The sequence below is a fragment of the Plantactinospora sp. CNZ321 genome (assembly GCF_004217235.1).
The window spans coordinates 6,216,745-6,332,087 of the sequence record NZ_SHKQ01000001.1 but is presented as its reverse complement, the minus strand read 5'-3'; the positions used below and the strand labels follow the sequence as shown (position 1 = coordinate 6,332,087).

Here is a 115,343-nt window from a genome sequence, read left to right as displayed (position 1 = left end):
CCGGGTCGCCGGTCTTGGTCTTCTCGAAGAGCCACCGGGCGTGCGCGGTGGAGACGTTGACGCAGCCGTGCGAGACGTTCCGTCGCCCCTGGTCGCCGACCGACCACGGCGCCGCATGGATGTACTCGCCGCCCCAGGTGAGCCGCTGGGCGAAGTCGATGTCGGTCACGTACCGGTTGGCCGGGTCCGGGTCGTCGCGGGTGTCGAAGACCGTGCTCTCCTTCTTCTCCATCACCACCATGGTGCCGCTCGACGACGGGGTGCTCTTCTTGCCGAGGCTCACCGGGATGGTCCGGACCAGCTTGCCGTTCTCGAAGACGGTCATCTTCTTGGTCTTGTTGTCGACCTTCATCTCGAACCTACTACCGATCTTGGCTGTCGCCCTGCGGTCGACGTTGCCGTACCGGCCGTTGCTCAGCGGGATGCCCTCCAGCCCGATCCGTACCCGCAGCGTGGTCCCGGGCTCCCAGTACTCCGGGGCCCGGTAGTACGCCTGGGTGCCGTTGGAGACCCAGTGCCAGGCACCGGGCTGCGGTGGGTCGGAGTCGACGAACATCCGCCGCTGCACCTTGGCCCGGTCCTTCTTGGCGATCCCCGGCGAGAACTCCACCACCACCGGCATGGCGACGCCGTAGGTCTTGTCGTCGAAGAGGTAGAGGCCGGAGCCGATCACCGACCTCGGCTTGGCCATGGTGGTGAAGGTGGTCGTCCTGGTCTCCGTCTGCCCGGACGGGGAGGTGGCGGTGACCTGCGCGGTGTAGGTCTTGGCGTACTTCAGGGGCGCCTCCGGCACCCAGGCCGAGCCGTCGGGTCGCATCGCACCCTTGACCGCGCCCCCTCCGGCGACGGTCAGGCTGACGTCGCTGACCGTCCCTCCCTTGACGCTGGTGCCGATCTCGACGCTCACCGGCTGCTTCTTGGCGCCGTCGGCCGGAGTTACCGCGAAGTCCATCGGCTCGGCGGGTGGTGTCGGAGTCGCGCTCGCTCCCGCCGCCCCGCCGTTACCGCTGGCGAACTGTGGCTTCCTGTCTCCGTCGTCGCCGCACGCCGCCACACCCAGCGGCGTGGCGACCGCCAGAGCGATGATCATCGCCCAGTCGCGCGTGCTCCTGCCCATCCCCACCTCGGTCCACTCGAATCCCGGGAGACATCGTGCCCTATGGGAGCCACAGTTTTGATCCCGGTCGCCGAAAGTTATGGGTGGAATGCCCGTTTTGCTCGCCGGGACGAGCCGGTCGTGGTCAGCGGGGCAACTGATTGGAACCTCCTCGCGCGGCCGTGTTAAGGTTTCTCCCGTTGTCAGCGAGCGCCGCTAGCTCAACTGGCAGAGCAGCGGACTCTTAATCCGCGGGTTCGGGGTTCGAGTCCCTGGCGGCGCACCACGCATGACCAGCGCGTTCTCTCCAAGCGAGAGGACGCGCTTCGTCGTTTTCGAGTCAGGGGAGCCCGAAGGGAGACCATCCGTCCCCGTAGCCATCCCGTCGCTGACCGGCGGGATGGTGCGCGGCACCATCGAGGCGATCCTCTCGGCCGCGTCGCGGGCCAGCCGAGGTGAGACGCTGGTGTAGGTGTCGCGGGTGAGCGTGCTGGAGGAGTGGCCCAACTCCTCCTGGACCACCTTGATGTCGACTCCGCCGTCCAGGGCCAGGGTGGCGGACCCGTGCCGTAAATCGTGCAGGCGAATCGGCGGCAGCCCGGAGGCGGCGACCAACTCGTTGAAATGTTTGGTGACGTCGGCCGGATGCAAGGCGCTGCCGTCCTCCCGGGTGAAGATGCGTCCCGAGTTGATCCACGTCTCGCCCCAGGCCAGGCGCTCGGCGACCTGACGCCGACGCCACACCTCAAGGACCTTGAACGTCGCGTCGTCGAGCGTGAGCTCGCGTCCGCCCGCTTCGCTCTTCGGAGCCCCTGGCACGACCTCCCAACCGACCTGCACGAGCTGTTCGCTGATCGTGAGTGTCCGTGCACCCTTGTGCAGGTCCACCCAGCGACAGCCGCACGCCTCACCGCGACGAGGACCGCGATAGGCGATCAGGTGGTAGAGCGCGTACAGGCGCTCGTTGTGGATGAAATCGAGGAAGAAGCCGGTCTGGGCGGCGGTCCAGACCATCACCGGCGAGGGTCGCTCGGTCGCGTCCAACCGGTCGATCTCCACGAGTAGCCGGTGAACGGCTGAGGCGTCGCGTCGTTCGCGAGCGGCCCCGAGTTCAAGGGCTACCTCGGCGCGCTGCGACCGGTTCTCCTTCCACGCCTCGACGCGCTCGTCGGTCCACATCAGGGCCTTCGGACGCTTGCCCGACTCAAGTTCAACGAGCTTTGCCGGGTTGAGCGTGATCATCTGCTCCCTGATGCAGTGGTTGATAGCGGCCCGGAGGGTTGCCCTGATCCGCTGCTTCGTCGCGGCGCCGACAACCCGCCGTCCTCGCACCTTCCTCCGTTGCTCGGGGTCGCCCGAGACTCGTGCCGCTCGGACGAACTCGCTCTCGGCGTCGATGGTGTCGAACATCGTGGAGATGTGCACCCGCCGGAGCCGGTCGATCGGCAGGTGCCCGAGGTGGGGCTTCAAGTAGAGGCGGATGTGGCCCTCGTATGACCGGCGCGTGCCCTTGGCGATCTTGCGTCGGCCAGTCAGCCACTCGTCGAGACACTGTCCGACCAGCATGTCCCCGTTGATAATCTGCCCAGGCTGGTAGCGCTTGCGGATCTCGTCGTAGTTCGGCAGGGGCTGCTTCTTCTCGAAGGCCCGCTCGATGGCGTCGAGGATGTCGCGTCGAGCCTGGTCGCCGGTCACGCCAGCGTCAGGGATGGCCATCAGCAACTCGACCTGCTGGCGAACGTTCTCGGCTGCGGTCTGCGTGGCGTAGCCGCCTCGCTTCATAACCTTCCGTGGGGCTCCGTGAACAACGGGAAGCTCGGTTCGGAAGTACCACTGGCCATGTCGGGGGTTCCAAGCCCCGTCCTTGCGGCGTAGGGAGGCGCAGGATGCGCCTAGCTCGCGGCCACCCTCTCCTCGGCATCGGCATCTCTTGTACGTGGAGCCGCTCACGACTTGCTCCTTCCAGCTTGCGCGGCCCTGGTGAGGGGCAGTTGATCTAGGTACCTAAAAAAGGTACCAGACATGATGTAAAGAGGCCGCCAGGCGAACTGGCGGGCAAGTTGTTGGCGATTGCGGGCACGTATGACAAGGTCCACCTGTCCCAGTCGCCAGTTACGAGGAGTTTCGATGCCGCGACGTTCGGTGGACCCTACGCTGCCTCCGCTGCCAGAACGGCCAAAGCGAGATCGGCAGGTAAAGATCAGACTGACCGAAAGCGAGGTCAGGCAGTTGCGAGAGTTGCGTCCGGATCTCGCGGTGTCTGCTGTGGTTTCGAATCTTGTTGCTGACGTTTTGGCTGGAAAGTATCGTCCTAATTGGGCTAATGAATCCAGCCCACACTCCGGAGAGTTGACGCCTGGAGATTCCGTAGAATTGGGTCGTTAGAAAGACTCTCATGCCCCTTTGCCCCTGTGGTGCGCAACTATCTGTGCCACTATAATCTGAACAACCCCATGACCGTCTTGGGCGTTGCCCACCAGGCTATCTTGATCCTTGGCCGTCTGCCGGGAACGAGCGCAGGTAGGCAACAGTAGTCACGTGACTGGACCGATTCCGCATTCTTTGAACACCAACCACGTCATCTGTATCGAGGGGTCCCGAAGTTCAAATGTCCGTCGAACAACCGCCCTGCTCTGCGGATATTGGTGACCTTGGATCGTCTAGTTTGTTGTGTAGCGACGTTGTCAGCGGCGTAGGGCTGTCGAAAATAGTTGCCTGAGTCGGGCTCACGGCTTTACTAACTTCAGGGTTGCGGCAAGTTTCTGTGCAAGTTCGCACCGACCTGCCTCCGGAAGATGTTGGCTGCGGCATGGGCAAACGAACTTTCTGTTGTCAATTAGCTCAATCGCGCGTTCAAGAGCTATTCGACTGTAAGCCACTGTCGGGCCGTCGACGGAGCCCCAGGAGGCGTCCTCACTTTCGCGGACTGCCGCCCCAAGTCCGGCGATAGCGTCGGCGGTGTCGGTGAGTATGCCTAGGGCATCGGCGGGTGCCGTCTCGACGTGATCGGTGGCCAACTTGACCACCATGCCGAGTGCGGAAACCACGTCGCCGACATGCTTCGTGAGCAACCTCATAGGTTCAGTGTCATCAATCGTCTGCCGGTACTGCGCAGAAGCATTTGCCAGGACTCCGGCGAAGGCAACGACCTCCTCGGTCCGTAGGTAGCGGTAGAGAATCGTTTGCTGCGTAACGCCGAGGCGGTTGGCACACATGGCCAGATGCTCTGCTAGAGTATCTGTGGCCTCCGCTGAATTCATGATTAATCCGCGGAGTACGGCTTCATCTCGTAACAGAATGGCGCGCTTGCGGAACTCCTTGTTGTTGCGAATATCGGGCACGGTTGCCTCCCTCTTGCCTGCCGCATTTGTTTAGCATGCCCGATATCTTAGGAAAGCTCCAGGTGCCTGCTAGTGATCCGGCCGTCGCCTCATCGCCGGTTCAGCCTGGAAATCCTGTTGCTCGCACCGGCCGCGTATCGGTGGGCTCGGATGCTGATCGGGTCCACGGACACTTCCCAGGTAACCCTGCCCCCCAGCCGGCGACGGCCTGCAAGCGTCGAGGGCACGCTCCCAGGTCCCGTTGCGCTGTCAGCGGGGGAACAAGGTGTACGCCGTCGACCAAGACCTACGTGGGGCATGCGTTCAGCCACTGGATGTTCGCCCGGATGCGCCACCGAGTCCTATCGATCACCTGCTGCCGGGTCCATCACGACGGACGCTCGACCGCTTCGGTGCCGGCAACAATGCCACAGCACTGCCCACTGGGCGTCGGTCGGATCGCGCTGCCTCGTCACCGCTAGGGTCTGCACGGTGTCTTCGGTTCAGGCTCTGCCCGGTCGATGAATCATCTTCTGGAGACCTCGCCACATCTCGACCTCCGACATACGAAGATCCTCAATCCACCGCAAACCCTTGGCCGACCTCGGCACATGACGCAGTGTGGACGAGCAAACGCGGGGTGGAACGTTCAGTAGCTCGCTGGGCTCATAACCCAGAGGTCGCAGGTTCAAATCCTGTCCCCGCTACAAGTGAAAGCGCAGGTCACAGCTGTCGGCTCCGCCCTGAAAAACATGGGCCGGGATTTCCGATCTCCTTCCGGACATAGTCCGGGCAGACGAACCACGAGGCGACAGGGGAGCAGACGGTTGTCCTCCGATGTACTGGTCGTCGAAGCGACGTCCAGCCCTGTCTGTGTCACGGGAGGCTGGTGGTCTGTCCAGGGTCACTTAAGCTCAAGGACATCTATTCCAGGTCGACAGCAGCCCAAGTCTGCCGTTCATGTCGTGGCCGGCTGTCTTGTGGTGATCACGCACCGAGCCCCTGAGGCTCGCTCCCGTACATTACAGGCCACCATCCACCTGGCCGTCATCAATGAATGGCTTCCGACCTCGACGGACGCCCTTATTATGACCGTTGTGGCTGCCCTATTGTCCTTGGCTGTCGCGGGCGTCCAAGTGCTTATCAATGGTCGGCTCGTCCGTGCACGCCGCTTGCGCGAGCTCGCCTAATGTGAGACCGACGGCGTGCGCGATGGAGTGCAGAACCCCGATACTGCTGTTTACTCGGCCTTGTTCGATCTCGACCAGCATCCGGCGGGACACTCCGCTGCGCTCCGCGAGCCCTTCGAGGGTGAGGTCGACGCCCTGTCGGGCTCTTGCAACGGCATGACCGAGAGCCGCAAGATCCACAGCTGGCGGGGGTTCGGTCACAGGCTTCAGACAAGTCGCTGCGAATCGACTTGTCAGTGCAAGATATTGCCCTAAGTGCAGGATCCTGCACTGCGGTCGCTCGTTGAGAAGAGAGGGTTGTGCTGGTGCGTGGCACTCATGCGTCGACAGTGGCTCCTGCACCCGGTTGCAGGGACGACGCTTCGCCTGGTCGCCACTTGTCGCTGTTGTGGGACGAACTGTTGGTGCTGTCCAGGTTCAGGGTTCGACCCGATGACAATGTGGAGATCGATCTTCGCGACCCGCTGATGAATAGATGACCTGCGGTACGCCTGGGAGTGCGACATGAGTGACGAAGCTAGGTCCAGGAGAGTATGGACTGTAAGCGATGTGCGTGCCCTTGGGACGGTAACGGATGTTGTGACGGCGGCCTCGATTCTCGGGATAGGGAGAACCAAGGCTTACGAACTCGCTCGGGAGGGGCACTTTCCGGTACCGATTCTTCGCATTGGTAGGCGGTACATCGTTCCTGTCGCCGCAATTACTGAACTTCTAGGAGGGTACTAGTGCCTCGTCATGCAGCCTTGAACGGGTAATCCGGGTGGCGGATCTTGGAGCCGGCGGCGAATGATGTCTTCGGCTTCGCGCGTTGGTTGCGCCAGCGGATGTAGTCGCCGATCGCGGTGTCCTGTTCGGTGTGGCTGCGGTGATCGGTGCCGTTGAGGGCGAAGTACCGCACGGCGGCGAACTCGGCCTCGATCCAGTTCGGCCACGACGAGTACGTCGGTAGGAACACCAGGTCGACCTGGTGTGCGGCGTACCAGGCGCGGACTTCGGGGTGCTTGTGCGGGGAGAAGTTGTCCACGATCAGGTACAGCTTCTGGTCGGGCCAGCGGGCGCGCAGGGTCTTGAGGAAGGACAAGAACTCGCGCCAGCGTTTGCGGTCACGGATGCGGTAGTGCAGGCGGCCGGTGGCCAGGTCCAAGGCGGCGATCATGTGCCGTACCCCCTGGTCGCGGGTGTAGGTGGCCCGCTGTCGCACCGGCTGACCCCGTGGGCGCCAGGCGCGGCCGGGGCGGGGTTGCAGGTTCAGCGGCCCGAACTCGTCCACGCACAGCATTCGACCGTCGGCGGGCGGGTGGTCGTACAGGTCCAGGACCCGGCGCATCTTCGACGTGAAGTCGGGGTCGGTGCTGACCTTCCACGTCTTGGTCGCCTGCCAGGAGATCCCGCGTTCGTGCAGGATCTGCCGGACGGTCTCGATACTGATCGTGGTGACGTAGCCCGACTCGATGAGGTAGTCGCGCAGCTTGGCCAGGGACCAGCAGGAGAACGGCCGGCCGAGGAAGCGGGGGTCACACCGGGCGATGACGCAGATCCAGTCTCTGGTCTGCTCATCGATCCGTCTCGGTGCGCCCCCTCTCCATTTTGGGGACAACGCGTCGAACCCCCGGTCGTTGAACGCGTGGATCACGTCGCGGACGTAATCCTGGGTTACCTTCAGCAGGTGGGCGATGTCCGGGGCGGGCTGGCCCTGGGCCGACATCAGCACCACGATCGCCCGCCGCAGCTTGACCGGGTCCTTTGCGGTACGGGTGATCTTCTGCAGCCGTTGGCCCTCGGCCATCGACACCTGCCGGACGAACACCTCTGGCCGTCTGCCCACCGGCCATCACCTCCCACCACGAGTGCTGGGAGACAGCCTGCCCGATAGATCCTCAGAACCGACGGATTACACGATCAACGTTCAAAGACGAGGCACTAGCCTCGATCGTTCGTGCGCCCAGCGGACCTGGAGGTGAGTGTGTAGCTCAGCTGCAGTCGTAAGCTCGTCGTCGCCTGCCGGTGTGAGTCCGGTCCGGGTAGCTGCCAGGAGGCCCGGTAGCAGGCTAGCGGCTCGGTCCGGAAACGGGTCGGGTCGAAGCCCAGCGTCGAAAGCCCTGTGGGGGAGCGACTGAGCGGTCCGTAGCATCAAGCGAAGCCTGCGGCGTCGTTAGAGGTCTCGCCTTCGGGTGGGGCAGAGGGAGTGCCGAGCCCCCGAATTCAGGGTGAAGGCCATGGAAGCGGTGTAGTGCCTGGATTGCAGCCGCGAAGGACTCCCCGGCGTATGGGGCGCGGAACGTTCAGATGGTGGCGGCGGGAACTGGGGAGACCCTCCCCAGCCCGGTGACCTGCGGAGTGTTGCCGGAGCGTGGCGTCCTATAACCGATGATCTCGGGAAGTGGATCGCTGGCTGGGAGGGAGTCGGAGGCGGTCGTAGTGTCAACGCCGGTTGAACTTTGGCTCTGGCACACATTCTGTGAATGATCTTGGTGTCAGCTCATGGTGTGGCAAGGACTCGTTTGCGGAGGAGATCAAGGTTCGCGCGGCCGTACATCTGTCGCTTGATGGTCTTGATGCGGTTGACGTGGCCTTCGACCGCGCCTGAGCTCCAGGGCTGGGTGAGGCCGGCGACGACGGCGTCGCGGTCGTTGACCAGGCCGGCGGCGAAGCCGCGGATTTCGGGATATCCGGCGTGCCGTGCGCGGTCGATCCAGGCGTCGAGGTGGCGGCCGGTGCCCTCTCTGCCAGGATCTTGTGAGACACCGGAGAACCGGATTTTCTGAAGTAGGGCGAGACGGGATCATCAACGATCGTGACCTTGAGCATCGCTGACATGGGCATCGGCCTGGGCGAGGATGGGCGGATGAGTTCAGCCTCTTCACCCCGCTCGGATCGGCCGAAGCGTCGGACGTTCACCGCTGAGTACAAGCTGGCGATCGTGGCCGAGTACGACGGCCTGTCCGAGGCCGGCGCGCGGGGTGCGCTGCTGCGCCGGGAGGGGCTGTATCACTCGCACATCATCGAGTGGCGCCGCGCCCGCGACGCGGGAGCCTTGGCGGGGCCGGCGTCCAGGCCGGGCCGGCGGCCGGGCAAGAGCCCGGAGCAGGCGGAGAACGAGCGGCTGCGGCGGGACAACGAACGCCTGCAGGCGGAGCTGGCGCGGACGAAAGCGGCGCTGGACGTGGTGGGAAAAGCACACGCGCTCTTGGGGTTGCTCTCCGAGAGCGCGGAGCCGACACCCGAACGGCGGCGGCGCGGGTGATCGACGACGCGTTCGCCGAACTGGCGCCGTTGACCTCGACCAAGCGAGCCTGCGACCTGCTGGGCAAGTCGCGGGCCACCCACTACCGGCAGGCCAAGCCCGCGGCGGTGAAGGCGCCGCCGGCGCCGCGGCGCAGACCGGCCAACGCACTGTCGGAGGCGGAACAGGCGCAGGTCCTGGCGGTGTTGCGCTCACCCCGTTTCGCCGACAAGGCCCCGGCCCAGATCTGGGCGACCCTGCTCGACGAGGGCACCTACCTGTGCAGCGAGGCGACCATGTACCGGCTGCTGCGCGCCCACGGTGAGGTGCGCGAGCGCCGCCGCCAAGCGGCGCATCCGCCCAGGGTGCGTCCCGAACTGGTCGCCCACGCCCCAAACGAGGTGTGGACCTGGGACATCACCAAACTGCACGGCCCGTACCGGGGCGTCTACTACGACCTGTACGTGATGCTCGACATCTACAGCCGGTACGTCGTCGGCTGGCAGGTCGCGCCACGAGAGTCCGGCGAGTTGGCCGAGGAGTTCATCGCCGACGCGATCGCCCGTATCGGCGCCGCCCCGAAGGCGGTCCACGCCGACCGCGGCACCTCGATGACCTCCAAGCCCGTCGCCGTGCTACTGGCCGACCTCGGCATCGCCCGCAGCCACTCCCGCCCACGAGTATCGAACGACAACCCCTACTCCGAATCGGCGTTCAAGACCCTCAAACACTGCCCGGCGTTCCCGGACCGGTTCGGCTCCATCCACGACGCCCGCGCGTTCTGCCAGGAGTTCTTCACCTACTACAACCACGAACACCGGCACTCCGGCATCGGCCTGCACACCCCGGCATCAGTGCACTTCGGCACTGCCGACCAGGTCCGCCTCCAGCGAGCCGAGGTCCTCAACGCCGCCTACGCGGCCAACCCCAACCGCTTCCCACGGCAGCCCACGCCGCCACCCATCCCCGGCGCTGCCTGGATCAACCAACCACCAGCCGCCACACAAACAATGTGACCAATCCCTGTCTCATTGATCTTGACAGGTTCCGGTGCCCTGGTGGCGGACCAGTGCGGCGAACCCGCGGGCGAGGTCGGCGAGAGTGTCGAGGTCCGGGCAGCGGTTGCGGGCGTCGGCGAGGTCGGTGCGGTCGTCGTCGGTGAGTTTGCGGCCGGGTCGCATGATCCAGGCGGTGATCCGCCGGGCCGACGGCACCCGGACGGCCGCTGGGGTGGGTCGGGTGCGGTTCGTGGCGAGCCAGTCCCGCAGCACACGCAGGCTGCCCTGGTAGCCGCGGGCCAGAATCTCGGCATGCAGGTCAGCTGTCTTGTGGACGCCGTGGGTGAGTCGTTGCCGCAGGTAGGGGTGGAACGGAGCCAGGATGCTGGGGCGGCTGCTGGTGTTCGGGCCGATCAACGCCTCGGCGGTGGCGGCGTGGGCGTACTTGCGGGCGGTTCTGACGTTCATGTCGAGCCGGCGGGCGGTCGCGCTGATCGACAGGCCTTCGGCCCGTAGGGCGTGCACGGCCGCGTGGCGTTGGCGGGTGTTCGTCGCCCGGCGTCCGGTGGTTCCCGGTTCGGGCGTGGCCGGCGCGGCCAGGGCGGGTATCGGATCGGTGTGCGTCCGTAGGCATCGGCGGTGCCCACGGACGACCTTTTCGACGGTGTCGCTGAGGTTCTTGAGCAGGTGCCACCGGTCGGCGACCTGAATCGCGTCAGGTGCTCCCTTGCGGGCGCCGTCGGCGTAGCTGCCACCGCGATCCCGGCAAATGATCTCGACGCCGGGGTGCTCGCGCAGCCAGTCGGCGAGGGTGTCGGCGCTGCGGTCAGGCAGCACGTCGATCGGCCTGCGAGAGTGCATGTCGATCAGCACGGTGGCGTATCGGTGCCCACGGCGTCGGGCGAAGTCGTCCACGCCCAGCACCGTCGGCGTCACTGGCGGTGGATCGGGCATCCGCCGGATCATCCGGATCAATGTCATCCGAGACACCGACACCGCCAAACGATGCGCCAACCGGCTTCCGGGCCGACCACCCAACGCCACCGCGACCGCTTGCAGGTCACCCGCCGCCAGATCCGTGTGGCGGGCATGCCGGCGGGTCAGCCCGGGCACCTGCTCGACGAACGTCCGCCGCCGGCAGCTGCTGCTAACGCAGGCGAATCGGCGGACCGTCAACGCGACCAGCACTTCATGGCTACCCAACCTGACATCGGCCAGTCGCCGCACATAGCGGCCATGCACCGTGGTCGACCAGGTGCCGCAAGCGCCGCACCGCGCCCTCACCGTCTGTGTCGCCGCGTCGATCCTGACCCCGACGCCCCGGACCACCACCGCGTCCAACCGCAGGCCCACCAGATGCGGCAGCAACGCCGAGATGATCTCCATCCGGGCACCCAACCCGAACTACCGACGAGCGCGACTCACAAAATATGTTCCGCACCGGGTTTGATGGAGACATCGAAACCTGGGAGGAACACTAGCGATGCCGGCACCGAAGAAGTACAGCGATGAGCTGCGTGAGCGTGCTACCCGGTTGGCGGTCGAGGCCCGCCGGGATCCGGCGTCCGCGGTCGGGGCGATCCGGCGGATCGCCGGTCAGCTCGGGGTTCATCCGGAGGCGTTGCGCACGTGGGTGAAGCAGGCCGAGACCGACGCCGGGCAGCGGCCGGGGACCACCAGCGGCGACGCCGAACGCATCGCCGCCCTGGAACGGGAAGTGCGTGAGCTGCGGCGGGCGAACCAGATCCTGAAGTCCGCGGCGAGTTTCTTCGCGGCGGAGCTGGACCGTCCGTCGCGATGAAGGTCGACTTCGTCGACTCCCAGAAGGCCGAACACGGTGTCCAGCCGGTCCTGCGGGCGCTCGAAGACACGCCGGCGCAGATCGCACCGTCGACCTACTACGCCGCCAAGACCCGCCCCGCCAGCGCCCGCTGTCGGCGCGACGAGGAGCTGACCGCGATGATCGAGCAGGTCCACACGGCCAACTACGGCGTCTACGGCGCCCGCAAGATCTGGCACGAGCTGCACCGCCAAGGGGTGCGGGTGGCCCGGTGCACGGTCGAGCGGCTGATGCGTGAGTCCGGGCTGCGTGGGCTGCTGCGCGACAAGTCGCCACGCACGACCCGCCCGGCAGCCGAGACCAGCCGCCCTGCTGACCTGGTCAGACGGGACTTCACCGCAGCCGGGCCGAACCAGCTGTGGGTCGCGGACCTGACCTACGTGCGCACCAGCGTGGGCTGGGTGTACGCCGCGTTCGTCCTCGACGTGCACTCCCGCATGATCGTCGGCTGGCAGGTGTCCACGAGTCTCTACACCGGTCTGGCCCTCGACGCGTTGAAGATGGCGATCTGGCGCCGCGAGAATCAAGGCGCTGACCTGGGCGGACTGGTCCACCACTCCGACCGGGGAGTCCAGTATCGAGCGATCCGCTACACCCAGCGGCTGGCCGAGGCCGGCGCCGTCGCCTCGGTCGGCTCCAAGGGCGACTCCTACGACAACGCCATGGCCGAGGCGTTCAACTCCCTGTACAAGGCCGAACTCGTCCGCAACAAAGGCCCGTGGCGTGGACTCGACGACCTGGAGATGGCCACCGTCGAGTACATCGACTGGTACAACAACCGGCGCCTACACGGCGAGCTCGGGCACGTCCCGCCCGCCGAGCACGAGGCACTACACGCGATGACCCAGCCGGTCACCGCACCCCTGGAAACCAGCTAACCAACTCTCCATCAAACCCGGGGCTTGACAATATGTGCCAGAGCCAGTTTTCAGGCGGAGCCGACACGGTGAGACACCGCCGGGTCGCGCGGACGAGACTCCGAGCAGGCGGGCATGCGCGGGTTCGGTGAAAAGTTCCACGAACGGTTAGCCGAGCCGGCTCCAGGACATCCGAGGTGGAAACGGAACGGGTGCGGCCGTACTCTGCGCACAGGGCCAGATCCTGGTCGCCGCGCTTCCGAGGAGTCGGTGCTGAGGAAGGCGTCTCCTGTTGTGGCCTCCACCCGCTGACGGCGTCCCAGGACGGGACCGCCGCCTGCTACCGGATCAGCCGCGGCCAACGCGAGAGAGTTCAGGGATCGGAGGGGCAGGAATAGCTGGCGGCGCCATGCTGCCACCGGCGAATCGCGACAGCGTCGACCTGGCGCTGCGACGTCGGTCCTGGCGGTGCCCGGATGCAGGTCGGCAATCAGGGGCATGGCTAAGTTTGACGGTAAGCGACCATGTAATCCTGGAGCCTGCGCTTGCGAGGAAGCGCAGACCGAGTTCGATCCAACCTGGCATGAGGGGTTGGAGCGCGATCGAAGTTTGCCTTCCCCGCCACACGTGGTAGAAGTTCTCGGGTGGGTCTGCTCGAAGGCGCGATGGCGGAATCGGGTGCGCGGCTGCCGCGGATGGCCGTCTACTACCCGTACATCCACTTCCGCGACGCCCGTTGGTTGAAGGTGGCGGCGCTCTACTGGCCACACATGGTGCGGATCGTGCATCCGGACTACCCGACTCGCAACTCTCGCCTCGTGCAAAGACTGCAGGACGAACTCGGGTTTGTGGTCGATCATTCGCCGACTACGGCGGCGCGGACGATGGTCGGATCGTTCCTCGAGTTCGTCAACACGCTCCCCAGCGAGCGTCATCAGGCCTGGCGGCTACGGCGGGAACTGGCGTACCGGGATCCGCAGGAGCTTGCCGCACCGCAGCCGCTTCCGTTGACCGGTACGGAACCTGACTGTGTTCCCGATCTGGAGCGCTATGGTCCGACGCAGTGGGCGGATCCGCAACGGCTGGCTGAACGAATCCGTGCTGGCGCACTCGCCGGCGTCCATGCAAGTGAGCTGGCACCCCACCTGGCCGAGCACATGATCGATGCCGGGCTGGCGGTACCGGCTCGTGGTGACTGGTTCGCCATGCATCCGGAGCTGGCCTGGATCTACAAATGTCGGCTGACTGAGGAACTGGCTCGACGTAATAACCTTGCCGCCACCACCGATCAGCTGGCGGCCCATGCCGTTATCTCCGGTCCGCTCACCTTCGCGCCAGACGCCGGCTCGAACCCAGTGATGATCGACCGGCCAGATATTTCGGACACGTTCGGCCTGCTTTGTGTCACCGCAGTCGTGCCGCGCGATCTCGACCAGGTACCGGTGGAGAAGATCATCGAGGTACGACGTCGTTTCGGTGCAGAGTTCGACCGGTGGCGCGAATACATCGACAGGGTTGGCGCTGGCCTGGCCGACCAGCTGCGACATGTCGAGTCGCCGGTCATCCTCAACACGTACATGTCCGATGCCGTCTCCCGCTACGCGAAGGCGCCGGTGGACGGACTCCGTCGTGGTCTGACGGACGTTGGAATCGACACCGCCGCCCTCGCGCTGAACAACAAGTTCGAGTTGCCCGCTGGGCTGGCGGCCACCGGCCTGCTCGTCCAGCCGCAGTTGGCGGTCACCGCAGGCGTTGCGCTCGGTGCGCTAAGCCTGCGCCGAACCGCCCGAGCAAAGGCCGAAGCCGCTCGGGTCGCGCCGGCGGCCTACCTGCTCAGCGTTCAGCAGACGCTGGCTCCCCAGACCTGGTTGTCCCGAGTTATGGCAGCGGCACGGCGAGCGGCAGGGCTGGCACCCTGACCACTCATCGTCACTTCCTCCGACAAGACTGCAGCACGACCAATCTGGCATCCATGATCCGGCTGCCGAACCCTCGGCGACGGTTCGGCGCTGTGGCGGCCACCCGGACGGCCACATGGTGGGCAATCGATGTCTGTTCTGCGCGGATGGACGAGACTACAGATGGTTGCCCGCCTGATCGTGCTGCACACAACTCGTTACCTACTGACGGCTCGGAGGCGGGCGAAAGGGGCTCGATGTCTACCGTGACCAATTTCGGATCGGGCGCCGCAGTGACGGGACTTTGTCAATCATCCATCGGACACGGTGGCACCGTTGTGATGGCGCGTGCGGTTGGCGGAGGCTGAGTGTCCCGATGAGCCGAGGGAGTGGATGAGACTGTGGGGCGACGGGAGGCTGCCCAATCAGAGCCTCGGGACGCGGCAGGGGCATCATCCTTCGATCGGTTGGCCGCACGTGACGCATGGCGCCGCGGGCAGGCACTGGTGGAGCAACTCGCCGCTCTCCGGTCGGCCCCAGCGGCGGAGGAGCGCGAGGTAGGAAGGCTCTACCGCCAAGCCCACGAGGCTACCGTGCTTGATCAGTTGCGTGCGATGCCGGTCCGGGAACTCCGGTCCGCAGGTCATCGTCTTCGACTTGCGTCCAACGTCGAGCGAGCGGGATACCGGACGGTCCTGGACGTGCTGCAGGCGCCGCACGACGAGCTTGTACGCCTTCAGGGAGTAGGCGAACATAGCGCCGCGACGATGCGGCGGGCGGCGAGGGACCTGCATCGCATCGTCCAGCAGAACACCGCTGTACGCCTGGACGCCGACCGCAAGGACCCCGCGCTCGATCCGCTCCTGCGCGCCCTACGGGCACTGCGCCTTGTCACACAACTGCACGCCGACGCCGCCGCCAGCATCGGCTCACTTCCCGCCGATCTCACGGACGCGCTGCGCAGAGCCAAACCAGCCAACAGCCGCATCCGCCTGCTGCTCGCACGGCCAGCTACCAAAGCTGCTGCCCGAGCGGCGGCAGTGGACGTCGCGCGATTGCTGACCAGCCGTCAAGCGAAAGCGGCCGTCGCCCTCCTTGCCGAGTGGACCCGCTTGATGGCGCAGGTACACGCTGTCGGCCACGAGGAGTTGTGGGCGGAGTTCACCCGAGACGCCGCCGCCTACCACACCCTCCTGGAGCGCGTCAGCGGTAGGACAGCGGACGGTGCGGCCGCCCACGGCCATCTGCCCCAAGCTGTACAGGATCAGGCTGCGCAGATCAGCCTTAACGTAAGCATGCTGCGGGTGACGCTGCGCGGTTATCAAGCGTTCGGTGTCCGGTACGCGCTCGCGCAGCGGCGGTGCATCCTCGGCGACGAGATGGGGCTTGGCAAGACCATCGAGGCGATCGCTGTCTGCGCTCACCTCGCCACCGGCGGCGAGCGTCACTTTCTCGTCGTCTGCCCGGCGAGCCTCGTGGTGAACTGGCTCGGTGAGGTAGCCCTGCACAGCACGCTGACCGCCCACCGGCTACACGGGCCGCAGCGCGATGAAGCGATCGGCCAATGGAGCCGCGCCGGCGGCGTGGCGGTAACGACCTTCGAAACGCTGGGCAGGCTTGCCCTACCTGACGATCTCCGGCCGGGCCTGGTCATCGTCGACGAGGCGCAGTACATCAAAAATCCGGATGCCCGGCGGTCCCAGGCTGCCGCCGTCCTTCTTGCTCGCGCTCCTCGTGCCGTCTTCCTGACCGGCACGCCGATGATGAACCGGGTCGAGGAGTTCCGGAACCTCATTGGTTACCTCAACCCGCAGGTGGCAGCCAACATCAGCGTCACCGACGGGTTGGCCGGTGCGGCCAGCTTCCGCCGCAAAGTCGCGGATGTCTATCTACGTCGAAACCAGAAAGATGTTCTCGCCGAGCTCCCGGACCTGATCGAGGTCGAAGACTGGGTGGAACTGGGCCAGCCAGAGGCGCGAACCTACCGGCAGGCAGTGCAGGACCGGAAGTTCCTCGACATGCGACGCGCCGCCGTGGTCAGCGACGGGTCGAAGGTACCGGCGAAGGTGGAACGGCTGCGCGAAATCGTCCAGGAGGCCGCCGACAACGGGTGGAAGGTCGTCGTCTTCTCCTTCTTCTTGGAGGTTCTGGTCCGCGTGCGCGCGAGCCTCCACGGTGCGCCGACATTCGTGATCAACGGCACCGTCGCTTCCGCTACTCGGCAACAGGTCGTGGACGAGTTCAGCGGCGTCGACGGTCACGCTGTCCTGATCAGTCAGATCACAGTCGGAGGGGTGGGCTTGAACCTCCCGGCAGCGTCGGTGGTCGTGCTCACCGAACCGCAGCTCAGCCCGGCCCATGAAGAGCAGGCCATTCGACGGTGCTACCGGATGGGCCAGACCCGCGGGGTGCGGGTTCACCGGCTGCTCGCCAAGGACACCGTCGATCAGCGGCTGTTGGAGATGCTCGGACGCAAGTCCGCGCTGATCCGGGCCTACGCCCACGACAGCGTCGCGAAGAGAGCGGACCCGTTGGCTACCGACGGCCGCTACGTCGACCACGACCTCCTCACGGATGAGGCGATACCACTCGCACAGCGAATCATCATGGTCGAGCGGCAGCGTCTCGGGTTCGACAAGCGGCGGGTTTCCTGACAGCGCGATGGCGTCGGCCCAACTGCTCACCGGGACTGAGGGTGGGATCACCTCAGGCAATCCGGCGAGCGACCGGAGGTGATGGGCGTGGGGTGGCGCGAGGACGTCTGTTCCGTCGTCGACATGTGGAGGTCAACCGTCGGCGGTGCGAGTACGGCGACGTGGGGACGCGTGGGGCGGGCCCATGCGATGGGGGAGGCGGGTTGGTACAGCGTCGATCTACGTGGGTCGCGTGCCGACGTCGACCAGATCGACGCGCTGCGTGTGGCCGGCCCGACACGGCCGACAGGGGCTGACGGCGGGTACCGGCCGCTCGAGGTGCTGCAGGAGGAACAGCAGCTACGGGTTCGGGTGGCCGAGTTCGTGGACCTCGCCGACGCCCATCTGTGGCAGCGACGCCAGTCTCCTGCCTATCTGCTGGATCGGCTGCGTGACGCCCTCGCCACGGTAGATCCGGCGGGACTGGCTGGAGATCTCGCTGCCGGCCGTCTAGCCGCCGTACCGCGGACGCTGGAGCATGTCGCGGGATTCACGCCGGCGCAGTGTGAGGCATACACGTCCTGTCTGCGTCCGGGGGTGCGGCTGGTGTGGGGACCGCCGGGTACTGGAAAGACGCGGGTACTCAGCGAGGCGATCAGTTCCCTGATCGCGGCTGGTAAGCGGGTCCTGCTGGTGTCGGCCACCAACATCGCCGTCGACAACGCCCTCGCTGGAGTCATGCGGCACCGTCGGCACCGTCCCGGAGATCTGATCCGTGTCGGGCCGCCCCACCTGCGGGAGATAGCCGCCGACCCCAACGTATCGCTCACGCATCTCGTCAAGACCTCGCTGGCGGAGGCCGACAAACGGCGGCTGACCCTGCAGGACCAACTCCTGGCCCTCAAACAGACGGTAAAGGATCTGCGTGCCGTCGAAGAGCTCGTCGCGGACTTCAGCCCCGACGAGCACGCGCGTGCCCAGGCGGCGGTGAACCGGGACCGAGACATGCCTCGGCTCGCGCAACAGCTGGCGGACGCCGGTGACCATGTCGCCATACGCCGGCTTGCTCTGGCACAAGCCGATGCCGCCGTTCAGGCCGCCCGTGCAGCGGTCGCGGAAACCTCGGATTCCCGAGCGGCCTTGGACGCACTCGACGGCATCCAGCGGCAGGCCACGCTGGCCCAGCAGGAGGCCGATCGGGTTGCGGTGGAACTGCTCGCCGCGCGAGCTGAATGCGGGCGCATCGAGTCGGACCTAACCTCCGTCCAGGACGGCGGAGCGTGGACCCGGGCCCGCGCAACCGGCGTCAGCTGATTCGCCTTCGCGGGTTGCTGCAGGCGCAACGGGAGACGGTGGCGACGCTCGAAGAGCAGGTACAGCACAATCAGTCACTCCTCGCCCGGTTCCACCGCTCTACCCAACCTCAGGTGGCAGCACTGCGGGCCAAGGCACGTTTCAGCCGCGACCAGGTCGACGCCCGCAACCGCAACTTGGCAGAAACGCAGCGTGTCCGCGAAGCGGTGGCCTCTGATCTGTCCGCAAGCATCGCCGACCAGCAGGCTGCTCAACAGCGGCTACTCGCAGCCGAGGCAGCCCCACGTGCCACGCCAGCACAGCGAGCCCTTGTCGAACGGGCCGACCGCTACCACCTGCTCGCCGAGTACGAGCGCATGCAGTCGCTGCGCCGCCGTGTGACTGCTGAAGCACCTAACCGGTCTCGCCTCGAGCAAGCACACGCCAAGGCCCACGACGACTACGACCGCCTCCGCCGCGACGCGGAGAGCACCCTGATCCGCCAGGCCCGCGTGATCGCTACCACCCTCGCGCGGCTGCGCACCGCCAAGGTCCTCCTCGACGGCCCCTACGACGTCGTGCTCGTCGACGAAGTCGGCGCAGCCAGCATCCCCGAAACCCTCCTGGCGGTGTCCCGCGCCACCACGACCGCCGTGCTCCTCGGTGACTTCATGCAACTCGGCCCTGTCCTACCCAGGCCCATAGCCGCCAGCGACCGTCCCGACGTGCAGCGCTGGCTGTGCGACGACGTGTTCGGCCTGTGCGGCATCACCGTCGCCGCTGACGCGATCGCCCACCCCGGCTGCACCGTCCTCGACGAGCAGCACCGGTTCGGTCACGACGTCATGCACGTGGCCAACGCCGTCGCCTACGACGGCTTGCTGCGCGCCGCGCCCAACATTCGAGTCCGCGACACCGACGACCCGGAAATAGTGCTGATCGACACCGACGGGCTCGGTGACCTCGCCATCGTACGAGCGACCGGCCCCAGCAAAGGCTGGTGGCCGGCCGGGGCGCTCATCAGCCGAGCCTTGGCTGACTACCACCGCTCACGTGGGGAAACCATCGGCGTCATCACCCCGTACAACCTGCAAGCCGACGCGACCCTCGAAGCGTTTCGCGATCGGGAGGAGACCGGCTCCCAACCCACTGAAGTCGGCACCGCTCACCGCTTCCAGGGCCGGGAGTTCGACGTCGTGGTCCTCGATCTCGTTGAGGACGACGCCCAGCCGCGGTGGATCGCACAGGCCAGCGCCTCCCGTGGCGGCTACGCCCGTGAAGGCCTCAAGCTGTTCAACGTCGCCGTCACCCGAACCAAGAACCGCCTCTACCTCATCGGCAGCCGGCGCCGCCTCAAAGAGGCACCCCCTGACACCGCACTCGCCCGCGTCGCACCACTGCTCGGCAACAAAATCCGCACCGTACCGCCGAACGGCTGATCACCGCACCATCGGTACCTGAACCCGACCGACCAGTGCTGGGAGAGTTCGGCACCGAGCTGGCCGAAACCCTGGCCCAACATGTCCGCGTCGCCGAGATCCAGGACGAAAAGCGGTTCTACGAAACCTTCGCCGACCATCTCGGGACCGCGCGCCACTCGATCTGGATGTGGGCCACCTGGACGGCAAACCGCACCAAGTCGGTGGCGCCTGTACTCGCCGAAGCAGTCGCGCGCGGCGTCAAGGTCGTCGTCTTCGTCCGCGACGCCAGGGACTACACGCAGGGAACCGACAACTCACAGCAGAACCTGACGACGCTGCGAGCAGCCGGCCCCACCATCGTAGAGATGTACAAGATGCACCAGAAGATCGTCGTCATCGACGAGCGGCTCGTGCTCCTCGGAAGCCTCAACGTACTCTCGCAACATCAAAGCCGCGAGGTCATGCTCGTCATGGAAGGCGCCCACTTCGCCCGGAAGCTACTCGAGCACGAACGCGCGGCGCAGTTCAGCCAACCACCACCGCTGTGCGAAGCATGTGGCAGCACAATGATCGCGCTACACCGTACCGCCAAGGGTTGGCGGTGGCGCTGCTACGCCCGCCGGCCTGAAAGCACCGAGACGCGAAAACGTACCTGCGGTTGGACGGCAGAACCGGCCAAGCCGATCGGAGATGCCCTGCACAGTAGCTGAGGACGGTGCAGCGTGCACCCTGACACGGGTTCGGTAGGTGTTGATCGGCCTGTCAGGACCGCGTTCGACAGCTACTCGCCGGCCACGCGAGGTCGCCTGAAGGGGACGGAGGTCCGCAGCCGCGCCGGCTGCGTGCCGATCTCGTGGGAGTGGCCGGCCGAAGGGTCTTGCTCATGCCCCGTTGATCTCGGTTTTGACTGGGACGGCGAGTTGTACGGCGATCGGTGTGTAAAGGTCGACGTCCTGGCTGGCTGTGCGCAGGGAGACGATGAGGCTGTAGCGCAGGGGAAGATCTGCACGGTCGGCACGCTTGTTGTTCTTCCACCAGCCACCCACTGGGTGGACGGCGATAAGGCTGCAGTCAGCGAGTTCCGCTCCGTACCCTTCCCAGATGTCGTGGTGGAGTGAGCCGAGGTTGCGCTGGTTGCCCCCGACGAGCCAGCGCTCTGATCCACTGCGTGGGCGGGCACCTGCTTCTTCGTCCTGTGCTGCGCGGTTGACTCGGGCGACGAAGGCATCGAGGGGTTCGAGGGGTGCGTTCAGATCGAATCGTAGGCTGTGCGAGGCGTAGGCGTAGCGGCGACGCCAGCCCCGCCGGGATGCGGTCGGCTCAATGAAATATGACAGGGTGACCCGTAGTTGCACCGCTGCGTCGGCGAGCCCACGGAGCGTCTCGGACGGCCAGGGTAGTTGATGGAGGCGGAACCGTCGGGCGGTATGGTCCGGGCCGTCGAACGGAACAAACTGTCAAGCCCCGGGTTTGATGGAGAGTTGGTTAGCTGGTTTCCAGGGGTGCGGTGACCGGCTGGGTCATCGCGTGTAGTGCCTCGTGCTCGGCGGGCGGGACGTGCCCGAGCTCGCCGTGTAGGCGCCGGTTGTTGTACCAGTCGATGTACTCGACGGTGGCCATCTCCAGGTCGTCGAGTCCACGCCACGGGCCTTTGTTGCGGACGAGTTCGGCCTTGTACAGGGAGTTGAACGCCTCGGCCATGGCGTTGTCGTAGGAGTCGCCCTTGGAGCCGACCGAGGCGACGGCGCCGGCCTCGGCCAGCCGCTGGGTGTAGCGGATCGCTCGATACTGGACTCCCCGGTCGGAGTGGTGGACCAGTCCGCCCAGGTCAGCGCCTTGATTCTCGCGGCGCCAGATCGCCATCTTCAACGCGTCGAGGGCCAGACCGGTGTAGAGACTCGTGGACACCTGCCAGCCGACGATCATGCGGGAGTGCACGTCGAGGACGAACGCGGCGTACACCCAGCCCACGCTGGTGCGCACGTAGGTCAGGTCCGCGACCCACAGCTGGTTCGGCCCGGCTGCGGTGAAGTCCCGTCTGACCAGGTCAGCAGGGCGGCTGGTCTCGGCTGCCGGGCGGGTCGTGCGTGGCGACTTGTCGCGCAGCAGCCCACGCAGCCCGGACTCACGCATCAGCCGCTCGACCGTGCACCGGGCCACCCGCACCCCTTGGCGGTGCAGCTCGTGCCAGATCTTGCGGGCGCCGTAGACGCCGTAGTTGGCCGTGTGGACCTGCTCGATCATCGCGGTCAGCTCCTCGTCGCGCCGACAGCGGGCGCTGGCGGGGCGGGTCTTGGCGGCGTAGTAGGTCGACGGTGCGATCTGCGCCGGCGTGTCTTCGAGCGCCCGCAGGACCGGCTGGACACCGTGTTCGGCCTTCTGGGAGTCGACGAAGTCGACCTTCATCGCGACGGACGGTCCAGCTCCGCCGCGAAGAAACTCGCCGCGGACTTCAGGATCTGGTTCGCCCGCCGCAGCTCACGCACTTCCCGTTCCAGGGCGGCGATGCGTTCGGCGTCGCCGCTGGTGGTCCCCGGCCGCTGCCCGGCGTCGGTCTCGGCCTGCTTCACCCACGTGCGCAACGCCTCCGGATGAACCCCGAGCTGACCGGCGATCCGCCGGATCGCCCCGACCGCGGACGCCGGATCCCGGCGGGCCTCGACCGCCAACCGGGTAGCACGCTCACGCAGCTCATCGCTGTACTTCTTCGGTGCCGGCATCGCTAGTGTTCCTCCCAGGTTTCGATGTCTCCATCAAACCCGGTGCGGAACAGTGTCTCGATCCCAAACACCGAGGTGCTGAAAGCGATCGTAGAGTTCGTCCGAGGGCGCGGCGATGACCGCGTCGAGTTGTGAACAAGCGATGATGGCCGCAGGCTGTTGGGTGGTGTTCCCGCCCTCGCTCATGTACCACAGCAGCCGAGCGGGTGCCTGCGGCCGGGTGCCGCCGGGACTTCGGTAGTAAATGTGTTCCCTACTGATACCCAAGGCGTCGCGGCGGGGGAAGATGCTGGCGGGGACACCGAGCAGCTGGGTCGAGAATGGCTGCTGGATGGGTATCAGGTAGGTCGGTAGCTCGCTGTCGACGATCTTAATCGGCCACCAGATCCGTTCGAGTTCGGCGGCGGCGACTGCGGGCATACCCGATCTTAACGGCACGGGCTCGGGTATTCCGGCCACCCTGGCGGCCGAGATCGCGACCTGCTCGACCTCGGTTGCAGGACCGACGGCGGCGATGGCGTAGCCGTAGAGGACGCCGTCGGCTTCCATGAAGCCGTCACCAACAGCGGCAAGGCGTGCCTGGGGTGACAGGTGCGGATCGGAGATCTGGATCATCGGAAGCCTAGCGTCGCGCGCCGACTGGCGTAGTCGGAACAGCAGTTGCCGCGCGAGGGTATCGGCCAGTGGCTGGTTCGCCACGCGAAGCAGCGGCACCCGTAAGACGCCTGATGTGCTACAGAGGTTGAAAGGCTGACGTCGTTCGACGTGCCCGCGTGATCTGCGTCGATGGTTTGGGTAGGTCGGGGTGATGAGGTATCCGGCTGGTGGTGGCATGAACGCGGCAGCCCGGGTCCGGCGTGAGAAGGTCCGGATCCTGGCCGCGACCATGTTCGAAGAGTCCAAACCGACTGCTCAGATCGCTTCTGAGCTGCGGGTTTCCGAGAAGTCCGTCCGTGAGTGGCGACGTAGATGGGTAGCCGGCGGAACGAACGCCCTGGCGTCGACCGGGCCGGGTGGCTCGGACTGCAAGCTCTCCGCTGACCAGCGGAAGGAACTCGCGGAGATGCTCGATGAAGGTCCTCTTGCCCACGGCTGGGAGGACGCCCGCTGGACCCTGGCCCGTGTCGCCGAGGTCATCGAACGCCGTTTCGCGGTCAACTACACGCTGCGTGGGGTGTCCTATCTGCTGCACCGCCTGGGCTACAGCCAGCAGGTCCCGACCCGGCGGGCGGTCGAGCGTGACCCCGAGGCGATCGCGAGTTGGCACCGCGGGCGGTGGCCGTCGGTAAGAGGTTAGCGGCGGCGCGGGACGCCTGGATCTGCTTCCAGGACGAGGCAGGTCAGGTCCTGCGGCCGCCGGTGAGCAAGACCTGGGCCCGGCGCGGACACACGCCCTTGGTCGAGGTCTCGGGCAAGGGCTCCGCCCGGGTCTCGATCGCCGGCCTGGTCTGCCTCAAGCCCGGACAACGAGGCCGGTTGATGTGGCGGACCCGGCTACACCGCGGCCGTGCGGGCGAACGCGGCAGTTTCAGCGAGGACGACTACATCGCCTTCCTCGATCAGGCCCACCAGCGCCTGCGAACGCCGATCGTGCTGATCTGGGACAACCTCAACGTGCACGTCAGCCGCCGCATGCACGCTCTGATCGCCGCCCGCTCGTGGCTGACCGTGATCCGCCTGCCGTCCTACGCCCCCGACCTCAATCCCACCGAGGGCGTCTGGCGGTGGATGAAACGCGGCCTCACCAACATCGCCGCCCACGGCGTCGACCACCTCGCCGACCTGGTCAGACAACGGCTACGCGCCTGCCAGCAACAGACCGACCTCCTCGCCGGCTTCTTCGCCAACACCGGCATGACCCTCGACCCCGAACTACCGTGACGACCCGAACTTCAGCCTTTCAACCTCTGTAGTGGTGGCGTAGGCCGCGACGAGTTCACCAGTGGGCTGGTAGACGCCCAGCCGCTGCGCGCCGCTCAAAGCGAGCCTGTTCAGGGTGTTCTGCAGGTCGCGGGGCCGTTCCTTCGAGATGTGGTTACGCAAGGGTTCGACGGTCTTGTTCTCGCCGCTGCGCAGGCGCCGTTCGACGTAGCCGGTATCGAGGAGGCTGGCGGGCCGGTACGACTCGGCGTGTGCCAGTTCGTCGATGTGGATGACGACGTCGGCGGGTCGCATGATCCGCAGGCCATACCGCTCAGCGACCCCGCCATAGATTCGGGTCAGCTCCTGATCGTTCGTGACGAGGACGTTCAGGTCGGCGGCGATTGCCTCAGCGACGTGCTGGAGGTCAAGCAGGTCCTGGGTGTCCTTCGGGTTCCCGGGATCGAGGAGACGCGTGTGCTGCCGCAGCTCATCGACGATCCGGGTGCGTGCTGCAGGGTCGGAACGTACCGCAGGGAACGATTGCGCCCGGTCGGTGCACCGTGTGCGCAGATCACTGTCCATGCGGTCGATCTCGGTGTTCAAGGCTGCGGTGCGGACGATTTCCAGTAGTCCTACCAGGTGAGGTGCGAGCAGCGCGGAGGACTCGTCGGCGTTGGTGCGGTTGGCCTCGGCAAGGTCGCGCAGGATGTTCATGTCGATCGCCGCGCGTACCAGGACGGTATCGGTGTCTGCCGAGAGCAGGTTGGGGTGGTCGTGGTCGCGCCACCAGTCAATCAGCGGCTCCCCGGTGCTGCCACGGCCCGGGCGTTCACCACGCTGCGCAAAGCCGAGGCGAATCCACATCTCACCAAGCCGGTAGTCGCGTCGGCAGCGTGCGGCGATCCCGAGATGGTCTCGGTGGTGCTCGCTGATGTGCTCGACGAGAAGCCGGGCGATGCCCTTGCCCTGCCAGGCGGGGTCGACACAGAGGTGACTGAGCCGGACACGGCGGCGTGCCAGCGCGTACAGGGCATAGCCGACCGGAGTATCTCCAGCGTAGGCCAGCAGCAAGGTGCCCTTGGCCGCCGCATCACGGTACGCAGAGAACGGCATATGACCGAGGGTTGAGCGCGCCGCGTTCCCGAGTTGAATAGCCGCTTCAATGGCCTCGCGGTCCTGCAAGCTCGGCGTCACCAGTCCGATCGATACCGCCGTCTCGGCAACCCCCTCCACCGACATGTACGCAATGTGCACGATCTACTATGTTCTGTGAAGGCCCTGCTCATTGTGTCCGGCAACTGGCTCGTGATCTTCAACGATCTGACTCGGTTCTAGTCATCCGTTTGGGCCGGGCGACCGGGTGAGGTCGAAACATTGTCGGCAGCCGCAGTCGACGAGCGAGGACGACGGCGATCTGGTGGCCTACCTCAGCACTCCCTCGCTTGAAGGCGACTTGCTGACCGTGAAAACCGCCGAGGGTGCTCCTTGCTACCTACGTTACACCGCCGAGCACGAGTGGGTGGCGCACGAGTTGTTGGCGGCCCTCCCGTTGGCACGCCACGACGCTCACCTCGTGGCCTGTGCCCTCGCCGGAAAGCGGACCTCGCTCTCCGAACCGGCCTTCTGGGGCTCCTATTGGGTGGTAACGCAATATCTCGGTCATTGCACCCGCCTCGAAGTCTGGCCGCTCTTAATCCGCGGGTTCGGGGTTCGGGTCCCTGGCGGCGCACCAGCGATATTCAGTGGACATAGCCGATCGGCTATGTCCACTGAATATCATGAGCGGTTTCGGACTGGCGTACGTCCGAGACACCGACCCCGCGTACGCCGACGAGGACTAACTGTGCCGTTGGGGCGCTGGGTGTGCCCGAAGCCCGCCTTGTATGGGGCAGGTGCCGACGGTGGTACTTCTGAGCGCGATTCGCATCCGGATGACGTCGCAGTTGTGACGCTATGCTGGACGCCGTGTCTTACTCAGCCACCGTACTTCGAGTCATGATCGCATCGCCGTCGGACGTTCCGGACGCCAGAGACGCGGTGGAGAAAGCGATCTACAGCTGGAATGATGCCAACGCCCGACAGAAGAGTGTAATCCTTCAGCCCTGGCGGTGGGAGACCTCTGCGGTTCCGTTCCTGGGCGGACACCCTCAAGCGCTCATCAATGCCCAGGGCGTGGATGACTCGGACATCGTGTTTGCACTGTTCGGTGGGCGGCTCGGCTCACCTACGCTGGATGCGGTGTCCGGAACGGCTGAGGAGATCGATAGGGCCGTGAAGAACGGCAAGCCGGTTCACCTCTACTTCTCGACGGCGCCACTGCCTCACAGCATCGACACCGCGCAACTGGAAGCGCTGCGCGGGTTTAAGGCGGACATGCAGGCAAAGGGTCTGCTCGGCGAATTCAGCAACCCGGACCAGCTGAATCATGAAGTGTGGAAGGCGATCGAGCACGACATCACGACGCTGGACCTCGCTCCGAATGCTGCCGTCATCACAAATCCCTCCGGGGTTGACTTCCTGGTTCAGCCACATCAGGCACGTGAGGTTTCCGGCACCACCTCGAAGGGTGCGCCGCGCTATACCACCAAACACTGGATCGACGTGACCAACACCGGTGACCGTGATGCCGACGCAGTGACTTGCGAAGCGATACCTGGCGCTGGCCAGCTCATGGTGCTGGGGGGCTCAAAGAGCCCAACCGTTATCCATAAGGGACAGAGTCGTCGGCTTTCGGTGATGTATGCCGCCAGCGGTTCCGATGGCGCGGTTCTTCGGATTCGCTGGTCCGAGGACGGCACCGCCAAGGAGCGGGACTTCCACGTTGGTTAGTAGCCGGTATGCCCTTCGGCAACGAAGTGGTGGGGCGTGCCCAGTTGCCAGACCGACCAGAAGATCGCGGTCACTACCTGCGGCGGGGTGTTGACCGGCAGGGTGAACCCGTCCGGCAGCGCGGCGAGGGCGACGGCGTTAGCGTCGGAGCCGGCTGGGTGAGCCGTTCCCTCAGCCGCGCGGGGGCCGAGGGGCCGTCGGCGAACGGTTGTTCCCCATCAACGCCACCGTCTTCCGCAAGGTTGCAGGCTGCCCTAGGAGTGCGGGGAGTGCTCGGGCTTGCCGGCTGCTGGTGCTGAACGGCGGCCGGTACCCTGCGCTGGTGATCGTGGATCCGTTGCGGGAGTTCGACGACGGCGTCGCGTACTGGGCCAGCCGGCGGCAGTGGCCGTCCGACCTCCACAACGCGTTCTACAGGGATCAGCACGCGATCACCGACGGCACGTTTTCCCCGGCCTGGTGGACGCGGACCAGACGGAGGCTGTATGACTGGCGGGCTACCCGCGGCGCGAGCTACGCGGACCTCGACGTCCGGTTTCAGCAGCACCACGCCGATCTGGTCACGATCTGGCGGACCGTGATCCAGCCGCGGCTGGCCGGCGATATCACGACCGTCACTTGGGAGGGGGTCCAGGTGTTGCTGGACCTCGCCGCTCTGATCAAGCCGACGCGGAACAACTCCGGGGTGTTCTCGTCGAAGCTGTCGCACTTCATTGCGCCGCGCCTGTTCCCCGTCCTCGACGAGACAGCGCTACCCGGCAGGCGGCATGACTACCGCAGCTACTTTAACCTGGTCAAGAACATCTGGTACGACACCAGCCCGGTCGACCAGGAGGCGCTGCGCGAGCGCCTGACCACGCTGGTACAGGTCCGCAGCGGCGGACCGGTGTTCGACGGATTCCCGCTCGTGAACAAGATCGTCGAGTTGCGGCTTATCGGCAGACATCATCCGACCGGCGTAGCGCGTTGACCGTCGCCTGTCGGGCGTCGTCACATTCGATCGTTCCGTTCAACCGCTACGACCCGCGCTCGCGGAACTTCTCCGGGTCAAGGAGCGGGTCGAACCGTTGATGACCGGCGAACGTTCCACATCTGCGGCAGCGCCCTGCCGCTCGACGGAGAAGTCCCCTTCGTTGAGCAGCACCAGGATCGCCCGGCGGACCCTGTCCGGGTCCACATCTAGCATGCCGGCGATCCTGTCGACCGTGGTGGTGATCCGCGTCCACGCCAGACCACCCTCCTTCACAGGAGCTGCTTCAGCACCCGCGGGGACAGACGACCGAACCGGGAGCGCCACCGCAGCGAGTCCTCACGGTGTTTCTCCTCGTCGCTGAGCGGAAGGACCTCCGCCGGCAACGGCGGATCAGCCGCGAGAGTCAATCGCTGGTCGATGCCGGCAATGGTAAGAGCCCGAACCGGATCATCAGACCGATCATGTGGTCTACGGTCCGGGCCGACTCCAACCCGGCCTTGGTGAGCAGCGCGTCGTAGCGAGAGACACGTTCTTCAGGCCCGGCTCGCTCGGCGACGGCAGCCCCAACGGAGATTCTTGTTAACTGGGTCACAATGCAAGCCCGGATTACCCGAAACGGGTGGATTGGCTCCATTGGAGGGTCAGGGGAGACCGAGGGGAGTCCGTACGTCCCGAAACGGTGCGGGAGCCGGTGACACGTGGCGGCATGTCACCGGCTCCTTCACCTGCTCAAACGGTGTCGGCCGGCATCAGTCGGCAGAGCCCGGCATCGAAGATTTCGTACCCTTAATCCGCGGGTTCGGGGTTCGAGTCCCTGGCGGCGCACCAACGATCAAGGCCCTGACCTGGGTTTTAACCTGAGTCCGGGCCCTTCTCATGTCCCGTGCCGTGGTCCGGGTGCTCGACGGTGCTCCGGAGCCGTCGGACCGCCACTGCGGGCGAGGGACTTTCCGCCCCTGTTGTGGACAGGAACGGTGCGTGGGCGTCGATGATCGGGCGCAGCCATCCACCGGACCCTGCGGTGACCGCCGTCGCAGGCATCGCGCCATCGGGCCTGCGGGACGCTCGCGGCCTGGTCGGCGGGGACGGTCCGATGCGCTGCTACCCCCGTTGACCAGCGGCTATCCCGCATTGCAATGATGTACTTGAATGCCCTGAAACTTTGTGGCAATCTCGGGTTCATCGACGTGTAGCGTTCCCCCGCCTCCCGTACCGCTTGCTGGGCATCCGCCTGGCCCTTGATGTTAGCGCTAACACGCCGTACCTGGTTCGTCTCCGAAGGGCTGACGCAGATGAAAGACCTCGTACGTTCGAGCGGTTCTCCGCAGCGATCACGGCGGACCAAGACGGTGCTGTCGACGCTGGCGACCGGGTTGCTGACCGCCGGCATGGTGCTGGTGCCCGTCGGCGCTGCCCACGCGGCCACCACCTTGGGTGCCTCGGCGGCAGAGAAGGGCCGCTACTTCGGCGCCGCGGTCGGTACGTACAAGTTCTCCGACAACACGTACATGTCCGTGTTGAACCGTGAGTTCAACAGCCTGGTCGCCGAGAACGAGATGAAGTGGGACGCGACCGAGCCGCAGCGGGGCGGGTTCAACTACGGGGCCGGCGACCGCATCGTCAGCCACGCCCGATCGCAGGGCATGACGGTGCGCGGGCACACCCTGTTGTGGCACGCCCAGCAGCCCGGCTGGGCGCAGAACCTCTCCGGCAGTGACCTGCGCAACGCCGCCATCAACCATGTCACCCAGGTGGCCACCCACTTCCGGGGGCAGATCCACTCCTGGGACGTGGTGAACGAGGCGTTCGCCGACGGCGGCAGCGGCGGCCGGCGTGACTCGAACCTGCAGCGCACCGGCAACGACTGGATCGAGGCGGCGTTCCGGGCCGCCGACGCCGCCGACCCGAACGCCAAGCTCTGCTACAACGACTACAACACCGACGGGATCAACGCGAAGTCGACGGGTGTCTACAACATGGTCCGGGACTTCAAGGCCCGGGGCGTACCGATCGACTGCGTCGGGTTCCAGTCGCACCTGGGCACCTCGATCCCCGGCGACTACCAGGCCAACCTGCAACGCTTCGCCGACCTCGGGGTCGACGTGCAGATCACCGAGCTGGACGTCACCCAGGGAGGCAATCAGGCCAACATCTACGCCACCGTCACCCGGGCCTGCCTGGCGGTCTCCCGCTGCACCGGCATCACCGTCTGGGGGGTGCGGGACTGCGACTCCTGGCGCGGCAGCGACAATGCCCTGCTGTTCGACTGCGCCGGCAACAAGAAGGCCGCGTACACGGCGGTCCTCGACGCCCTCAACGGCGGCACGAACCCCCCGAATCCGACTGGCAACAGGCTGCGCAACGAGGCGTCCGGCCGGTGCCTGGACGTCAACGGTGCCAGCTCGGCCAACGGCACCCAGATGCTCATCTGGGACTGCCACAGTGGGGCCAACCAGCAGTTCACCCAGAACGGGCGGGCGCTGCAGGTGATGGGCAAGTGCCTGGACGTGCCGAACAATGCCGCCGCCGGTACCCGGGCGCAGATCTGGGACTGCACCGGCGCCGCGAACCAGCAGTGGGTCTTCAACAGCAACGGCACGATCAGCAACGCTCAGACCGGACTGTGCCTGGACGTCAACGGCAACAACACCGCCAACGGCACCGGGGTGATCGTGTGGAGCTGCCACGGCAACGCCAACCAACGCTGGGCGAGGGCCTGAGATGGCGGAGGACACGCCAGCCGACCGGGCCGAGCCGGACCGGTCCCGCTCGGCCCCATCTCGCTGGGCACGGTCCCGCTCGGGGCGGTACCTGGCGCGGGTACTCGGCTGCGCCCTGGTCGCGCTCGGCGCGATGCCGGTCACCGTGTTCGGTGTCTCGCCGGCAGCCGCGGACACCACCGGGTTCCGCGGTGTCAACTGGGCCCGGCTGGGCGACAATTTCCATGCCGGACCGCTGGTCCTGTACGGCTTGGGCAGCTCCGACAGCTATGCGACGGTGCTGGCCAAGGCCAATGCGATCTACACCGGTTTCCAGGACAACCTGGGCGCCAACACGGTCCGGCTGCCGATCAACACCTACACGGTCGGTACGAACTGGTGGAGCGCGTACACCGGCGCGATCGACGCGGCCACCGCGAAGGGGTTCAAGGTCGTCCTGTCGTACTGGGACGACGGCGTGGCCGCCAGCGGCGGCCGGATCGTCAACATGACCGCCTTCAACAACATGTGGAACACCGTTGTCGCCCGGTACGGCGGCAACGACCTGGTCTACTTCGAGCCGATGAACGAGCCTGCCGGGCACAGCGCCGCGGACTGGGCCAACGTGGTCAACAGCTGGCTCAACGCCCGTCCGTCGATCCCGCGCGACCGCGTCTTCGTCAGCGGCGCCGGCCTTAACACCGACATCAAGTCGATGTGCGCCGACCGCCGCCTCGACGGGACACTCCTGTCGCTGCACCACTACACCTTCTTCAGCGGTGCCAAGAACTACGACCAGTGGGTGGCGTTCCTGCGGGACGCGATCGGCTCCTGCGCCGAGCGGACCGTCATGGACGAGTTCGGCGCGCCGATGGACACCGGGCTGAACTATCACGACGCCGCCAGCGCCGACAACTTCGTGCGCTACTTCCGGGCCACCACCACGGTGCTGCGGGAGCTGCGGATCGGCTCGATCTACTGGCCGGGCCTGGGTGGCAAGGTCACCGCCGGCCAGAGCGACGACTGGTACGCCATGCAGAAGCTGCACGGCACCGGCAGCAATCTCACCCTGAGTACCCCCAACGCCAGCGGTCGTGACCGGCTCAGGTACGCCTGGGGCCTCGGCGACGGCGGTGTGCCGGAACCGGCAGCCAACCTGCTACGCAACGTGGGCACCGGGCAGTGCCTGGACATTCCCGGCGCCACCACTGCGAACATCCAGGTGCAGGTGTACCCGTGCGGCAACACCGCCGCCCAGCGATGGACCGTAACGGCCGGCGGACAGCTCACCGCGCTGGGGGGCCAGCGATGCCTGGACGCGTACAACCGGGGGACTACGAACGGCACCGTCGTCGGCACGTACGCGTGTAACGGCGGCGATAACCAGCGGTGGACGGTCAACGGCGACGGCACGATCCGCGGCGTCCACTCCGGCCTCTGCCTGGACGTGAACACCAGCACGTCCAAGGTTCAGCTCTGGGCCTGCTGGGGCGGCGACAACCAGAAGTGGCAGGTGCAGAATCCCTGAGCCGGCTCCGCTTGCCGCGGCGGGGATGCCGACCGACGGCATCCCCGCCGCCGCATGATCCGCGGATCGCCGGCCGTCCAGCGGTAGAACCCGGAGCGACACGGCCAGGACCCGGCACCGCCGCTTGACGCCGAACCTGGCGCGGTGGGTGGAGATGAACCGGGAGCGGGTGGACACCGATCCATCTCCTTGGCGAAAGAGGGCTGCCTTGCGCAGGATCTCCTTCTCCAGCCGCAACTCAGCCACCTCGCGCCGCAGCCGGGCGATCTCGGCGTCCTTGTCCGCCACCGACAGCCCTCCTCGGAGACCCGCATTCGTCCCGGTCGATGACCTGTTCGGTCGGCATGCTTGTTACCGGCGGTAGTTGCCCGGGGAGCCCGGCCGGGCCTTGGTCCGGTCCGGCTCCCCGGGGGTGGTCAGTTCCGCAGGCTCCATTGCTGGTTCATGCCACCGTTGCACGACCAGAGAATGATCTTTGTGCCGTTGGCGGTGGCGGCACCGTTGGCGTCGAGGCAGAGTCCGGACTGGACGTTCGTGACGGTGCCGTTGGCGTTGAGGTTCCACTGCTGGTTCAGTCCGCCGTGGCAGTCCCAGATGATGACCGTGGTGCCGTTGGTCGTGCCGGCGTTGTTCGCGTCCAGGCACTTGGTTCCGTACACGGTCAGTTGCTTGCTGGCGGTGTAGGTCCACTGCTGGTTCGTGCCACCGGAGCAGTCCCAGAGCTGGACCTGGGTGCCGTTGGTGGTGGTGGAGTTCGGCACGTCGACGCAGCGGCCCGACTGTCCACCCACGAGCCGTCCGCCCTGCGGACCACTGCCGGTGCCCTGCTGCCGGACGATCGAACTCGACTCGGCGGACCGGTTGCCCTGCGCGTCGAGGACGTAGAGCCGGTACTCACCCTGCGCCGTTGGCACGGCTATCGAGGTGGCGTTGCCCGCCGCCCGGGTCATTGTCGGGCCGGCGGCAAAGCCGGTCGTGCCAGCGGGGGCCAGCCAGACCGTCCGGGTCGCGTCGCCGGTGCTGCGGATCGGGATCGACGAGGTCGGGCTGGTGACGAACGTGCTGGCCGGCAGGACGTAGTTCGGCAGGGAGAGGTTGGCCGCCGGGATGATGTCCCGGAACGCGTCCTCCGGGCCGGAGTTGGCGGCGATGCTGTACGCCGGCGCCGGCCAGACATAGTCGGTGGAGACGAGGATGTCGTGGATCGTACTGTTTGGCAGGTTCTTGTTCGAGACCTTGTTGATCGGACCGTAGATCTGCGTGATGCTCAGGTCGTGCTTGCGTCCGAAGTCGTCGGAGTTGATGAGCCACGTGATGTTCTTGTCCACGCTCAGCACGTTGTCGCGGAAGGTCATGAACGCCGAACCCTCGTCCGGGTGAAGCCCGTACTTGTGGCCGGCGGGAACGCCCTGCAGATAGTTGTTGGTGATCGTCGTCCCCGGCTGGCTGCCCAGGGTGTAGATGGGGGCGGTGTCGCTGAGCCGCTGCACCGTGTCGATGATGTGGTTGTAGCTGATGTTGTTGTTTCTCGCCGTCGTGGTCGGCCGGTTGGGTGCGATCGAGCCCGATGACCCGTCGAAGTTCCACCAGCCCCAGCCGAGCGTGATGCCCGACCAGGGGGCCTTCTCGATCCGGTTGCGCTGGATCGCGACGGTGTCGACGAAGTACGCCGTGATCGGGCTGTGCCCGTTGAACAGGACGGCGCTGTCGTAGAGGTAGTTGTTCCTGATGTCGATGTTCTTCGGTAGTCCTTCGGCCTGCGGGGAGTATTTCTCACGATTGGTCGACGTGTGGTCGCCGATGTAGACGTGCTGCGGGTGGCCCACCGAGATGGCCGAACCGGCGATGTCGTTGGTGTGGTTGCCGATCAGCTGCGAGTTCTGCACGTCGTTGACCAGGCTGATCCCGTCGGCGCCGGTGTGCTGGATCCGGTTGCGCTGCAGGAGGATGCCGTCGGCGTTCTGGATCTGGATCATGCCCGGAGTGACGTCGACGTTGCGGTAGTAGTAGACGTGGAAATTCCCCTTCGCGTACGCCTGCGCTCCCAGATTGCCCTGCTGCGCCTGCTTGAACGAGGAGCCGGCCACGTTGAAAAGGTTCCAGTCGGAGTGCTGGACCGTGAGGCCGGAGAAGGTGATATCGCGGACGTGGCCGCTCGTCGACGTGCCGGCGATTCGCAGCAGCGTGGTCACGTTGTTCGGCGCGAAGACCGTCGCGGTCGACATGTTCTCGGAACTGGCTCTGTAGTAGTACAGGGTCCGGCTGCTCTTGTCGAAGAAGAACTCGCCCGGCGCGTCCAGGAACTCGTAGGCGTTCATGACCTTGTGGCTGCCGTTGACCTGGGCGTTGCCGTTGAACGCACCCTGGGCGATGGCCGCGCCCGGCTGCTGGAACAGCGCGACCCGGCTTCCGCCGTCGGTGGTCACCTGGCGGACCCCCACGATCGCCGTGGTCCAGGTCGTCGCCGTCTCGATCTCGATGTCGTCCTGGTTGCGGGCGATGGCAGGAAAGTCGGCCGAGTTGTACCGGGCACCGTCGCACTGCGACCCCGACTCCCAGGCCCATGCGGCCTGCCCGGCGGTGATGTTGTACGTCCCGTGGCAGCCCGCCGAGTTGATGGTCTTCGAGGCCATGAACGCCCGCTTGTCGTTGACGTAGAGCGTCCGCAGTTTGTTGGTCCGGTCGAGCGGAGCCTTCCAGATGTTGCCGCTGTGCTGGCTCCATCCGGTCACCTGGACCCCGCCGTCGAGGATCGGCGTCTCGCCGGGGTAGGCGGCGTAGATGACCCGGTGGCCGTTCGTGCCGGAGTCACCGGGCCCGAACTCGATCGTGCTGCTCACCGGATAGCGCCCGCCGCGCAGGTACACCTGGATGTCGCCGGACATACTCGCGTTCACCGTACGGACGACATCCCGCGCGCGTTGCACGGTTCTGAATGGTGCCTGGATCGTTCCAGGATTGGCGTCGTTGCCATCCGGAGCGACATAGTAGGTCTCCTGAGCGGCGGCCGAAGCCGGTAGCTGAGGTGCGAGCGCGGCTGGCAGCATGGCGGCGACGAGCACCGCAACTGCCGGCAACGACCTCCGAGCGGCGGAAAAGGCTGACTTCACGTACTGCTCCTTTCACTCGTCGCCAACAGAGAGGCGACGCGAGGCTCTGCGCCTGCCGGGCGGTCAGCTGCGGGTACTCCACTGCTGGTTGGCGCCGCCGTGGCAGGTCCACAGGTGAAGTTGCGTCCCGTTGGCCGTCCCGTTGCCGACCGCGTCGAGGCAGAGTCCGGATTGGGCGGCCGTGATGGTTCCGTTGCTGTTCAGGCTCCACTGCTGGTTGGCGCCGCCGTGGCAGTCCCAGATGATCACGGCTGTGCCGTTGCTGCTGCCCGATCCGCTGGCGTCCAGGCACTTGTTGCCGTAGACGGTCAGTGTGCGGTTGGCGGTGTGCGTCCAGCGCTGGTTGGTGCCGCCGTGACAGTCCCACAGCTGCACCCGGGTTCCGTTGCCGGTGCTGGAGTTCGGCACGTCGATGCAACGGTTCGACTGGGCACCGGTGACCAGCACATTCTGCTGGCCGGGCGGCGGCGTGCTGGTGGGCGGCGGGGTGCTGGATGGTGGCGGCGTGCTGGTGGGCGGCGGGGTGGACCCGAACCGGGTGAAGAACCGCCACACCTCGGGCTTGACCCAGCTTCGCGCCCCGCTCTCACAGCCGGCGCATCCATCCACCGGACCCTGCTGGTGACCGCCGTCGAACGGGGCCCAGACCACCGGGTAGCCGGCCCGGCACGAGTACGTCGTGATGATGTGGGTCAGGCTGCCCGGTGCGGGCTCGGGGGCGTTCTGCGCGGCGCAACCGTTGTTCCGGACCCACCTGTCGCGTAGCGACCGGCCGCTCTGGATGTTGTCGTTGATTCCGTGAATCCCCAGGTACGCCACGGGCTGAGTGCCGCCGCTGCAGCCACTGATCTCCCCGGGGGCGGCGATGGCCGCGACAGCACGGAACACGGTCGGGCGGGAGCACGCCAGCGAGTAGCTCATCGCACCGCCGTAGCTGAACCCGACCGAGAAGCGCTGTGTCGTGTCGACGCAGAGCGCGTTCTCGATCACTCGGATCATGTCGTCGGTGAAGGTGACATCCTCACCGTTGGAATTGGCCCAGCCGTTGCTGATGCCCTGTGGTGCTACGAAGATCGTGGTGTTGTTGGACTGCGACAGCATGCCGTAGTAGGCCCAGGCGTAGCCGTCGGTCCCGCCCGAGGCGACGTCGTTGGCGGTGCCGCCCCACCAGTGGAACCCGAACGCCAGCCGGTGCGGGTAGGTGTTGTCGTAGCTGTCGGGGAGCCGGAGGATGAAGCTGCGGTTCTTGCCGCCGCTGGAGATGGTGTGGGTGCCACTGTTCAGTCCCGGGGCCTTACCGCAGCCGGCGGTGGTCGCCGCGGTCGCCGGCGTCACGGTCGTGGTGACGTAGGCCCCGGCGGCGACCACGACCATGGCAGCCAGGACCGTCCCTATCTGGCGGGCCGAGAGTTTGCGCTGTACCACAGGTCGGTCTCCTCCTCCGGAAGCCAACCCTCCCGGGTTGGACGCACGCCAACATCTATATTGATGGACATAGTCGTATGACGTAAGACGTCAGTCAAGCCTCGTCACCGAGCCATGCCCGGTTCGAGGCCCTGGGCGTCCATGGGCGGTGGGCACGGTCGACGGCGATGGTTCGGCCCGGTTCGGTGTCTGTCGAGCTCGGGCCGACAGCCATCTGCCGGACCTGGCTCTGCGTGTTCCGCCACCGGGGCGTCGAAGGTTCGGCCATCGTACGTTCGATCATCGAAGGTTCGATCATCGTCGGAGAAGCGTTCGGAGGCGCGATGCGGGGTCGGATCCGGCGATGGTCCGGCCCTGGCCGACCGGCATTTCCACTGACGGAGCGTCCGGATGACCCCGAGTTGAGCGAAGAGGGTGTGCAACTGTCTCCGCGCAGATGGGAATTGCACGTGAATCGCTCGGCTGCCGGTGAAGTGAGGGGCCCGGGTAAGACAGGTAATGGTCTGGCCTCGGCCCTGACCAGGATCCGGCTGCCGCGTACGCGATCCTCGACGCTGCCCGCGTCCCGTCCGATTCGGGTGTGCGACCCAAAGGCAACACTCCGCCGGCAGGGACCGCCAGCACGGGGATGAACATGCGGGGTAGCCCAATGACCCGTTGACCATCGCTCGGCGATGAGCCAGGAAATGCGCAGCCTACCGGCAGCTCGTCAACCGCGTACGGGCTGGGGTCGTTTTCGTCATTCCGGAAGGACCACGTCGGAGGGGTCAACGTGAGTGCGGACGAGCCCGCCTGAATCCACTTTTCCGGATTTTCCAACGTGAATCTTCCGGACGCGTCCCGAAAGGTTCGAGACATTGGGCGCCGGGGGGCTGACCTGGCGGTCGAACACCACCTCGCCGAGGTCGTCGGCGGGTGCCCCGGCGGCCCACCGGCCGTGGCGCGCATCGGCCGCGTGACCAGCTGGCGACCGGGTCTGCTCCCTCGCCGGCGCCGCCCGCCTATCCCTGCTGGACCGCGTATGCCCAGTTCGGACGGTGTGGATCGGTGACTCCCGTCGACGGCGCTCGGTCGTCGACCCTTCGCAGCGCGACCGAGGTCGCCCGGAGGAGCCCGCCGCGGGTCGCGGTGTCCCATCCGGGCACCCGCGAGGCGGGCACGGGAGGGCATGGCCGGGACCTGTCAGATCATGATCGAAATTGCTTGGAGTCGGGAAGCTTACTCCGCCCGGTCGATCGGGCCAGCCCCGTCGCATCCGCGCCGGAATGAATCTTGCTGTTTGGCCTGCTACCGGCGTCTGCACTTCGACGGAAGCGTCACCGTCCCAATGTCGGGAACTCTTGCTGGACAGTCGCAGTGGTGTCGGGTACGTTAAAGATGCAAATTGATCAACGTCTCGGGGGGCGATGCGTCGGTTATCTTTCTGTGTCCTCGGCTGAACGGCTTGACCAGCCCGTTCTCGCTGTATCGACTCCGGACCCGGGGCGATGTCCAGGCCCGCTGTGGTGGCCTGTAGGTGAGCTGCGGGTAGTGGCTGACCAAGTGCTCGTGGGCCACCTGCGCCACTGACGCTACAAGATGTCTCCGTTGTCGGATTGATGTCCAAGCTGAAGCCGAGATGAAGTCAGCTTGTTGTTAGCTTGGCGCGGGTATCGCGCCGTGGATTCGTTCGGGTACTCCTTCGAATCCGAGGATCCGCCTGTGTGTCTTCACAATGCAGCATCCTTGTGAACGTGTGATTAACGGGGTGAAGTGTGTCCATAGTTGTGGTCTACGACCAGGGCGCCGTCTCGCCGACGGAGATCGTCCAAGCCGCCGATCCGGGCTGCCCTCTCGTCGTGGTCGTGGGCCCGTCGGAGCACGCCCAGCGGATCCGTCCACTGTTCCTGGAGGCCGCTGCCGCGGTGTACGACCTGGCGGACGTCGACCTGATCCCTCGGCTGCGCGGGCACGACGTCACCGGCATGGTCACCTTCAGCGAGCCGATGCTTCTGGCCGCCTCCCTCGTCGCCGCCGACCTCGGTTTGCCGTTCCACGACGCCGCGACGGTGCGGCTCCTGACGGACAAGGCCGCCCAGCGGGAGCGGCTGCGCTCGGCCGGCGTCGACTCCACCGCCTCCAGGGTCGTGTCGGACGTCGCCCAGTGGGACGCCGTGGTGCGCGATCTCGGCCTCCCCGTCGTGGTGAAGCCGGTACAGGGTGTGAGTAGCCGGAACACGGTCCTGATCGGAGAGCGGGAGGCCGGCCGTGCGCAGCTCGACCGGCTGCTGCGCGAGGAGGGCCGGGTGGTCGCCGAGGAGTACCTGCGGGGCGTCGAGGTGGACCCCCCGTTCGGTGACTACGTCTCCGTCGAGACGGTCGTGCACCAGGGCGAGCGGTGCCACCTCGCGATCACCGGAAAGCTGCGACTGGCGCCGCCGTTCCGGGAATGTGGCCAGTTCTGGCCGGCCCGGCTCGACCCGGCCACCCGGGAGGCCGTCCTGCTCTCGGCGGACCAGGCCGTCAAGGCACTCGACGTCCGGACGGGGATCCTGCACACCGAGTTCAAGCTGACCCCGGACGGGCCCCGGATCATCGAGGTGAACGGGCGTGCCGGTGGGTACATCCCGGAGCTCGCGAGGCGTGCCGCGGGGATCGATCTGGTCGACATCGCCATGCGGATCTCCCGCGGCGCACGCGTCGAACTCTCGCCGGCGGACCCCGATCGGGTCTACTTCCAGTTCACGACACCCGCGCCGACCGAATCGGGTCGAGTCTGCGCGGTCAGTGGGCGGGAGTCGCTCGACGGAGTGCCCGGAGTGACCGGCTATCACCCGTTCGTCCGGCCCGGGGTCCGGGTCGGCGGCTACCAGACCCACGATCTCGATCTGGTGGTCGGGGACGTGCCAGACCATGCGGCTCTGGCGAGCACCACAGAAATGATCATGGACGGGATCTCATATCAGTTCGACATCGGCGGCCGGCAGATCAGACGCAGTGCCCGTGACCTGATCGACAACCTCTGACGTACGGAGACAAAGAATGATCAAGACGATCGACAACCCTGACGGAGTGCCGAAGCCGCCCCCGGGCCGGTACTCCCACGTCGCCCGGCTGGAGGTCGGCGGCGGCGCCATCCTGATCCTGTCCGGGCAGGTCGCCGTCGACGACGACCTGAACGTCGTGGCCCCCGGCGACATGCGGGGGCAGTCCGAGCGGATCTTCGAGATCATCGGCAGGATCCTCCAGGCACACGGCGCGTCGTTCGCCGACATCGTCAACATCCGGACCTATCTGACCGACCTCGGCGCGTTGACCGAGTACGCCGAGGTGCGGATGAAGTACCTGCCGACCGATCAGCCACCGACCAGCACCACGGTCGAGGTCTCCCGGCTGTTCCTGCCGGAGGCCGTGATCGAGATCGAAGTGATGGCGGTTCTCCAGGGTTCCGCCGCCGGGGAGTGACATGGCTGTCCTGAGTACCTCGGACGAGCGGTTCCGCGCGGCGGTCGCCGAGCTTCACGTGCCCGTGATGGGGACGGAGACGGTGGCCCCGCTCCTCGCCACGCTGGTCAAACTGGTCCGCCCGCGGCGGGTGTTGGAGGTCGGGATGGGCTACACCACGCCCTTCCTGGCCGCGGCGCTCGCCGAGGTCGCCGAGGAGGTACGGGTCGAGTCACCGGCGCTCGCCGCGAAGACCCGGCCCTACCTCCAGGCGGACGCCCCGCTGACGGAGGAGTGGCTGAACACCGCACCCGCCCTACTGGCGCCCGAGTTCTACCACGCGCCGTACGCGCCCCGGCTGGTCGCCGTGGACGACCTGTCGATCCCCGAGTCGTCGTCGGGGCGCGTCCTGGAGGTGCTGCGTGATCTCGGGCTCGACCACCTGGTGACGGTGGTGAACGCGAACCTGCGGGACTGTGCCGACCGGTTCCCCGCCGGCTTCGAACCCATCGACCTCGCCTGGGTCGACGCCTGGGAGTGCCTCTACTTCTTCGACAACTTCTTCGAGCTGATCAATCCGGACGGGGGTCTGATGGTCATGCATTACCTGATGACGTACCCGGAGGGCGAGGGATTCCTGCGGTACCTCGCCGCGCAGCAACGGAGCCGGCCGGGAGAGTTCGAGATCGTCAACCTGCTGGAGCCGCACAAGCTGACCCAGAACAGCATCACCATCGTCCGCCGTACCAGCGGCGTCGTCCCGCGTCGCTATGCCGAGCCGGGCGAGGAGGTGAGCCTGGGCGAGCCGCTGCGGACCCAGGCCGCGGCGCACGCGGCCGCGGCTCCCGACGGGCCCCACCAGTCGACCGCCCATTCCGGCGGCCCCGTCGCGGACCTGCTCGCCGGGGCGGTCACCGCCGAGAAGGGACGGGTCGGATGAGGATCGACGGACCGATCGGCATCGCGCTGCTCGGGCAGGGCCGGATGGGCGTACCGATGGCCTGCCGGCTCGTCGCGGCCGGGCACCAGGTGACGGTCTGGAACCGTACCGCGCGGAAGTGTGCCGTGGCGGCCGAGGCGGGAGCGCGGACCGCGAACACCCCGGCGGAGGCGGTCCGGGGCGCCGATCTGGTCATCACCATGGTCCGGGACGCGGCCGCGGTCTCGTCGGTGCTGTTCGGCACCGACGGGGCCGAGACCGGGATCGCTCCGGGCGGTGTCGTGATCGAGATGTCGACCATCGGACCCGACCCGCTCGCCGAACTGCGCCGCCGGCTTCGACCCGACATCGGTCTGGTGGACGCGCCGGTGGTCGGCAGCGTCGCGCAGGCGACGGCGGGTCAGTTGCAGATCCTGGTGGGCGGCGCGGAAGCCGACGTGTCGCGCTGCGAAGCGGTACTCGCGGTGCTCGGTCCGGTCACCCGGCTCGGGCCGCTCGGGTCCGGCGCCGCGGCGAAGCTGGTCGCGAACGCGGTCAACATCGCGTCTTTCGCTGTCATCGCCGAGGTGTACGCGCTCGGCGACCGGCTCGGGGTTCCGGCGGACACGACGCTGGAACTGCTCTCCAGAAGCGCGGTGGGTCCGTTCGTGGAACGCATCCGGGAGCGCATCGGCAACCAGAGTTTTCCCACGCAGTTCGCCCTCGGCCTGGCCGAGAAGGACCTGGCGCTCGCGCTGTCCGCCGGCGCCGACCCGGCCGGGGTCATCGGCGCGGCGCGGCAGCGTCTCGCGGCGGCGGTGCGGGACGGACTGGGCGAACGAGACATCAGCGCGGTGATTGAGGACGTGCGCTCCCGCAGGACGGGCAGCGGCACCGACGACACGAGGGGGTCCCAGTGAACACCAGCGAACGGACGCAGGAAGATCTGCTGCCGGAGGTCCGCCGGGCCTGGGCGGAGGTGCTCGGCAGCACGTCGGCCGAGAGCGTGCCGCTGGATGTGAACTTTCTCGAGGCGGGCGGCAACTCGCTGCTGCTGGTCATGCTCTGGGAGGAGTTGCAGACCCTGGTCTCCCGGCCGCTGAAGCTGTCCGAGCTGTTCCAGCACGCCACGGTGCGGGCCCAGGCGGCACTGCTGGTCGGTACCCCCGACGCGGCGAAGCCCGCCGAACCGGCGGTGCCCGAGCAGCGGTCCCTGCTGGCCAGCCGCCGGGCCGCCGCGGCGCCGGTCGGAGGCGGTGCCGCGGTATGAACGAGACCGCGATCGCGGTGATCGGCGTCGCCTGCCGGTTTCCGGACGCGTGGACGCCGGAGCAGTTCTGGGCGAACGTCGACAACAGCGTCGTCTCCATGCGCGAGCTCCCGGATGACGTGCTGCGCGCCTCCGGCGTCGACGAGGAGACCCTGCGGGCGGACGACTACGTCCGGGTCGGTACCCAACTGCCGGGTGTGGCGGAGTTCGCGGGGGACTTCTTCGGCTATACACCCCGGGAAAGCGAGCTGATCGACCCGCAGCACCGCGTCTTCCTGGAGGTCTGCTGGGAGGCGCTGGAGCGGGCCGGTCACGGCGGCACGGCAGCCGGACCCACGACGGGTGTGTTCGCGGGCAGCGGGGTGGGGCACTACTCGGCCGCGCTCTTCGCCGCGAAGGCCCGCGAGGGCGGGCTCGCCGCGGCCGTGGCCGACCTGGACCTCACGCTCGGCGGCGAGGCCGACTTCCTGCCCTCGCGTACCGCGTACAAGCTGGGTCTGCGGGGGCCGGCGGTGAGCCTGCAGACGGGCTGTTCCTCGTCGCTGTACGCGCTGCACTACGCGTCGCTGAGCCTGCTGGCCGGCGAGTGCGACATCGCCCTCGCCGGCGGCTCCGCGGTGCAGGAACCGCTGCTGGGCTACCGGCACGTGCCCGGCGGCGCGTTGTCCGAGGACGGCTCGTGCCGTTCCTTCGACCACCGGTCCAGCGGCACGAACCACGGCTCCGGGGTCGGGGTGGTGGTGCTGCGCCGGTTGGCGGACGCGCTGGCCGGCGGCGACGAGATACTGGCCGTCCTGCATGGCAGCGCGGTGGGTAACGACGGCGCTGACAAGATCGGCTACACGGCGCCCAGCCCGGCCGGGATAGCCCGGGTGGTACGCGCGGCGCTGCGCGTCGCCGGGATCGGCGGCGACCGGCTGCGGTACGTGGAGGCGCACGGCACGGCCACCGCCCTGGGCGACCACGTGGAACTGGCGGCGCTGACCGAGGCCGTCGGCGCGCCCGGTGGACCCGTCGGCTACTGCCGGCTCGGCTCGGCCATGTCGAACATCGGGCACACCGGCCCCACCGCCGGGATCGCCGGTGTCATCAAGGCGGTCCACGTCGCCCGGACCGGGGCACTGCCCCCGCACCCCGCCTTCGAGCAGGCACGCGACCCGGGACTGCTGGCGGAGAGCCCGTTCGTCATCTCCACCGAGCCCGGTCGGTGCCCGGACGAGCCCTACGTGCTGGTCAACTCGGTGGGCATGGGTGGTTCCAACGCCGCGGTGGTGCTCGGCCCACCGCCGCCGAGGGCCCGGAGGACGGCCCCGACCGGCCCGGCGGCGGGCGCCGGTAGGCGGGCTCGGCTCGTGCTGTCGGCGCGCAACCGGACCGAGCTCGACGCGCTGTCCCGCCGGCTCGCCGACTTTCTCGACCAGACCGAGGTGCCGATCGACGACGTCAGCTACACCCTGCGGGTGGGGCGTCGACACTTCGACGAGCGCCGGGTGGTGGTCGCCGAACCGGGTCGGCTGGCCGCGGCGCTGCGCCTGCCCCGCCCGCCGGCGGTGCAGACCCGGCGCAGCTCTCCCCGCCGGGCCGCCCTGGTCGTACCGGCGGAGGTGCGCTTCCCGGCCGACGCCCACGAGCGGCTGCGGGCGGCCCTGCCCGCGGACACCGAGCTGTTCCCGAACCTGGCGGCGGTGCCGGCTGACCGGTTCGTCATCCTCGTCGGCGCCGGAGAGGCCGGCCAGGGCCGGTACGTGCTGCGGCTGGACCGGCCCGACGTGCCGGCACCGCAGGACCCGCCGGATCTGCGGGAGGAGCTGGACGCCGCCCTGGTCGAGGCGTGGCTGCACGGCGTCGCGGTCGACTGGACGCCGCTCTGGTCGGGCCGCGAACGCCGGGTCACCCTGCCCACCTACCCGTTCACCCGCCAGCGGTACTGGGCGTTGGACCGGGTCACGGCCGCTGTCGAGCCGAGGCCCGACGCGCCGTCCGGATCTCCGGCGCCGGCCGTCGGGGACGACGTCGAGGAGGCTCTGCTCGACATCTGGCGGGGACTGTTCGGCGTGCGGACGCTCGGTCCCACCGACCAGTTCGGGGCGTTGGGCGGCACGTCGCTGCTGGCGGTACAGCTGACGTTGGAGATCCAGAATCGCTTCGGCTGCGCCGTGAACGTCCACCGCGCGGGCGGCAGCAAGGTCACGGTGAGCCGTCTCGCCGAGCTGGTCCGGGCGCAGCGCGGCGCGGCCGCCACCCCCGACGCCCTCGACGACGCCCTCGACCGGGGCGACGACGATCTCGTCGACGCGGACCTGAAGCTCTCCCTGGGCACCCTGTCGGCACGCCGCTCGCGCGGCAAGGACCTGTTCCTGACCGGTGCGACCGGGTACCTCGGCGCCTTCCTCCTGCACGAGATGCTGGAGCACACCAAGGGCCGGATCTACTGCCTGGTGCGCGCCGAGGACGAGGAGTCCGGCATGCACCGCCTGCGGGCGGCGGCAACGAAGTTCCTGCTGCCCGAGCCGGACCCGGACCGGGTCCACGTGGTGCCCGGGGATCTGCGCGACGTGGGCAAGCTCGGCGAGCGGTACCGGGACGGTGAACTGGAGCAGCGGGTCGGCCACATCGTGCACTGCGCCGCGAAGGTGGTCTTCACCGAGCCGTACCGGACGCTGCGGGAGGAGAACGTCCTGCCGACGGTGGACCTGCTCAGCTGGGCACGCGGCTGCGGGATCCGGGACTTCAGCTACGTCTCGACGGTCGCCGCCACCGGTATGGCCATGGGATCCGGCCGCTACCTGGAGACCCGGGCGCAGCCACTGGACCCGAGGTCGGGCAGCTACGGCACCAGCAAGTGGGTCTGCGAACGGCTGCTCGACCGGGCCGACCAGGACGGCATGCGGGTACGCGTGTTCCGTCCCGGCCTGATCATGTCGTCCACCCGGACCGGCGCCTGCAACGACCGGGATCTCATCTACTTCGCGCTGGTCAGTGGCCTCGCCGTCGGTGCCTACCCGATGGACGACCGGGTGCTGCCGGCCGCGCCGGTGGACCTGGTGGCGAAGGGGATCGTCGAGCTGGCCCTCTCCCCGGGGTCGGTCGGCCGGGCCTACCACCTGATCGCGGAGCGGGCGGTGAGCGTACGCGGGCTCTTCGCGATGCTGGGCGCGGCAGGTCTGCCGACCGAGCCGATTCCGCTGGCCGAATGGCAGCAGCGGGTCCGCGACCTGGCGCTGGCCAAGGGCAACCCGATCCTGTCCGCGGCGGCCCTGCTGGAGCTGGAAGGGCACGACGAGGACGAACTGGGCGTGCAGGCGACCGGTTGGCAACCGTGGCTGCGCCGGCACGGGCTCGATCCGCAGCTGACCGGCGAGACGGTACGCCTCGGCATCGAGTACCTGGCCCGGCGGGATGCCCGGGTCGGCGATCTGGTGGGGCATCTCCTCACCCCCGGCCCGAGCAGCACCTCCGCCGGCAGCAGTTCCGGCCCGAGCAGCCCCGCCGTGAGCAGTTCCGGCCCGAGCATCCCCGACACGCACGAGGAGAGGCGATGAGCAGGCAGACGAGCAGCCGGGTGGCGGTCCTCGGCGCGGGCGTGATGGGTACCGGCATCGCCGCACTGGCCGTCGGCAGCGGTGTTCCCGTGGTGCTTGTGGACATCGACAAGGAGCGCCTGGCCAAGGCGCGGGCGGAGGTCGCGCGGCAGGTGCGGCTGGCGCAGTTCCTGGGCCACCTGTCGGCGACGACCACCGCCGGTGAGCTGGAGACCACCACGGACCTGGCCCGGGTGGCCGGTGCCACCGCCGTGATCGAGGCGGTCACCGAACGGATGGAGGCGAAGGCCGCGGCGTTGGCCGGGGCGAGCGCCGCCGTCGCCCCGGGCACCCTCGTGGTCTCCAACACCTCGGCCGTGCCCATCGACGAGCTGGCGCAGCACGTGACGCGGCCGGCGGACCTCGTCGGCATCCACTTCATGAACCCCCCGTACCTGATCCGCACGGTGGAGCTGATCCGCGGTCCGCGCTCCGGGGACGCGGCGATCCGGGCGGCGGAACAGTTGCTGGCCGAGCTGGGCCAGACCTCGGTGCTGGTCGGCGACGGTCCCGGATTCGTGATCAACCGGATTCTGCAGCGGGCCATCAACGAGGCGGCCCGGGTCGTCGAGGAGGGCATCGCCACTCCCGAGGCGGTCGACGCCGTCTTCACCGGCTGCCTCGGCCATCGGTCCGGTCCGCTGGCCACCGGGGACCTCATCGGCCTGGACAACGTCGTCGACTCGCTCCACGTCCTGTTGGAGCGCACCGGCGACGAGGGCTACCGCCCCTGCGAGCTGTTGCTGACCAAGGTCAAGGCAGGCGAGTTCGGCCGCAAGACCGGCCGAGGGTTCTTCGACTACGAGGGAGCGCAATGAGCACGTCGACCGCACCGATCGAGGCGCACGAGATCAGTAACAACCTCGTCGAGTTCATCGCGCGACAGACCAAGAAGACCGTCACCGCCGAGGTGGACCTCTTCGGCACCGGCCTGGTCTCCTCGCTCTTCGCGATGCAGCTGGTGGCGTACGTCGAGAGTACGTTCGGGGTGGCCGTACAGGGCCCGGACCTGAAGCTGGCCAACTTCCGCAGCGTGGCGGCGATCACCGAACTCGTGCTGCGGTTGCGCGAGGGTAACGGTGGCTGACCGGTACGCCGCGGCGGCCGAACTGGTCGCCGAAGCGGTCGGCTCGGACGCGGACGGATGGGACCTCGCGGGTCGTCTCCCCGACAACGTACTGCGCCGGCTGGCCGCCCACGGCGTGCTCTGCCCGGGTGTTTCCGCGGAGTTCGGCGGGCTCGGGTTCACCGCCGCCGAGCTGGGCGAGTTCACCGCGTACGTGGGCAGCCGGTGCTCGTCCCTGCGCAGCCTGATGACGTCGCAGGGCATGGTGGCGTGGGCGGTGCGCCGGTTCGGGGAGCAGCACCAGCAGGCGACGTACCTGCGCCGGTTGACCTCCGGGACGCTGGCCGCGGTGGCGTTCAGCGAGCCGCGGGCCGGCAGCGACCTGGCGGCGATGACCACCCGCATCACCCTCACCGGTGACCGGGTCGAGGTCTCCGGGAGCAAGGTGTGGGTGACCGGGGCCGCCTACGCCGACCTGCTCCTGGTGTTCGGACAGCACGCGGACGGCGCGGCGGCGGTGCTGGTACCGGCCGACGCGCCCGGCGTGCGGGTGACCCGGGTGGCGGACCCGATGGGGTGCCGGGCGGCCGGGCACGCCGATGTGGAGCTGGACGGGGTCACGCTCGCCGCGGCCGACGGTGTGCTGCTGGCCGCCGGGCTGCCCCTGGACTGGCTGATCACGTCGGTGCTCACCCACGGCCGGCTCTCGGTGGCCTGGGGTTGCGTGGGCATCCTGCGGGCCTGCCTGGCCGCCGCGACCACACACGCGCAGGCCCGGGAGCAGTTCGGCAAACCGTTGGCCGAGCATCAACTGGTCGCCCGCCACCTGGCGGAACTGCTCGTCGCCGAGCAGGCGTCGACCCGGATGTGCGAGCACGCCAGCCGCTGCTGGGACAACGGCTCACCGCAGCAGGTCACTGCCGCCGTGGCCGCGAAGCACTTCGCGGCCACCCAGGCGGCCCGGGGCGCCGCTGCCGCCGTCCAGGTCCTCGCCTCGGCCGGCGCCCGGGACGGGCACGTGGTGGCCAGGGCGTACCGGGACGCGAAGTTGATGGAGATCATCGAGGGCAGCAGCGAGATCAGCCAACTGTTGCTGGCCCGGCACGCGCGGGAGCTGTGGACATGAGCACCGGCAACGGCGGCACCGGCAAGGACAGCAGTGGCAGCGGCGGCACCGGCAACGGCGGCATCGGTATCGGGCGCATCCACTGTGTGTTGCCGGAGGAACAGGTCAAGGTTCTCGAACTGCCCGAGGTCGAGCTGCTCGGCCACGACGAGGCCCGGTTCGTCGCGGAATCCGGGGTCCGCACCGTCGGGGTCCTTCCCGACGCCGAGATCGGCGAGTTGGCCGCCCGGGCCTGTCGGGAACTGCTCGCCGCCGCCCCGAGCCACCCCGACCTGCTGATGATGGTCGCACCCCGCTCGCCCGACGTGCTGCTCGGCTCGGACGTGTGCCGGGTACAGGCGGAGGTGGGTCTGGAGTCCAGCTTCGCGTTCACCGTCGACGGACTGGGGTGCACGGGTTCGAGTGCGGCGTGGGCGCTCGCCCGGGACCTGCTGGTCGCCGATCCGGGTCGGACCAGCGTGCTGATCACCCATGGCAGCCGCCCCACCGGCGTCGACCGGGTCCGTTACCCGGTGACGGTGATCGGCGACGGCGCCTACGCCATGACGATGGTGCGGGGTGGACGCCCCGTGCTGCGTGGCCACCGCATGGAGACCGACGGCAGCTTCCACGACCTGTTCCGGGTGGACTACAAGCAGGCGCCCTGGTACGAGTGGCGGGAGGTGTGCGAGTCGCCGGACCGGTACCGGTTCGAGATGGCGATGCACAGCCGGATGCGGCTCGGCCGGATGGTCGACGAGGTGCTCGCCGAGGCGGGACTCGACCGGAGCCAGGTCGCCGCCGCGGTGATGCAGAACGTCACCGCCTCGGCGTTCGAGTTCTACGAGACGCTGCTGGGGATCCCCATCCATCCGGTCTGCCGTACGCACCTGGCGGATTACGGCCATCTCGGTGCCATGGACGTCGTGCTCAATCTGGACCGGCTCATGACCAGCGGAGACGTGTCGACGGGGGATCACGTGCTGGTCCTCAACAACAGCCCGGTGGCGGCCTGGGCGGTGACCCTGTGGGAGATGTGAGGAGGTGCCCGAGGTGAGTTCCGAAGCGGTCAAGTGCCTGGTGTGGGACCTGGACAACACCCTGTGGCAGGGCGTGCTGCTGGAAGACGGCGAGGTACGGCTCTCCGACGAGATTCGCCGGGTCATCGTCGGGCTCGACGAGCGCGGCATCCTGCAGTCCGTGGCCAGTCGAAACGATCACGACCACGCGTGGGCGATGCTGGAGCGGCTCGGCGTGGCGGAGTACCTGGTCCTGCCGCAGATTGGCTGGGGGCGCAAGTCGGACGCGATCGCCGCGATCGCGGACGAGCTGAACTTCGCGCCGCGCACCATCGCGTTCATCGACGACCAGCCGAGCGAGCGGGCGGAGGTCGCCTACCGGCTGTCCGAGGTGCGGTGCTATCCGGCCGAACAGGCGACCGAGCTGCTCGACCTGCCCGAGTTCACCCCGAGTACGGTCACCGAGGACTCCCGGCGTCGCCGGGTGATGTACCAGGCCGGGTTCGCGCGTGACGCGGCCCGGGCCGAGTTCGGTGGACCGGACGAGGAGTTCCTGCGCACGCTCGACCTGAGGATGTGGATCCGGCGGGCGGACAAGGAGGACCTCGCCCGGGCGGAGGAGCTCACCCTGCGTACCAGTCAGATGAACGCGACCGGCGTGCACTACTCGGATGCGACGCTGCGTACGCTGCTGACCGATCCTCGGCACGAGGTCCTCGTCGTGACGATGAGCGACCGCTTCGGGCCGCACGGCGCGGTCGGCATCGTCCTGCTGGAGAAGTATCCGGCGGTGTGGCACCTGAAGCTTCTGGCGACGTCGTGCCGGGTGGTCGTGTTCGGTGCGGGAACGGTGCTGCTGAACTGGATCTCCGACCGGGCGGCCTCGGCGGGCAGCCATGTGGTCGCCGACTTCCGGTCGACCGACCGCAATCGGATGATGGAGGTGGCCTACCGGTTCGCCGGGTTCGGTGATGATCCGTGCGACTGCCACCTCGACGTGCCGGACGCCACGGACGGGGTGCAGCGGCTGCACCTCCGGCCGGAGCGCAGGTGCCCGCCCAGCACGATGAGGGTGCACGCGGTGGACCTGCTGCGGGCCGGCACGGACCTGGTCCGGTGGGAGCTGCCGGTGTCGGAAGGGGTTCCCACCACCCTTTACGAGTGGTTCGCCCGGACGGTGGAGCGGCAGCCGGACGCGCCCGCGCTCGACCTCGTCGACCCGGTGCTCAGCTATCGGGAGCTGCGCCGGTGCGCGGAGGTGATCGCCAGCCGGATCCTCGCGGCGCGGAACGGCCCGCCGGCCCGGGTGGTGCTGCTGGCCACCCGCAGCCTGGTGGCGTTCGCCGGTTACCTGGCCGCGGCGCGCCTCGGCGCCACCGTGGTGCCGCTGAACCCGGGCCACCCGAGCTACCGCAACCAGGTCATCTGCAAGACGATCGGTGCCGACGCGCTGATCGCCGACGAGAGCGGCGCGGCACAGCTGGACGACCTCGCCGGGACCGTCGGCGCAGTGCTGCGGCTCACCGAGGCCGACGTGCTCGGTGGGCGGCCCGACGCCCTTCCGGAGTACCGCACCGGTCCGGAGGACGTGGCGTACGTGCTCTTCACCTCCGGCTCCACAGGTACGCCGAAGGGGGTCCCGATCACCCACGGCAACGCGTCGCCGTACGTGGCCCGCAACATCGCCCGGTACGAGGTGGGGCCCGGTTGCCGGGTCTCGCACACCTTCGACCTCACCTTCGATCCGTCGGTCTTCGACCTCTTCGTCACCTGGGGCGGCGGGGCGACGCTCGTGCCACCGACCCGGACGGACCTGTTGACGCCGGTGGACTACCTGGCCGACCGGGCCATCACCCACTGGTTCTCGGTGCCGTCGGTGGTCTCGGTCAGCGCGAACCTCGGCAACCTGCCGACGGACCGGCCCACCGTGCTGCGGCAGAGCATCTTCATCGGTGAGCAGTTGACCTACCGGCAGGCCAGGGCGTGGCGGGCGATCGCCCCGCAGGCCCACCTGGACAACGTGTACGGCCCGACCGAGCTGACCGTGGCCTGTACCGAGTACCGGCTGCCGGCCGATCCGGACCGGTGGCCGCGGACGTCCAACGACACCGTGCCGATCGGGCCGGTGTACGAGTTCCTCGACCACGTGATCGTCGACGAGGAGGGCCGGTCCGCGGCAGAGGGCGAACTCTGCGTCCGGGGGGTGCAGCGGTTCGGTGGATACCTGGACCCGGACGACAACCGCGGGCGGTTCCTGGCCGCGCAGGGCGACCGGTTCCTGCCCTCGGACGAGACCGTGCCCGCGCCCGAGCACTACTACCGCACGGGGGACCGGGTGCGGTGGGAGGACGGCGAGCTGGTCCACCTCGGCCGGCTCGACCAGCAGACGAAGATTCGTGGCTACCGGGTGGAGTTGGGCGAGATCGAGGCGGTGCTGACCCGGCATCCGGACGTCACCCAGGCGGCGGCGGTCACGGTACGCGAGGCGGACACCACCGAGCTGGTGGCCTTCTACACCGGCCGCAACCTGCCGTACCCGGAGTTCGCCCGGTGGTTGCGGACCTACCTACCGATCCACCTGGTGCCGCGGCGGCTCTACCACCGCGACAGTTTCCCCCTCAACGTCAACGGCAAGGTCGACCGCAACGCGTTGCGGGAGACCGTTCTGGCCGGCAACGGCTGACGGGAGCGCACGGACCATGTCATTCCTCCGGGACATCATTCCCCCCGCCGGGCTCGTCCGGCTGCTGGCGATCAGCAACCTTGCCAAGACGACGGCGCACGGCATCATCATGACGATCAGCGTGCTGTACTTCACCCGGGTCGTCGGGATCGCGCCGGAGCGGGTGGGCCTCGCGTTGACGGTCGGCGCCGGGGCGGGGATGCTGTCCAGCGTGCCGGCCGGTCGGCTGGCGGACGTGCGGGGGGCGCGCGGCGTGACCGTCACCCTGCTCTTCGTCCTGGGGCTGGTGACCTGCGGGTACGCGTTGGTCACCAACTTCGTCGGCCTGCTGCTGGCCGCGGCGGTGGTACTCGCGATCGAGTCCGGCTCCAACGCCGCCCGGGGCGGGCTGCTGGCCGCCCTCCTGGCGCCCGAGGAGCGGGTGCGGGCCTGGGCCTACATGCGCTCGATGGCCAACATCGGGGTGTCGCTCGGTGCCGTGATCGGCGGGTCGGCGCTGCTGATCGATTCGCGGTCGGCGTACGTGGCCCTGCTGGTGGCGGCCGGTGGGCTGTTCGTGCTCTCCGGCCTCGCCTTCCTGCGGGTGCCCGCGGTACCGGCCACCCCGACCGCCTCGGACGAGGACGGCGGGCCGAAGTGGGTGGTGCTGCGGGACCTGCCGTACGCGGCCGTGTCGCTGGTCAACAGCGTGCTGGTGATGAGTGACGCGCTGCTGATCGTCGCGATGCCGATCTGGATCAGCCAGCACACCTCGGCACCGCCGTTCTTCTTCACCGTCCTGCTGTTGATCAACACCGCGACCGTCATCCTGTTCCAGGTGCGGGCCAGCCGGGGCGCCGAGGACGTCGCCGGCGGGGTCCGGATCTGGCGCCGGGCCTCGCTGGCGTTCGCCCTGTGCTGCGTGATCTTCGCCCTGGCCAAGGGGCAGGGGGTGTGGCTGGCCGCCATCATCCTGATCGCCGGCACCCTGGCCCACGTCCTTGGTGAGATGTGGCACAGCGCCGGAGCCTGGTCGTTGAGCTACGGCCTGGCCCGGGACGGCGCGCAGGGGCAGTACCAGGGCCTGTTCGAGACGTCGACACAGCTCGGTTCCATGGTCGCCCCGCTCGCCATCACCGGCGCGCTCGCCGCGCTCGGGTACGGCGGTTGGCTGGTCTTCGCCGTCGTGTTCCTCGTCGCCGGTTCCGTCGTGCCACCGCTGACCCGGTGGGCGCGGCGCACCCGACCGGTCGCCGCTCCCGGCGGCTCCACCTCGGACCCGGCAACCGGCACGCCCGAGCCCGTTCCTCCCGCGGCGAGCCCTGTCGCCGCGACCGACAGCTGACCGAATCTGCGATCGGGGAGGTCACAGTGGATTTCAGTCTTTTCTACTTCGCCAACAACAGCAACGAGGAGGACAGCGACCGGTACCGGCTCCTGCGCGAGGGCGCCCGGTTCGCCGACGCGTTCGGGTTCGCCGCGATCTGGACCCCGGAACGGCACTTCCACCCGTTCGGCGGCCTCTACCCCAACCCGTCGGTGACCAGCGCCGCGATCGCGGCGGTCACCGAGCGGGTGAAGATCCGGGCGGGCAGCGTCGTCGCGCCGCTGCACCATCCGTTGCGGATCGCCGAGGAGTGGTCGGTGGTCGACAACCTCTCGCACGGGCGGGTGGGCATCTCGTTCGCGTCCGGTTGGCACGCCACCGACTACGCGCTCCGGCCGGAGAACTACGCCGAGCGAAAGCGGTTGCTCGGGGAGTACGTGGCGACCGTGCGGAGACTGTGGCGGGGCGAGGCGGTCTCGGTGGTCGACGGCGTGGGGGAGACACAGGAGGTACGCGTCTACCCGCGCCCGGTGCAGCCGGAGCTGCCGGTCTGGATCACCAGCGCGGGCGGGGTGGAGACGTTCCGGATGGCCGGCCAGCTCGGCGCCGGGGTCCTGACCCACCTGCTCGACCAGGACCTGGACACCCTCTCCGTCAAGATCAAGGAGTACCGCGCGGCGCTGGCCGGTCGCCCGGACGCCGACGGGTGGCCGGGACACGTCGCCCTGATGATCCACACCTATCTCGACGAGGACGAGGCGGCGGCCCGCGAGCTGGTGCGGGAGCCGCTGACCGGGTACATGCGCAGCTCGTTGGGGCTGATGGTGGGCTCCCGGCCGGACGGCAAGCGCGCGGTCGACCTGTCGAAGCTGTCGGCCGAGGACACCGAGTTCCTGCTGGACCGCGCCTTCACCCGGTACTTCGACCATGGCCTGCTGGGCACCGTGACGAAGGCCCGGCAGGTGGTCGACCAGTACCGCGACGCCGGGGTGGACGAGGTCGCCTGCCTCATCGACTTCGGCCTGCCGGTCGATTCGGTGCTGTCCGGCCTGACCCGCCTCGACCAGCTACGAAAGGCGTGTGACCGGTGATGCCGATCGAACCCGGGGCGCCGGCCCGGGCCGGAATCGTGGACGTCGAGGTCGCGTTCCCGGAGGGCCGGATCACCGTCGACCAGCTGCACGAGAGCTCCGGCGTCTCCCTGCCGGAGATCCTGGAGATCACGCACGGCAAGGAGTTCCCGGTCCTGGCGCCGGAGGAGCAGGCGTGGGAGCTGGCGGTGGACGCCGCCAGCACGATCCTGGACCGTACCGGCACGGACCCGGCGACCGTCGGCAAGGTCATCTACGCCGGGAGCGGCTGTTGGGACATGCCCTTCTGGTCACCCGCGGCCAAGGTCGCCGACGAGTTGGGCATCACCGGGGCGCACTGCTTCGAGGTGGTCAACTTCTGCAACGCCCTGATGACCGGGCTCGGGATCGCCGCCGGCGGGATCGCCCCCGGCGGCGACGAGCGGGCGCTGGTGGTGGTGGGCGAGCGGTTCAGCGGGGTGGTGGACCGCGCCGATCCGGACTCGAAGGGGCTGTTCAACTTCGGCGACGCGGCGGCGGCCCTGCTTGTCGGCGGGTCCGGTCACTCCTTCGGGTACCTGGCGTCGTCGGCACACACCGATCCGAGCTGGTGTGACCACTACGGGGGCGAGTACCACGACGGGGGGATCCGGCTGCGGCGCCGGGGCAACCGGAAGGGGCTCGCGGAGGCGTACACGGACAACTACGTGGCGCTGGTCGAGCAGACCCTGGAGCGGGCCGGGCGGCGGCTGGCGGACGTGCGCTACCTGCTGGTCAACCAGAACGACCGGAACGTGCAGCACCGCCTGCTGAAGGCGCTCGACCTGTCCCCGGACCGCAGCGTCTTCAACCATTCGGAGCTGGGGCACATGGGCTGCGCGGACACCGCGATCGCGCTGCGCCAGGTGTGGGACCGGGCGGCGCTCGACGACGGCGACCTGGTGCTGCTGGCCGCGAGCGGGATGGGCTTCAGCTGGTCGGTAACCGCACTCGAATACCGGGCGGGGTAGGACATGGCGCTCGTTACGGTGGTCACCGACAACCTCGACGACGTCGGGGCGGAGGAGTTCCTCCAGCTCGACGAGGCGGTCGGCGCGCTCGGCTGCCACGGCCGGCTGGTACAGATGTCGAACGACCCTCGCTGGGAGCCGCGGTACGTCGTGGTCCGCGACGGGCCGCGGCTGTGCGCCGCGCTGCCGATCTATCTGGGCCGGGGCGAACAGTGGTCCGACCAGATCCACTCGCCGGTCGCCTGGGGCCAGGCGGAGTCGCCGGTCCCGGAGAAGAGCGCCCTGATCGGCGGGCGTTTGGAGATCCGGGGGAGTTTACGGTGCCGGGAGGAGCCGGAGGTGCTCCGTGCGGTCTCCGACGCGGTGGCCACCGTTACCGAACTCGCCGGGCGGTCGCTCTACTTCGGCTACCTCGACCCTCGGCAGCAGCGGCTGGCCGAGACGCTGTTCGGCCCGATGGAATGGCTGGCCGAGTACGAGGATCTCGCGTACCCGGAGGAGGTCGTGCTGGGGTCCCCGGACGCGCTGCCCAGCAAGGTGCGGCACACTATCCGGGCCGACGAACGCCAGATGGCCAAGCACGGCATCACGGTCGAGGCGGTGCCGTGGCGGGACTACCGGGGAAGCGCCTGCGACCTGATCGCGGCGCACAACAACCGCATGCAGACGACGGACCACCCGGCGCTGGTCCGGTACCGGATGGACCAGTGGGACGACTGCGCGGAGGTCTCCGTCCTCGTGCTGCACGCCCGGGCCGGGGACGAGGAGGGCGTCCTCACCCTGCTGCGCTTCCACGACGAACTGGAGGTGTACGAGGTGGGGCTCCCCGAGCACAGCAGCCCGGCCCGCCGGGCGCTCTACGCGTGCCTGATCTTCCACGGGCCGAGGCAGGTCGCGCGCAGCCACGGGTTGCGGAAGGTGCACGCCGGACTGGGCACGGCGACCCCGAAGCGGTTGCGCGGCGCCGAGGCGGTGGCCCGCCGATGCGGAAGGGCGTTGCGGACGCCCGGGTGACGGTGCGGACACCGAGGTCAGGTCCGGGCACCTCGGGCACGGGCGGGGGAAGTGGGAAGTCCGCGGAATCCACGAAACGGAGGCAGGTCGTGGGGTTGCAGGCGTACAGCGGCCAGGCCGGTCTCGATCCCGCCGCCTTCAAGGAGGCGATGTCGTACCTGGCCGCACCCGTGGCGGTGGTGACGACGCGGGATCACGAGGGCCGGTGGTGGGGGTTCACCGCGAGCTCGGTCATGTCGGTGTCGCTGACCCCGCCCCTCGTGCTGGTCGGGGTGGCGCACGAGTCGAGCTGCCTCGACGTGCTCGCCGAGGCACCCTGGTTCGTGGTGAACCTCCTCGGCGAGCAGCATCAGCACGTTGCCCGCCGGTTCGCGACCCGGGGGATAGACCGCTTCGCCGAGCAGGACTTCCTCGTCTGCGCCGATACCATGGTGCCGCTGCTGGCCGACGCCCACGCCGCGTTCCGGTGCCGGCGGGTGGACCGGATCCTGGCCGGTGATCACGATCTGTTGCTCGGTGAGCCGGTCGAGGTGCGTACCCAGGCGTCGGCCCAACCACTGCTGTGGTACCGCCGGGAGTTCCACGTGGCGGCGCGGCAGATCCGGTAGCCGGACGACGCCGTGGGCGACCGCGGTGAGCAGCCAGGGAGAGCCTCCGTCCGTACCATCTCGGCATGGAGCTGATCCCGGAGCTGCGGCTCAGCCGGCGGGCGGCGCTGTTGGCCGCCGGAGGGCTGCTCGCCGGTTGTTCGCGGCAGCCCGAGGTCGACGAGGTCCACCTGCGCCTGGGCACCGGCCCGGCGGGGGCGGTGTACCGGCGCATCGGCGCTGCGCTGGCCGAACGCATCACCCGGCAGGTGCCGGGCGCCACGGTGAGCACCGTGCCGAGCGGGGCGTCCACCGACAACATCCGGATGCTGCTCGGTGGCGACGTGCAGCTCGGGCTGTCCAGCCTGGACGCGGTGATCACCACCGACGGCCGGGTGCCGGAGGGGCTCTCGGCGATCTGCCGGCTCTACGACAGTCACCTGCATCTCGTGGTGATGGCCGACTCGACGATCGACGAGTTCCGGGAGATCGAGGGCAAACGGGTTTCCCTGGGCGCGCGCGACTCGGGCACGGAGTTCACGTCCCTGCGGGTGCTCGATCTCGGGCCGACGGACACCGAGGGCCGGTACCTCAGCCAGGCCGAGTCGGCGGCGGCGCTGCGCGACGGCGAGATCGACGCGATGTTCTCGCTGACCGGCGTACCGACACCCGCCATAACGGATCTGGCGCAGCGGCGCCCGATCCGGCTGATCCCGTTGGACGAACAGGCCGGCGGGCTCGTCGTGGCGTACCCCGGCCCCTACGCACCGGCCATGATCACCGCGACCGCCTACGCCGGGGTCCAGGCCACCCGCACCGTCGCCGTGCCGAACGTGCTTCTCGTCCGTGACGACCTGCCCGAGGATCTGGTCTACGCCATCACCGACACGGTCTTCGTGCACGCCGGCACGATCACGTCGGCTGGCCGGGGCGACGCCGAAGCCCTTCCCCAGGTGTGGCAGATCAACGTGCGTACCGGGATCTCCACCGCGTCGATCCCGCTGCACCCGGGCGCGGCGGCCTGGTTCCGCGACCACAAGCGCTGACCGCCGACGAAACCCGGACCTCGGTCACGCCGGCCGTGCGGTCATGTCGTCGGTGGCGGTCATGCCGGCCGTGGCGGTCATGCCTGCGGTGCGGTCATGCCGGCGGCGCGGTCATGCCGGCGGTGGCGCCGGGGCGGCAGCCGGCGGCGTCGCCCGGGGTACGACCGGCAGCGCGACCACCGCGGCGAATCCATGCCCGGAACCGTCCGGGCGCGGCAGGCCCTCCTCCAGCCGAAGCTCGCCGCCGGCCGCCCCGACCAGGTCGGCGCAGATCGCGAGTCCCAGACCGGTGCCGGGCACGTTCTGGTGTCGTGGCGACCGCCAGAACCTCCGGAGCGCCTTGGCCCGCTCGGACGCCTCGATGCCCCGACCGTCGTCACGGACGGCGATCGTGACCACCCCGCCGGTCGCGTCGCCGTCGCCGGGTCCGTCGCCGGTACCGCCGGGGACGACCCGGGCGCTGACCTGGACCACCTCCGCGTCGGACAGCCGCAACGCATTGCTGATCAACTCGTCCAGGATGCTGCCCAGCCCACCCGGCGGTTCCAGCAGACGCAGCCCCGGCGGTACGTCGACCACCAGCGTCTTCCCCGCTGTCGACGTCAACGCACGCCACCGGTTCACCCGGGTCGCCAGCACCGGGTCCAGCTCCACCGGCGACGCCGGTCGCATGCTCTCCATCCGTGCACTGGCCTGGAGCGAGTTCAGCAGCCGCTGCATCGCCTTCAGCTCTTCGACGGCGACGTCGTACACCTGCCGCCCGTCGCCGTCCGGTCGCAGGTGCGGTTCCAGGCTCTCCACGGCGAGCCGGAGGCTGGTCAGCGGGTTGCGCAACTGGTGCGACGCGTCGGAGACGAACGCCCGCTGCCGCTGTACGGCGTTCTCGACCGCGTCCATCATCGTGTTGAACGACCGCGCCAGCCGTCGCAGCTCGACCGGGCCGGCCTCGGCGTCGGCGCGGATCGTGAGGTCACCCTGGGAGATCCGCGAGGTCGCGGCGTCGAGCCCGCGCACCGGTCGCAGTACCCACGCCGACACCGGCCAGGCGACGGCGACCAACGCCAGCATCGGCAGCAGCCCGAGCCCGGCGAGCTGGGCCCACCGCATCAGGATGTGGTCGCGGGTCGCCGAGAGGTCGGAGATCGTCACGACGGCGCCGACGACCTCGCTGTCCCGCCCCACCGGCTCGGCGACCACCAGCGCGGAGTCGTCCCACGGTGCCCATTCCCCGGACGGTTCGGACCTCGCCCCGGCCAGCGCCGCGGTCACGATCCGGGGCAGCGCCGGCTCGGAGCGCGCCGCCGCCTGGTACGCGCCGGCCGGCCCGAGCAGCACCGTACCCGACGTGTCGATCACCGCGACCGGGATGCCGTACAGCTCGTGGTAGCGCGTCAATTCCTGCTGGAGCGCCTCGGTACGCCCGGTCGAGAGCGCGGTCTCGGCCAGCGAGGCGTACCGGCCGACGTCGCCCAGTCGGTCGACGTAGGTCTCCTGCATCTCCCGCTCGGCGACGGTGATGCCGAGCGGCACCCCGAGCGCGGTGACGAGCAGCACTGCGAGGGGCACCAGGACGGCGAGCAGGCGACGGTGCACGGCGGGTCAGCCGATCAGCTCCGGCTGGTCGGCCAGGAGCCGATAGCCGACCCCGTGGATCGTCCGGATGGGTACCTCCGGTCCGAGCTTGTGCCGCAGCGCCGCGATGTGGGTGTCCAGGGTCCGGCTGGAGGACTCCCAGGTGGCGCCCCAGATCTGGTCCAGTATCGCGTCCCGGTTGACCACGTTCGGCGCCCGCCGGGCCAGCAGCAGGATCAGCTCGAACTCCTTGCGGGTGAGCGTCACCGGCGTGCCGCCGACGGTGACCTCGCGGGTGCCGACGCCGATCCGCAGCGGACCCCGCACGAGCGGCTCGTCGGGGTGGCCCATGGCCCGGGCCGCCCGGGTGCGCCGCAGCACGGCGTCGATCCGGGCCAGCAGTTCGGGGATGCCGAACGGCTTCACTATGTAGTCGTCGGCACCGGCGCGCAGGCCACGGACCCGCTCGTGCTCCTCGGACCGGGCGGTCACCGCGATGACGGCGGTCTCCGGCCGGTCGCGCAGCCTGCGGATCACGTCGAGTCCGTCGCCGTCGGGCAGGCCCAGGTCGACGAGGACGACGTCGGACGAGGCGGCACGCCCGGCCTCCGCGGCGGTGGCGATGCGGTGGACCTCGAAGCCCGCCTGGGCCAGGACGGTCACCAGACCGCGCGCCACGCGGTCGTCATCCTCGATGACGGTGATCCGCATACCGGCGGATTGTACGGCCGGATCGACGCTCGCGTCTGCCTCGAACTCCGGGAGGTATTCACGTCCCCTCCCGAGTTCTTGGGATTTCTCTGACATCCGACGCATTCCTTGGGATTTCTCTGACACCATCCGCGGCCATGTCGGCCGAGACTGGGGCCGCGTACCCGCCGACGGTTGCGCGCTGCACGGAGGAGGCCGCGATATGGGAACGACCACCAGGCACCGGGCTGTTGCGCGGACGATCGCCGCGATCGGCGTCGTCTCGCTCGTCGCGGCCTGCGCCGACAACGGGGGCGCGGGCGGTGGAGGCGACGCCGGGAACTATCCGGACCAGAACATCACGATCGTCGTACCGTTCAGCGCGGGCGGCCCGACGGACACCGTCACCCGCATGATCGCCGACCCGATGGCCAAGCAACTCGGTGGCAAGATCGTCATCCAGAACGTCGAGGGTGCCGGCGGTACGGTCGGCGCCGGCGAGGTCGCGCGGGCCGAGCCCGACGGCTACACGGTGCTGATGCACCACATCGGAATGTCCACCGCACCCGCCCTGTACAAGAACCTCGGCTACAAGCCGGTCGAGGACTTCGAGACGGTCGGGCTCGTCACCGAGGTGCCGATGACGATCGTGGCCCGCAAGGACTTCGCGCCCGCGACGTTGCCGGACCTGGTCAGCCACGTGAAGGCGAACGCGGACAAGGTCACCCTGGCCAACGCCGGCATCGGTGCCGCGTCCCACCTGTGCGGGCTGCTGTTCCAGGAGGCCGCCGGGGTCAAGCTCCAGGAGGTCCCGTACGAGGGGACCGGTCCCGCGCTGACCGACCTCGTCGGCGGCCAGGTCGACTTCATGTGCGACCAGACCACGAACACCAGCGGCCAGATCTCCGCGGGCAAGGTGAAGGCGTACGCGGTCACCACCCCGGAGCGGGTGCAGAGTTTGCCCGACCTGCCCACCACGGCCGAGGCCGGGCTGCCGCAGCTCCAGGTCAGCGTCTGGCACGGCCTCTACGTGCCGGCCGACACCCCGGAGGAGATCGTCCAGAAGCTCTCCGAGGCGCTGAAGGCGGCCCTGGCCGACCAGGCAGTGATCGACCAGATGGCCAAACTCGGCACCGCCCCGGTGCCGGCCGAGGACGCGACTCCGCAGGCGCACCGGGCGCACCTCGAGGAGCAGCTCGGCACCTGGTCGAAGATCATCGCTGACGCCGGGGTCGGGGTCTCCTGAGGTGGAGCGTCGACGCTCCCTCCCGGACATCCTGGCCGGGGGAGTCTTCGTACTGATCGGAGCCGCGTTCATGGTGGGCGCGCGCGGCTACGAGCTGGGCTCCCTGCTGCGGATGGGCCCCGGCTACTTTCCGCTGCTGGTGGGCGCGATCGTGGCCGCCCTGGGGCTGGGGATCGCCGTCAAGGGGTTCGTCGCCGGCGAGGTGGCCTCGTTCGGGACGGTTCCCTGGCGTGCGCTGGCCGCGATCGTGCTCGCGGTCGTGTTCTTCGGACTCACGGTCCGGCGGCTCGGGTTCGTCCCGACCTCGGCGGTGACCGCCCTGCTCACCACCCTGGCGAGCCGGCGCGTCCGGCCGCTGACGGCGGTGGCCGTGGCCGCCGTGCTGACCGTCGCCAGCACGCTCATCTTCGTCGTCGGACTCCAGTTGCGGATCCCGCTGTGGGGCCCGTGGCTCCAGTTCTGACGCACTGACGCACCATCCGGGTCCGACGCACCATCCGGTTCTGACACATCACCGGAACGAGGCATGGAACTTCTAGAAAACCTGGCGCTGGGCTTCTCGACCGCCTTCCTGGTCCAGAACGTCCTCTACTGCTTCCTGGGGGTACTGCTCGGGACGGCGGTCGGCGTGCTGCCCGGCATCGGGCCGACGGCGACGGTGGCGATGCTGCTGCCGATCACCTTCAGCTTCGAGCCGGTGACCGCGCTGATCATGTTGGCCGGCATCTACTACGGCGCGCAGTACGGCGGCTCGACCACGGCCATCCTGATCAACCTGCCCGGTGAGTCGTCGGCGGCGGTCACCGCGCTCGACGGTCACGAGATGGCCAAACAGGGCCGGGCCGGGCCGGCGCTGGCCGTCGCCGCGATCGGTTCCTTCTTCGCGGGTACGGTGGCCACCGTCGCGCTGGCCGTCGCCGCCCCGCCGCTGGCCAGTGTCGCGCTGCGGTTCGGCCCGGCCGAGTACTTCTCGCTGGTGCTGTTCGGCCTGATCGTGTCGATCGCGCTGGCGCGCGGCTCGGCGCTCAAGGCACTGGCGATGATCGCCCTCGGCGTCCTGCTCGGCACGGTCGGCCAGGACATCTACACCGGTACCCCCCGGTTCGTCTTCGACCAGCGCGAACTGTACGGCGGCATCGAGTTCGTGTCGGTCGCCGTCGGCATGTTCGGGGTGGCCGAGATCCTGCGGAACCTGGAGAACGAGCAGACCCGCTCGGCCGTGGTGGGCAGGGTGAAGAACCTCTGGCCGACCGCGGAGGACCGGCGCCGGATCGTCGGCCCGATCCTGCGGGGCACCGGCCTCGGCTCCGCCCTCGGGGTACTGCCCGGCGGGGGTCACGTGCTGGCCTCGTTCACCTCGTACGCCGTCGAGAAGCGGGTGTCGGGGCGGCCGCAGGAGTTCGGGCGCGGCGCGATCGAAGGCGTCGCCGGCCCCGAGTCGGCGAACAACGCCGCCGCACAGACGTCGTTCATCCCGCTGCTCACCCTGGGACTGCCCGCCCACCCGGTGATGGCACTGATGGTCGGCGCCTTCATCGTGCACGGCATCACTCCCGGCCCGAACGTCATCACCGACGAACCGGCGCTGTTCTGGGGACTGATCGCGTCGATGTGGATCGGCAACGTGCTGCTCGTGCTGCTGAACCTGCCACTGATCGGTGTCTGGGTACGCATGCTGCGCATCCCGTACCAGGTGCTGTTCCCGATGATCATCCTGTTCGCGGCGATCGGCACGTACTCGCTGAGTCTGAACGCCTACGACGTCTACGCGATCGTGTTCTTCGGGATCCTCGGCTACGTCCTGATCAAGTGCGGGTGCGAGCCGGCGCCGCTGCTGCTCGGCTTCGTCCTCGGACCGCTGCTCGAAGAGAACCTGCGGCGGGCGCTGATCATCTCCCGCGGCGACGCGTCGGTCTTCGTGACCCGGCCGATCTCCGCGGTGCTGCTGGCCGTGACCGTGGCGGCGCTCGTCCTCGCCATCCTGCCGGCGATCCGCAAGCGCCGGGACGTCGTCTTCGCCGAGGACGAGTAGGAACGAGCCGAGGACGAGTAGGGCAGGGTCGCTCGGACCGACGGACACCGCGCCAGGCCAAAGCAACCAATGGGAGGGGGAATCAGTTAGCAGACCGAGACAGGAAGGACAGACGTGTCTGACAAGAAGGCCGCGACCGAGAGCGTCAGCGAAAGTGAAAACCCGGCAATCCCCGCGCCCACCGTCAAGGCCACCCGGCCGAGGACGAACCGGGACTGGTGGCCGAACCAGTTGGACCTCTCGGTGCTGCACCAGCATGCGCCCCGGACCAGCCCGATGGGTGAGGACTTCAACTACCGGGAAGAATTCAGGAAACTCGACGTCGACGCGCTCAGGCGGGACCTCTTCGCGCTGATGACGACCTCGCAGGAGTGGTGGCCCGCCGACTACGGCCACTACGGGCCGTTCTTCATTCGGATGAGTTGGCACGCCGCGGGCACGTACCGGATCGCCGACGGTCGGGGCGGGGGCGGCAGCGGTTCGCAGCGGTTCGCACCGCTGAACAGTTGGCCGGACAATGCGAGCCTGGACAAGGCCCGCCGGCTGCTCTGGCCGATCAAGCAGAAGTACGGCCGCAAGCTCTCCTGGGCGGACCTGCTGGTCTTCGCCGGAAACTGCGCGTACGAGTCGATGGGGTTCAAGACCTTCGGGTTCGGGTTCGGGCGCGAGGACATCTGGGAGCCGGAGGAGATCTTCTGGGGTCCGGAGGACACCTGGCTCGGTGACGAGCGCTACAGCGGCGACCGGGAACTCACGGCTCCGCTCGGCGCCGTACAGATGGGTCTGATCTATGTGAACCCGGAGGGGCCGGCCGGCCACCCGGACGCGCTGGCGTCCGCCCGGGACATCCGGGAGACCTTCGCCCGGATGGCGATGAACGACGAGGAGACGGTGGCGCTGCTCGTCGGCGGTCACACGGTCGGCAAGGCGCACGGCGCCGTCGAACCGCAGTACCTCGGCCCGGAGCCGGAGGCCGCCCCCGTCGAGCAGCAGGGTCTCGGCTGGAAGAACTCCTACGGCACCGGCAGGGGCCCCGACACGCTGACCAGCGGGTTGGAGGGCGCCTGGACCACCGAGCCGACCCGGTGGGACAACAACTACCTGGAGAACCTCTTCGGGTACGACTGGGAGCTGACGACCAGCCCCGCCGGGGCGAAGCAGTGGAGGCCGAAGGACGCCTCGGCGGACGGCACCGTGCCGGACGCGCACGACCCGTCGAAACGGCACGCCCCGATGATGCTCACCTCGGACCTGGCGCTGAAGGTCGACCCGAGCTACGAGCCGATCGCCCGGCGGTTCTGGCAGCACCCGGAGCAGCTGGAGGAGGCGTTCGCCAAGGCCTGGTTCAAGCTGTTGCACCGCGACATGGGACCGGTCTCGCGGTATCTCGGCCCGTGGGTTCCGGAGCCGCAGCTGTGGCAGGATCCGGTTCCCGAGGTGGACCACGAGTTGGTCACCGCCGAGGACATCGCCGCGCTCAAGGAGACGGTCCTCGGGTCGGGGCTCTCCGTCGCCCAGTTGGTCGCCACCGCCTGGGCTTCGGCGGCCAGCTTCCGCGCCACCGACAAGCGGGGTGGGGCCAACGGGGCCCGCGTCCGCCTCGCCCCGCAGAAGGACTGGGAGGTCAACGACCCGGCCGAGCTGGCAGGCGTGCTGGCGGCACTCGAACGGATCCAGCAGGACTTCAACGGGGCACAGTCCGGCGGCCGGAAGGTGTCGCTGGCCGACCTGATCGTGCTGGCCGGGTGCGCGGCCGTCGAGCAGGCGGCCAGGAACGCCGGCCACCACATCACGGTCCCGTTCACGCCCGGCCGGACGGACGCGGCACAGGAGCAGACCGACGTGGAGACGTTCGGCGTGCTCGAACCGAAGGCCGACGGGTTCCGCAACTACCTGCGGGCCGGGGAGAAGCTGTCGCCGGAGACCCTGCTGCTGGACCGGGCGTTCATGCTGAACCTGAGCGCACCCGAGATGACGGTGCTGGTCGGTGGGATGCGGGTGCTGAACGCCAACACCGGGCAGTCACCGCACGGCGTCTTCACCGACCGGCCCGGGACGCTCACGAACGACTTCTTCGTCAACCTGCTCGACATGCGTACGGAATGGAAGGTCGCCGAGTCGGCGGAGAACGTCTACGAGGGCCGGGACCGGTCCACCGGCGAGATCAGGTGGACCGGCACCGCCGTCGACCTCGTCTTCGGCGCGCACTCCCAGCTCCGGGCCAACGCGGAGGTCTACGCGAGCTCCGACGCGGACGAGAAGTTCGTGCGGGACTTCGTGTCGGCGTGGGACCGGGTGATGAACCTCGACCGGTACGACCTGCGCTGATGCCGATGCCCGGGTCGGTTCGCACGTTGGGTCAGGTGCTTCCGATGACGGTGAAGAGCTGGTGGGTGTCGTGGCGTGCTGCGGTCACCGTCGGGTCAGGCCGACGGTGGCGGCGAGTCGGGTGACGTCGGCGGGGGTGGGGCCGGTGCGGAGTACGGCGGTCAGCGCGGCGCGGGCGGTGGGGCGGGTACGGGTCTCGGCCGGGGCGATGCGGTCGGCGGTGACGAGGGCGCGTCCGGCTGCCTGCGGGTCGCCGGCGTCGAGGTGGGCGCGGACGATGTCGATCAGGTGAGCTGCCCGGTGTTCGGCGGGTAGCCGGTTCCAGGCGCCGCTGGCGGTGGCGTGCTGGTGGGTGGCGATGGCCTGCTGACTGTCGCCGAGTTCGGTGGCGATCAGGGCGCGGGCGAGGTCGACGGTGGTGGGGCCGAATCCGAGATCGCCGTTGTCGGGGCGGGGATGGTCGCCGAGGGCGGTGGCGAGTCGGGTGGCGCGGTTGGCGAGGTCGTGTGCGGCGGTGGCGTCGGCGCAGCTGGCGGCGGCGATGGCGGCCTCGGCGAGCAGGGTGCCCGCCAGGGCGAGATCGTTCGGTGTGGTGGCGCGGGAGTGTGCGGGGAGGAGGCGGTGGGCGGCGGTGATGGTGGCGGCCATCGCGAGCCGTCCCCGGTCCAGCGCGCGTAGTGCCTGGGCGAGCGGGACGGCGGCGACGGCGGTACGCCGTGGGTCGCCTCCGGTGGCGGCCATCGCCCGATCGGCGGCGAGCCAGGCCAGGTCGGCGGCGTCGAGCTTGACCAGGGTTTGGGCGGCGAGGCGGTAGACGCGTACCAGAAGATCGGCGGTGTGTTCGGTGCCGGCGGTCGTCTCGGCGTGCCGGATGTCGGTGAGCAGATCGGGTAGCAGCCGCATCACCTGTGGGTGGTGGGCGTGTCGGTAGGCGGCCCAGGCGTGCCTTAGCCGGCTGTCGAGGTGTGCCGGCGGCGAGGGTTGCTGGGGTTCGTCGGTGGTGGTGGCGGGGGTGGGGTAGCAGGCGAGTGCGGCGCGGACGCGTTCGATGGCGACGGTGAGGCCGGTGGCGGGTGCGCGGTGGGTGGGATGGGGGAGTAGGACTTCCGGGTCGACGCCGAGGACGGCGGCGACGGCTTCGATGACGGAGAGCCGATCGAGGGTACGCACGCCACGCTCGATCTTGTCGACCCAGCTCTTCGATCTGCCGAGTCGGTCGGCGAATACCTGTTGGGTCATGCCGAGTCGGGTACGGAGTTGGGCGACGCGGCGCCCGATGGGGAGGTCGGTGCGGTCGGGCGGATCCGGTGTGGTCATCGGGTCTGGGTCCGGTGGATGGCGTGGGTGGACTCGCCGCAGCGCGGACACCAGCGGGACTTGGCCCGGAACGCGAGGAGTCCGAGCGCGAAGCCCGGGAGCAGGCCGCCGAGCGCGATCAACAAGATGCGGAGAACCACGGTCACTCTCACCTTCTGGCGAGGCCGGAGGCCGGGCGTTGCCGCACCCCGCCTCCAGCGCTCCTGCGACTCGAACCAGTTGCTGATTCGCATGGGCCAGTTGACCTCGGGCGGGGCAGCGGGCGGGGTAGGTGCGCGCGGTGCCTATCGGTGCGGATCAGTGCGGGGGACCCCAGCTCATCGGTGAGTCCGATACTGTGCGTATGAGTTGCCGCTACGCATGAAGGATCGGGGAAGGTGCCAACCAGCGGAGACTCGATCACCCGTCTGCTGGCCGAGGTGGGCTGGCAACCCGAACAACTCGCCAGGCGACTCAACGAGTCCGCCGAACGGCATGGCCGCGCCGAACGGCTGCACCCCAAGACGCCATACAAGTGGAAGAAAGGCGACGTGCCCCGCAGTCCTTGGCCGTCTCTGACGACTGCGCTGTTGTCCGAGCAGTTGCAGCGGACGATCACGCTTGACGAACTAGGCTGGCCCGACGACGGATTCGAATCTGCGCCGGCCTCTGCGGGCCTGGATCTGCCCTGGTCATCGGCGGGGGCCTTGCAGGCGGCTGATGTCGTCAGCGAGTCTGAAGGCATGTTGCACCGGCGGATGTTCCTCACCCTGCTCGGTTCCGCACTGACGTCACCAGCGCACGAGTGGATGCTCGCTCAGCCTCCCGAGAGCGTCGCGTCTACCGCCGGTCGTCCGCTCTCCGGCGAGGTCGTCGATCACATGGACGCCGTGACAGCCAGCCTCCGACGCATGGACGACCATCTCGGCAGCGGTCAAACCCTGGGCCTGGTCCGCCAGCACTTGAGCAGCGTGATTGACGTGTTGCGCAACCGCCGTTACACCGACCCGGTCGGCCGGCGCCTGCACGCCACGGCCGGTGAGCTACTACGCCTCGCAGGCTGGCTCGCCTTCGATGGCGGCCAACACAGTCAGGCACAACGATTCTGGATATCGCCGGTCTCTACCAGGCGAACGCGGCAGGCGATCGTGGACTCGGCGCAAACATTCTCGGCTTCATGTCCTGCCAGGCCAAGGACCTTGGTCAGCTCCGGCAAGCCGTGACCCTCGCTGAAACCGCGCGAGCCGGCTACCCGGGCGCGAGCCCGAAGGTGTCGGCGATTCTCGACCTACGAGCGGCTGAGGCGTACGCCAACGAGGGGTCGGCCGTCAACGCCCACCGCGCGATCGACAGCGCCTTTGGCCGGCTCACGGGCAACCGACCAGACCACGGCGACCCGGACTGGTCCTACTGGATCAACCAAGCGCAGGCCCACGCGCAAGCCGGCTACTGCTACGTCAAGCTCGAAGACTGGTCACACGCCCGAGAGCACCTACGCACAGCGTTGCGCATGCAAGGCAACGAGTACACCCGTGAGGGGGCGCTGCGGAACGCCCTACTCGCCACCACGTACGTTCGGCAGAGCCAGCCCGATCTGGACAAGGCGCTTGCCCTCGGGGACCAGGCGGTTGGGACGCTGACCGGCCAGGTCACCTCCGCACGGTGCATCAAGCACGTGCGCAACCTGGTGGGCACCTTGACCCCCTACCGGCGTACGCCCGCTGTTCGCCAATTCTGTCAGGACGCGAGGGACCTCATCACCACCTGAAGGCAAGGAGCTGAGCAAGCATGCTTCGTAACATCTGGCGTAAGTCGAGCCGCTCCGGCAGCAACGGCCAGTGCGTCGAGGTGCGCGACCGAGGCGCCCAGGTCGACGTACGCGACTCCAAGGCACCCACCGTGGCAATGCTGAGCTTCGAGCCGGCCGCCTGGGACGCGTTCATCAGCGGCATCAGGACGGACCTCAGCCAGAGGTGATGTGCACTGGGGACCCGGTGATCGGGTCTGCTGCGAGATGGGCGCTCGCCCTCGGCACCCGGTGCTACAGATGCTCAGCAGCTAGTTGCCGTGCCTCGGCCACGAACTCATCCAACTCAGCGGGGGTCAGCTTTGCCTCTTGAAGCAGCTGTCCGAGGATGAAGATCTCGGCACCGAGCGCCGTTTCGGCGGGAATGCTGTCGGCGAGTTCCGGCTCACCGAGGGCTGCCCGGATCAGCCCTTCCATCTCTAGAGCTGGCAGAGTGTCTCCCTCCTGGTACTGGGCGCGGGCGCTCGACACGAAGGCCGCTACGTCGTTCGGGGTGGCGTCGGGTCCGAAGCGCTGGTTGACCGCGACAGCAAATGCGGCACCTATGACCTGTAGGCCGCCAGCCCAGCCGCCACGGTCGATTTCTAGGACCAGGGCGTCGGCGGTGTCCCAGTCAGCGTTCGCCAGAGCCCGGATCAGATCGCTCAGCGCGTCTACGTTCACGTCCTCTGAACCTCGCAATTCGTTCGCCGATCACTGATGAGATCCTGTGCACGGCCACACCGGCCAGCAAACCAACCACCACGAGATTCCCGGCGGCCTCTGCCCCATCCATCTTCGGCCGTGCTGGGAGGCCCGAGGCCGTGGGGGTACCTGTTCCGGTCGAGTGTGTCCCGCCGGGTCCCTTGGGATTGCGGAAGACCTTGATCGACTGCTGCACCATCTCGGTGGCCTTGGACGCCTGTTCCTGCAACTCGTCGGCCTTCCGGACGGAGCGGCTGAGGAACCCCCGCGCCCGGGAACGCGCGAGATCCCGTCGCCCGCTGTCGGCCAACAAGTCCTCGCCGGATGGTGGCCCCGACGCGGTAGCGAGCGGCTGGGGAGCCGAGCCAGGGGCGACCGCGTTCAGATAGGCCGCGACATGCCGAGCGGCCTCGCTGCTCAGCCGGGCGAGCCGGCGGGCTTTGTCGACCCCGATGCGGCTTTCGGCTACTGCGGCCCGGAGCTTCGGATGATCGGTTCCCCTGCTAGCGTCCGCGTATCGGGCGTGTCCCTGGGCCACGTCCTCGGCGGCGCGTGTGGCCCGAACCGCGAGACCGTCCAGTTGATCGATGGCCGATCTGAGCTGGGCCACGGCCTGGGCGAGGAGGCTGCTCATCCCAGCCTCTTCCGGTATTCATTCGCACTCTGCTGGGCGGCATTGATGGCCCGGAGGGTCAGCTTCACCTCGCGTACGGCATCGGCGGTGGCTTTGCGAGCCTTCTCGGCCTCGTCCCGTCGGCTGTCATGCAAGGTGGCGAGCAGGAGCGCAGCAGCCTGATGCAGGTCGTCGCCGATTTCCTCGATCGTCGTCCTACCCTGGTCAAGCAGTCGGTTCGCTTCTCCGAGCGCGGCTTTGACCTCGCCGACGCTCACGGTCAGCCAACGACGCCGATGTATTGCCGGGTCGCCTCGGCGCAGCCCAGGAAGGTGGTGGCGGGCTTGATCCGCCGTCGGTTTCCCTGCTCAGCCGGGAACCGGCTTGTCCTCGTGTTGCTCTGTGCGGCTGCTTCAGCAAGTGCGGCTCTGACCTGGTCCACGCTGGCCATGTCGTCCTTCCGCTGGAGTGCACGGCGGAGTGGCGGTGTTATTTACATTCAGTAGCGAGGGAGACACTACCCAACATGAGTCCCTTTTCGTAGCCCGTCTGATGGACAGGGCGACGGATGCTGCCATGGTGGTGTCGGGCGTGGTCAGTCCGGGACGTCGAGCGCGGTCAGCTCGCGGCGCAGGTTCTCCCGGGCCGGCTGTTCCGCCCGGCGGGCCAGTTCCGGGGTGTGGTAGAGCGCCGGCAGGGCGAGCAGGTTCCGCAGCACCGCCGCCCGGCCGGCCCGGAACATCGGCTCGGGGACGTGTGCGTACTCGGCGCGGATCGCGGCGGCGTAGCGGTCGTACTCGGCGGCGGGGGAGGCCAGGATCGCCAGGTCGGCGTCGCAGAGCAGGGCGCCGTCCCGGTCCTCCGGCGCGGCCCGGTGCCCGGCGGTGAGCAGTACCAGCCGGACCACCTCGGCCACCGCCTCGGCCGGTACGCCGAGCCCGGTCAGCAGGGCGGCGCCGAGTTCCGCACTGGCCCGCTCGTTGGCGTCGCCGCCGGCCCGGGGGTCGTAGACCGCGTCGTGGCACCAGGCCGCCAGCCGGACCAGGTCGGGCCGGGCGGCGTGGTCCGCCGCCGCGTCCACCACCGCGAGTACGGCCGCCAGGTGGTACACGTCGTGGTAGTGCCGGTGGGGTTCACGCCACCGTCGGAGCAACTCCGCACCGGCGGCGCTGATGGTCTCCTCGTCCCCGGTCGCACCGGCCGCGACGACCGCCGTACGCCACCGGGTCGGCAGTCCGGTCACGAGCCGGGGCAGTGCCTCGCGGCCGACATCCCGCATCCCGCACCTCCTCCCGGCGAACGACTCCCGGCGTACGGCCCCCGACGACTCCCGGCGTACGGCCCCGACGAGCATCGGGAAGGGTGCGCCAAGGATGGTCCAGTGATCAGCACCCGACCACGGCCGTAGCTGTGGCTACAGTATGGAGCCATGGACGGGGCGTGGCCGGTCGGGCTCGCGGTTCTGCTCGGAGTCGCGGGCGTGCTCGCGGCCGTAGCCGGGGTAGCCCTGCTCCGTCGGCGGTTCGTGGTGGTGACCGTACGCGGCCCGAGCATGGAGCCGACGATGCGGGACGGCGACCGGGTCCTGGTCCGCCGCCGCAGGGCCGCGCAGCTGCGCACCGGTGACCTGGTCGTTTTCGCCGAAGTCGACACCCAGCTGAGCGGCATCGCGGTAGGCGGCATGACGGTGGCCGGCCGGGCGGAGGCAGGTCCGGGACCATCGCGGGGACCCGGCGCCCGGAAACCGTGGTCCTCGGACGGGTGGCTGGTCAAGCGGGCGGTGGCGGTGGCGGGTGATCCGGTGCCGCGCGAGGCCGGTCCGGCACTGGCCACGCTGCCCGACGAGGTCGTCCCGCCGGACCACCTCGTCGCGATCGGCGACAACGGGGCGTCGAGTTACGACTCGCGGCACTACGGTTACGTCACCGCCGACCGGCTGCTCGGCGTCGTGCTCCGCCGGGTCTGAGCCGTCGTTCTCCAGCGGCTCCAGCCGCCGTGAGCGGACGTTGTACGGCCGGGTGTACGGCCGGGTGTATGGCCGGCGCCTAGCGTGGGGCCGATCGTGCGAAAGGAGGACAGGATGAAGAGTTTCATCCGCCGAGTCGCCGACTCAATGGTGACGATGGCCGTTCCGAAGGTCGAAGCCCAGGCCCAACCCTGCTGGTGGGGCAGCTACTGCTACTGCCGGTCCAGCTACCTCTACTACGAGCGGTGCTGCGCTCAGGGCAGCGGATACAGCTGTAGCTGCCAGGCCCGGAGCGGGCCCACCGGCTGCTAGTGACCGACGCCTCGGCGGTGCCGACACGGTAACGGGAACGCCCGAGCCGGCACCGCCGAGCCGGCGCCATCGGGTTGGCGCCATCGGGCTGGCGCCGTCGAGCTGCCCCGGCTGAGCCGGCGTGGCGCGGATCGAGAAAGGTGCGGGAAGTGGCGTACCTGATGATCTCCTGCGGGGTACTGCTGGCCGTGGTCTTCGGCTGGTCGGCCGGCAGCAGGCTGCGTTCCCGTGCCGCGTTCCGGGAGTTCGCCGACTCCCTCGCCCCACTGGTCCGGCGTACCGGGCCGGTGGCGGTGCTGCTCACCGTCGCCGAGGCGCTGGTGCCGCCACTGCTGCTGGCAGCACCCGCCTGGGGGTTCGGGCTGGCCACCGGGCTGCTCGGCGTACTGGCCACCGGCGTGGCGCTGGTCGTCCGGCGTCGACTGGAGGTGCGCTGCCGGTGCTTCGGCGGCGGTCCGGCCCGGCTGGGCGTGCGGCACGTCGTACGCAATCTGTCGTTGTTCCTGGTCGGCGGGACCGGCCTGCTGGCGGCACTGTCGACCGGGGCGGCCCGGCCCGTCGACGGTGCCGGCGTGCTGCTCTCGGCGGGCGCCGCCGTGATCCTGGCAACCTTCGTCATCCACCTCGACGACATCGTCGAGCTCTGGGCCTGACCGACCCGGGGGAAATCCGTCGTGTCCTATCTCGTCGTGGCGACCGTCCTGTTGGGACTCCTCGCCGGAGCCAATCTGATTTTCACCTACGGTGTCGTCCGCCGGCTGCGCGAGCACACCGCCCGGTTGGACGCCATGGCCGGTGGTGGCCGCCCAGAACCGGAGCTCATTCTGTCGGCGGGTGCCGAACCGCGCCCGTTCGCGCCGGTAACGACCAGCGTCGGCGTGCCGATCGGGCCGGATGACCTCACGGCCGGGGGTACGCTGGTCGGCTTCTTCTCGCCGAACTGCGCTCCCTGCCGGGAACAGGCGCCCCGGTTCGTCGAACGCGCAGCGGCGAGCGGCTCGGACCGGGTCCTCGCGGTCGCCGTCGGTACGCCCGAGGCCACCCGCGAGCTGGTGGCCCTGCTGGAACCGGTCGCCCGGGTCGTGGTGGAGATCGAGGACGGCCCGCTGCACCAGGCGTTCGCGGTCCAGGGCTATCCCGCCATGTGCGTGCTGGACGGCGACGGTCGGGTCAAGGCCAGCGCCACCGCGGTCGAGCGGCTGCCCGAACTACCCGCAACATGACCGGTGCCGCCGACCCGAGCCGTGCCGATGCCGGCCGGGGTCGCGACTCGGGCCCATGGCAGGCGGTACCGTCGGCGCCCCGGCTCGGTGCCGGGACCGCCGGGCGGTACCTGGTCGACGCTCTCGGGCTGGCCTGGCGCGCGGCGCCCGCCGCGACGGTGGCCAAACTGCTGCTCGCGATCCTGGCCGGAACCGGCCCGGTGGTGCTGGCCTGGCTCACCAAGTTGGTGGTGGACCGGCTGGCGGCGGGCCAGGCCGGGCGGCACCCCGGCCAGTTGCTGGCGCTGGCCGCCGCGCTCGGCGTGGTCGGGGCGGCGGTGGCTGCCCAACCACACCTGGCCGGGTACGTCGACGGCGTGAGCGGCCGGGCGCTCCGACTGCTGGTGACGGGCCGGCTCTACACGGCGGTGAACGCGTTCGCCGGGTTGGCCCGGTTGGAGAATCCGCGTCTCCGGGACCGGCTGCAACTCGCCGAGGGAGCGGGGCGGCTCGGTCCGGCCCAGTGTGTCAGCGGTGGCCTCGGCGTCGCGCAGGGCGTCCTGACCCTGCTCGGCTTCGTCGGTTCTCTGCTGGCCGTCGCCCCGGCGATGGTGCTGGTGGTCATCGTCTCGGCGGCGCCGACCACCTGGGTGGAGATCCGGCTCAGCCGGCAGCGGGCCGCGCTCGCCTGGCGGCTGGGCCACGCACAGCGCCGCGAGCTGTTCTACGCCCGGCTGCTGACCAGTCTCGAAGCGGCCAAGGAGATCCGGCTCTTCGGGCTCGGCGACTTCTTCAACGCCCGGCTGCTGCGCGAGCTGCGGCACGTCAACCGCGAGCAGGACACCATGGACCGGCGGGAGATGCTCGGCCAGCTGGGTCTGGCGCTGCTGGCGGCGGCGGTGGCGGCCGGCGGGCTGGCCTGGGTGATCTCGCTGGCGGCCAGTGGCCGGCTCGGCGTCGGCGACGTCATGCTCTTCGTGGCCGCGGTGGCCGGGGTGCAGACGGCGCTCGGCGGCATGGTGGCGCAGGGCGCGGCCACCCATCACGCGCTGCTGCTCTTCGACCACTACCGGGCTGTGCTGGCCGCTCCTCCGGACCTGCCGGAACCGTCCCGCCCCGGAGTGCGGCCGGGGCCGCTGGAGCACGCCATCGAACTGCGCGACGTGTGGTTCCGGTACGCCGACGGCCAACCGTGGGTGCTGCGCGGCGTCGACCTGGTCATCCCGGCCGGCGCCGCGGTGGGGCTGGTCGGGCTCAACGGGGCCGGCAAGAGCACGCTGGTCAAGTTGTTGTGCCGGTTCTACGATCCGGTCCGGGGCAGCGTCCGCTGGGATGGCACGGACCTGCGCGAGTTCGACGTGCGCGGGCTGCGCGAACGGCTCAGCGTGGTCTTCCAGGACTTCATGGGGTACGACCTGTCGGCGGCGGAGAACATCGGTCTCGGCGACCTGGGTCGGATCGACGACCGCGCGGCGGTGGTCGATGCCGCCCGGCTCGCGGGCTGTCACGACACGCTCGCCGCGCTGCCTGCCGGATACGACACCCTGCTGTCCCGGATCTTCCTCGACGACGCGGACGCGGCGGATCCCCGGGCCGGGGTCACGCTCTCCGGCGGGCAGTGGCAGCGGGTGGCGGTCGCCCGTGCCCTGCTCCGGAACCGGCGGGACCTGCTGATCCTGGACGAGCCGACCGCCGGGCTGGACGCCGAGGCCGAACACGAGGTGCACCGGCGGTTGCGGGAGCTCCGGCAGGGGCGTACCAGCCTGCTCATCTCGCACCGGCTGGCCACGGTCCGGGACGCGGACGTCATCGTGGTGCTCGACGGCGGTGGGGTCGTCGAGCAGGGGTCACACGAGACGCTGATGGCCCGGGACGGCCGGTACGCCCGGCTCTTCCAACTCCAGGCCAGCGGGTACCAGCCATCGACGGTGGACGTCGTCGGCACACCCGCGCCGCGCGAGGCGATCGGCTGACGGGTATCACCGACGGTCGGGGCTGGGTACGGCTACTCAGTGCCGGTCGGGCACCACGACTCAGGTGTTCCGGACCGGACCGGCCGACACTGCTGTGATGACCGAGACGTTGCGCCGGTACCCCGCTCCGTCCACCTTCGCGTCGCCGGGTCTGACCCTCCGCGAACGCTGGCGTCGGGTCCGCCTCTCCGCCGCCGGGCGGCTCCGTACGGCCGTGCTCCGGCTCGCCCTGCGCCATCCGGCCGGTTGGCGGTGGCTGGCCGGCCGGCACCATCCGGTCCTCGACCGGATCGCCGCGGCGAACGCCCGGGCGGTCTGTGCGCTGGCCGCCCTGGACGTCCCGGCGTACCGGGCGTTCCTGCGGGCCCGGCCGACCGCCGGACGGGCCCGCCGCCGGCTCGGCGACTTCCCGGAGACCGACAAGGAGAACTACGTCGTGCCGCACGCCGCCGCCCGGCGCTGCTGGGGCGGCCGGTTGCCGGTCCGGGGTGTGGTGGTGGACGAGTCGGCCGGTTCGTCGGGCCGGCCGTTCAACTGGCCGCGCGGGGAGCGGGAGCTGCGGGCGGTGCACCACGACATCGCCGGCTACACCAGCCTGGTCTTCCCGATGCGCCGGCCCTTCGTCATCAACGCCTACTCGATGGGTGCCTGGGCGACCGGGACCACCACCGGCGCGGCGATGGCCCGGATCGCGGTGGTGAAGAACACCGGCCCCGACCTCGGCAAGGTCGTCGACACGCTCCGCGAGTTCGGCCCGGACTTCGACTACCTGGTGACCGCGTATCCGCCGTTCCTGAAGCACCTGCGGGACCGGCTCGACGCGGACGGCTTCGACTGGTCGGGCTACCGCATCTCGGCGAGCTGCGGCGGGGAGGGGATGACCGAGGCGCTGCGGAGCTACCTGGAGGAGCGATTTCTCCGGGTACGGTCCGCGTACGGCGCCTCGGACCTGACCATCGGGATCGGCGCGGAGACCGCGTTCACGGTCTGGCTGCGGCGTCGACTCTGGACCGACTCAGACTTCCGGGCCGCGGTGCTCGGCGCTGACGAGCAGCGGCTGCCGATGGCGTTCCAGTACAACCCGATGGCCACCTATCTGGAGACGAACGACCGGCGGGAACTGCTCTGCACGGTGACCAGCCTGGACGTGCTCCAGCCCCGGCTGCGCTACAACGTCGGCGACGAGGCGGTGCTGCTGCCGTACCGGCGGATCCTCGACCTGGTCCGCGCCGACCCGGCACGCTGGGCGGACTGCGCGGCGGCACTGGCCGGCGAGCGGATGAACCTGCCGGTGCTGCTGCTCTTCGGCCGGCGCGACTCGACCGTCTCCTACCTCGGCGCCAACCTCTACCCGCAGGACGTCGAGTACGGCCTCTACGCCGGCAACCCGTACGCGGCCGAGATCAGCCGGTTCCGGCTGGCCCTGGTCGAGGACGCGGGGCTGGAGACCCGGCCGGTGGTGCACCTGGAACTGCGCCGCCCGCTGGCCGGACCGGTCCGGGACGCTCTCGCCGCGGCCTGCCGGGACGGGGTACGCCGGCACCTCGCCGCCGTCTCCCGGGACTTCGCGCAGTCGCTGACCGAGGACCCGACCGCCGGTGAGCTGCGGGTGGAACTGCACGAGGCGGGTACCGGTCCGTTCGCCGGAGACCAGAAGATCAAGAACACCTACCTGCTGGGAGGTTGAGGCATGCGTACCCGGGATTTCTCCCAGGCCCCGGCGCAGGCCCGGGCCGGCGCGATGTTCATCGGCGCGACCCGCTACCGGAGCCCGCTGACGTTGCTGCGGCTCTGGCCGGCCTGGCGCCGGATGCTCCGGGACATGCGCCGGATGTCCGGATACCGCTGGCACACCGTCTACTGGCAGTTCCCGCTCACCCTCGGCACCGTCGCGTTCTTCGCCGACCGGGACGCGATGCTGCGGTTCGCCCGCTCCCGGCACCACCGGCGGCTGATGGTCTGGATCACCGACGGCACCCGGAACGCGACCGCCGGCTTCATCCGGCTCTACACCGCCGAGCCGGACGGCTACTCCAACGGGGTGTGGCGGGCCGAGTCCACCGAGATGGCGCACATCCCGACCTTCACCCCGCTGGGCGCGGAGTCGACCGGCCCGGCGGTGCGGCGATGACCGCCACCCCGACGCTGGAACGCGTCGTCGACCGGCGCGGGCTGCGGGACTTCCTCACCCTCACCGACCGGGTGTACGCGGACGAGCCGCGCTTCGTACCGCCGATGCGCGCACAGCTCCGGCGCTGGTGGCGGGAGGGCGTGCCGATGTACCTGCTCCGGGACGTCACCACCGGTGCGGCGGTGGCCCGGACCACGCTGCACACCGACGCCGGCTTCGACGCCAAACTCGGCCGCCGGTACCAGCTCTTCGGGCTGACCGAGTTCACCGAGCCGGCGGCGGAGCCGCTTTTCGCGGCGATCACCGCCGCCGGCCGGGCCGCCGGGGACCGGGAGGCGCTCTTCGGCCCGGTGGCGTTGCTGCCCAACGAGGCCGGTGGCGTCATCACCTCCGGCTACGCCGACCGGGGCTTCGTCGACAGCGCCTACAACCCGCCGAGGTACGTGACCGCCTACGAGTCGTCCGGCTTCGCCCGCCGCTTCGAGTCGGACACCTGGATCTGCCCGGTCACCCGAGCCGACGCCGACCCGCCCCTCGCCGATCCGGCCCTCGACGGCTCACCTCTCGGCGATCCGCTGCTGCGGGTGCACCGGGGCGACCTGCGGCGGCTCGACGAGCAGCTCCACCTGCTGCGCGACATGCTGAACGCCTCCTTCGCCCAGCTCGGCTACTACACCGGGATCTCGATCGCGCAGCTGCGCCAGCAGACCGACGGGCTGGCGTACCTGCTGGACGAGTCGCTGCTGCTCTACCTGACCCGGGCGGACCGGCCGGTGGCCTTCGTTCTCTGCATCCCGGACATCAGCGAGTTCGTGATCCGGGTACGGGGCAACCTGAACCTGGTCAACCAGCTCCGGCTGCTGGCGACCCGGCGGCGGTACCGGCGGGAGGCGGTGCTGATCGTCAAGGGCGTGCTCCCGGAGTACCAGGGGCGGGGCTACCAGCGGCTGCTCTCGGCGCACCTGCACCGGAACCTGCACGCCGGGGGCTACCACACACTGCGCAGTACGTACGTCGGGCGGGACAACCCGGCGTCGGCGGCGCAGTTCCGGGGGATGGGCGGCCGGCCGCTGCACGGGTACACCTTCTTCGAGAAGGCGTTGTAGGTGGACGTCGCCGCGTTCCGCGCGCTGGAACCGCTCTGCTGGCGGGCGCCGAGCGCGCACAACAGCCAACCGTGGCGGCTCGACTACCGGGCCACGGAGGTCCGGGTGGGCTGGGACCCGGCGGACGCGCTGCCGGCGGCCGACCCGTCCGGGCGGGACCTGTGGCTCTCGCTCGGCGCGTTCGTCGAGACCTGCCTGGTCGTCGCGGCCGACGCCGGGCTGCGGGTCCGGTTCGTGCCGGACCACTGTGCCGAGGACCGCCGGGTGGGCTGGTTGCGGGCGTCCGCGAGCCGTTACCGCAGTCCGTTCGGTGCGGCGGAGGTGCGCGGACGGCGTACCCACCGGGGGCGGTTCTCCGCGGGCCCGCCGGCCGGCCTCGTCGCGGCCGTCGACGCCGTGGCCCGGGAGGCCGGCGGGGCGGTCCGGGTGGTGCCGGACGCCGACCTGCTGGCCCGGCTGCTCCGGCTCGCCGACCGGCGGCTGTACGCCGATCCGGCGGTCGTCGCCGAGCTGCGCTCGTGGCTGCGGTTGACGCCGGGACATCCGGCCTACCATGCCGACGGGCTCACCGACCGCTGCCTGGGGCTGTCCCGGGCCGAGGCGACCGGGCTGCGGGCCGCCCTGGCCGGGTACCCCGGGCTGCGCCGGCTGGGGATTCCCCGGCTGCTCGCCGCGGCGGCCGGGAACCCGCTGGCACTCGGCGGTGCGGTGCTGGTCCTCGTCGGACCCGCCGGGACGGACGGCGCGACCCGGGTCGGCCTCGGGCGGGTGCTGATGCGGGTCTGGCTGACCCTGCACGCGGCCGGAGTGGCGGCGCACCCGCTGAGCCAGCTCATCGACGTTCCGGCGACCGGCGACGCGCTGGGTGCGACGCTGGGCGTGCCGGCGGACCGGCTGCTGCACGTCGCCCGGGTCGGCGCGCCGGCCGGTACGCCGGTCCGCTCGGCCCGCCGGGTCGGTCCGCCGGCCGGCTCGGCCGCCGGGTAGCGCTGTCCGCCGGCCCGGTCGGCCGCCGGGCGGCCCAGCCCGGGAGGTCCGACCGAGGACAGCATCTCAGGAGATGAGTGGCGCCCCTGCCGGTGACCACGATGGACGGGCACCAGTTCGGCTCGCCCGCCGCCGGTGGCCCGGCCACGGCTTTGTGGCGGCCGGTGGCCGGGCCGGGCGACGCTCCGTGCGGCCGTGCCACCGGGAGGATGAGATGCCCATCGAGGACCTCGATCCGGCAAAGCTGGACGCCCGCGAGTTCGCCCTGCTGGTCAAGGCGACTCCGACCGCCGAGCTGCGCGAGCTGATGTGCGGCAGCCGGCGCCGGGCCGTGCTGGACGTGGTGCTCGGGCGCATGCCGGACGTCTTCCGGGGCGACCGGGCCGGCGGCACGTCGGCGGTGGTGCACTGGAGGATCGGCGACGGCCCGGACGGTGCCGTCGACGTCTACGAGATCGTGATCGACGGTGGTGCCTGTGCGCTCTCCGCGGCCCCACTGCGGCAGCCGAAGCTCACCCTGACCGTCGGCGCGGTCGATTTCCTCCGCATGGTCACCGGGAACGCCCATCCGGTGACGCTGGCGATGAAGGGAAAGCTGAAGACCAGGGGCGACCTCGCGCTGACCGCGAGATTTCCGCAGCTGTTCGACATTCCCCGGACATAGGCGTACCGAGCACGCACGAATCCGGGTCGGGGCCCGTTCCGGCGAGCGCCGGCGGTGGGTTCGGCGACCCACGTAGAAACGACAGGAAGGCGAGGCGAGGCATGACGATCACCGGACCGGCGACAGCTGTCACCGACGCCGATCGGGCCGCGATAGCGGCGGTCCCGGCGCGGATGGTGGAAACCTGGGCGAAGCACGATCCCGACGGATTCGCCGAGCTTTTCACCGAGGACGGCACACTCATTCTTCCGGGAGTCCATCGCAGGGGACGCGACCAGATCCGTGCGTTCATGGCCGCGGAATTCGCCGGCGCCTACCGGGGTACCCGGGTGACCGGCCAGCCCGTCGACGTGATCCCGCTCGCGCCCGGCGCGGTCGCGCTGACGACCGTGGGCGGGGTACTGGCTCCGGGCGAGTCGGAACTCTCCGCCGAGGCGGCCATCCGGGCCTCCTGGATCCTGGTGAAGCGCGCTGACGCGTGGCTGCTGGCGATCTACCACAACTGCCCGCGCGATCCCGCCGCACCCGGGGGAGAGGTGGCAGCGGCATGAACGCCTCGGGTGTGGTCCGGGACCTGGTCGCCGAGGGCGACGAGGTCGACGGCCTGGTACGCGGGCTGGACGCGGCACAGTGGCGACTGCCCACCCCGGCACCCGGTTGGACGGTCGCCCACCAGATCGCCCACCTGGCCGCGACCTTCCGGATGGCGGCGTTGGCGGTGGCGGATCCGGACCGGTTCACCGCGATGACCGCCCGGCTCGGTGCCGACTTCGACGCGAACGTGGCGCACGCGTTGGCCGAGTTCCTGGCCGAACCGCCGGACGTGCTGCTGACCCGCTGGCGGGCCGAACGCGCTCGGGCGGAGCAGGCCCTCGCGGCCGTGCCGCCGGACCGCGTCGTGCCCTGGCTGGTGCGCCCGCTCCCCGCCGCCGTGCTCGCCTCGGCCGGCCTGATGGAGCTGTTCGGGCACGGTCAGGACATCGCCGACGCGCTCGGGGTACGCCGTGAGCACACCGACCGGATCGGTCACCTGGTCGCCTTCGCGGTGCGTACCTGGGACTTCGGCTACCAGGCGCGTGGCCTGACCACCCCGGACGTCGAGTTCCGCTTCGAGTTGACCGCGCCGTCCGGCGTCGTGTGGACGTTCGGGCCGGCCGGGGGCGACAACCGGATCAGCGGTCCGGCGGTCGACTTCTGCCTGCTGGTGACCCGGCGCCGGCACCGCGACGACCTGGACCTCACGGCGACGGGCGCGGAGGCCGACCGGTGGCTCGACATCGCGCAGGCCTACCGGGGGCCGGCCGGTGCCGGGCGTCGCCCCGGTCAGTTCGCGACTCGGGTGGGGTGACCGACGGCCTCCGCTTCCCCGGTCGCGGGCACACCTTCTGAAGCCGCCCGGCTCGCCCTGGCCGGCGGCGCCGCGTCGAACCGCTGGGCCACGAAGTGCTCCTGCGCCATCCGACGTACCGTCGCCAGCGCGGCGTCGAGCAGAACCATCCGTACCACGGCGGCGGCCCGGTCGATGCCGGCTGCGCTCGACGGGAGCAGGTCGAGCTCCTGGACGACGAGCCGCTCGGCCGCGGCCGCGTACGGTCGGAAGAAGTCGATGTCGCACTCGCAGCCGAGCTGGCGCAGTGTCAGCACCACGTGCGCCAGCCTGCCGGCCACCTCCGGGTCGACGCACCAGCCCAGCCGCTGGATGAACCCGTCCACGTCGGAACGTACGCCGGGCATGCCGCCGGGGTCGTCGAGCGTCGGCCGCTCGGGGAAACGCGCCCGGTTGACGACCTCGTACAGGTCCGGGACCGACAGCCTTCCGTCATCGATGGCTGCGAGCAGCTCGCCGACGGTGGATAGATCGAGCTGTCCGATGTTCGTGAAGGCCCTGATGAGACGGATCAGGTGCAGGTGTCTCTCGTCGTATTCGGCCTGGTTCCGCTGCGTCGGTACGCCTTTGGGAAGCAGCCCCCGGCGTAGGTAGAATTTGATCGTGGCAACGGGAACCCCGGTCCGCCGGCTGAGATCGGATATGCGCATCTAGCTCCCCGCAAGCGTTGCTTGTGGCTACAGAGGTGCCGCGCCGCACCTGGTTCAGCTCGCCAAGATTATCAGCGACGTCAATACGCCCCTTTGTGTCGTTTCTTATGGTGTTGCCTGACATGAGAATGCTCACCGGGGCGGTGTCCACGGCCGCGCGGGCCGGCACGGCACGGGGCGAATCGGGTTCCGTGGCCCTGGCCAGCGCCGTGTTCCGGGCGTCGAGCAGGGCGAGCAGCACGGGCGGGTCCAGTGTGCCCGCCGGCTTGAGTACCAGGTCGGCCTGGATGAACGTCTCCCGCCCGATCGTCAGCGGACCGTTGGTGGCGACCGAGACCGAACCGTCGGCACCGTCCGGCTCGCCGATCGCCGCGCGCGGATCGCCGGTCACCTCCTGCGCCAGCAGGTACCAGGTGCCGGAGGGGACGCTGTCGAACCGGTACCGGCCCAGTCCGGACAGGATCGCGCACCGTACCGGCCGCCCCTGCGGAATTCGATCGGGAAAGAGCCCGACGAAGATGAGGCTGTCCTCTTCGGTCTGGGCCGGCCAGACGCGCCCGGAGACCCGGCCGGACGAGCGGCCGTCCGGGCAGAGGCGCGGGTCCACCGGAATGTGCGGTGCGAATCCGGAGCGCTTGCGGTACGCCGTCGGCGACATTCCCACGCTCCTGCTGAAGCGGGTACTGAATGTGCCGACGCTGTTGTACCCCACGCGGACACTGATGTCTGCTACATTTAGCGACGTCGACACCAGGAGATGTTTGGCCCGTTGCAATCGCAGTGCCGAGAGAAAGCGACCAGGAGAGACTCCGGTCGCGCGCTGGAATATCCGGGTAAAGTGAAACTTGCTGAACATGGCAGCACGGGCGATGTCATCCACCGTGAGCTGCTCTCCGAGGTTTTCGCGCATTGCCGCGATAGCGCGACCCACGGCCTTTTCGATCGGATCGTCCACTCCTGCTCCTCCCGAGGAATCGAATGGTAGGCCTTGATTCGGATACCAAAACGTGTCGGTAGTGGTCGAACCAGCGGAGAGGGTAGCGAGCAGGGCCCTGCCGGCGTTGGCCGCCCGGCAGCACGAGTCGAATGGTAGATAACAGAAGGTTTTCGAAGCTCCAGGCCCCCGGTGCTTCAGTCCTCTTGTCCCCGTCGATGTGTTCCGCCACGTCGAGGTTAACTTAGGCGGACCCTTCCCAGCAACACTGAGATTTGCAGTTGTCGATCCGCAGAGCAATCGTGAAGTTAAAATCGGATAGCGGTGCGCACTACTTCACCGGGGTGGCCGCCCCGTCATCGTCCGGAAACGTCCCACGTCAAATGTGTCGCCGCCCCGTGCGCGGTGCCGAGTCAGCCCGCCACAACCGCGTACCGATCGCCCGCGCCGCAGCGAAGCTGGCCCAGGACGTCAGCCGGACCAGCCCCGCCTCGTCGAGCACGGTCCCGACCTCGTCGATCAGTTCGTCGGTCACCCGGTAGGGGGCGAACGCGGTGAGCAGGCCCAGCCGCGCGGCCGGCCGGTCCCGCGCCGGTACCGCCGCGGTCGCCTCCGCCAGCCAGGCCGGCCCGCGCAGCCCCGGCCCGATGCCGGCCCGGCCGGCCAGGGCGGTCAGCACCAGCCCTCGTACCTCGGCCGTCACGGCGCGTCCCCCGCCCTCCTCGACGGCGGCGGCGGCCCGGGCGAAGGCCGCCGCGACCGGCGGCCGACCGGCGGCCCAGGACAGCTCGGGCGGCAGCGGCGCGTCCGGCAGCAGATCCAGCGAGGTGCCCGGCGCGGGGCGTCGCCGCGCCAGGCTCCCCATGACGAACCTGGCTCCCCGCCGCACCGCCGCCAGCGCCGGAGCCGGCACCGGCGGCAGCGGCGACTCGGTGAGGAACAGGGTGACCATCCGGTTGAGGTAGTGGAAGGTCACCACCACCCCGATGATCTCCGGCGCCTGGTCGGCCGGGAACGGAACCGGTCGCCCACCGGCCTCCGGCAACCCGCTGCGCCGGGCCCAGCGGGCCAACTCCCGCACCCGAGGGTCGCCGACGGCGTCGAACCGGTCGGCGGCGATCGCGGCGGCCTCCGCACCGGACGACAGGCCGGCCAGCGCCGCCCCGTGCACCTCGACGCAGTACGGGCACCGGTTGCCGACCGACACCGCCGCCGCCACCGCCTCCTTGACCGAGCGGTCGACCACCCCGCCGGCCAGCAGCGACTCCCGCAGCATCAGCCAGCTCGCCGCCAGCGCCTCCGGTGCGGGGGCGTGCAGGGCGACCGGTGGTGCCACCATGCCGAAGTCGGCCTCCATCTGCCGGTACACCCGGGCCACCAGCCCGGTCTCGGCCCCGGGCACGACCGGGGTGACGTGCCGGACGTGCGCCGCGGACGCCCGGCGGGCGACCCGTGCGAACAGCGATCCCACCACGCACCCCCGGCTCAGGCCGGCTGGGCCGTCGGGACCCGGGCGGCCGCACCGGCACCGGGTCCGGGAGCGCCGTACCGCACGGCGACGCCCCGCTCCTGGGCGGCGCGGACCATCCCGGGCATGGCCCGCTCCGCCAGCGCCGCGATGGTGAGCGCCGGATTGACCGTCAACGCCCCCGGCACCGCCGAGCCGTCGGTGACGAAGATGCCGGGATGCCCGCGCAGCTCGTGCCGGTCGTCGAGCGCCGAGGTCGCCGGGTCGTCCCCGATCCGGCAGGACGCCAGCGGATGCACCGTGTAGGCCCCGACCAGGTCGTTGGTCCACGGCGCCACCCGGGCCAGGCCGTCGCGCTCCAGGATCTCCTTCACCTCGGCGTCCGCGAGCGACCAGCCGCGCCAGGTGTTGGGGGTGGGCCGGTACCGCAGCGGCCCGTCGCCCAACATCTGCATCGAGAGCCGGTGCGCGTTGCCGGTCTCCGGTGGTGGCCCGAAGACGCCCTCGTTGTCGTCCTCGGACATCGTGAAGACGGTCAGCCACGACTGCCAGCGCCGCAGCATCTCCTTCTTCTGCACACCGAACCAGGACGGACCGGTGGCGCCGGGCACCTGGGCCAGGATCGTGCCGAGCCCGGGCGGGAAGTACAACTGCTCCAGCGAGAAGCGCTCGTACTCCGGCAGCCGGCCGTCCAGCCGGTCCCAACTCGCCACGGTCGGCCCGCGCCCGATCTGGTACGCCGCGTACGCCTGCCCGCCCGGACGCGACAGTCCCAGTACCTCGCGTACCCGGTCCTCGTCGAAGACCGCGGTGTTGAGCCGCTCGCCGTTGCCGGAGAAGTACCGCCCCACCGCGTGCGGCATCGGGCCGAGGGCGGCCGCCGAACGCTGCAGGATCACCGGCGTCGCGCCCGCACCCGCGGCGAGGACGACGAGCTTGGCGTCGATCGCGTCGCCCTCGTGCAGGATCCGGTAGTCCTCGGCATCGACGACCCGGTAGTGCACCCGGTAGCCGCCGTCGTCGTTCCTGGTCAGCCGCTGCACCTCGTGCAGCGGCCGGATCTCGGCGCCGTGCGCGAGCGCGCCGGGCAGGTAGTTGAGCAGCAGCGACCGCTTGGCGTCGAACCGGCAGCCGGCCATCATCCAGTTGCAGTTGACGCACTCGTCCACGTCCACCGCGGACGGCGGCGGGTTGGCGGTGCGGCCGGCGTGCGCGCAGGCCGCCGCGAAGAGACCGCCCGCGTACGGCACCCGGTCCCAGGACTGCTGGGTCACCGGCAGCGCCTCGACAACCCGGTCGTACCAGGGGTCGAGGCTGTCCCGGCCGATGCTGGCCGGCCACATCCGGCGGCCGATGCTGCCCTGCCGCTCGAAGACGAACCGGGGCGCCCGGGGCATCGTGGCGAAGTAGACCACGCTGCCGCCGCCGACGCAGTTGCCGCCGAGCACGCTCATTCCGTCACCGACGACGAAGTCGAAGACGCGGGTGTACGACGAACCCAGTTTGTAGTCGTGGTCGAATTCCTCGGCCCGAAGCCATGGTCCGCGTTCCAGGACCACGACGCGGGCCCCGCCGGCGGCGAGATGGTAGGCGGCGATCGCGCCGCCGAACCCGCTGCCGACCACGACGACATCTGTCGACTCCGTGGCTGTTGTCATGTCGGATCACCTGCCGCCGTCGTCTGTGGGTGGATCGGGGCCAGGGCCCGTCCGTACGAGTACTGCGGGAAGCGGGAAAGGCCGTCGGCATCCGGCCGGAAATAGCCGATTCCCACCAGGCCCGGATGCCCTGCCGCGAGCGCCTCCGTCGTGCTGATGTGTGCGGCGCTGTCAAATGCCATGTTGCTGAATAGTGCGAGAGCCACCCACATCTGTTTCTCCGGGTGTTCGGGTGCGGTGAGTTCACGCACCAGCGCCGTACGGTGCGCGAACGAGAGCGCGACAAAGGCGGGTACGTCGTCGTCGAGCGTGAGGCCGTGCGTCGCGGCGTACCCGACTGCGTGGTCGTTCAGCGTGTAGTACAGCGAATCCAACGCCTCGGCCAACCCGCCGCCGGGCTGTTCGAGCAGTTCGAGGGCGCCCGCCGCGACCGCGCCCCCGGTCGGGTCGGCGCCCGCGACGGCCCGGTCGTCGGGTGACCGCTTCGCTCCCGGGACGATGGTGTCGGCGAATGCCTCTATGGTGGCGGTACGGGCCGGCCCCGCGTCCTGTCCGTCGGGCTGCACGGCATTTCCTCCTCTCGTGACGGATCCCGTCGGAGGCGTCCTGCTCGGAATGACCCGATCGACCGGGCCGGTAATGGTTCCGGAGAAGGTGCGCACGGAAGTGGCGTAATCCGATCCGTCAGACGACGATTCTTCCGATGCGGAGGCTGGAAATCATCTTCTGAGTTGCGCTGGATCGAGTGCGGCGGAAACCGGTCCCCGGGGGCCGGAAGCGCACGACAGGAGACGGATTTTCGTGGCGGGCGCGGCACCATGAGACGGGATGTCCCACGGTTCGGATTGGGAGCGCGCTATGCCGATGCTCGGTTCGCTGCGCCGTTTGGCGTTGACACCGTCCTTCGCCGAGGTGACCTTCGCGGCGCGCGGCTTTCCGGTCCGGGCCACCGAGGCGACCCGCCGGCTGGAGGCCGTTCCCCAGGCGGTGCTCTGCGGCTTCGAGTGGGCGATCGAGGTGCGGACCGCGTGGGAGGTCGAGCGCCGGCTGGAGTTGGTGGAGCCGGAGCTGCGGGGGTTCGCCTACGAGGGGGCCGCGATGGCCTACACGGTGCGGGACGCGATGGCGGGCGGGCGGGGTGGGCGGGCGCGGGACCTGCTGCGCGGACCGGGCCGGCCGCACACCTTCCTCACGTACATCGGGATCGGTTTCGCGATGGCCCGGCTGCCACGGATCCTCTGGCGCAACGTGCTGCCCGACCTGACCGGGGTGCCGTACTACCCGACCATGAGCTGGTTGGCCGTCGACGGGTACGGCTTCGACCGCGCCTACTTCGAGACCGACCGCTGGGTCACCGGGCAGCGCCGCCTCGCGCCGTACCCCTGGCAGGGCCGGGCCGACTACTTTCCCCGCGCCGTCGACCAGGGCATCGGCCGCGCCCTCTGGTTCATCCACGGTGGAGTGTCGCCGGACGTGGCGGCGGCGGTGGGCCGCTTCGCCACCGAGCGTCAGCCCGACCTGTGGAGTGGGGTCGGCCTCGCGGCCACCTTCGCGGGCGGCAGCGACGCGGCCGGCCTCACGGTGCTACGCGGGGCGGCCGGTGACCTGCTCCCGCACCTGGCCCAGGGCGCGGTGTTCGCGGCCAAGGCCCGGGACTTCGCCGGCCTGGTGCCCGCGCACACCGAGCTGGCCACCGGCGTCCTCGCCGGGATGACCGTCCCGGCCGCGGCGACGCTCGCCGACGACGTGGCGGCGGACGGGTTCGGTCCCGGCCCCGACCCCGCCTACGAGGTCTGGCGCCAGCGGGTCGAGGCACGGGTGGCGTCCCGACTCCCCGGCACATCGGGGTAGCCGTCCCGACCGCCGGGCCCGTCGGGGTGTGCGGGACGACTCCCGGTCACGGCGGGAGCGGGCGGCGCAGCCAGAGCAGCGCCAGTACGCCGAGCGCGACGAGCCCGTCGACCACGAGCAGGAACGCGCTCACCGGATCGACGCCGTGCGGATGGTCCCCGGTGGGTACGGCGGCACGCAGCCGCGCGGGTGGCTCCCCGGTACCGACGCTGAAGCGCAGGACGCCGGCGGCGGCACCGCCGTCGGCGAACGCGACGTGATAGGCGACGACCACGTCACCGGGCGCCTGGACGGCGATCGGCTGCCAGACCGCCCGACCGCGGACGGCCGCCAGCGGGCCGGTGGTCAGGGTGCCGCCGCTGTGGTCCAGCACGGAGACGTGCGAGCCCGCCGCGACGGGCGGGCGGGAGAAGGTCAGCCGTACGCCGGGTGGCCCGGTGGCGAGCACCGCCTGGTCCGGCGGATCGCTCGACACGAGGTTGCCCCGGGCGCTGGCGGTGCCCGGCGTCGCCAGCAGGATGCCGGCGGCGACACCGAGCAGGGCCAGCGCCATCGGTACCGCGGCGCGGGAGCGCATGACCGGTCAGGCCGCCGACGTCGCGGGCCGGCCGGCCCGGGAGCGCGTGACGCAGTTGCACGTGTAGCCGGCCAACTCGGCCCGGTTCGGACGCAGGTGCAGGTACATCGCGATCACCATCGGGAGGAAGACCACGGAGTTGTAGAAGAGGTGCAGCTCGACCCGGGCGAGGAAGAGCTGGGCGACGCTCGTCGGCTGCGCCGCACCGAAGAAGTTGACGCCGGCCTGCACCTGGACGAGCAGCAGCAGGTGCTCGACGTGGTGCCAGAACTGGATGACCAGCGCCACCGTCCACCACGTCCGTGCCCGGCCGACGAAGCCGGGGCGGAGCAGGAAGAGGCCGACCAGCATGAGGATCGCGTAGCCGTAGTGCAGCCACTCGGAGGTGACCAACCAGGGGTAATACCATCCGAGTACCCCGCGGGCCTCCGGCCGCGCCATGCCGAGCACCCAGATCTGGTACGCCTGCACCAGGTGCTCGGCCCAGTGTGCGACGACGACGAACAGGTACAGGTGCAACGCCGCCCTGTGCTGGCCACCGTTCAACCGGGCGATCGGACCAGATGGCGGGGTGAGCGCCGAACCGCTGACCATGGGTGTCTCCCTCCCGCGGTGAACTACCGGTCCCGGCCGACCGTAGTCGTGCCGGGTCGCGGGCTCGTTCTTCCAGGTTGCTCACTGCCCGCCGACTGCTGCGCATCCTGGGAGAACACCGCCGCGGCCGGCCGTCGCATGCTTTCGGGTACGGGAAGGTCGGCTTACCGCAGGGGAGGCACGATGGCACGCCGGACGAGTGTCGAGATCGGACCGACGGAGGCGACGGCCGCCCCGTCGAAATCGGCGCCACGCGCCACGTCCCTGCTGGTCAACGGGCACTTCCCGCGACGGCGGTGGTGGGTGCTCGGGCTGAGCGTGCTGGGTGGCTTCCTGCTCACCGTCGTCTGGTCCGCGGAGTTCGTCGACCGCACGATCGGAGACAGCGTGGCGGACACGCTGCTCGGGCACGACGCAAAAGGGACCCCGATCGCCGGGATCGGTGCCGGGGTGGCCTTCGCCTTCGTCTCCGGACTCGCGGGCACCTTCACGGCCTGCAACATCGCCGCGTTCGGCGCGATGGCCCCGGTGCTGGGTACCGGCGGGCGCTGGAGCCGGCTGCGGCACATGTTCGGGCCGCTGGGGTGGCTGTCGGTCGGGATGATCGCGGTCTCCGCCAGCTACGGCGCGGTGGTCGGGCTGGTCGGCACCGCGATGCCGCAGTTCTCGACGGCCACGAACGCCGCCGGCGGTCTCTCCGCGCGCAGCGTCCAGTCGCTGGTGGTGTTCGGCCTGATCGGGCTCGCCATGACCTACCTGGGGCTCGCCGCCCTCGGCATCGTGCCCGACCCGTTCGCGCGGGTCTCCCGACGGTTCCCGAACGCGCCGATGGTCGTCCTCGGCGCGCTGATCGGCGGGTTCCTCGTCGGCCGCCCCTTCGCACTGTTCCGGCAGATGTTCCGGGACGCTGCGGAGAGCGGCAACCCGCTCTACGGCGCGTTGGCGTTCATGTTGCAGTCGCTCGGCAACATCCTGGTGATCGCGGTGCTCCTCGGCACCGTGACGCTGGTCAGCGGCCCGCGCCTGCGGCGGTGGCTGGCCGCCAGGCCGAGCCGGGTCGCGACCATCACGGCGGTCGCGCTCCTGGTGGCCGGCGTCTTCACGTTCCTCTACTGGGACGTCCGGCTGCTGGCCCGCCGCGAGATCATCCCCTGGTACCCGACCGCGCCGTGGTCGTAGCGGCCCGCTCGTGAGCCGGACGCCAGGTCGTCGAGGCGCAGGAGGAGAAATGGTTGCCGGTCGGGTCATCTCGTCGGTGGTGCAGCGGCAGGTGAAGTACGTCCGGACCGTCCCGCCCGGCAGGGCCGGCGGGCTGGTCGCCGCGGTCTACCGGCAGGTCGGGGAGGAACTGCGGCTGGTGGTGCCACCGGTCCTGCTGCACTCACCCGCCCCGGAGACCCTGGCCGGGTACTGGATGCTGATGCGCGAGCCGCTGCTGGCCGGCGGCGCGGTCGACCGGCTCGGGAAGGAGGCGGTCGCGGCGGCCGTCTCGGTGGCCAACATCTGCCCGTACTGCGTCGACATGCACAGTATCGGCATCTACGACCTCGCCACCGAGCACGACGCGGAGGCGGTCGCGGGCGACCGGGTGGACGAGATCGCCGATCCCCGGATCCGGGACCTCGCGGTCTGGGCCCGGACCGCGCACCAGCCGGACGAGGCGTCGCCACGACCGCCGCTCTCGCCGGCCGAACGGGCCGAGCTGGTGGGTGTGGTCGTCGGCTTCCACTACCTCGGCCGGATGGTCAACGTCTTCCTGGCGAACTTCCTCCTCCCGCCGAGGCTGGGTCCCCGGGCCCGCCGCCGGGTCAAGCACGGGATCAGCCTGATGCTCAGCCCGTCCCTGCGGGAGGTACTCCCGGCGGGCCGCTCGCTCGGGCTGCTGCCCGAGGCACCGCTACCGGCGGACGCCGGCTGGGCGGCCGGGCAGCCGGAGATCGCGGAGGCGGTGGCCCGGTCCTTCGCCGCCTTCGAACGCGCCGGACAGCGGGCCCTGTCGCCGGCGGTGCGGCACCTCGTGCTCGACCGGCTCGCCGGCTGGCGGGGTGAGGAGGCGGGTCTGAGTCGCCAGTGGTGCGAGCGGCTCGTCGCCGACCTTCCGGTGCCGGACCGGCCGGCCGGCCGGCTGGCCCTGCTGACCGCGTTCGCTTCGCACCAGGTGGACGAGGACACCGTGCGGGAGTTCCGGCTGGCCGAGCCGCGGGACGCCGCGCTGGTCGAGGCGGCGGCGTGGGCGAGCTACGCGGCCGCGCGCCGGATCGGCGCACTCCACGTGGCCGACCGCGTTTCCTGATTCGCCCGTCAATTGAACCTTTTTCAACCTCCCCTTGCGGTCCGTCTGAGCGCGAGGTCGGACGCGGTGTGTGAGCGCCGCGCGGTTCAGGTTGAAAAAGGTTCATTAATTCGTAGGTCGCCGGCATTACTTGCCGGGGCTGTTTTGTGGTGTGCCTGCCGCAATCACGAAAGCATCTTCGAAGAAGACCGCAGCAATGCGGAAGAAGACGCGGTCCGGATTGTTCTGCGAAGCTGGGGCGCAAACCACCGACCAACGGCCATCCAATGCCTTGGGGGGAGAGTTGACTAGTGTTTGGCGAGGGCTGCGGCGGCGCATTCTGACCCCGAGTACCTCAGCGACCAGACTGGACGTACGCGGCTTCCACGAGAAGGATGCGGCCTCCAAGGAATTGCTGGAGAAGATTGGTAGCACCTTTCTGACCGGCTTCGCGCATGCCGCGCAGGCGCGTACCGCCGACGAGGCGGAATCGGAACTCGAACGGATCCCGGTGCGCTTTCGCGGATTCGCTTACGAGGGTGCCGCGATGGGGTTCGCCATTCGTGACGCGCTTCCGTTGAGTCGTGGCGGTAATATCCCCCGGTTCCTCGCCGGAGCGGGCGGGGCGCACGTCTACATGGCCTACGTGGGCATCGGTTGGGCGATGGCGCGGCTGCCCCGGGCCCGCTGGTCCCGGATCGCACCGACGGATCCGGTCCTGCGCTGGCTCGCGCTCGACGGGTACGGCTTCCACCAGGCGTACTTCCACACCGGGCGGTACGTGCACCAGCGGTACCGGCCCGAGCGGTTCCCCTGGCCGGTGGAGGGTCCACGGTGGTACGCGGACCGGGTGCTGGACCAGGGCGTCGGCCGGGCGCTCTGGTTCGTCTGCGGCACCGCCCCGGCGCTCGTCGTGAAGACGATCGAGACGTTCCCCCGGCACCGGTGGCCGGACCTGTACTCCGGAGCCGGCCTGGCGGCCACCTATGCGGGCGGGGCGGACGAGTCCGAGCTGGGGAGCCTGTGGGACGCGGCCGGGGACTGCCGGCCCCAGTTGGCCCAGGGCGCGGCGTTCGCCGCCGCCGCCCGGCTGCGCGCCGGCCTGGTCGTGCCGCACAACGAGGTCGCCACCGGCGTCTTCTGCGGCATGTCCACCGCCGAGGCGGCGCGGCTGAGCGACGGGAACCGCCCGGAGGGCCCGGTTCGCGGCGACGTGCCCGGCTACGAGGTGTGGCGCCGGCGCGTCGCCCACGAGTTCGTCTCTATCGGAAGGTGCTAGCACATGGCTCAGAAAGCTGGCTGGCTGCGCAGGCAGCTGCCCGGAATCGTCGCGCTGGCCCTGATGGCCACGTTCTTCCAGGCGGCCCGGCTACCCACCGCCTCCTCCGCCGAACTCGACGGCCTGGCGAGCCGGTTCGAGTTCACGCCGTACTCGGTGGCGATGCCGGGCGGCTTCCCGCAGCAGACGATCCGCCGGGTGAACAAGGACTACCGGCACATCGACGCCTGGATCTCCTCGGTCGGCGCCGGTGTCGCGATGAACGACCTCGACGGTGACGGGTTCGCCAACGACCTGTGCATCACCGACCCGCGCATCGACCAGGTGGTGGTGACCCCGGTGCCGGGGGCACGGGCGGACCGGTACCCGCCGTTCGCGGTGGACCTGACGGCGTTGCCGACGCACCGGGCGTCGGCCCCGATGGGCTGCGTCCCCGGCGACTTCAACGAGGACGGCCGGATGGACCTGCTCGTCTACCTGTGGGGACGTACCCCCGTCCTCTACCTGGCGCGGGCCGGGGCCACCTCCCTCGGCCCGGCGGCCTACCGGGCCGTCGAGCTGGTGCCCGGTGCCAGCGGCGCGGAGTACAACGGTCCGCTGTGGAACTCCAACACGGCCGCGGTCGACGACTTCGACGGCGACGGCCACCTCGACATCTACCTCGGCAACTACTTCCCGCACGGCCCGGTGCTGGACGACACCAAGGCCGGCGGGGTGGCGATGAACCGGTCGATGTCGCACGCTTTCAACGGCGGCGAGGACTACCTGTTCCGGTGGACCGGCGCCACCTCGGGCGCGCAGCCCAGCGTGACCTACGAGATGGTCTCGGACGCCCTGCCGACCGACGTCTCCAAGGGCTGGGCGCTCGCCTCGGGCGGCAACGACTTCGACGGCGACGGCCTGCCGGAGCTCTACCTGGCGCACGACTTCGGCCCGGACCGGCTGCTCTACAACCAGTCCACGCCGGGGAGGTTCAGGTTCTCGGTCGTCAAGGCCGCACGGCAGGCGTTCGTGCCCAACTCGAAGCGGGTGGGGGCGGACTCCTTCAAGGGCATGGGTGTCGACTTCGGCGACATCGACGGCGACGGCCTGTACGACATGTTCGTCAGCAACATCACCACCACGTTCGGGCTGGAGGAGAGCCACTTCGCGTTCGTGAACACCGCGAAGAACGCCGACGACCTGCGCGCGCGGTTCGGCGACGGCCGGGCGCCCTTCGAGGATCGCAGCGCGCCGCTCGGACTCGCCTGGTCGGGCTGGGGCTGGGACGTGAAGCTGGCCGACTTCGACAACAGCGGCGAGTTGCAGGTGGCCCAGACCACCGGGTTCCTCAAGGGCGAGGTCAACCGCTGGCCCCAGCTCCAGGAGCTGGCCATGACGAACGACGGCCTGCTGGAGCACCCGGAGTTCTGGCCGAGGCTGGAGGCGGGCGACGACATCGGGGGCGCCCAGCGCCTGCACTTCTTCGTCCGGAACCGGCACGGGCGCTACACCGACGTGGCCGGGCAGCTCGGGCTCGCGATTCCGGTGCCGACCCGGGGGATCGCGACCGGTGACGCCGACGGCGACGGCCGGCTCGACTTCGCGGTCGCCCGGCAGTGGGACGCGCCGGTCTTCTACCACAACCAGAGCCCGTCCCCGGGCGCCTTCCTGGGCCTGCGACTGCGCCACCCGGCCGCACCGGCCGCCGACACCCCGCCGGCTTCCAGCGGTACCGACGCGGCGCCGCCAACCCCGGACGGTACGGACGCGGCACCGCCGGCCCCGGACGGTACCGACGCGGCACCGCCGGCTGCGGCGGGCGCGGAGACGTCGCCCGTCCCGGGTGCGGCGCAGCCCGCCCCCGGACCCGGGTCCCCGGTGGTGGGGGCGCAGGTGACGGTCACCACCGAGGACGGGCGGACCCTGCTCGGCCGGGTGGACGGCGGCAGCGGGCACTCCGGCAAGCGCAGCCACGAGGTGCACATCGGGCTGGGCCGCGACGTCAGCGGGCCCGTGCAGGTGCACCTGCGGTGGCGGGACCGCGCCGGGCAGCTGCACCAACAGGATCTTCGACTGGAGCCGGGCTGGCACGCGCTCGAGCTCGGTACGCACGCGCGGGAGAGGTAGACGGAGATGGCCGAGAAGACCAAGAATCCACCCCGGCACGACCCAAAGGTGATCAAGGCACTGCGCAACTTCGCCATCTCGATCACGGTGTTCAACATCCTCGGCTACACGCTCTTCGGCTTCGAGCAGGCCTGGACCTGGCCGTTCATCGCGATCCTCACCGGATACACCGTGGAGATCTTCCTGGAGGTCATCGGCGCACGGTCGGAAGGGCGGTCCCCGCGGTTCCTCGGTGGCGGGGTACGCGGCATGGTCGAGTTCCTCTACCCGGCGCACATCACCAGCCTCGCGCTCAACATGCTGATCTACGTCAACGACCGGGTGCTGCCGATGATGTTCGGCATCGCCGTCGCGATCGGCGCCAAGTGGGTGCTGCGGGCGCCGGTACGGGGCCGGCTGCGGCACTACATGAACCCGTCGAACTTCGGGATCGCGGTGATCCTGCTGCTCTTCCCCTGGGCGAGCGTCGCGCCGCCGTACCACTTCACCGAGCACGTCGGCGGTCCGGTGGACTGGATCATCCCGGCCGTCATCATCCTCGGCGGGACGATGATCAACGGCATGCTCACCGGCCGGATGTGGCTGATCATGGGCTGGCTCGGCGCGTTCGCCCTCCAGGCGGTCTTCCGGGGGATCGTCCTGGACACCTCGATCACGGCCGCCCTGGCGATGATGACCGGCGTCGCGTTCGTACTCTTCACCAACTACATGGTGACCGACCCCGGCACCAGCCCGTCCCGCCCGGCCTCCCAGGTCGCGTTCGGGGCCGGCGTGGCGGTCGTCTACGGCATCGTCACCGGCGCCGGCATCGCGTACGGGATCTTCTTCGCCACCGCGATCGTCTGCCTGATCCGGGGCGGCTTCCTCTGGTCGATCCACTTCGTCAACCAGGCCCGCGAGCAGCGTGAGGCCGCGGCCACCGCCGCGGCGGCGGCCGCGGCCTCCCCCGTCCTGGTCGCCTCCCCGAACGGCCGGGACCGGGCCGACGAGGAGCCCGCCGGCAAGGAGGTGGTGACCGCATGACCAGGATCGCCGTCGTCGGCATGGCGTGCCAGTACCCGGACGCCACCTCGCCCAAGGAGCTGTGGGAGAACGCCCTGGCCGGCCGGCGCGCGTTCCGGCGCCTGCCCGACCAGCGGATGCGGCTGGAGGACTACTGGGACGCCGACCCCACCACACCGGACCGGTTCTACGCCCGGATGGCGGCGGTCATCGAGGGGTACCGGTTCGACCGGATCGCCTACAAGATCGCCGGCAGCACCTACCGCTCCACCGACCTGACCCACTGGCTGGCGTTGGACACCGCCGCCCGGGCGCTCGCCGACGCGGGCTTCCCGATGGCCGAGGGGCTGCCGCGCGAGCGTACCGGCGTGGTCGTCGGCAACACCTTGACCGGCGAGTTCTCCCGGGCCAACCAGCTACGGCTGCGCTGGCCGTACGTCCGCCGGATGGTCGCCGCCGCGCTGAAGGACCAGGACTGGGACGACGACCAGCTCTCCACCTTCCTGGACGACTTCGAGGAGACCTTCAAGAGCCCGTTCCCGGCGATCGACGAGGACAGTCTGGCCGGCGGGCTCTCCAACACCATCGCCGGGCGGATCTGCAACCACTTCGACCTCAAGGGCGGCGGGTACACCGTCGACGGCGCCTGCTCCTCCTCGCTGCTGTCGGTGGCCACCGCCTGCAAGACACTCGTCGACGGTGAGGTCGACGTCGCGGTCGCCGGCGGGGTGGACCTCTCGATCGACCCGTTCGAGATCGTCGGGTTCGCCAAGACCGGCGCCCTGGCCCGGCACGAGATGCGGATCTACGACCGCAGGTCCAACGGCTTCTGGCCGGGCGAGGGCTGCGGCATGGTCGTGCTGATGCGCGAGCGGGAGGCGCGGCGGGCCGGGCACCGGGTCTACGCCACCATCGCCGGCTGGGGCATCTCCTCGGACGGCAAGGGCGGCATCACCCGGCCCGAGGTGAGCGGCTACCAGCTCGCGCTGCGTCGCGCGTACGAGCGGGCCGGCTTCGGCATCGAGACCGTCGGCCTGTTCGAGGGGCACGGAACCGGCACCGCGGTGGGGGACGCGACCGAACTCAGGGCGCTCTCCCTGGCCCGGCGCGCGGCGGACTCCGCGGCGCCGCCGGCCGCGATCAGCTCGATCAAGGGGATGATCGGGCACACCAAGGCGGCGGCCGGGGTGGCCGGCCTGATCAAGGCGGCGATGGCGGTGCACCACCAGGTGCTCCCGCCGGCCGTCGGCTGCGTCGAACCGCACGAACTGCTGGACGAGGAGACGGCGGCGCTGCGGGTACTGCGCCAGGCCGAGCCGTGGCCGACCGGTACCGCCGTGCGGGCCGGTGTCACGGCCATGGGGTTCGGCGGGATCAACACGCACATCGTGCTCGACCAGACCGACCGGGCCCGCCGGGTGCCCTTCGACACCCGCACCCGCGCGCTGGCCGCCTCGGTGCAGGACGTGGAACTGCTCGTCGTCGACGGGGTCACCCCGGCGGAACTGCGTACCCGGTTGGAGATGGTGCTCGACTTCGTGCCGGCCCTGTCGTACGCCCAGCTCGCCGACCTGGCCGCCACCCTGCACCGGGAGCTGCGCGGCGGGCCGTACCGGGCGGCCGTGGTGGTCTCCTCGCCGGACGACGCGCAGCGGCGGCTGCGCGGCCTCCGCGAGGCGCTGGACGCCGGCGAGACCACGCTCTTCACCGCGGACGGGCGGAGCTTCCTCGGCCACGCCAGCGGGCCGGGCCGGATCGCGTTCCTCTTCCCGGGCCAGGGATCCGGCCGGGGCACCAGCGGCGGTGCGCTGCGCCGCCGCTTCGCCGAGGTGGCCGAGGTGTACGCCTCGGCGGCGCTGCCCGGCAGCGGCGACATGGTGGCGACCGCGGTCGCCCAGCCGAGGATCGTCACCGGATCGGCGGCGGGCCTGCGCGCGCTGTCGATGCTCGGGGTCGAGGCCGCCGCCGCCGTCGGGCACAGTCTCGGCGAGATCTCGGCGCTGCACTGGGCCGGTGCGTTCGACGAGGAGACCCTGCTGCGGATCGCCTCGGTCCGGGGCCGGACGATGGCCGAGCACAGCGCCTCCGGCAGCATGCTCGGGGTCAACGAGTCCCCGGAGGTGGTGGAGCCGCTGCTGACCGGGCTACCGGTGGTGGTCGCCGCCTACAACGGACCACAGCAGACGGTGGTCGCCGGCACCGTCGCGGCGCTCGACGACGTCGGCCGCCGGGCCGACGCCGCCGGGATCGGCTGGCGCCGCCTACCGGTGTCGCACGCGTTCCACTCGCCGCTCGTCGCGCCCGCCGCCGAAGCCTTCGCGGGCCGGCTGACCGGGGAGCGGATCGGACCGGTCGGGCGGCGGATCGTCTCGACTGTCACCGGCGAGCCGCTGGCGGCCGAGACCGACGTCCCGGCGCTGCTGCGCCGCCAGATCACCGATCCGGTGCTCTTCACCCAGGCGGTGACCCTGGTGGCGAAGGACATCGACCTGTTCGTGGAGGTCGGCCCGGGCCGGGTGCTCAGCGGGCTGGCGGCGGCGGCCACCGACGTGCCGGCCGTACCGCTGGACACCGACGACGAGTCGCTCGCCGGGCTGCTGGCCGTGGTCGGCGCCGCGTACGTCGTGGGCGCGGCCCCGGTGCACGCCGGGCTCTTCCACGGCCGTCTCGTCCGCCCGCTCCAGGTCGGCGCCGAGTTCACCTTCTTCGAGAGTCCCTGCGAGGCGGCCCCGCCGCTGCGGCTGCGCAGCGCCGTACGCCGGAACGCGCCCGTCGAGGCTCCCGCCGCACCGGACCCGACGGAGCACTCCGGCGAGTCGATAGTGGACACGCTGCGCCGGCTGGCGGCGGAGCGCGCGGAGCTGCCGCTGGAACTGGTCCGTGAGGAGAGCCGGCTCCTCGACGACCTGCACCTCAGCTCGATCACCGTCGGGCAGCTGGTCAACCAGGTGGCCCAGCAGGTCGCCGTCGCCGCCCCGCAGGGGCCGACGAACTTCGCCACCGCGACCGTACGCGAACTGGCCGACGCGCTCGCGGAGCTGGCCGAGAACGCGCCGGCCGGCGCCGCCGGGCCGCCCGCCGTCGTCGCCGGGGCCGCGTCCTGGTCCCGGGCGTTCCGGGTCGACCTCGACGAGACCGGGCCGCCCCCGCGCGGCGAGCCCGAGGCCAGCGGCCGGTGGCGGGTGTACGCGCCCGCCGACAGCCCGCTCGCCGAGCCGCTGCGGCACGCCCTGGAACGCGCCGGCCTCGGCGCCGGCACCCTGGTCTGCCTGCCGCCCGACTGCACCGAGCAGCACCTCGAACTGGCCCTGCTCGGCGCCAAGGCGGCCGCCGCCGGCACCACCGGTGACCGGTTCGTGCTGGTGCAACACGGCCGGGGCGCGGCCGGGCTGGCGAAGACGCTCCGGCTGGAGGCGCCGCACGTGCGTACCACGATCGCGCACGTGCCGCCGACGCCGGCCGCCGTCGACCACGTCGTGGCCGAGGTACGCGGCACGACCCGGTTCGCCGAGGCGTACTACGACGCCGCCGGGGTGCGGCGGGTACCGACGCTGCGCCCGATGCCGGTCCGCCCGACCCGGGTCGTCCCGCCGCTCGACGACGGGGACGTGCTGCTGGTCACCGGCGGCGGCAAGGGCATCACCGCGGAGTGCGCGCTGGCGCTGGCCACCGACACCGGGGCGAGGATGGCGGTACTCGGCCGCTCCGACCCGGCCGACGACCCGGAACTGGAGGCGAACCTGAGCCGGATGGCGGCGGCCGGGGTACGGCTGCACTACGCCCGCGCCGACGTGACCGACCCGACCCAGGTGCGGCGGGCCGTCGCCGAGGTGGCCGCCGCGCTCGGACCGGTCACCGCCGTCCTGCACGGCGCCGGCCGCAACGAACCGGCGGCCCTGGCCAGCCTCGACGCCGACGCGTTCCGCCGCACCTTCGCGCCGAAGGTCGACGGCCTGCGCGCGCTGCTCGACGCGGTCGACCCCGACCGGCTGCGGCTGCTGGTCAGCTTCGGCAGCATCATCGGCCGGGCCGGGCTGCGCGGCGAGGCGCACTACGCCACCGCCAACGAGTGGCTCGCCGACCTCACCGCCGAGGTCGCCGCCCGGCACCCCGGCTGCCGCGCGCTCTGCCTGGAGTGGTCGGTCTGGTCCGGCGTCGGGATGGGAGAGCGGCTCTCCGTGCTGGAGGGCCTGTACCGGGACGGCATCACCCCGATCACCCCCGACGACGGCGTACGCCTGCTGCGGCGGCTGCTCGCCGACCCGGACGCGCCGACCTGCGTGGTGGTCAGCGGCCGCACCGACGGGATCGACACGGTACGCCGGGACGTCCCCGAGCTGCCGCTGCTGCGCTTCGTCGACCGTCCACTCGTCCGCTACCACGGCGTCGAGCTGGTCTGCGAGGTGGAGCTGAACCCCGGCACCGACCGCTACCTCGGCGACCACCTTCTCGACGGCAACCTTCTCTTCCCGGCGGTCTTCGGGATGGAGGCCATGGTGCAGGCCGCGGTCGCGGTCACCGGGCGGGACACCGTGCCGGTGCTGGAGGAGGTCGAGTTCCCGCGCCCGATCGTGGTACCGCCGGACGGCAGCACCACGATCCGGGTCGCCGCGACCGTGGTCGACGACGACACCGTGGCGGTGGCGATCCGCAGCGCGGAGACCGACTTCGTCGTCGACCACTTCCTGGCCCGGCTGCGCTTCACCGACGCCGCCGTCCCCGACGGCCCACCGGAGCGGACGGGTGCCGGGCTGCCGCCGGTGCCGCTGGAGCCGGCCCGGGACCTCTACGGCGACACGCTGTTCCAGGGCGAGCGGTTCCACCGGCTGCGGCGGTACCACCGGGCCGCCGCCCGGCACGTCGACGCCGACCTGGCCGTCGAGGCGACCGTCGACTGGATCGCGCCGTTCCTCCCCGGCGCGCGGCTGCTCGCCGACCCCGGGATGCGGGACGCGCTGATGCACGGCAACCAGGTCTGCGTGCCGCACGCCACGCTGCTGCCGGCCGGCGTCGAGCGGGTACACCCGGCCGGCCGGGCGCTGGACGACCTCGACGAGGTGCGTTTCTGCGCCACCGAACGCGGCCGCGACGGCGACACGTACGTCTACGACATCGCCGTGCGTACCCCGGACGGCACGGTCGTGGAGCGGTGGGACGGGCTGCGGCTGCGCGCCGTACGGAAGAGGGACGGCCGGGGTCCGTGGGTGGCACCGCTGCTCGGCCCGTACCTGGAACGGGCGCTGGAGGAGGTCGTCGGCGCCCGGATCGGGGTCGCGGTGGAGCCGGTGCCGGCGGACCGGACGGCCCGGGACCGCCGGCACACCGCGGTGGCCGCCGGCCGGGCGCTCGGCGCCCCGACGCGGCTCCGGTACCGCCCCGACGGCCGGCCCGAGGTCGACGGGGACCGGACGGTCTCGGTCTCGCACGGCGCGGGGGTGACGCTCTGCGTCGCCGCCACCGGAACGCTCGGCTGCGACGTCGAGCCGGTCGCCGAACGGGACCGGGCGGACTGGCGGGCGCTGCTCGGCCAGCACGCCGGGCTGGCCGAGCTGACCGCCACCGAACTGGGCGAGGACCCGGACACCGCCGCCACCCGGATCTGGACGGCGCTGGAGTGCCTGGCCAAGGCGGGCCTGCCGGCGCACGCCCCGCTCACCCTGGGCGCGGTACGCCGGGACGGCTGGCTGGTCCTCGCCTCCGGCACGCTGCGGATCGTCACGCTCGCGACCCGGCTGCACGGCGTCTCGGCGCCGGTGGTGGTCGCGGTACTCACCGACGGGTGGTCGTGATGACGGACAAGTACTACGAGTACCTGCACACCGTGGGGTTCGAGGAGACGAACCTGGTCGGGAACGTCTACTACGTCAACTACCTGCGCTGGCAGGGCCGGTGCCGGGAGATGTTCCTGAAGGAGCGGGCCCCGGACGTCCTGGCGGACCTCCAGGCCGACCTGAAGCTGTTCACCCTGAAGGTCGACTGCGAGTTCTTCGCCGAGATCACCGCCTTCGACGAACTCGCCGTCCGGATGCGGCTGGTGGACCTGGCGCACACCCAGCTCGAGTTCGGCTTCGACTACCTCCGGCTCGACCCGGGCGGCGGGCAGACCCTGGTCGCCCGGGGCCGGCAGCGGGTGGCCTGCATGCGGGGGCCGAACGGCGCCACCGCGCCGGCCCGGGTGCCGGAGGCGCTGGCCCGGGCGCTCGACGCGTACCTCCCGGCGGGGAGCCAGCCATGACCCTGGAGGCGCGCAGCACGGTCGACGCCCAGTCGTTGCGCCGGGCGTGTGGGGCGTTCGCCACCGGCATCACGGTGGTGACCGTCGGCGGCGGGGTGCCACACGGGATGACGGCCAACTCGTTCGCCTCGGTGTCGCTGGAGCCGCCGCTGTTGCTGGTCTGCATCGACCGGAAGGCGATCATGCACGGCTGCCTCGACGGCACGAGGTCGTTCGGGGTCTCCGTGCTCGCCGCCCGCCAGGAGGCCGTCGCCCGGTACTTCGCCGACCGGCGGCGGCCGCTGGGCGCCGCGCAGTTCGACTCCGTCGACTGGCGGCCCGGACCGGTGACCGGGGCGCCGCTGATCTCCGGCGCGCTGGCGCACTTCGAGTGCGACGTCTGGCGCAGCTACGACGGCGGCGACCACACCATCTTCCTCGGCACCGTGCTCTCGGCCGCACAGCTCCCGGTCGCAGAGCCGGACGGCGCCGACCCGCTGGTCTTCCTGCGCGGCCGCTTCGACCGGACCGGCCCGGCCGCCCGCACCAACGACGTGAGCGAGGTGACCACGACGTGTCCCTGACCGCCCCCGTCCAGGTCCCGCCGGGTCCACCGGCCCGCTCCGCGCCCCGCCTGCTGTGGAAACTGGTCCGGGACCGGCTGGGGCTGATGTCCTCGGCGGCCGAGGCGTACGGCGACGCCGTCCGGATCGCCATGGGCCCCAAGGTGCTCTACTTCTTCAACCACCCCGACCACGCCAAGTACGTGCTGGCGGACAACCCCGGCAACTACCACAAGGGACTCGGCCTGGCCCAGGCCCGGCGAGCCCTCGGCGACGGGCTGCTGACCAGCGAGGGCGAGCTGTGGCGCAAGCAGCGCACGGTGATCCAGCCGGTCTTCCAGCACCGCCGGATCGCCCGGCAGGCCGGGGTGATCGCCGAGGAGGCGGCGGAGCTGATGGTCCGGCTCCGGGCCCGCCAGGGCGGCGAACCGGTCGACGTGGTGCGCGAGATGACCGGGCTGACCCTCGGCGTACTCGGCCGGACCCTGCTCGACGCCGACCTGGGCGGCTTCGGAACGCTCGGGCAGGCCTTCGAGGCGATGCAGGACCAGGCGATGTTCGAGATGGTGTCGATGAGCGCCGTCCCGATGTGGGTGCCGTTGCCGCACCAGCTCCGGTTCCGGCGGGCCCGCGCCGAGCTGCAACGGATCGTCGACGACCTGGTCCGGGACCGGACCCGGGATCCGTCCGGCGACGACGCGCTCTCCCGGCTGATCACGTCCACGTCGGAGGAACGCGACCCGGCCGTCGGCCGGCGGCGGATGCGCGACGAACTGGTCACGCTGCTGCTCGCCGGCCACGAGACCACCGCCAGCACGCTCGGCTGGACCTTCCACCTGCTCGACCGGCACCCGCGGGTGCGGGAACGGGTGCGCGCCGAGGCCCGCCGGGTGCTCGGGGACCGGCTGCCGGAGTACGAGGACCTGCGCGAACTCCGGTACACCACGATGGTCGTCGAAGAGGTGATGCGGCTCTACCCGCCGGTCTGGATGCTCTCCCGGCTCGCCCAACAGGCCGACGAGGTGGGTGGCTACCGGGTTCCGGCCGGCGCCGACGTGCTGATCTGCCCGTACACCCTGCACCGGCACCCGGGGTTCTGGGCCGACCCGGAGCGCTTCGACCCGGAGCGGTTCGACCCGGCCCGCGCCGGTGCGGGGCACCGGCCCCGGTACGCGTACATCCCGTTCGGGGCCGGGCCGCGGTTCTGCGTCGGCAACCATCTCGGGATGATGGAGGCGGTCTTCGTCGTCGCCATGGTCGCCCGTGACCTGCGGCTGAGTCTGGTACCGGGCCACCGGGTGGTGCCCGAGCCGATGCTCTCGCTGCGCATCCGTGGCGGACTGCCGATGACCGTGCACGCCGGCTGAGGCGACGCTCTGCTGGATCGAGGATGTTCGACCTAGCGGCCGACCGGCCGGGACTGGACGATGCGACGTGCTGGTGTTGGTGACCGGGGGTACCGGCTTCCTGGGCTGCCATTCGGTGGCGGAGATCCTGCGCGCGGGTCACCGGGTGCGCCTGCTGGTCCGTGACCCGGCCCGGGTCGCCCCCGCGCTCGGGCCGCTCGGCGTCGGCCCTGGCAGCGGGAGCGTTCGCGGTCTCCGACACCACGGTGTCGAGCTCCGCCCCGGCGACGTGACCGACCCGGACGCGGTGGCCGGGGCCGTCCGGGGCTGCGACGCGGTACTGCACGCCGCCTCGGTGTACAGCTTCGACAGCCGGGCCGGTGCCGCCATGCGCGCGGTCAACGTCCGCGGCACCGAACTGGTGCTCGACGCCGCCCGCGCGGCCGGCGCCGACCCGATCGTGTACGTGTCGAGTTTCGCCGCCCTGCTCCCCACCGACCGGGAACCGCTGGGCACCGACTCCCCGGTCGGCGTGCCGCGCGAGACGTACCTGGCGACGAAGGCCCGCGCCGAGACGGTCGCCCGGCGGGCCCAGCGGGCCGGTGCCCCGGTGGTCATCACCTACCCGCTGGCCACCCTCGGCCCGCACGACCCGAAGCTCGGCGACCAGGCCGCCCGGGTCCGCAACGCCCTGCGCGGTCTCATGCCGATGTGGCCGTCGGGCGGTTTTCCGGTCGGCGACGTCCGGGACGTCGCCCGGCTGCACGCCGCCGTGCTGAGCCCGGGCCGTGGACCACGCCGGTTCCTCGCCCAGGGCCGGTACGTCGGCACCCGCGAATTCGTCCGGGTGCTGCGCCGGGTCACCGGCCGGACGCTGCCCGCCGTCCACCTCCCGGCCGCCGCCATGCTGCCGGTCGGCGCGCTGGCCAGCCTCGTCCAGCGGCTGGTGCCGGTGCACATCCCGGCGGAGTACGGCGCCATCTACACCTGCCTGGTCGGCCGCACCGTCGACACCAGCGCCACCGACCGGCTCCTCGGTCCGGCCGGCACCACCTTCGAGACCACCCTGCGCGACACGGTCCGCTGGCTGCACCGTGCCGGACACGTCTCGGACCGGCTCGCCGGCGCGGCGGCCGTACCGGACCTCTCGCCGCCGCACAACTGACATGCGGGGAGGGGCCCCGCACAGCATTTTCTGTAGCCGGGGGCCCTTCCCCGCACCTGTCGTCAGCGGGTGGCGCGGGCGAACCGTCGGAGGTCGTCGACGAACAGGTCCGGCTCCTCCAGCGCGGCAAAGTGGCCGCCCCGGTCGAACTCGTGCCACTGCACGATGTTCGGGAACGCCGGCTCGGCGAAGCGCCGGACCGGCCGGGCCGAGTCGCGGGGGAAGACGGCCACGCCGAGCGGTACGGGCAGCGGCGGTGGCGGGGCCGGCGGCGTCGCCGCGGTCGGGAGCTGGTCGGCGGTCTCGAAGTAGAACTGGGCCGAGGAGCCGGCGGTCGCGGTCAGCCAGTAGAGCATGACGTTGGTGAGGATCCGGTCCCGGTCGATCGCGTCCTCCGGGACCTTCGCCGAGTCGCTCCACTCCCGGAACTTCTCGACGATCCAGGCGAGCTGCCCGACCGGCGAGTCGGTGAGGGCGTACGCCAGCGTCTGCGGGCGGGTGGCCTGGAGCAGCATGTAACCGGAGCCGTCGGCGAGGAACCTCGCCAGCAGTTCGAGGCGTTCCCGGTCGGCGGGTTCGAGGCCCGCCAGCGCCGCCGGATCGGGCGGGGGAGCGGTGAAGAGGAAGTTCACGTGTGCCCCGAGCACGTGCTCGGCGTCGAGCCCGGCGAGGGTGAGGGTGATCCACGCACCGACGTCGCCACCCTGCGGGATGTACCGCTGGTAGCCGAGGCGGTGCATCAACTGCGCCCAGGCGGCGGCGATCCGGGGGACGTTCCAGCCCGGCTCCCGGGTCGGGCCGGAGAAGCCGAAGCCGGGCAGGGCGGGTACGACCACGTGGAAGGCGTCGGCCGGATCCCCACCGTGTGCCCGGGGGTCGGTGAGCGGGCCGATGACGTCCAGGAACTCCACGACGGAGCCCGGCCAGCCGTGCGTGATGAGCAGCGGAACGGCCGCCGGTTCCGGCGAGCGGACGTGCAGGAAGTGCAGGTTCGCGCCGTCGATCTCGGTGGTGAACTGCGGGTACGAGTTCAGCTGCGCCTCGGCCGCCCGCCAGTCGTAGCTGGTCCGCCAGTAGTCGACCAGTTCCCGGAGATAGCCGAGCGGTACGCCGCGGTCCCATCCGCAGTCCGGAATCTCGGTCGGCCAGCGGGTGGCGGCCAGTCTCCGGTCCAGGTCGTCCAGGTCGGCCTGCGGGATCGCGATCCGGAAGGGTTTCATGCGGCCACCCGGCCCCACAGGTGGACCGGGACGTCGCGGCGGCCGTTCATGATGAACGTGCCCTGCGGTGCGAGCTGGTCCTTCGGGGTCGCGAGTTCGAGGTGCGGGAAGCGGTCGAAGAGCGCCGGCAACATGATCAAAGTTGCCAGCTTGGCCAGCCGCGCCCCGAGGCAGTAGTGCACGCCGTGGCCGAAGGAGAGGTGGGTCTTGTCCTTCCGGGTGGCGTCGAAGACGCAGGCGGTCTCGCCGTGCAGCTCCGGGTCCCGCCCGAGCCCGGCGTAGTCGATCATCACGGGGTCGCCCTGCTCGATCGTCACGCCGCCGATCTCGAACCGCTGGGTGGCGAACCGGAACGGTAGGTGCGCCACGGGCGACTCCACCCGCAGGGTCTCCTCCATCACCTCGTTCCAGGAGACCTCGCCGGCCATCACCTGGGCACGCAGTGTCGGATCGTCGAGTACCGCGATGATGGCGTGGCTCAGCGAGTTGACCATCGTTTCCGAGCCGGCGCCGAGCATCAGGTGCAGCGTCCCGATCAACTCGTCGTCGGTGAGCCGCGAGCCGTCCTCGTCCCGGGCCGCGATCAGTGCGGTGGTGAGGTCGTCCCCGGGGTGCTGCCGCTTGTGCACCACGAGATCGGCGATCGCCTTGGTCCACTGGTCGACGTTGGCGGCCGCCTCCTCCGGGGTGATCCGGGTGTCCACGTTGACGTGCCCGCCGCGCAGCACGTCGGCCCGGGCCTCGTCCGGCACGCCGAAGAGGTCGCACATCATCCTGGCCGGCAGCGCCTGGCAGTACCGGGTCTTCAGGTCCACCACCTCGTCCCGGGCGGCGGTGGCCAGGTCGTCGAGGAGCTCCTTCGCCGTCGTCTCCAACTGCGGTGCCATCGCCTCGACCCGGCGCGTCGTGAACGCCTTCAGCAGCAGGCCGCGCAGCCGGGTGTGGTCCGCGCCGTCGTGGGTGGCCATGTTGTCCATCACCGCCCAGGTGATCAGCGGCCAGTCCGGCGGGATCTCCCCGTTGATGAACGCCGGCCAGCTCCGGCGCGGATTCTTGGAGAACCGTTCGTCGATGAGGATCTGCTTGGCCAACTCGTAGCTGTGCACCGACCAGGCGAGGACGCCGCCCGGGAGTTCCACCCGGGCGATCGGGCCCTGCTCGCGCAGCCGCTCGGTTTCCGCGTGGGTGTCCCGGCCTTCCGGGTCGAGGACGAATGGGCAGACAGCCTTCTCCATGCTCGGTACCTCCAGTGGCTAATCCGCGAATCAACCGGATATGGGCAGGCGGGCACCGGGAATCAGAATTGCGGGTGGTCGCTGCTGCGCCGCTCGATCGGTGCCCGGATGCCCGGATCGCTCGATCACGTCATCACCATAGACGCCGGTCAGTTTCGAATATTCTTCCAACTTGCTGGGCTTGTGGCCCGCCGGAACGACGAGACCCGGGCCCGTGGCCAGGCCGGTCGTTGCATGATGGAGCCATGGAGTTTGACGGCGATCTCGCCGATCTGCTGCGCCGGCTGACCCCCCAGGTGCTCGCCACGCTGGTGCGGCGGCACGGGAACTTCGACGCCTGCGAGGACGCGGTCCAGGACGCGCTGCTGGCGGCCGCGACGCAGTGGCCCGGCGAGGGTGTGCCGGACAACCCGCGCGGCTGGCTGACCACGGTCGGGAGTCGCCGCCTGACCGACCAGTACCGCAGCGAACTCGCCCGCCGACGCCGGGAGGTGACCACCGCGGCCCGACTGCCGGCGGACGAGCAGTGGGTACCCGGCCCGGAGGCCGAACGCCCGGACGACCAGGACGACACCCTGCGGCTGCTCTTCCTCTGCTGCCACCCGTCGCTCTCCCCGCCCGCCCAGGCGGCACTCACGCTGCGCGCCGTCGGCGGCCTGACCACCGGACAGATCGCCAACGCGTTCCTGACCAGCGAGTCGACCATGGCGCAGCGGATCCGCCGGGCCAAGCAGCGGATCAGGGCCAGCGGCATCCCGTTCCGGCTGCCACCCGAGCGGGAACTGCCCGACCGGCTGCGGGTCGTACTGCACGTGCTTTATCTGATCTTCAACGAGGGTTACACGGCGACGTCCGGGCCGCGGTTGCAGCGCGGCGAGCTGACCGGGGAGGCGATCCGGCTGACCCGGGAGGTGCACCGCCGGCGGCCGGCGGCCGGTGAGGTCGCCGGGCTGCTGGCGCTGATGCTGCTCACCGACGCCCGGCGCGCGGCGCGGACCCGTGCGGACGGCACGCTGATCCCGTTGAGCGAGCAGGACCGCAGCCGGTGGGACCGGGACGCCATCCGGGAAGGAATATCGCTGCTGACCAGCACCCTGCCGAGGGGACCGGCCGGGCCGTACCAGCTCCAGGCCGCGATCGCGGCCGTGCACGCCGAGGCGGCCCGGCCCGAGGAGACCGACTGGGCACAGATCCTCGGCCTGTACGACCTGTTGCAGCGGGTCTCGCCGAGCCCGGTGGTGGCGCTGAACCGCACCGTCGCGGTGGCGATGGTGCACGGCCCGCAGGTGGCGCTCGGCCTGCTCGGCGGGCTCGCCGCCGACGACCGGCTGGCCGGGCACCACCGGTTGGAAGCCACCCGGGCGCACCTGCTGGAGATGGCGGGCGACCACACGGCCGCGCACTCGTGTTACCGGCTGGCGGCGGGCCGGACCGCGAGTCTGCTGGAGCGGCGCTACCTGGAGGACCGGGCGGCGCGCCTGGTGGCTGGGCCGGCCCGGTAACGGCGCGCTGAGGGAGGCCGGGCTACGTCGTCCACTCCGGAGCGGGCGGCCCGGCTACGACGTCCACCCCGGACAGGACGGCTCGATCACGCCGTCACTCCTGCCAGAACGGGCGCAGCTCCACCGTGCCGATCTGGGCACCGGGATGGGCGGATGCCACCTCGATCGCCTCGTCGAGGTTGGCGCACTCGATGACGTCGAAGCCCGCCAGCTGCTCCTTCGTCTCGGCGAACGGACCGTCCGAGATCAGCAGCTCACCGTCGCGCATCCGCACCGTGGTGGCCTCCCTGGTCGGACGGAGGCGGTCGCCGAGTACCCGCACGCCGCGCGCCTGCATCTGCTGAGCCCACGCGGTGGCGGCCTTGACCTCGGCCTCGGATTCCTCCGGACTGAGCTGGACGGATTCGTCGACGCAGACCATCAGCAGGTACTTCACCGTCGCCACCTTTCGTGAGCGTCAGGTCACCGCCGGGAGGCTATCAGCTTCCGGCGGGGAGCCGTGGATTTCGCCGGCCTCGTCGACGGTGCCGAGCCGCTCCCCGGACGGACCCGGTGCCGCCGCAGCCGCGTGACAGCAACGGTGAAGATGCGCGACCTCCGGCCGCGGTGTGACAGTCGCCTGAACGGTGGCGGAGCCCGGGAGGTCCCCTTGAACGAGCATGTCGGTGACCGGGCGGTGGTACTGGGCGGTAGTGTGGCCGGCCTCTTCGCCGCCCGGGTACTCGCGGACTTCTACCGCGCCGTGACGGTGGTGGACCGGGACCCGCTGGTCGGCGCGACCGGGCCCCGCCGGGCCGTCCCACAGGGACACCACATCCACGGCCTGCTCGCCCGCGGCCAGCAGATCATCGAGGAGCTGTTCCCGGGCTTCACCAAGGAGATGGCCGCCGGTGGCGTGCCGACCCGGGACTTCGGTACCAGCCTGGGCTGGCACTTCGGCGGCCGGATGATCCGCAAGGTGGAGACCGACCTGGTGTGCATCTCGCCCGGTCGCTGGCTGCTGGAGGAGCGGATGCGCGCCCGGGTCGGCGAGCTGTCCAATGTCTCCTTTCTGGACCGGACGGACGTGGTCGGACTCGACGCGAGCCCTGACGGTGGCCGGATCACCGGTGTCTCGGTGCACCGGCGGGACGCCCAGGGTTTCGGCAGCCCACGGGCGCTGCCGGCGGACCTGGTCGTCGACGCCACCGGGCGCGGCTCGCGGACCCCCCGCTGGCTGACGGAGCTGGGCTGTCCGCGGGTCGTCGAGGAGGAGGTCAGGATGGACCTGACCTACACGACGTGCGACTTCCACGCGCCGCTGGACACGGATCCCATCGGCGACGACATCGCGATCATCTCGGTCGCCACCCCCGGCAACCCGCGCGGGGCGACCTTCGCCCGGCTGCCCGACCGCTACTCGGTCTCGCTCAACGGGATCCTCGGCGACCGGCCTCCCACCGACCCGGACGGCTTCCTGGAGTACGTCCGCTCGCTGCCGGTACCGCAGATCTTCGAGTCGGTCCGCCGGGCGGAGCCGTTGACGACTCCGGTCTCCTTCCGCTTTCCCAGCAGCATCCGCCGCCGGTACGAGCGGCTGGCGCGGTTGCCGGAGGGGCTGCTCGTGCTGGGTGACGCGGCGTGCGTGTTCAACCCGATCTACGCGCAGGGGATGACGGTGGCGGCGATCGGGGCGGTCGTGCTCCGCGACCACCTGGCGGGCGGCGCACGGGATGCGCGGCGGTACTTCCGCGACCTGGCCCGGGCGATCGACCCGCCCTGGGACATGTCGGCCGGCGGTGACCTCGGCTTTCCGGGGGTCGTCGGCCGCCGCACCGTGAAGGTACGGCTGGGAAACGCGTACCTGCCGAGGTTGCAGGCCGCGGCGACCGAGGACCCGGTCGTTGCCCGCGCCTTCATGCGGGTGGCCGGGCTCGTCGACCGGCCGGAGGCGCTGATGCGGCCGGCGATGGTCTCGCGGGTGTTGTTTCCGACCCTGACCGGCGGCCGTCGGGCGCGGGAGGTCGGGCGCCGGTCGAGCGGAGGTTGACCCGGCCGGACGGTCCGCCAGCACTGTCGCTGCGCCGACCGCCGTGCCGGACGTCGTCGTCTCGCGGCGGCGACGTCGCCATCGGGGTAACGAGGAGGAGCGGAGATGGAACCAGCCGGGGTAACCGCAACATCCGCCGGGCGCGACGAGCGCGATCCACGTCGTTGGACCGCGCTGGTCGTACTCTGCTGCGCCAGTTTCATGGTGATTCTCGACTCGCAGATCGTCATCGTCGGCATGCCGGCGATCCAGTCGGCGCTGGCCCTCGACGCCAGCGCGGCGCAGTGGATCCTGACCGCCAACCTGATCACCTTCGGCGGCCTGCTGCTGCTCGGCGGCCGGTCGGCGGACCTGCTGGGCCGGCGCAGGATCTTCATGGTGGGCCTGGTCGGGTTCCTGGTCACCTCGCTGCTCTCCGGTTTCGCCTGGAACGCCGAGGTCATGATCGCGGCTCGGGCCGTGCACGGCGTGTCGTCGGCGATGATGGTGCCGAGCGCGCTCTCCATCCTGATGAGCACCTTCGAGGAGGGGGCCGAGCGGAACAAGGCGATCGCCGCGTGGTCGGCCGTCGGCGGCATCGGCGCCACCGCCGCGATGCTGGTCGGTGGCTGGCTCACCAGCAACCTCGGCTGGGAGTCGGTGTTCCTGGTGAACGTCCCGGTGGTGCTGGTCCTGCTGCTGGTCAGTCCGCTGGTGCTGCGGGAGAGCCGGGACCACGGGCGGCGGCGGACGTTCGACCTGGCCGGTGCGTTGACCAGTACGGCGGCGCTGGTCGCGCTCGTGTACGCGATCTCCGAGGCGCCGGCGGCGGGCTGGTCGAGCGTGCGGACCACCGGCCTGCTCGCCCTGGTGGTCGTGCTCGGGGTGGTCTTCGTCGGGATCGAGGCCCGGTCCAGCGCGCCGCTGGTGCCGCTGCGTACGCTGCGGATGCGCAGCGTCGCGACGGGCAACCTCTTGATGGTCGTGGTCGCGATGCTGGTCTTCTCGCTCTCCTTCCTCTCCTCCCTCTACGGACAGCAGGTGCTCGGGTACTCGGCCATCGAGTACGGCTTCCTGGGCTCGATCATGCCGGTGATGGCTGTCGTCGGGGCGTACGTCGGGCAGGCGGTGGTCACCCGGCGCGGGTTCCGGCCGGCCGCCGTACCGGGTGTGGTGATGCTCGGCGTCGCCTGCACGATGTTGATCATGATCAGTGTCCGGGGCGACTATCTCGGCGACCTCTTCTTCCCCTTCGTGATCTTCGGCCTCGGTCTGGGCATCGCGCACACCACCGCCTCGATCGTCGCGCTCACCGGGGTCGCGGAGTCGGAGTCCGGCCTGGCGTCCGGGCTCGTGCACGCCGCCTTCCAGGTCGGCGGCGGGTTCGGCATCGCCATCGTGTCGACCGTGGCGGTCTCCTTCTCCACCGGGCCCGACCAGCCCAGCGCGCTCACCAACGGCTTCCGGGCCGGCTTCGTCGCCTGTGTGGCGTTCGCACTGGTCGCGCTCGCCTTCGCGGTCGCGCTGCCGGGCCGCCGCCGGGCCGTGGTCCCGGCCCCGGACGACCGGGTCCGGCCCGCACCGGTCGCCGGGCCGTAGGACTCTGACCGGAACCTGCGGCCGGGTGTCGTCCTCCGGCCCCTCGGCTCCGACCTACCTATGAGAGCCCCGTCGTGGCCGGAGAGGAGACAGCGAGATGAGTGACGTACAGGTGGTGTCGAGGCAGGACTGGCTGGTTGCCCGCAGGCAGCTGCTGGCCAGCGAGGAGGAGGCCGCCCGCCGGCTGGCGGAGGTGGGTGCGCAGCGGCGGGCGCTGCCGGCCGTGAAGCTGGAGCAGAGGTACGTCTTCGACGGCCCGGAGGGCAAGGTCGAGCTGCTCGACCTCTTCGCCGGGCGCCGCCAGTTGATCGTCTACCACTTCATGTTCGACCCGGCCTGGGAACACGGGTGCAAGTTCTGCTCGTACCTGGTCGACAACATCGGCCACCTGTCGCACCTGCACGCCCGGGACACCACGCTGGTGCTGGTGTCCCGGGCGCCGCTGGCGAAGATCGAGGCGTTCAAGGCCCGGATGGGCTGGAACCTGCCGTGGTACTCGTCCCACGGCAGCGACTTCAACTACGACTTCCACGTCACCCTGGACGAGACGGTGGCGCCGGTCGAATACAACTACCAGGACAGGGCCACGCTGGAGCGGACCGGGGGACAGACCAGCGGCGAGGCGGGCGGCGTCAGCGTCTTCGTCCGGGGCGACGGCGACGTCTACCACACCTACTCCACCTACGGGGAGGGCGCCGCGCTGCTGCACGGCATCGACAACTACCTGGAACTCACGCCGCAGGGTCGGCCGTTGATCCAGGACAAGGCCGGCTGGCTGCGTCACCACGACCGCTACTGAGGGCCGGGGCGACGCATGAGCGAGCACACTCTGGAGGCGGCGACGGCCGACGAACCGCCGCGGATCAGCGCCGCGGTGGCGACCAGGGCCCGCTGGGCCGTGACCGCCGTGTTCTTCGTCAACGGGCTGCTGATGACGAGCTACATCGCCCGGCTGCCGGGGCTGAAGTCCGAACACCGGCTCAGCGACGGCGAACTCGGTCTCATCCTGACGGTGTACGGCGTGGCCGCGGTCCTCACGATGCAGCTCGTCGGGGTCTTCGTGGCCCGGTTCGGCAGCGCCCGCGTCATCCGGTTGACCCTGGTCGGGCTCCCGGTGGCCCTGGTCGGCGTGGGCCTGGCCGGCGACGCCGTCCAGCTCGGCCTGGCGGTGCTGGTGCTGGGTACGGTGATCGGCGTACTGGACGTCTCCATGAACGCCCACGCCGTCGCGGTGGAACGGGTCCGGAGCCGCCCGATCATGAACGGCTGCCACGCGGCCTGGAGCGTCAGCGCGGCGACCGGCTCGCTGCTGGCGGCCGGGTTCACCCGGGCCGGCGTCTCGCCCACCGGGCACTTCCTGGCGGTCGGCGCGGTCTTCCTCGTCGTCGGCCTGCTGGTCACCGCGTGGCTGCTGCCGCCCTCGGCCGACCACGTTCCACGGTCTCCGGGCCGCCGGCGGGTTCGGCTCGGCTGGCGGGCCGGCTGGACCAGGACCCTGGTGCTGTTCGGCGCGATGGGCTTCGTCACGATGGTCTCCGAGGCCACCGTGATCAGCTGGAGCGGCGTCTTCCTGCACGACTACCACGACGCGACGCTCGCGCTGGCTCCGCTGGGCCTCACCGCGTTCACCGCGTGCCAGACGGCCGGCCGGCTCGTCGGCGACCGGCTGCACGTGCGGTACGGGGCGCCCGCGCTCTTCCGCGCCGGTGGCGTCCTGGCCGTCTGCGGCCTCGCGGTCGTCCTGCTGGTCCCGTCTCCGACGGCCGCCATCGCCGGGTTCGGAGTGCTCGGCCTCGGCGGGTCGGTGCTGCTGCCCCTGGTCTTCAGCGCGGTCGGGCACGCCGGGGGTGACGGGCCGGGGGCGGCGACGTTCCTGTCCCGCTTCACCACCTTCACCTACGCGGGCATCCTGATCGGGCCCGCGCTGGTCGGGTGGTCCGCCGAACTGGTCGGCCTCGGCTGGACCCTGGCCGGACTCCTGCCGCTGCTGGTCGGCGTGGTGCTCAACGCCCGGTTGATCGCCTTCGCCGACCGGCGACCTGGCAACCAGGGCGGTGACGGCCACGGGCACGGCCACGGCCACGGC

93 protein-coding genes, 2 tRNA genes and 7 pseudogenes (2 of these 102 only partly in view) are annotated in these 115,343 nt (G+C 70.0%); 68 read left to right on the top strand and 34 right to left on the bottom strand.

All coding sequences use genetic code 11. The features are described 5' to 3' along the window. Positions 1-1,117, bottom strand: partial view of an Ig-like domain-containing protein gene (locus EV371_RS27380; protein ID WP_130464588.1) — the 5' portion only. Its footprint begins 122 nt before the window's first position; only the first 1,117 of its 1,239 coding nucleotides appear in the window; it begins with the start codon at positions 1,115-1,117; its stop codon lies off the left edge, out of view. Positions 1,118-1,306: 189 nt separating this feature from the next. Between EV371_RS27380 and EV371_RS27375 the strand changes: the two genes are divergently transcribed. Then, positions 1,307-1,382: transfer RNA gene (locus tag EV371_RS27375), tRNA-Lys, on the top strand. 182 nt (positions 1,383-1,564) lie between these two features. On the opposite strand, the pseudogene EV371_RS34710 reads toward EV371_RS27375, so the two are convergent. Together EV371_RS34710 and EV371_RS27365 are read right to left on the bottom strand one after the other, a co-directional pair. Continuing rightward, positions 1,565-2,110, bottom strand: a pseudogene (locus EV371_RS34710) (site-specific integrase); the annotation flags it as partial. 1,712 nt (positions 2,111-3,822) lie between these two features. Next, positions 3,823-4,437, bottom strand: a complete 615-nt coding sequence (locus tag EV371_RS27365) for a hypothetical protein (protein WP_130464587.1) — start codon at positions 4,435-4,437, stop codon at positions 3,823-3,825. A gap of 613 nt (positions 4,438-5,050) precedes the next feature. Here EV371_RS27365 and EV371_RS27360 point away from each other — a divergent pair. Then, a tRNA-Met gene (locus EV371_RS27360) sits at positions 5,051-5,123 on the top strand. 399 nt (positions 5,124-5,522) lie between these two features. On the opposite strand, the gene EV371_RS27355 is transcribed toward EV371_RS27360, so the two are convergent. Further along, the gene (locus tag EV371_RS27355; protein ID WP_486484976.1) at positions 5,523-5,786 is read right to left on the bottom strand and encodes a helix-turn-helix domain-containing protein; all 264 of its coding nucleotides are present in this window, start codon (positions 5,784-5,786) and stop codon (positions 5,523-5,525) included. 324 nt (positions 5,787-6,110) lie between these two features. Between EV371_RS27355 and EV371_RS27350 the strand changes: the two genes are divergently transcribed. After that, positions 6,111-6,332 (top strand): helix-turn-helix domain-containing protein, encoded by a 222-nt coding sequence (locus EV371_RS27350; protein WP_130464585.1) that lies wholly within the window; start codon positions 6,111-6,113, stop codon positions 6,330-6,332. A gap of 7 nt (positions 6,333-6,339) precedes the next feature. Here EV371_RS27350 and EV371_RS27345 read toward each other — a convergent pair whose 3' ends face one another. Together EV371_RS27345 and EV371_RS27340 are read right to left on the bottom strand one after the other, a co-directional pair. Next, on the bottom strand, positions 6,340-7,431 hold the full coding sequence (locus EV371_RS27345; protein ID WP_165436845.1) for an IS630 family transposase: 1,092 nt from the start codon (positions 7,429-7,431) through the stop codon (positions 6,340-6,342). A 654-nt stretch (positions 7,432-8,085) separates the two neighbouring features. Continuing rightward, positions 8,086-8,328: pseudogene (locus EV371_RS27340) on the bottom strand (transposase); the annotation flags it as partial. Positions 8,329-8,421: 93 nt separating this feature from the next. Between EV371_RS27340 and EV371_RS27330 the strand changes: the two are divergent. Then, a protein-coding gene (locus EV371_RS27330; protein WP_486484910.1) for an IS3 family transposase occupies positions 8,422-9,845 on the top strand; the annotation gives its coding sequence in 2 pieces (ribosomal slippage) (positions 8,422-8,773 and positions 8,773-9,845; 1,425 coding nt in all). Positions 9,846-9,875: 30 nt separating this feature from the next. On the opposite strand, the pseudogene EV371_RS27325 reads toward EV371_RS27330, so the two are convergent. Then, positions 9,876-11,213: pseudogene (locus EV371_RS27325) on the bottom strand (ISL3 family transposase); the annotation flags it as partial. Positions 11,214-11,310: 97 nt separating this feature from the next. On the opposite strand from EV371_RS27325, the pseudogene EV371_RS27320 reads away from it, so the two are divergent. From EV371_RS27320 to EV371_RS34695, 6 genes and pseudogenes are all read left to right on the top strand, one after another. Further along, a pseudogene (locus tag EV371_RS27320) lies at positions 11,311-12,545 on the top strand (IS3 family transposase). A gap of 623 nt (positions 12,546-13,168) precedes the next feature. Then, positions 13,169-14,443, top strand: coding sequence for a DUF6236 family protein (locus EV371_RS27315; protein ID WP_130464583.1), 1,275 nt, complete (start codon positions 13,169-13,171; stop codon positions 14,441-14,443). A 680-nt stretch (positions 14,444-15,123) separates the two neighbouring features. Further along, positions 15,124-17,076, top strand: coding sequence for a DEAD/DEAH box helicase (locus EV371_RS27305; protein WP_486484809.1), 1,953 nt, complete (start codon positions 15,124-15,126; stop codon positions 17,074-17,076). An 87-nt stretch (positions 17,077-17,163) separates the two neighbouring features. Beyond that, on the top strand, positions 17,164-18,369 hold the full coding sequence (locus EV371_RS34705; RefSeq protein WP_486484808.1) for an AAA domain-containing protein: 1,206 nt from the start codon (positions 17,164-17,166) through the stop codon (positions 18,367-18,369). A 14-nt stretch (positions 18,370-18,383) separates the two neighbouring features. Beyond that, entirely contained in the window at positions 18,384-19,787 is a 1,404-nt protein-coding gene (locus tag EV371_RS34700; RefSeq protein WP_486484807.1) for a DEAD/DEAH box helicase, read from the top strand. Between the two features lie 35 nt (positions 19,788-19,822). Next, the gene (locus EV371_RS34695; protein WP_486484806.1) at positions 19,823-20,479 is read left to right on the top strand and encodes a phospholipase D-like domain-containing protein; all 657 of its coding nucleotides are present in this window, start codon (positions 19,823-19,825) and stop codon (positions 20,477-20,479) included. A 171-nt stretch (positions 20,480-20,650) separates the two neighbouring features. Here EV371_RS34695 and EV371_RS27295 read toward each other — a convergent pair whose 3' ends face one another. The 3 genes and pseudogenes from EV371_RS27295 to EV371_RS27285 form a co-directional block, all read right to left on the bottom strand. Beyond that, a complete protein-coding gene (locus EV371_RS27295; protein WP_130464581.1) occupies positions 20,651-21,124 on the bottom strand; it encodes a hypothetical protein in 474 nt (157 codons plus the stop codon). 130 nt (positions 21,125-21,254) lie between these two features. Next, positions 21,255-22,489: pseudogene (locus tag EV371_RS27290) on the bottom strand (IS3 family transposase). Positions 22,490-22,522: 33 nt separating this feature from the next. Next, entirely contained in the window at positions 22,523-23,203 is a 681-nt protein-coding gene (locus EV371_RS27285; protein WP_486484805.1) for a hypothetical protein, read from the bottom strand. Between the two features lie 118 nt (positions 23,204-23,321). Here EV371_RS27285 and EV371_RS27280 point away from each other — a divergent pair, with 118 nt between their 5' ends. Together EV371_RS27280 and EV371_RS27275 are read left to right on the top strand one after the other, a co-directional pair. Further along, positions 23,322-23,786, top strand: coding sequence for a winged helix-turn-helix domain-containing protein (locus EV371_RS27280; RefSeq protein WP_486484500.1), 465 nt, complete (start codon positions 23,322-23,324; stop codon positions 23,784-23,786). Next, positions 23,765-24,370: a transposase gene (locus EV371_RS27275; RefSeq protein WP_486484501.1), complete on the top strand. Its 606-nt coding sequence runs from the start codon at positions 23,765-23,767 to the stop codon at positions 24,368-24,370. Before EV371_RS27280 ends, EV371_RS27275 begins: the two co-directional genes overlap by 22 nt. Here the strand turns inward: EV371_RS27275 and EV371_RS27270 are convergent. Continuing rightward, complete coding sequence (locus tag EV371_RS27270) at positions 24,362-25,591, bottom strand: GNAT family N-acetyltransferase (protein ID WP_486484804.1); 1,230 nt, start codon at positions 25,589-25,591, stop codon at positions 24,362-24,364. The genes EV371_RS27275 and EV371_RS27270 overlap by 9 nt on opposite strands. A 756-nt stretch (positions 25,592-26,347) precedes the next feature. Between EV371_RS27270 and EV371_RS27265 the strand changes: the two genes are divergently transcribed. Together EV371_RS27265 and EV371_RS27255 are read left to right on the top strand one after the other, a co-directional pair. Then, positions 26,348-27,181 (top strand): hypothetical protein, encoded by an 834-nt coding sequence (locus tag EV371_RS27265; protein ID WP_207230621.1) that lies wholly within the window; start codon positions 26,348-26,350, stop codon positions 27,179-27,181. Between the two features lie 322 nt (positions 27,182-27,503). Further along, positions 27,504-28,151, top strand: a complete 648-nt coding sequence (locus EV371_RS27255) for a hypothetical protein (protein ID WP_130464580.1) — start codon at positions 27,504-27,506, stop codon at positions 28,149-28,151. Positions 28,152-28,190: 39 nt separating this feature from the next. On the opposite strand, the gene EV371_RS33565 is transcribed toward EV371_RS27255, so the two are convergent. Then, the gene (locus EV371_RS33565) at positions 28,191-28,367 is read right to left on the bottom strand and encodes a hypothetical protein (RefSeq protein WP_165436844.1); all 177 of its coding nucleotides are present in this window, start codon (positions 28,365-28,367) and stop codon (positions 28,191-28,193) included. Between the two features lie 1,175 nt (positions 28,368-29,542). Here EV371_RS33565 and EV371_RS27250 point away from each other — a divergent pair. Continuing rightward, entirely contained in the window at positions 29,543-30,874 is a 1,332-nt protein-coding gene (locus tag EV371_RS27250; protein ID WP_486484975.1) for an endo-1,4-beta-xylanase, read from the top strand. Between the two features lies 1 nt (position 30,875). Next, positions 30,876-32,381: a ricin-type beta-trefoil lectin domain protein gene (locus tag EV371_RS27245; protein WP_130464578.1), complete on the top strand. Its 1,506-nt coding sequence runs from the start codon at positions 30,876-30,878 to the stop codon at positions 32,379-32,381. Between the two features lie 416 nt (positions 32,382-32,797). Here EV371_RS27245 and EV371_RS27240 read toward each other — a convergent pair whose 3' ends face one another. Continuing rightward, on the bottom strand, positions 32,798-35,491 hold the full coding sequence (locus tag EV371_RS27240) for an RICIN domain-containing protein (RefSeq protein WP_130464577.1): 2,694 nt from the start codon (positions 35,489-35,491) through the stop codon (positions 32,798-32,800). 63 nt (positions 35,492-35,554) lie between these two features. Beyond that, complete coding sequence (locus EV371_RS27235) at positions 35,555-36,916, bottom strand: RICIN domain-containing protein (protein WP_486484803.1); 1,362 nt, start codon at positions 36,914-36,916, stop codon at positions 35,555-35,557. A 1,754-nt stretch (positions 36,917-38,670) separates the two neighbouring features. Here EV371_RS27235 and EV371_RS27225 point away from each other — a divergent pair. The 17 genes from EV371_RS27225 to EV371_RS27145 all read left to right on the top strand — a co-directional run bounded on the left by EV371_RS27225 (position 38,671) and on the right by EV371_RS27145 (position 58,015). After that, positions 38,671-39,921 (top strand): ATP-grasp domain-containing protein, encoded by a 1,251-nt coding sequence (locus EV371_RS27225; RefSeq protein WP_165436843.1) that lies wholly within the window; start codon positions 38,671-38,673, stop codon positions 39,919-39,921. A gap of 16 nt (positions 39,922-39,937) precedes the next feature. Beyond that, positions 39,938-40,360, top strand: a complete 423-nt coding sequence (locus EV371_RS27220; RefSeq protein ID WP_130464574.1) for a Rid family hydrolase — start codon at positions 39,938-39,940, stop codon at positions 40,358-40,360. 1 nt (position 40,361) lies between these two features. Next, complete coding sequence (locus tag EV371_RS27215; RefSeq protein WP_349339760.1) at positions 40,362-41,279, top strand: class I SAM-dependent methyltransferase; 918 nt, start codon at positions 40,362-40,364, stop codon at positions 41,277-41,279. Next, the gene (locus EV371_RS27210; protein ID WP_130464573.1) at positions 41,276-42,178 is read left to right on the top strand and encodes an NAD(P)-dependent oxidoreductase; all 903 of its coding nucleotides are present in this window, start codon (positions 41,276-41,278) and stop codon (positions 42,176-42,178) included. Before EV371_RS27215 ends, EV371_RS27210 begins: the two co-directional genes overlap by 4 nt. Continuing rightward, complete coding sequence (locus EV371_RS27205) at positions 42,175-42,528, top strand: phosphopantetheine-binding protein (protein ID WP_130464572.1); 354 nt, start codon at positions 42,175-42,177, stop codon at positions 42,526-42,528. The genes EV371_RS27210 and EV371_RS27205 overlap by 4 nt, the downstream gene beginning before the upstream one ends. Beyond that, positions 42,525-46,070, top strand: a complete 3,546-nt coding sequence (locus EV371_RS27200; RefSeq protein ID WP_130464571.1) for a thioester reductase domain-containing protein — start codon at positions 42,525-42,527, stop codon at positions 46,068-46,070. Before EV371_RS27205 ends, EV371_RS27200 begins: the two co-directional genes overlap by 4 nt. Further along, on the top strand, positions 46,067-46,927 hold the full coding sequence (locus EV371_RS27195; protein WP_130464570.1) for a 3-hydroxyacyl-CoA dehydrogenase family protein: 861 nt from the start codon (positions 46,067-46,069) through the stop codon (positions 46,925-46,927). Before EV371_RS27200 ends, EV371_RS27195 begins: the two co-directional genes overlap by 4 nt. Beyond that, entirely contained in the window at positions 46,924-47,196 is a 273-nt protein-coding gene (locus EV371_RS27190) for a phosphopantetheine-binding protein (RefSeq protein WP_130464569.1), read from the top strand. The genes EV371_RS27195 and EV371_RS27190 overlap by 4 nt, the downstream gene beginning before the upstream one ends. Further along, a complete protein-coding gene (locus tag EV371_RS27185) occupies positions 47,189-48,301 on the top strand; it encodes an acyl-CoA dehydrogenase family protein (protein ID WP_130464568.1) in 1,113 nt (370 codons plus the stop codon). Before EV371_RS27190 ends, EV371_RS27185 begins: the two co-directional genes overlap by 8 nt. Then, positions 48,298-49,320, top strand: a complete 1,023-nt coding sequence (locus EV371_RS27180) for a 3-oxoacyl-[acyl-carrier-protein] synthase III C-terminal domain-containing protein (protein ID WP_130464567.1) — start codon at positions 48,298-48,300, stop codon at positions 49,318-49,320. The genes EV371_RS27185 and EV371_RS27180 overlap by 4 nt, the downstream gene beginning before the upstream one ends. A 13-nt stretch (positions 49,321-49,333) precedes the next feature. Then, complete coding sequence (locus EV371_RS34690; RefSeq protein ID WP_486484802.1) at positions 49,334-51,982, top strand: amino acid adenylation domain-containing protein; 2,649 nt, start codon at positions 49,334-49,336, stop codon at positions 51,980-51,982. Between the two features lie 16 nt (positions 51,983-51,998). Beyond that, on the top strand, positions 51,999-53,306 hold the full coding sequence (locus tag EV371_RS27170; RefSeq protein ID WP_130464566.1) for an MFS transporter: 1,308 nt from the start codon (positions 51,999-52,001) through the stop codon (positions 53,304-53,306). 26 nt (positions 53,307-53,332) lie between these two features. After that, complete coding sequence (locus EV371_RS27165) at positions 53,333-54,379, top strand: MupA/Atu3671 family FMN-dependent luciferase-like monooxygenase (RefSeq protein ID WP_130464565.1); 1,047 nt, start codon at positions 53,333-53,335, stop codon at positions 54,377-54,379. Next, complete coding sequence (locus tag EV371_RS27160; protein ID WP_130464564.1) at positions 54,379-55,368, top strand: 3-oxoacyl-[acyl-carrier-protein] synthase III C-terminal domain-containing protein; 990 nt, start codon at positions 54,379-54,381, stop codon at positions 55,366-55,368. Before EV371_RS27165 ends, EV371_RS27160 begins: the two co-directional genes overlap by 1 nt. A gap of 3 nt (positions 55,369-55,371) precedes the next feature. Beyond that, positions 55,372-56,382 (top strand): hypothetical protein, encoded by a 1,011-nt coding sequence (locus EV371_RS27155; RefSeq protein ID WP_130464563.1) that lies wholly within the window; start codon positions 55,372-55,374, stop codon positions 56,380-56,382. Positions 56,383-56,471: 89 nt separating this feature from the next. Then, on the top strand, positions 56,472-56,990 hold the full coding sequence (locus tag EV371_RS27150; RefSeq protein ID WP_349339752.1) for a flavin reductase family protein: 519 nt from the start codon (positions 56,472-56,474) through the stop codon (positions 56,988-56,990). A 65-nt stretch (positions 56,991-57,055) separates the two neighbouring features. Beyond that, positions 57,056-58,015: a TAXI family TRAP transporter solute-binding subunit gene (locus EV371_RS27145; RefSeq protein ID WP_130464562.1), complete on the top strand. Its 960-nt coding sequence runs from the start codon at positions 57,056-57,058 to the stop codon at positions 58,013-58,015. A gap of 111 nt (positions 58,016-58,126) precedes the next feature. Here the strand turns inward: EV371_RS27145 and EV371_RS27140 are convergent, their stop codons facing one another. After that, a complete protein-coding gene (locus EV371_RS27140; RefSeq protein WP_130464561.1) occupies positions 58,127-59,608 on the bottom strand; it encodes a sensor histidine kinase in 1,482 nt (493 codons plus the stop codon). Between the two features lie 6 nt (positions 59,609-59,614). Further along, positions 59,615-60,298, bottom strand: coding sequence for a response regulator (locus tag EV371_RS27135; RefSeq protein ID WP_130464560.1), 684 nt, complete (start codon positions 60,296-60,298; stop codon positions 59,615-59,617). Between the two features lie 202 nt (positions 60,299-60,500). Between EV371_RS27135 and EV371_RS27130 the strand changes: the two genes are divergently transcribed. From EV371_RS27130 to katG, 4 genes are all read left to right on the top strand, one after another. Then, positions 60,501-61,523, top strand: coding sequence for a tripartite tricarboxylate transporter substrate-binding protein (locus tag EV371_RS27130; RefSeq protein WP_130464559.1), 1,023 nt, complete (start codon positions 60,501-60,503; stop codon positions 61,521-61,523). A 1-nt stretch (position 61,524) separates the two neighbouring features. Further along, complete coding sequence (locus EV371_RS27125) at positions 61,525-61,986, top strand: tripartite tricarboxylate transporter TctB family protein (protein ID WP_207230620.1); 462 nt, start codon at positions 61,525-61,527, stop codon at positions 61,984-61,986. Between the two features lie 63 nt (positions 61,987-62,049). After that, positions 62,050-63,555 carry a tripartite tricarboxylate transporter permease gene (locus EV371_RS27120; RefSeq protein ID WP_130464558.1) on the top strand — a complete coding sequence of 502 codons (1,506 nt, stop codon included), beginning with the start codon at positions 62,050-62,052 and terminating at the stop codon, positions 63,553-63,555. A gap of 114 nt (positions 63,556-63,669) precedes the next feature. Continuing rightward, a complete protein-coding gene (katG, locus tag EV371_RS27115; protein WP_130464557.1) occupies positions 63,670-65,883 on the top strand; it encodes a catalase/peroxidase HPI in 2,214 nt (737 codons plus the stop codon). A gap of 84 nt (positions 65,884-65,967) precedes the next feature. Here the strand turns inward: katG and EV371_RS27110 are convergent, their stop codons facing one another. Together EV371_RS27110 and EV371_RS34685 are read right to left on the bottom strand one after the other, a co-directional pair. Next, positions 65,968-67,200: a helix-turn-helix domain-containing protein gene (locus tag EV371_RS27110; RefSeq protein ID WP_130464556.1), complete on the bottom strand. Its 1,233-nt coding sequence runs from the start codon at positions 67,198-67,200 to the stop codon at positions 65,968-65,970. After that, positions 67,197-67,340: a hypothetical protein gene (locus EV371_RS34685; protein WP_349339745.1), complete on the bottom strand. Its 144-nt coding sequence runs from the start codon at positions 67,338-67,340 to the stop codon at positions 67,197-67,199. Before EV371_RS34685 ends, EV371_RS27110 begins: the two co-directional genes overlap by 4 nt. A gap of 237 nt (positions 67,341-67,577) precedes the next feature. On the opposite strand from EV371_RS34685, the gene EV371_RS34680 reads away from it, so the two are divergent. From EV371_RS34680 to EV371_RS27095, 3 genes are read left to right on the top strand one after another with little or no spacing between them, the layout of a single operon-like run. After that, complete coding sequence (locus EV371_RS34680; RefSeq protein WP_486484801.1) at positions 67,578-68,402, top strand: NsdA family TPR-like regulatory protein; 825 nt, start codon at positions 67,578-67,580, stop codon at positions 68,400-68,402. Continuing rightward, positions 68,285-68,947 (top strand): NsdA family TPR-like regulatory protein, encoded by a 663-nt coding sequence (locus EV371_RS34675; RefSeq protein ID WP_486484974.1) that lies wholly within the window; start codon positions 68,285-68,287, stop codon positions 68,945-68,947. Before EV371_RS34680 ends, EV371_RS34675 begins: the two co-directional genes overlap by 118 nt. A gap of 20 nt (positions 68,948-68,967) precedes the next feature. Then, a complete protein-coding gene (locus EV371_RS27095) occupies positions 68,968-69,156 on the top strand; it encodes a DUF397 domain-containing protein (protein WP_130464554.1) in 189 nt (62 codons plus the stop codon). Between the two features lie 64 nt (positions 69,157-69,220). On the opposite strand, the gene EV371_RS27090 is transcribed toward EV371_RS27095, so the two are convergent. The 5 genes from EV371_RS27090 to EV371_RS27075 all read right to left on the bottom strand — a co-directional run bounded on the left by EV371_RS27090 (position 69,221) and on the right by EV371_RS27075 (position 71,562). Beyond that, entirely contained in the window at positions 69,221-69,649 is a 429-nt protein-coding gene (locus EV371_RS27090) for a hypothetical protein (RefSeq protein WP_130464553.1), read from the bottom strand. Next, positions 69,600-70,304 (bottom strand): hypothetical protein, encoded by a 705-nt coding sequence (locus tag EV371_RS27085; RefSeq protein WP_130464552.1) that lies wholly within the window; start codon positions 70,302-70,304, stop codon positions 69,600-69,602. Before EV371_RS27085 ends, EV371_RS27090 begins: the two co-directional genes overlap by 50 nt. After that, a complete protein-coding gene (locus tag EV371_RS27080) occupies positions 70,301-70,561 on the bottom strand; it encodes a hypothetical protein (RefSeq protein ID WP_130464551.1) in 261 nt (86 codons plus the stop codon). The genes EV371_RS27085 and EV371_RS27080 overlap by 4 nt, the downstream gene beginning before the upstream one ends. 2 nt (positions 70,562-70,563) lie before the next feature. Continuing rightward, positions 70,564-70,734 (bottom strand): hypothetical protein, encoded by a 171-nt coding sequence (locus tag EV371_RS33560; RefSeq protein WP_165436842.1) that lies wholly within the window; start codon positions 70,732-70,734, stop codon positions 70,564-70,566. Positions 70,735-70,878: 144 nt separating this feature from the next. Further along, a complete protein-coding gene (locus tag EV371_RS27075) occupies positions 70,879-71,562 on the bottom strand; it encodes a metal-dependent phosphohydrolase (protein WP_130464550.1) in 684 nt (227 codons plus the stop codon). A 150-nt stretch (positions 71,563-71,712) separates the two neighbouring features. On the opposite strand from EV371_RS27075, the gene EV371_RS27070 reads away from it, so the two are divergent. From EV371_RS27070 to EV371_RS27015, 12 genes are all read left to right on the top strand, one after another. Next, a complete protein-coding gene (locus EV371_RS27070; RefSeq protein ID WP_130464549.1) occupies positions 71,713-72,249 on the top strand; it encodes a S26 family signal peptidase in 537 nt (178 codons plus the stop codon). Positions 72,250-72,363: 114 nt separating this feature from the next. Next, positions 72,364-72,561: a hypothetical protein gene (locus EV371_RS27065; RefSeq protein ID WP_130464548.1), complete on the top strand. Its 198-nt coding sequence runs from the start codon at positions 72,364-72,366 to the stop codon at positions 72,559-72,561. A gap of 149 nt (positions 72,562-72,710) precedes the next feature. After that, entirely contained in the window at positions 72,711-73,214 is a 504-nt protein-coding gene (locus EV371_RS27060; protein ID WP_130464547.1) for a MauE/DoxX family redox-associated membrane protein, read from the top strand. A gap of 21 nt (positions 73,215-73,235) precedes the next feature. Further along, the gene (locus EV371_RS27055; RefSeq protein ID WP_130464546.1) at positions 73,236-73,784 is read left to right on the top strand and encodes a thioredoxin domain-containing protein; all 549 of its coding nucleotides are present in this window, start codon (positions 73,236-73,238) and stop codon (positions 73,782-73,784) included. After that, positions 73,781-75,736, top strand: coding sequence for an ABC transporter ATP-binding protein (locus EV371_RS27050; protein ID WP_130464545.1), 1,956 nt, complete (start codon positions 73,781-73,783; stop codon positions 75,734-75,736). The genes EV371_RS27055 and EV371_RS27050 overlap by 4 nt, the downstream gene beginning before the upstream one ends. A 97-nt stretch (positions 75,737-75,833) precedes the next feature. After that, a complete protein-coding gene (locus EV371_RS27045) occupies positions 75,834-77,423 on the top strand; it encodes a phenylacetate--CoA ligase family protein (RefSeq protein WP_130464544.1) in 1,590 nt (529 codons plus the stop codon). A 3-nt stretch (positions 77,424-77,426) separates the two neighbouring features. Then, positions 77,427-77,867, top strand: coding sequence for a DUF4188 domain-containing protein (locus EV371_RS27040; RefSeq protein ID WP_130464543.1), 441 nt, complete (start codon positions 77,427-77,429; stop codon positions 77,865-77,867). Continuing rightward, on the top strand, positions 77,864-78,973 hold the full coding sequence (locus tag EV371_RS27035; RefSeq protein WP_130464542.1) for a hypothetical protein: 1,110 nt from the start codon (positions 77,864-77,866) through the stop codon (positions 78,971-78,973). The genes EV371_RS27040 and EV371_RS27035 overlap by 4 nt, the downstream gene beginning before the upstream one ends. Further along, positions 78,974-79,960, top strand: coding sequence for a nitroreductase family protein (locus EV371_RS27030; RefSeq protein WP_130464541.1), 987 nt, complete (start codon positions 78,974-78,976; stop codon positions 79,958-79,960). A 214-nt stretch (positions 79,961-80,174) separates the two neighbouring features. After that, positions 80,175-80,624 carry an SCP2 sterol-binding domain-containing protein gene (locus EV371_RS27025; RefSeq protein ID WP_130464540.1) on the top strand — a complete coding sequence of 150 codons (450 nt, stop codon included), beginning with the start codon at positions 80,175-80,177 and terminating at the stop codon, positions 80,622-80,624. A gap of 101 nt (positions 80,625-80,725) precedes the next feature. After that, complete coding sequence (locus EV371_RS27020) at positions 80,726-81,175, top strand: SgcJ/EcaC family oxidoreductase (RefSeq protein WP_130464539.1); 450 nt, start codon at positions 80,726-80,728, stop codon at positions 81,173-81,175. Beyond that, on the top strand, positions 81,172-81,972 hold the full coding sequence (locus tag EV371_RS27015) for a TIGR03084 family metal-binding protein (protein WP_130464538.1): 801 nt from the start codon (positions 81,172-81,174) through the stop codon (positions 81,970-81,972). The genes EV371_RS27020 and EV371_RS27015 overlap by 4 nt, the downstream gene beginning before the upstream one ends. Here EV371_RS27015 and EV371_RS34670 read toward each other — a convergent pair. The 6 genes and pseudogenes from EV371_RS34670 to EV371_RS26990 all read right to left on the bottom strand — a co-directional run bounded on the left by EV371_RS34670 (position 81,948) and on the right by EV371_RS26990 (position 87,287). Continuing rightward, entirely contained in the window at positions 81,948-82,358 is a 411-nt protein-coding gene (locus tag EV371_RS34670; protein ID WP_486485006.1) for a hypothetical protein, read from the bottom strand. The two genes, EV371_RS27015 and EV371_RS34670, sit on opposite strands and share 25 nt — an antisense overlap. Before the next feature lie 156 nt (positions 82,359-82,514). Beyond that, positions 82,515-82,661, bottom strand: a pseudogene (locus EV371_RS34665) (MerR family transcriptional regulator); the annotation flags it as partial. Positions 82,662-82,875: 214 nt separating this feature from the next. Then, a pseudogene (locus EV371_RS27005) lies at positions 82,876-83,616 on the bottom strand (helix-turn-helix domain-containing protein); the annotation flags it as partial. Between the two features lie 358 nt (positions 83,617-83,974). Further along, positions 83,975-85,066, bottom strand: a complete 1,092-nt coding sequence (locus EV371_RS27000; RefSeq protein WP_130464536.1) for a carboxymuconolactone decarboxylase family protein — start codon at positions 85,064-85,066, stop codon at positions 83,975-83,977. Positions 85,067-85,080: 14 nt separating this feature from the next. Further along, on the bottom strand, positions 85,081-86,721 hold the full coding sequence (locus EV371_RS26995) for a GMC family oxidoreductase (RefSeq protein ID WP_130464535.1): 1,641 nt from the start codon (positions 86,719-86,721) through the stop codon (positions 85,081-85,083). Beyond that, a complete protein-coding gene (locus EV371_RS26990; protein WP_130466244.1) occupies positions 86,718-87,287 on the bottom strand; it encodes a DUF5987 family protein in 570 nt (189 codons plus the stop codon). The genes EV371_RS26995 and EV371_RS26990 overlap by 4 nt, the downstream gene beginning before the upstream one ends. A gap of 292 nt (positions 87,288-87,579) precedes the next feature. Between EV371_RS26990 and EV371_RS26985 the strand changes: the two genes are divergently transcribed. After that, entirely contained in the window at positions 87,580-88,572 is a 993-nt protein-coding gene (locus EV371_RS26985) for a DUF1702 family protein (protein WP_130464534.1), read from the top strand. A 46-nt stretch (positions 88,573-88,618) separates the two neighbouring features. On the opposite strand, the gene EV371_RS26980 is transcribed toward EV371_RS26985, so the two are convergent. Together EV371_RS26980 and EV371_RS26975 are read right to left on the bottom strand one after the other, a co-directional pair. Beyond that, positions 88,619-89,149, bottom strand: a complete 531-nt coding sequence (locus EV371_RS26980) for a copper resistance CopC family protein (RefSeq protein ID WP_130464533.1) — start codon at positions 89,147-89,149, stop codon at positions 88,619-88,621. 6 nt (positions 89,150-89,155) lie between these two features. Next, complete coding sequence (locus EV371_RS26975; RefSeq protein ID WP_165436841.1) at positions 89,156-89,743, bottom strand: hypothetical protein; 588 nt, start codon at positions 89,741-89,743, stop codon at positions 89,156-89,158. 183 nt (positions 89,744-89,926) lie between these two features. Between EV371_RS26975 and EV371_RS26970 the strand changes: the two genes are divergently transcribed. The 10 genes from EV371_RS26970 to EV371_RS26920 all read left to right on the top strand — a co-directional run bounded on the left by EV371_RS26970 (position 89,927) and on the right by EV371_RS26920 (position 105,693). Beyond that, positions 89,927-90,922 (top strand): hypothetical protein, encoded by a 996-nt coding sequence (locus EV371_RS26970; RefSeq protein ID WP_207230619.1) that lies wholly within the window; start codon positions 89,927-89,929, stop codon positions 90,920-90,922. Positions 90,923-90,971: 49 nt separating this feature from the next. Next, on the top strand, positions 90,972-92,036 hold the full coding sequence (locus EV371_RS26965; protein ID WP_130464532.1) for a carboxymuconolactone decarboxylase family protein: 1,065 nt from the start codon (positions 90,972-90,974) through the stop codon (positions 92,034-92,036). 283 nt (positions 92,037-92,319) lie between these two features. Then, positions 92,320-93,294 (top strand): DUF1702 family protein, encoded by a 975-nt coding sequence (locus EV371_RS26960; RefSeq protein ID WP_486484800.1) that lies wholly within the window; start codon positions 92,320-92,322, stop codon positions 93,292-93,294. A 3-nt stretch (positions 93,295-93,297) separates the two neighbouring features. Then, a complete protein-coding gene (locus EV371_RS26955) occupies positions 93,298-95,403 on the top strand; it encodes a CRTAC1 family protein (RefSeq protein ID WP_486484799.1) in 2,106 nt (701 codons plus the stop codon). Between the two features lie 6 nt (positions 95,404-95,409). Then, on the top strand, positions 95,410-96,426 hold the full coding sequence (locus EV371_RS26945; protein ID WP_130464530.1) for an RnfABCDGE type electron transport complex subunit D: 1,017 nt from the start codon (positions 95,410-95,412) through the stop codon (positions 96,424-96,426). Beyond that, entirely contained in the window at positions 96,423-102,194 is a 5,772-nt protein-coding gene (locus tag EV371_RS26940) for a type I polyketide synthase (protein WP_130464529.1), read from the top strand. The genes EV371_RS26945 and EV371_RS26940 overlap by 4 nt, the downstream gene beginning before the upstream one ends. Further along, entirely contained in the window at positions 102,194-102,640 is a 447-nt protein-coding gene (locus EV371_RS26935; protein ID WP_130464528.1) for a thioesterase family protein, read from the top strand. The genes EV371_RS26940 and EV371_RS26935 overlap by 1 nt, the downstream gene beginning before the upstream one ends. Then, positions 102,637-103,203 (top strand): flavin reductase family protein, encoded by a 567-nt coding sequence (locus tag EV371_RS26930; protein WP_130464527.1) that lies wholly within the window; start codon positions 102,637-102,639, stop codon positions 103,201-103,203. Before EV371_RS26935 ends, EV371_RS26930 begins: the two co-directional genes overlap by 4 nt. Continuing rightward, a complete protein-coding gene (locus EV371_RS26925) occupies positions 103,194-104,549 on the top strand; it encodes a cytochrome P450 (protein WP_207230618.1) in 1,356 nt (451 codons plus the stop codon). Before EV371_RS26930 ends, EV371_RS26925 begins: the two co-directional genes overlap by 10 nt. 79 nt (positions 104,550-104,628) lie before the next feature. Next, the gene (locus EV371_RS26920) at positions 104,629-105,693 is read left to right on the top strand and encodes an NAD-dependent epimerase/dehydratase family protein (RefSeq protein ID WP_349339725.1); all 1,065 of its coding nucleotides are present in this window, start codon (positions 104,629-104,631) and stop codon (positions 105,691-105,693) included. Between the two features lie 62 nt (positions 105,694-105,755). Here the strand turns inward: EV371_RS26920 and EV371_RS26915 are convergent, their stop codons facing one another. Together EV371_RS26915 and EV371_RS26910 are read right to left on the bottom strand one after the other, a co-directional pair. Continuing rightward, the gene (locus EV371_RS26915; RefSeq protein WP_130464525.1) at positions 105,756-106,913 is read right to left on the bottom strand and encodes an epoxide hydrolase family protein; all 1,158 of its coding nucleotides are present in this window, start codon (positions 106,911-106,913) and stop codon (positions 105,756-105,758) included. Next, positions 106,910-108,148: a cytochrome P450 gene (locus EV371_RS26910; protein ID WP_130464524.1), complete on the bottom strand. Its 1,239-nt coding sequence runs from the start codon at positions 108,146-108,148 to the stop codon at positions 106,910-106,912. Before EV371_RS26910 ends, EV371_RS26915 begins: the two co-directional genes overlap by 4 nt. Before the next feature lie 245 nt (positions 108,149-108,393). Between EV371_RS26910 and EV371_RS26905 the strand changes: the two genes are divergently transcribed. After that, positions 108,394-109,650, top strand: a complete 1,257-nt coding sequence (locus EV371_RS26905; RefSeq protein WP_130464523.1) for a sigma-70 family RNA polymerase sigma factor — start codon at positions 108,394-108,396, stop codon at positions 109,648-109,650. Between the two features lie 94 nt (positions 109,651-109,744). On the opposite strand, the gene EV371_RS26900 is transcribed toward EV371_RS26905, so the two are convergent. Next, a complete protein-coding gene (locus EV371_RS26900; protein WP_349339722.1) occupies positions 109,745-110,086 on the bottom strand; it encodes a YciI family protein in 342 nt (113 codons plus the stop codon). Between the two features lie 213 nt (positions 110,087-110,299). On the opposite strand from EV371_RS26900, the gene EV371_RS26895 reads away from it, so the two are divergent. From EV371_RS26895 to EV371_RS26880, 4 genes are all read left to right on the top strand, one after another. Beyond that, positions 110,300-111,679 (top strand): FAD-dependent monooxygenase family protein, encoded by a 1,380-nt coding sequence (locus EV371_RS26895; RefSeq protein ID WP_130464522.1) that lies wholly within the window; start codon positions 110,300-110,302, stop codon positions 111,677-111,679. A gap of 105 nt (positions 111,680-111,784) precedes the next feature. After that, positions 111,785-113,257 (top strand): MFS transporter, encoded by a 1,473-nt coding sequence (locus EV371_RS26890; RefSeq protein ID WP_130464521.1) that lies wholly within the window; start codon positions 111,785-111,787, stop codon positions 113,255-113,257. 97 nt (positions 113,258-113,354) lie between these two features. Next, positions 113,355-114,056, top strand: coding sequence for a DUF899 family protein (locus EV371_RS26885; protein ID WP_130464520.1), 702 nt, complete (start codon positions 113,355-113,357; stop codon positions 114,054-114,056). A gap of 15 nt (positions 114,057-114,071) precedes the next feature. Next, positions 114,072-115,343: the 5' portion of an MFS transporter gene (locus EV371_RS26880; protein WP_130464519.1), read on the top strand. 96 nt of this gene lie beyond the right edge of the window; only the first 1,272 of its 1,368 coding nucleotides appear in the window; its start codon is at positions 114,072-114,074; the stop codon falls past the right edge of the window.

Coding starts and splice junctions, on each gene's coding strand:
- EV371_RS27040 (WP_130464543.1), top strand. CDS start 77,427: ATGCGTACCCGGGATTTCTCCCAGGCCCCGGCGCAGGCCCGGGCCGGC.
- EV371_RS27350 (WP_130464585.1), top strand. CDS start 6,111: ATGAGTGACGAAGCTAGGTCCAGGAGAGTATGGACTGTAAGCGATGTG.
- EV371_RS27095 (WP_130464554.1), top strand. CDS start 68,968: ATGCTTCGTAACATCTGGCGTAAGTCGAGCCGCTCCGGCAGCAACGGC.
- EV371_RS27135 (WP_130464560.1), bottom strand. CDS start 60,298: ATGCGGATCACCGTCATCGAGGATGACGACCGCGTGGCGCGCGGTCTG.
- EV371_RS26955 (WP_486484799.1), top strand. CDS start 93,298: ATGGCTCAGAAAGCTGGCTGGCTGCGCAGGCAGCTGCCCGGAATCGTC.
- EV371_RS27215 (WP_349339760.1), top strand. CDS start 40,362: ATGGCTGTCCTGAGTACCTCGGACGAGCGGTTCCGCGCGGCGGTCGCC.
- EV371_RS27155 (WP_130464563.1), top strand. CDS start 55,372: ATGGCGCTCGTTACGGTGGTCACCGACAACCTCGACGACGTCGGGGCG.
- EV371_RS27180 (WP_130464567.1), top strand. CDS start 48,298: ATGAGCACCGGCAACGGCGGCACCGGCAAGGACAGCAGTGGCAGCGGC.
- EV371_RS26985 (WP_130464534.1), top strand. CDS start 87,580: ATGCCGATGCTCGGTTCGCTGCGCCGTTTGGCGTTGACACCGTCCTTC.
- EV371_RS27120 (WP_130464558.1), top strand. CDS start 62,050: ATGGAACTTCTAGAAAACCTGGCGCTGGGCTTCTCGACCGCCTTCCTG.
- EV371_RS27110 (WP_130464556.1), bottom strand. CDS start 67,200: ATGACCACACCGGATCCGCCCGACCGCACCGACCTCCCCATCGGGCGC.
- EV371_RS27145 (WP_130464562.1), top strand. CDS start 57,056: ATGGAGCTGATCCCGGAGCTGCGGCTCAGCCGGCGGGCGGCGCTGTTG.
- EV371_RS26945 (WP_130464530.1), top strand. CDS start 95,410: ATGGCCGAGAAGACCAAGAATCCACCCCGGCACGACCCAAAGGTGATC.
- EV371_RS33560 (WP_165436842.1), bottom strand. CDS start 70,734: ATGGCCAGCGTGGACCAGGTCAGAGCCGCACTTGCTGAAGCAGCCGCA.
- EV371_RS26995 (WP_130464535.1), bottom strand. CDS start 86,721: ATGACAACAGCCACGGAGTCGACAGATGTCGTCGTGGTCGGCAGCGGG.
- EV371_RS26885 (WP_130464520.1), top strand. CDS start 113,355: ATGAGTGACGTACAGGTGGTGTCGAGGCAGGACTGGCTGGTTGCCCGC.
- EV371_RS27130 (WP_130464559.1), top strand. CDS start 60,501: ATGGGAACGACCACCAGGCACCGGGCTGTTGCGCGGACGATCGCCGCG.
- EV371_RS27050 (WP_130464545.1), top strand. CDS start 73,781: ATGACCGGTGCCGCCGACCCGAGCCGTGCCGATGCCGGCCGGGGTCGC.
- EV371_RS27025 (WP_130464540.1), top strand. CDS start 80,175: ATGCCCATCGAGGACCTCGATCCGGCAAAGCTGGACGCCCGCGAGTTC.
- EV371_RS27020 (WP_130464539.1), top strand. CDS start 80,726: ATGACGATCACCGGACCGGCGACAGCTGTCACCGACGCCGATCGGGCC.
- EV371_RS27265 (WP_207230621.1), top strand. CDS start 26,348: ATGATCGCATCGCCGTCGGACGTTCCGGACGCCAGAGACGCGGTGGAG.
- EV371_RS27195 (WP_130464570.1), top strand. CDS start 46,067: ATGAGCAGGCAGACGAGCAGCCGGGTGGCGGTCCTCGGCGCGGGCGTG.
- EV371_RS27250 (WP_486484975.1), top strand. CDS start 29,543: ATGGTGCTGGTGCCCGTCGGCGCTGCCCACGCGGCCACCACCTTGGGT.
- EV371_RS27280 (WP_486484500.1), top strand. CDS start 23,322: ATGAACGCGGCAGCCCGGGTCCGGCGTGAGAAGGTCCGGATCCTGGCC.
- EV371_RS26980 (WP_130464533.1), bottom strand. CDS start 89,149: ATGCGCTCCCGCGCCGCGGTACCGATGGCGCTGGCCCTGCTCGGTGTC.
- EV371_RS27085 (WP_130464552.1), bottom strand. CDS start 70,304: ATGAGCAGCCTCCTCGCCCAGGCCGTGGCCCAGCTCAGATCGGCCATC.
- EV371_RS26905 (WP_130464523.1), top strand. CDS start 108,394: ATGGAGTTTGACGGCGATCTCGCCGATCTGCTGCGCCGGCTGACCCCC.
- EV371_RS26970 (WP_207230619.1), top strand. CDS start 89,927: ATGGCACGCCGGACGAGTGTCGAGATCGGACCGACGGAGGCGACGGCC.
- EV371_RS26940 (WP_130464529.1), top strand. CDS start 96,423: ATGACCAGGATCGCCGTCGTCGGCATGGCGTGCCAGTACCCGGACGCC.
- EV371_RS27170 (WP_130464566.1), top strand. CDS start 51,999: ATGTCATTCCTCCGGGACATCATTCCCCCCGCCGGGCTCGTCCGGCTG.
- EV371_RS27035 (WP_130464542.1), top strand. CDS start 77,864: ATGACCGCCACCCCGACGCTGGAACGCGTCGTCGACCGGCGCGGGCTG.
- EV371_RS27270 (WP_486484804.1), bottom strand. CDS start 25,591: ATGTCGGTGGAGGGGGTTGCCGAGACGGCGGTATCGATCGGACTGGTG.
- EV371_RS27245 (WP_130464578.1), top strand. CDS start 30,876: ATGGCGGAGGACACGCCAGCCGACCGGGCCGAGCCGGACCGGTCCCGC.
- EV371_RS27190 (WP_130464569.1), top strand. CDS start 46,924: ATGAGCACGTCGACCGCACCGATCGAGGCGCACGAGATCAGTAACAAC.
- EV371_RS27210 (WP_130464573.1), top strand. CDS start 41,276: ATGAGGATCGACGGACCGATCGGCATCGCGCTGCTCGGGCAGGGCCGG.
- EV371_RS26890 (WP_130464521.1), top strand. CDS start 111,785: ATGGAACCAGCCGGGGTAACCGCAACATCCGCCGGGCGCGACGAGCGC.
- EV371_RS26930 (WP_130464527.1), top strand. CDS start 102,637: ATGACCCTGGAGGCGCGCAGCACGGTCGACGCCCAGTCGTTGCGCCGG.
- EV371_RS27160 (WP_130464564.1), top strand. CDS start 54,379: ATGCCGATCGAACCCGGGGCGCCGGCCCGGGCCGGAATCGTGGACGTC.
- EV371_RS26975 (WP_165436841.1), bottom strand. CDS start 89,743: ATGGTCAGCGGTTCGGCGCTCACCCCGCCATCTGGTCCGATCGCCCGG.
- EV371_RS34670 (WP_486485006.1), bottom strand. CDS start 82,358: ATGCCCGGCGTACGTTCCGACGTGGACGGGTTCATCCAGCGGCTGGGC.
- EV371_RS27045 (WP_130464544.1), top strand. CDS start 75,834: ATGACCGAGACGTTGCGCCGGTACCCCGCTCCGTCCACCTTCGCGTCG.
- EV371_RS26935 (WP_130464528.1), top strand. CDS start 102,194: ATGACGGACAAGTACTACGAGTACCTGCACACCGTGGGGTTCGAGGAG.
- EV371_RS27220 (WP_130464574.1), top strand. CDS start 39,938: ATGATCAAGACGATCGACAACCCTGACGGAGTGCCGAAGCCGCCCCCG.
- EV371_RS27200 (WP_130464571.1), top strand. CDS start 42,525: ATGAACGAGACCGCGATCGCGGTGATCGGCGTCGCCTGCCGGTTTCCG.
- EV371_RS26910 (WP_130464524.1), bottom strand. CDS start 108,148: ATGGAGAAGGCTGTCTGCCCATTCGTCCTCGACCCGGAAGGCCGGGAC.
- EV371_RS27015 (WP_130464538.1), top strand. CDS start 81,172: ATGAACGCCTCGGGTGTGGTCCGGGACCTGGTCGCCGAGGGCGACGAG.
- EV371_RS26915 (WP_130464525.1), bottom strand. CDS start 106,913: ATGAAACCCTTCCGGATCGCGATCCCGCAGGCCGACCTGGACGACCTG.
- EV371_RS27070 (WP_130464549.1), top strand. CDS start 71,713: ATGGACGGGGCGTGGCCGGTCGGGCTCGCGGTTCTGCTCGGAGTCGCG.
- EV371_RS26965 (WP_130464532.1), top strand. CDS start 90,972: ATGGTTGCCGGTCGGGTCATCTCGTCGGTGGTGCAGCGGCAGGTGAAG.
- EV371_RS33565 (WP_165436844.1), bottom strand. CDS start 28,367: ATGCTAGATGTGGACCCGGACAGGGTCCGCCGGGCGATCCTGGTGCTG.
- EV371_RS27075 (WP_130464550.1), bottom strand. CDS start 71,562: ATGCGGGATGTCGGCCGCGAGGCACTGCCCCGGCTCGTGACCGGACTG.
- EV371_RS27065 (WP_130464548.1), top strand. CDS start 72,364: ATGAAGAGTTTCATCCGCCGAGTCGCCGACTCAATGGTGACGATGGCC.